We start from the raw sequence: 115343 nt of genomic DNA on the forward strand, positions 1-115343 counted from the left end.
TTCATCTTTTAAGTAGTAGTCGCGATCTGGCAAACCTAAACCAGACTGATAAACATACATCGCGTTTTCGCTAGAGTTTTTCGCGTCGTTGTTTACGTACCAACCAAACGGTAAACTACCACCTTTAATGCGAAGTTCAGCCATTAAAGCAACAAGATCTGACTTGTTTTTCACTGCATCAACGCTTTCTAGCACTGGTGTTAATGGCTTGATACCTGCCGCTTCACGACCTGCTTCGTCCATGTAGCTGTTGTAGAATGCAGCTAATTTAGCTTCATCAGAGCCTGGCTTAACGTCTTTATTTGCCGCTGCTTTTTCTAGCACTTCTTTCATCGCTTTTTGCGAATCATCGTAAAGCTGAGTGAATGAACCGTAGTTTGATTTATCACCTGGAATTTCTGTTTTCTCTAACCATTCGCCGTTTACGTGATAGTAAAAGTCATCTTGTGCGCGAACAGATTTGTCCATGTTCGCCAGTTCAATACCAGAGTTTAAAGGTGCTTTTGCTTCAGTGACGGTCGCAGTTGCTGGTGCTTTAGTTTCTTGTTCTTTTTCACCACAACCAACAAGACCGAGCGCAAGTGCAATACTTGCCGCGGTAAGTGTTACTTTTTTCATGAGGTTCCCGTACCAATTTAATTTATAAAGTATTTATCGAAAAACGAGTAAACCATACCAACAGTTAGTTTTTCGCTGTTTCCATAATAAACCTCTCGAGCAAAACAACAAAACCGAATATGTAACAATTCTTATCAAAACAAGATAAGCCGCATTTTTGAGCGATGAGAGGGGGAGGTTAAGTGGTTAGTGGTTAGTGGTTAGTGGTTGCATTGATTGTAGGCGCGATTTTATATCGCGCAATGTTTCTATGACTCACAAAGAGGATAAGAGGCGCTGCGCTTAAGAGAATACAAAAAAGCATTATTATCACTTCCTCATTCTTTTCTCATTCACTGCTCTTTGTGCAATTTTTTCGCGCGAAATAAATTTCACGCCTACATCAATCGTAGGCGTCACGCTTGCTTGGCGCGTCTTACATTCAGCACCAAGATTGCAAATTAATAAAGAACCCGCAAACAACACCGCTCGGCTAGAAACTGACAGCTGAAAGCTGACGGCTGTTACTGCTCGTACTTCAGCTTTATTTTTTCGATAATCTCAACATTGGCGGCAGGGAAGCTGTAATCATTAAGCTCGTTTAGTGCGACCCATTTGCCTTGTTGGCCTTCTGCGCCATGGGCTGTGCCTGTGAAATCATCAACAATGTGCACATCTAAGCGTACGCATTTATCACCGTAGTCATGTTCGATAACCATTAGCTCTTCACTGCCATTTACGGTTAGGTTTACTTCTTCTAATAGCTCGCGTTGTAGCGCAGTAAATACGCTTTCGCCCTGCTCTACTTTACCACCTGGGAATTCCCATAAGCCGCCTTGGTGTTTGTCGTCTGGGCGTTTACAAATAAATAATTGCTGATCTTTATAAATAACACCAACTGCAACATGCACTACTTTTTTAGTCATTTGTTGTTTCCTTAATCATAAAAAAAGCGACGCAAGCGTCGCTTTTTATCACCGTGTTTTGGTTATTTTAATTTACCGCAACACTGCTTATATTTATTACCTGAACCACAAGGACACGGCTCGTTACGGCCTACTTTAGGTTCTGCACGTTGTGTTACTACAGCACCTTCTGGTGTTTCGCCACCGATGTGCTCAGCTTCTTCGTGTTGGTATTCTCGTGGCACATTTTCGCTACGACGATGTTGCTCTTCAACTTTTTCAACATCTTCTTCAGCGCGAACTTGTACTTTACTTAAAATACCCACAACGTCGACTTTTAAGTTCTCAAGCATTTCAGAGAATAGCTCAAACGACTCGCGCTTGTACTCTTGCTTAGGATTCTTCTGTGCGTAACCACGTAAGTGGATACCTTGACGAAGGTGGTCCATCGCAGCCAAGTGATCTTTCCAATGTTGGTCTAGGCTTTGTAGCATAATCGCTTTTTCGAATTGACGTAGTACAGACTCGCCTACCATCTCTTCTTTTTGCTTGTATGCTTGCTCAACCGCTTCTTCGATACGCTCACGAAGTTTCTCTTCGTATAGTTTGCTATCATCAGCTAGCCATTGTGAAATTGGCAGCTCGATTAAGAAATCTTGTTTTAAGCGCTCTTCAAGACCTGGGATATCCCACATTTCAGCAAGGCTTTGCGGTGCAATGTACTGGTCGATTGTACCGTTTAGCACATCGCCACGAATTGCAGTGATAGTTTCTGAAATATCGCCTTCTTCAAGTAGCTCATTACGTTGCGAGTAAACAACACGACGTTGATCGTTCGCTACATCATCGTACTCAAGTAATTGCTTACGAACATCGAAGTTACGTGCCTCAACTTTACGTTGTGCGTTTTCGATTGCGCGGTTAACCCAAGGGTGCTCAATTGCTTCACCGCGTTGCATACCTAGTTTACGCATCATGTTAGTCATGCGCTCACCAGCGAAGATACGCATTAGCGCGTCGTCCATTGATAAGTAGAAACGGCTTGAACCCGCATCACCTTGACGACCAGAACGACCACGTAGCTGGTTATCGATACGACGAGACTCGTGACGTTCAGTACCAATGATGTGTAAACCACCCGCTTCGATTACTGCATCGTGGCGTTTTTGCCACTCATCTTTAATCGCTTTGATTTGTTCATCAGTTGGGTTTTCTAGCTTTTCAACTTCACTGTTCCAGTTACCACCTAACACGATATCGGTACCACGACCGGCCATGTTAGTTGCAATAGTTACAGTGCCAGGTAAACCTGCATCGGCAACAATGTCTGCTTCTTGTGCGTGGAACTTAGCATTAAGTACGTTGTGCTTAATTTTTTCTTTACGTAAGAACTGTGATAAGTACTCAGAACTTTCGATAGAGATAGTACCCACAAGTACCGGTTGACCACGTTCTTGGCAATCTTTGATATCAGCAAGGATTGCTTCGTACTTTTCTTCTTGTGTTAGGTATACAAGATCAGCACGATCGTCACGGATCATCGGTTTGTTAGTTGGCATTACTACTGTATCTAGACCATAGATAGACTGGAACTCAAACGCTTCTGTGTCTGCTGTACCTGTCATACCTGCTAGCGTGTCGTATAAACGGAAGTAGTTTTGGAATGTGATTGATGCCAATGTTTGGTTTTCGTTTTGAATGCGTACACCTTCTTTTGCTTCAACAGCTTGGTGTAAACCTTCTGACCAACGACGACCTTCCATTGTACGGCCTGTGTGCTCATCAACGATGATAACTTCGTTTTCTTTAACAACGTAATCAACGTCTTTTTGATAAAGCTTGTGAGCACGAAGTGCCGCATACACATGGCTTAATAATGTGATGCTTGAAGCTGAGTAAAGTGAATCACCTTCTTGAATTAAGCCGCGCTCAATTAGTAGCTCTTCAACTTTAATTTGGCCACGCTCTGTAAGGTGAACTTGCTTAGACTTTTCATCGATCGTGTAATCACCGTCGCCTTCAACGCCTTCTTCATCTTCTTTTTCTTGTAGCTCTAGGTCAGGCACAATTTTGTTGATTTCGATGTAAAGCTCAGAGCTATCTTCAGCTGGGCCTGAGATAATCAACGGCGTACGCGCTTCATCGATTAGGATTGAATCCACCTCATCCACTACAGCGTAGTAAAGTGGGCGTTGTACACGCTCTTCAATGCTAAATGCCATGTTATCGCGCAGATAATCAAAGCCAAATTCGTTATTAGTACCGTAAGTAATGTCGGCAGCATAAGCGATTTTCTTCTGCTGTGGCATCATGCCAGGTACGTTACAGCCTACTGTTAGGCCTAAGAACTCAAATAATGGGCGGTTAGTTTCGGCGTCACGTTTTGCAAGGTAGTCGTTCACGGTAATTACGTGAACACCTTTACCTGTTAAACCACGAAGGTATGCAGGTAATGTTGCTGTTAGTGTTTTACCTTCACCGGTACGCATTTCTGCGATGCGACCTTGGTGTAAAACCATACCACCTAGTAGCTGTACGTCGAAGTGACGCATGCCATTTACACGCTTAGATGCTTCACGTACCACAGCAAATGCTTCTGGCAAAATGTCATCTAGGCTTTGTCCGTTATCGTAACGCTCTCTAAATTCAGCTGTTTTTGCTTTTAAATCTTCATCAGAAAGCGCTTCTAATTGCTTTTCAAGCGCATTAATTAGAGCGACCGTCTTTCTTAGGTTTTTAATAGTGCGGTCATTGCGACTACCAAAAATCTTGGTAAATAAATTAGATATCATGATAAAACCGTTACAATATATTCTTTGTTAGCTAGTCATTAGCTAACCCACTTTCTTCAATTGATAATTAATATGCGCTTATGCTCATGATGTAGGGCATATTAATTAACAATTTATCAGTACGCTGTTCAAAACACCGCTTATTTCGTGCGCTATCATACCAGAGTCTGCGCAACATCAAACCTTCTGTTTATGAAGATATGGAATTTCGGCAAGAAAATTTAAAAATCAGCCATAATCTTTGATCTAACCCTATAAAAAGGGTGAAAACAAGATTACTGAATAGATATGGCGATAATCGAAATAAAATCAAGATCAGAGGAGAAAAAAGGCGATTAGAGGGACGAAATTCAACTTTGTAAATGTAGGTGGTCATTTATGGCGACAATACATTACATCTCCTTCACCAATGACGCGCTAAAGCACGACCTACTTGCTCAGTCTGCGACTGAAATATTTGAACCACAAAGAGGCTAAGAGGTGCTTCGCTGAAGAGGAAGTAAAAAATGATCTTGTGGTTTCCTCATTCTTTTCTCATTCACTTCTCTTTGTACAAAACATATTGAACCACAGAGAACACCGAGGCGCTCCGCGCTACATAGAGAAAGACAAATTATCACAAAGAGGATAAGAGACGCTTCGCTTTAGAGGAAGTAAAGCATGATCTTGTGGTTTCCTCATCCTTTTCTCATTCACTTCTTTTGTGCAAATGTTCTTTATTAATGAGACTGAATTCAGGGGCTGCCAGAGAATTAACGCAATACCAAAGAACAATGCCGTTCTTCTCAAAACTGACAGCTGAAAGCTGACGGCTTTACTTCTTTTTCCGCCCATGTTGTGCTAAACGCTCTAACTTGGCTTTTAATGAAGGCGGGGCATCTGCGGCAATGGCGCTGAGGTAATCAGCCGTTTGTTCGCTCATTTGACGCTTGGAAACAGGCTTTTGCTCTGGCTTATTTGTTGCTGATAAGCGCTGTGTTGCCTGTGGGTTTGCGGTAATTTTAATTTGCCCAAGCTCTACCATGCCAGCGGCACGAAAATGCGAAAGCATATCCATTTTTAAGTAATTTAAACGCAGTGCAATCGGTGCCGAAACTGCTTCTATCATCAAAGTACCATCACGGTAATTACTTACCCGACATTTTTTCGAAAGCGTTTCACCTAAGAAGTCATCAAGAATGGTTTGTTGAGAAGACAAGCCTTGGGTTTTACCAGCATAAGATGCTAAGCGACCACTCAAGCCTGCCATAATATCGCCAACAGCCTTTGGCGCGTATCTATCTTTTGCCATTAATCGTCTACCTAAAAGGGTTAATCACCACAAAGAGAATATATCACCTACGTAAATATGAAGCTATTAGGTTCGGGGAACGAGATACAAGATGCGGTTTTGTACAAAGTGGTCATTTATGGCGACAAGATATTACGTACCTCTCATCAATGACGCGCTAAAGCAGGACCTACAAGAAAGCTCGCAAAATAAATTTCACGCCGACATCAAAGACACCTAATCGCACAAAGAGGCTAAGAGGCGCTTCGCTGAAGAGGAAGTAAAAAAATGATCCTGTGGTTCCCTCATTTTTTCTCATTCGCCTCTCTTTGTTAAAATATTTTCGGCACTGAAGTACCTCCTACAAAATGAGCCTTTGGATAAGACCCGAAAACAACACCGCTCGGCTTCAAACTTACAGCTCAACATTTAATAGCACAAAGAGGGTAAGAGGCACTTCACTGAAGAGGAAGTAAAAAAATGATCCCGTGGTTCCCTCATTTTCTTCTAATTCGATTCTCTTTGTGAAATAAACCTTCAACGAAATAAACTTCACGCCTTCAAATATGCCCCCATTGCCCTAAGAGTTATTTACCTCTATGCTGAAATTAGCTTCAAAAAGGAGAATATTATGCATATAAAACACCACGGAGCGGTGAAAGGCGTAACTGGGTCTTGCCACCAGCTATTTATAGATGACACAAATTCTGTACTTGTTGATTGTGGGCTATTTCAAGGGGAAGACAGTAAACAAGATCTAGCAATTGATTTTGATATCTCAACAGTTAAAGCGCTGATTGTTACACATTGCCATATAGACCATGTTGGCCGCATACCCTACTTACTTGCCGCAGGTTTTAAAGGCCCAATTTATACCTCGATTGCCACCGCAAAACTCTTACCTATGGTGATTGAAGATGCCTTAAAAGTAGGTGTAACTCGCGATGAAGCGGTGATCCGCACCTGCTTAAAGTTACTAAAACAGCAAATTATTTCTCTCGATTATAATACATGGTACTGCATTCCCGTAGGAGTGGGCTTGAGCCCCGAAAAAGCAACCTCAAGCAATCAAAACTCTTTATATAAAATTCGCCTGCAACGTGCTGGGCACATTTTAGGCTCTGCCTATGTTGAAATTGAACTGGGTAAAAGACCAAACACGCATAGAGTGGTATTTTCAGGTGATTTAGGTGCGCCTTACACACCATTGTTACCGACGCCAAAACCACCCTACCGTGCCGATACATTAGTTATTGAGTCTACCTATGGTGATAAAAACCATCAAGGCCGCAAAGAGCGCGTAGCCGTGCTTAAAAAAGTTATAGAACGTGCCGTAAGTGATAATGGCGTGGTACTCATACCGGCTTTTAGTATTGGCCGCACACAAGAGTTGCTGTATGAATTTGAACAGCTTATTCACTCTGCACGTAAGCGCTCTATGTGGCATAAGCTGCAAATTATTGTTGATTCACCAATGGCAGCCAATTTCACAAATGAGTATTTACACTTTAAAGCGCTGTGGGATAACGAAGCAAAAAAGCGCGTAAAACAAGGCCGCCACCCGCTCGACTTTAAGCAACTACACACCATTGATAACCACCAAGAACACCTTGCCCTCATAAACTTTTTAGCCTCAAAACAACAGCCCGCAATAATCATAGCTGCTAGCGGAATGTGTAATGGCGGCAGAATAGTTAATTACCTAGAACGGTTTTTACCAGACAAAACAACCGATGTCATTTTTGTTGGTTACCAAGGACAAGGAACCTTAGGCCGAGATATTCAAAAATATGGCCCACGCGGCGGATACGTCTTTATCGATAATCAAAAAGTAATGATTAAAGCACAAGTTCATACCATTAGCGGTTATAGCGCCCACGCAGATCAAAAAGGGTTAATAAATTTCGTTACTGGCATGCGCAAAAAGCCAAGTTTAATTAAAATTGTTCACGGAGACGAGCAAGCCAAACAAGCATTGGCTAATGAGCTTTGTACAAGATTAGCAACAGCAACAATTAAAATTCCGTAACACACATAAAAAAAGCCGCATAAATGCGGCTTTTAGATTTAATCCCTATTTAGGAACTAACAAAAATGGTTACTAACCACCAGTGCCACCTGAGCCGCCTGAGCCGCCTGAACCTGTAACTTCAGGACAAGTGAATTCAAAGTTTTGAGTTAAATCATCACCTGTCACAGCATCAAGCGAAATTGTGTTTGAACCTTCTAGAGGTAAACCACGGAAGTTAACAGTAACTTCATAATCTTCGCCTTCGCGTAGGTTGGTAAGCTGGAAGTTACCATCTGCATCTTTAAGCGCAGTACGTACAGCTTTACCATCACGCTTATAACGTACAGCAGAGTTAGTTACATCTACCGCTACGTCTGAGTCGTTAGCACATGAGCCAGTAATAGTTAAAGTTTTATTAACTAGAGTGTAAGGAGCTGCTAGAGCAAAGTCATTAACTGTACCACAAACTGCTACTTCGCCATCTGTTTCACCCCAGATAGCGCCGTCTCGGTCAAACACTACTACTGTTGCAGTAGCTTCAGAAGAGATGCCGTAACGCTTTAAGAAACCAGGAGGAACAACACGAGAAGTGCTACCAGCACCAACTCGAGACCATAAGAAACCATCAGCTGAGTACGCAGCAAGTGTTAAACCACCAGCAGGTACTGCATCACCAGTAAAGTTAACAGTTAAACCATCAGTACATACAGGAACAGACTTATTAACAGAGAACCAAGTTAAGTGGTCTGTTTCAAAGCTAACTGTACCCGTACCTTTAGTTACTGGGAACGTTTCTGGCATCCAGATACCAGTTTCTTCATCTAAAGAGCTAACGCTTAGTACTTCACCAGCATCTAGATCAGCTGGAGCAGCAAGTGTTACGTTTAATGTGTCACCAGCGAATTTTTTAACGCTATTACCGTCAACACTTAATGTAACGTTTGCTAAAGAAACAGGCACTGCAATGTTAGCACTGCTGTCATCGCTATTTAGACCTTCTGGTAAAACTAAGCTTTTAGTTTCAGTTGAAGGGTCAGTACCCAATACATTTAATGCTACTTCAGCACCTGTTACAGGTTGACCATCAGCGTCTTGTAAAGTAATACCTGTTGGCAATGTAGCTGAAGCTAAAGATGAACCTTCAGCAGATGCATCAGCTACGATTTCAGCTGTTGTAGTAGAGCCTGTAATGTCTGATGAAGTTGTAGTTGTAGATGCAAGACCTTCTTCGTCAGTAGGTGTTAGTAAAAATTGTGCAACTAAAACGTCGTTATCATCTTCGTTAGAAAGATCTAAGCTAAATGCTTTAGTAACAAAGCCTGGAGCTGAAACGATAGCAGTAACGCTGTCTGTTGAAGAACCACTTTTACGAGTAACAAGGAAGCTACCTTCATCGCCAACATCTAAAGTTTGAACTTGATTACCTTCAACATCAACGATGTTAGTTGAAAGAACGCCTGATTCTAAAAATTTGATTGTTGCATCACCGATAACATCAAATTCGTCATCATCGTTTGATTGAACAACAGAACCACTTACAACAAATGTAAGTGCCGCTGGAGTTTCTGGTGCAACGACAACAACACCACCATCGCCACCATCACCACCGTCATCTGGTACTGGTTTATTGTTATCATCATCGCTAAAACAACCTGTTAAAGCGAAAGCCGATGCTACTGATAACGCTAGTAGCGATTTTTTGTTAGTAAACATAGGGAGTCCTTCTATTCCTTTATCAACATTTGTAAATGAATTTACTCATTTTATAAAATAGTAGCGCGAACTTCCAAAAAGTATAGTCAGCACCATAATTTTTTTTACAAATTAAAAACGAGGCATTAAAGCTCTTAAATTATCTAAAACACCTCATCAATAATATAGCTAAATTACCTAATTGTACAATACTTAACCCAACATAAATTGTTACCGATAAGTTAAATATGCCTCTTTTAATCTTGCAAGATTTTGGTATACATAATCACTAGACATACGCCCCTGATTAAGGAACGTACGGTAGGTGCTTATTGCACTTCCTGGAATAAAGCCTTGACTGAACACTAAACGGTTAGTGCTTTCACCAATCTCAGTACTCGCTGTATGCCTGTAAGATTCAGTGCCTTTAATTTGCCCAAATTTATAAGCTTTCATATCTTTTCGTGGTGAAAGTGGAATACTAAATGCCAAACCTGCTTTAGTCGTATTTGTATCTTCGTAAAATACAGCTAAGTAGCTGTCACCAAACCAAAAACGGCTTTCTACTTTATAGCCAGAATCTTCATACCAATAATTACCTGCTTGAGCATGTAAGGTAATGTCTTGTTCAACCCAGTTATATTGGTAGTTTAGTGCTTGGAATGTTTTGCTGCCGCGATAATCTTCGTATTTATACGAACCCAACTGAGCACTAATTCTGTGACGTCCTTCATCACTCAGCCAAGTTGTTTCGTTAGTGATACCTGTTAAATCGTAGCGTTCTTTTATAAAGCCAACTTGCGTTTGGTTATAAAAACCAAATGGCAGCTTAAATGTTTGGTAGAACATAGCTCTATCAAATTCAGTTTCTTGACGATAACGCCTAAATGGACCTCGCTCATCATAGTCGTCACTATTTTCAACATTAACTTGTCCACCTAAAATAACACCTGCACCTTTCCAAAGAGGCACATCGACATCTGCTCTAATTGCAATAGAATAGTCAAACACACCTAACTCAGTAGCGTACGTATTACTAATAGCTGGGCTCAATGTCAAACGCGGCTTAAAGTATGGGCTCGCCTGCGCTTTCCCAGCCCATGTAACACCTTCGGGAATAACGGCTTTGTCTTGTTGAACATTTAAGTCAGGGCTAACGCCTTTTTCAATAAACAAACGATAATTGTCGATGTTGCCGCTAATTGCTAGTAATGGGATATCTGTTTTCGAAAGCTGAACGCTATAATGAGTAATTTCATTAACTATATTTTCGGCGATGCGACCAAGTACTACACCAATAGCGTCAATGTCGTTACGGTTAAACACTGAGTTTTCAAAGTTTACAAATACAGTAGTTGAGTTGTAACCAACAACCACGTTTTCAAAACCATCATTAATGAGCGCATCTTTCAATGTAATTGCTTGTTTGCTTAAGCTAGAACTAACAACTTTTTGTGAATTTTGTGTTTGACTTTGCTCAGCACTAGTAACGGTTAACGCATCAGGCTGTTCAGCTAGCTTGGGCGCTACTGACGTTTGAATAAAGCCTAAACCATAATCGTTTACTTTAGCCGCAGGTGTATTGCTTGTTGGGGCTACAAAAGGTGCAGGCTTTACAGGCTCATAATTAGTTTTAGCTTCATCAGATAATGGTAGGGTAAAATTTACCCCCCAGTAGGTGTCTTTATCTTCAGAAAAGTCAGTACTGCTGTAAAAACGGCTAGTAAAGGTTATTTCACCAATATCATATAGCCACTTTTTAGGAATCGTTATACGTGCTGCTGCATTTACAGCTTCGGCATCATATTCGGTGAGTAAGCTAAACCACTCAAGCGGTTGCCACTCAATACCAGCAAATGCGCCATCCATTTCACCAGTAAGTCTATCACTTGAACCTAGGCCGGCACTAAAACGAAAATCCCATAATTCTTTTGAGGCCACTGCATAAAACGTTTTATAGTTGTTAGCGGCACCACCTATATCTTTAGCACCTATAGCTACACTAAACCAGTCTTTAGGTATATAAGGTAGCTGATATTTTGCGTTGAACGATAAATCTCGGGTTTGCCCACGACCTTCGCTATAAAACAAATTATCGTGTATTGAGTTAGAGGATATTTGCCCACTAACTTCTAGACCTTCAAATAACCCTGCAGAGAATATGAAGTTATGGCCATCTAAATATCGCTGCCCTTTAAAATCTAATAAATTGTTATAGCCTATATCAACACTACCAGAGCTGAGCGCTTCTGCATTCGGAGTGTTTATCAACCCCGTATAACCAGAAAAAGACTGGTGGCTTTTTATTTCGTCAGCGGCTATTGGCAAGCTAAGTGCGGCGGCACAGCTTAAAAACAATAAATTCAATTTTGGCATTAGGAAATCCGAGTTAAAGTTATAAGTTCCTTCATTGTTTTAAATATAACATCAGAAAACAAAAACAAGAAGCTATCAGCCAAACTAAACCTTTAAGGTAAAAAATAAATTGCTATGTTAAAACTAAAAAAGGTAAGAATTTACTTCTTACCCTTTTTTAAATATTTAGTTTTAAAAGTTATACCGCTTTTAAATGCCTTGTGTTTGGCGTAACCATTTCTGTTACAAATTCAGTAAACTCTGCGCCAAGTTTTTCATCGCGCATGCTGTACTCTACAATTGCTTTTAAATAACCTAGCTTGTCGCCACAGTCATGAGCACGACCACTCATGTGGAATGCTTCAACAATTTCATGTTTCATTAACTCATCGATTGCGTCAGTTAATTGAATTTCGCCACCTGCACCAGCAGGGGTATTAGCAAGCAGCGGCCAAATAGCTTTAGATAACACATAACGACCAACAACCGCTAAGTTAGAAGGAGCCTCTTCTGCTTTAGGCTTTTCGACCATGGTTTTAATAGGTGCACTTTCGCCCGCATTAATTTTAACGCCACCAATATCAGCAATACCATATTTATGAACACTTTCTTGTGGTACTGGCTCAAGCATAATTTGGCTTGCTTTAACCTCGTTAAAGCGTTTTATCATTGCCGCAACGTTTTCGGTTTTTTGATCAGCAGTATAGCTATCTAAAATAACATCGGGCAGTACTACAACAAAGTCGTCATCACCTACAATTGGTTTAGCACACATTACCGCATGGCCTAAGCCCATAGCCTCGCCCTGGCGAACATGCATAATGGTTACATCGTCTGGGCAGATAGAATGAACTTCTTCAAGTAGGGTACGCTTTACGCGCTTTTCAAGCGTTGCTTCAAGCTCAAAGCTGGTATCAAAGTGGTTTTCTATGGCATTTTTAGAGCTATGGGTAACCAATACAATTTCTTTAATACCGGCCGCTACACACTCATTAACAATGTATTGAATAAGAGGTTTATCAACTAAAGGCAACATTTCTTTAGGAATTGCTTTAGTCATAGGTAACATACGAGTACCAAGGCCCGCTACAGGAATAACAGCTTTCATAATTAGTCCCTTATTTGACGATTTAATCTTAAGTAAGGACAAACTAACAATACTAAAGTAGATACAAGCTGAATGTTTATAATTTAGCTTTTCGTTAAAAACGAATATTCAAAAAGAGTAAATCAAACCAAAGTTTATTCTGACTTTCTCTTTTATTTCTCATTCATTTCTCTTTGTGCAAATATCTTTGCACGTAATAAATTTCACGCCTACATCAAAGACATTTTATTGCACAAAGAGGCTATGAGGCGCTACGCTTTAGAGGAAGTATCTTTTGGTTTACTCATTCTCTTCTCTTTGTGCAAATATCTTCGTGCGAATTAAATTTTACGCCTACATCAAAGACATTTTATTGCACAAAGAGGCTATGAGACGCTGCGTTAAAGAGAAAACCAGTAAGTTTTTCCTCATTTATTCTCACTTTCTTCTCTTTGCGAATACGCTTTCGCACGTAATAAATTTCACGCCCACATCAAAGACATTTTATTGCACAAAGAGGGTATGAGACGCTACGCTAAAGAGAAAACCAGTAAGTTTCCCCTCATTTATTCTCACTTTCTTCTCTTTGTGAATAGGCTTTCGCGCGAAATAAATTTCACGCCTACATAGCCTTAGGCACCGCGATTGCTAGATGCGCTCCCAATGCGAAGCAATTATTTATTATAAAAACTTTTATACCAGCTGATTAACTCAGCCACGCCTTGCTCTACCCCAACCGCTGGTTTATACCCAGTTGCTGCAAATAAGTCTTGTGTATCGGCATAGGTTTTATAAACATCGCCAGCCTGCATTTCGCGAAAATTCTTTTTCGCTTCAATACCTAGTTCAGACTCAATGGACTCAATAAATTTCATTAAATTAATAGGGCTGCCATGACCAATATTATAAACCTTAAATGGCGCAGAACTTGATGCAGGCGAGCCTGTTTCTACTTTCCAAGTGTCATCCCGTTCAGGCACTACATCTGCTGCACGTACAACACCTTCGACAATATCGTCAATGTAGGTAAAGTCACGCCACATATCGCCATTGTTATTTATATCGATGGTATCGCCATCAAGCATTTTTTTAGTAAAAATAAACGGCGCCATATCTGGGCGCCCCCACGGGCCATAAACTGTAAAAAAGCGTAAGCCTGTGGTCGGCAAGTTATACAAGTGCGAGTAACTGTGCGCCATAAGTTCATTGGCTTTTTTTGTCGCAGCATAAAACGAAACAGGGTGATCAACGCTATCGGTAGTTTCAAATGGTGTTTTTTCGTTCAAGCCATAAACTGAGCTAGACGAAGCATAAACTAAATGCGCAACTTTATTATGCCTACATCCTTCTAAAACATTTAAATGCCCCACTAAGTTTGAGTCTGCGTATGCATCTGGATTTTCGATTGAATAACGCACACCGGCTTGAGCTGCTAAATGAATTACACGGTCAAATTGCTCGCGGGCAAACAACTCAGCCATTGCGGCTCTATCTGCAATATCTAACTTGATAAAAGTAAAACTCTCGTGCTGTTCAAACTGAGCCAGACGCGCATGCTTTAAATTTACATCGTAATAATCATTTAAATTATCAACACCAACAACAACATGACCTTGCGCTAGTAACTTTTGACTTGTAGCTGCACCAATAAAACCTGCAGCGCCAGTAACTAAATATTTCATTATATTCCTATCTTATTGAGCCCGGTGGCTACCAATTCATTTGACTTAATGAGAGTTAAGAGCGACTTCATAGAGAAACCAAATACTCACAAAGAGATAATGAGGCGCTTCGCTTTAGAGGAAGCAAAAAGCATTAATATCGCATCCTCATTCTCTACTAATTCACTTCTCCTTGTACAAAAAGATCTTCGGTAAAATAAATTTCACACCTACACCTAAGATATATAATTGCACAAAGAGGCCAAGAGACGCTTCGCTTTAGAGGAAACAAAAAGCATTATTTTCACTTCCTTATTATTTTCTCATTCACTTCTCTTTGTGCAAAAAGATCTTCGGTAAAATTCACAGTGAGGCCAAGAGACGCTTTGCTTTAGAGGAAGCAAAAAGCATTAATATCACTTCCTCATTATTTTCTCATTCACTTCTCTTTCTACAAAAAGATCTTCAGTAAAATTCACGGTGAGGCCAAGAGGCGCTTCGCTTTAGAGAAAACAAAAAGCATTATTATCACTTCCTCATTCTTTACTCATTCACTTCTCTTTGTGCAAAAAGATCTTCTGTAAAATTCACAGTGAGGCCAAGAGGTGCTTCGCTTTAGAGAAAACAAAAAGCATTATTTTCACTTCCTCATTCTCTTCTCATTCTTTCCTCTTTGTGAAAACATTTTCGCGCGAAATATATTTCATGCCTACGCTGCCATCAACCACCTCTGCAGCGAATATACAAATTCGGCTCAAACTGAAAGCTGACAGCTATTTCGGCTTAATCACTACCAAATAAATCACGTGTATAAACTTTTTCTGCAACATCTTCTAACTCTTCAGCCATGCGGTTCGAAATAATTACATCAGCAGTTTGTTTAAGCTCATCTAGCGATTTAATAACACGAGAATTAAAGAATGAATCTTCTTTTAAGCTTGGTTCATAAATAACAACTTCAATGCCTTTTGCTTTTATGCGCTTCATTACACCTTGAATAGCAGAAGCTCTAAAGTTATCTGAACCTGACTTCATAACTAAGCGATAAATACCAACCACTTTAGGGCTTCGGGCAATAATAGAATTAGCAATAAAGTCTTTACGGGTAGTATTAGCATCAACAATCGCGCGGATCATATTGTTAGGTACATCTTGGTAGTTTGCTAATAACTGTTTAGTATCTTTAGGTAAACAGTAACCACCATAACCAAATGAAGGGTTATTATAATGCTTGCCAATGCGCGGGTCTAAGCCAACACCTTGAATGATCTGCTTTGCATCTAAACCATGGTTTTCAGCGTAGCTGTCTAGCTCGTTAAAATAAGCAACGCGCATTGCAAGGTAAGTGTTAGAAAAAAGCTTAATTGCTTCTGCTTCGGTAGAGCCTGTAAACAGCACATCAATATTTTGCTTTACTGCACCTTGTGCTAATAAATTAGCGAAAACTTGTGCGCGCTCACTTTGCTCACCCACAATAATACGTGATGGGTGCAAATTATCGTAAAGCGCTTTACCTTCACGCAAGAACTCTGGCGAAAAAATAATATTACTGGTATTAAAGCCTTCTTTAATCGATTTTGTATAGCCAACGGGTACCGTAGACTTAATAACCATAGTTGCACTTGGGTTAATCGCTAAAACATCAGAAATTACAGATTCAACAGAGCGCGTATTAAAATAGTTGGTTTCTGGATCGTAATCTGTAGGGGTAGCAATTACAACAAATTCGGCATCTTGAAGTGCCAATGTTTTATCTGTTGTAGCAGTAAAATTAAGTGATTTATTTTGTAAAAAATCGCTAATTTCAACATCTACAATAGGAGACTGCTTATCTTTTAATAAGGCAACTTTTTCTTCGTCAATATCAAGTGCAACCACTTGGTTATGCTGCGCCAATAACATTGCATTCGACAGGCCAACATAACCTGTACCCACTACTGCAATTTTCATTACATTTTCATCCTTTATAATAAATCCGGTAACTAAAGCCGAATAAACATGTTTGCTAAAATAGAGGCTAATATCAGCTTTTAAAGTTAACTATTTTGCTTTGTTCTGAAAAAGCATCAGTATTTTGGCCAACAGATTGTTTTACATTCCAAACTAAATCACAAATGCCATCTGTCGGATTAAAGCCAGTAGGCGCATCGAGTAAAAGCTGCCTAATGATTTCGTGATCAAAGTTATGACAGGCTACATCAAGCGCTTCTAAAAATACATTTAGCTCGGCCAAAGGTAACATTACTTCATTAGCTGTCATAATGCGCTCATGCGATGTTTCACCTACGTTATCGCCGATTAGCAATTCTTCGTATAGTTTTTCGCCAGGCCTCAAACCAGTACATACAATTTCAATATCGCCATGGGGGTTGTTTTTATCTTTAACTTCAAAGCCAGATAAGCGAATCATTTTACTTGCAAGGTCTTTTATTTTAACTGATTCACCCATATCGAGCACAAATACATCCCCCCCTTTGCCCATAGCACCCGCTTGTATAACAAGTTGAGCTGCCTCAGGTATGGTCATAAAAAAGCGCGTAATATCTTGATGGGTTAAAGTTATTGGGCCACCTTCGCGTATTTGCCTACGAAATAGTGGCACAACAGAACCACTCGAGCCTAATACATTACCAAATCGTACCATACAAAAACGAGTATTATGACCTTTACCTTTATTTTGCGCTAAACCTTGTAAACAAAGCTCTGCCATACGTTTGGTCGCGCCCATAACATTTGTTGGGCGTACAGCTTTATCAGTTGATATAAGTACAAAGGTTTCAACTTTAGCGTTTACAGCAGCCTTTGCTGTATAGTAAGTACCAAACACGTTGTTACGTACCCCTTCAACAACGTTATGCTCTACAAGTGGTACATGTTTATAAGCAGCTGCGTGGTAAACTGTTTGTACGCCAAATGCCACCATTACGGTTTCAATACGGTTTATACGCTGTACAGAGCCCATTATAGGAATAAGCTCTACTTCAAGCTGGTTATTTGCAACGTACTCAGCAAGCTCTTTTTCTATTGAGTATAAGCCATATTCACTTAGCTCAAATAGTACAAGCTTGGTTGGCTTTTGCTTTATTATTTGCCTACACAGCTCAGAACCAATTGAACCGCCAGCGCCAGTAACCATAACCACTTTACCCTTAATGTTTGCAGACAACAGGTGTGGCTTAGGGGCAACACAGTCGCGGCCTAGCAAGTCTTCTATTTCAACATCTCTAAATTCAGAAAGCTTTGCTTTACCCTCAATTACATCAGCCATTCCTGGTATAGAGAGCACTTTAATAGAAAGCGGCTCAAGCTGGGCAAGTATCTCTTTTCGGCGAGCTCTGCTCTCACTTGGCATTGCTAATAAAACTTTGGTTGCTTTTCCCTTGTTTATTAGGTCATAAATATCTTTAAACGCAATTACAGGAATGCCCTGAATGATAGAGCCTTGCTTTGTTTCGTCATCATCAATAAAGGCACGGACAAAATACTCAGGCCCAGCCCCTAGCGCAGTAGCAAGCTGCCTACCAGATGAACCTGCACCGTAAATAATAACCGATTCTTTATTTGCCGTAGTTAACCTGCCTATCATGGCGCGTACAACAATTCGCGCACCACCAACGGTTAATAAACATAACCAAGCAAAAATAAACGGCATAGTACGCGGTATTTCAACACCAATAAAAAAGGCAAGAAGAACCAAAACGACTGTACTAATAATTGTACCTAATACAATTGCCCACAATGCCTGAGAGTTCATATAGCGCAGCACGGCACGATATAAACCTAAGTTAATAAACGTGAATAATGCGGTAGGTACAAGAAAAACGAGTAACATCCAGTTATCGGCCTTACCAAGGGGGGCCATACTATCTAGTCTAACAATAAGTGCTAGCCAAAACGCCGACATAATAAATAGCGAGTCAATAAACAACGTAATGATACGCTTTGTGGCACGTGATGAATTTAATATAGAGCGAATAAAATTATCCACAACAAGTTCCCTGTCTTGTTTTTGTCAGTAAGATACCAACCTAAGCTTACAGCCAGCTTAACGATTGTTAAATTTTTATGAATTATAGCTTATAACAGAAAATCTAGCCACAACTCTAATACATTATCATTACCATTTAATTTTAAATAAAAAAAATTAAGAAGCTTCCTTTCTGGCTACAAGCTGTTTATTTAACCCTGTCGCCACTACCACTACCTGTTACAGTCATTAAAATATATTTGAAATAATTAACTAAATTCAGGTTATCAATCATCTCACGATCTGTTTTTGCAAGTAGCTCTGGAGTCGACATATCAATTTCGTTCACTTGGGCAAGGCCTGTAATGCCGGGGCGAACAGAGTAAACATTTTTAGCATCGCGAGCTGCTGTAAGCTCTTGTTGGTTGAATAAACCTGGGCGCGGGCCTACCAAGCTCATCTCGCCTTTAAGCACATTCCACAATTGCGGTAATTCATCTAGTTTCGTTTTACGTAAAAAACCACCAAAAGGTGTAATTGAAGCTGTGCTTGCTAAGTGGCTGGCAACGGAGGCCGTATCGACTTTCATTGTTCTAAATTTAACAAGAGTAAACGGTTTTTTGTTACGCCCTACCCGCTCTTGAGTAAAAATAGGTGAGCCAGTATCAAATAAGCCAATAACACATAAAATGATTAAAAATGGCAAAGCAAATAGCAAACCGAATAAGGCGAATAAAAAGTCGAGTAAGCGTATCATTAAATATTCCTAAGTTATTTTTTGGCAGCGAGGTTAAAACCATGCTCAACAGAGTAAGGTGGTGACCAATTAAGTGTATTTTTTGTATGTGTAATATCTAATTGGAGCGAACCTGTGAGTCTATCAATTACATCTTGCTTAGCCAATAACTTACCAGCTAGCTTAAAGCACCACAAAGGCACGGGTATACCTATATTAGGCTTACCTTGTACCTTTGCCATCAGCGCAACCATTTCAGCAGTAGATAAGTCTTGATCATCACTTACCAAAAATACTTGATTAGCTGCTTTTGGGTGGTCAATACACTCTTTAATTAAATCAACTAAATTATAGACTGATACCAAGCTGCGTTTATTTTTAGTGATTAACCTAAATGGTAGCGGTAAACCTTTGCCAACTAACCTCATTAGAGATGCAAAGTTCGCTTTCACACCTTCACCGTAAACTAACGGAGGGCGAATTATAACAATCTCCATGCCGGTTTGCTTACCGAGCTCTAACAATTGAAGCTCAGCTTCAGCTTTTGAAATACCGTAAGGATCTTCTGGTGCTGGCTGGTCAGTGGATTTAAATGGGGAATTACCTGTAGTGCTCTCACCATTTACTTTTATAGAACTAATAAAAATAAATCGTTTAACTCCAGCTTGCACAGCTTGTTTAGCTAAATTAACTGTTCCATGAGTATTAATAGCTTTAAATTCCGATAAAGGATCATTAGAGCTATCATTCATAATGTGCACACGTGCCGCGATATGTATAACGCAATCAATATCCGTGAGTGCTTTAGAGAAATTTGCATTCGCATCTATATTACTTGTAAAAACCACCCCACAGTCAGAGCCTTTACGGCCTAAAAGATGTAGTTGATGATTATTGCAAAGTTTTTTGCAAAGAGAACTACCAACAAAGCCAGAGTACCCTGTAATCAATAACTTCAATTATCACCTCTATAAATTTTCAAATGCTTAGCAACAACATCATCAATACTGAAACACTCTTCAGCTAAGCTCCTACCAGCAGCCCCAAACTTTTTCCTTAAATTATCGTTACTTAATAGCTTTTGTATCATCCTAGCAAGATCTTCGTGGTCTTTAACCTTTACAAGTAGCCCAGTTACATTCGGCTCAATAGCATCTCTGCACCCTGGCACATCAGTTGTTACAACAGCTCGACCGCATGCAGCGGCTTCAAGTAAACTCTTAGGCAACCCTTCTCTGTATGAAGGAAGAACTATAAGATGAGACTTTGGAATTAGAGACTGAACTGATTTAGAATAACCCCAATGCTCAAGACCGTTATTGACATAAGTATTGAGTTCATCTTCGGTGATTGAGTTAGGGTTGTCAGGATCTATATCTCCTACTAAAACAAACCTAGCGTTTTGAGTTTTTTTCACTATTTCAGAAGCCTTATAGAATTCAATAAGACCTTTATCTTTAAGTAACCTAGCCAAAAACATAACAGTTTTTTTTGTATTAGGCTCAGGTAAAAATTTAAATTTATCTAAATCTACACCAGACCCCCGTATTAAAATACTCTGGGATTCATTAATTATATTCCCTTCAACGAAAATTTGTTTATCATTGTTATTCTGAAAAATTACAAGTGAATCTTTGCCTAAAGCAAATTTATAAAATATTTTTATAAAAAACTTTAGTAATCTGGGCTTAAATGAAGAATCAATAAATATGTAACCTAAACCAGATATAGAGGCGATTCTTCTTTTTACTCTCAACAATCTAGTTACAAGACCGCCATAAATTACACCCTTTATTGTTACAGCATGACTGACATCAGGATTAACCTTTTTAACAATGCTCCATAGTTCCTTCAAAGCAATAAACTCTTCTAGAATACTTGTACCACTTCTTTTCAGTGATACCGGATGTACTTGTAATCCTAAGTTTTCAAGCAGCTCTTTCTTATTTGTAATTGCACATGCAATATGAACATCATAACCAGCATCCAAAGCTTTAATAGCGATAGGTAAACGATGAGATATGAAAAACCAATCCACATTAACAATGAATAATATTTTTTTTTCCATTATATTGCTCTAAATATAGTTCTACAAAGGACTAACTGTTATTAAGTATGTTTTCCCAAAACTTACTTACGTCCAAATTTTTTGCATACTCAGTATAATTGATAGAAAAATCTTTAGGTTCATTTATAGACTTTTCTATCAAGGATGTTAGCTCTTCAATGCTAAAACCATCCATAACTTTAACATTAGGTAGTGTTATTAAATCACCTGCGCAAGGTGTGGTAATTATATTTTTAGTACCTGATGCCATCATTTCAATTAATACATTCGGAAACCCTTCCTTAATTGAGGTAATTAAACCAAGATCAGCTTTTGACATAAGCTTATAAGGGTTCCCTATATTTCCATGAAACTCAACAAGGTTAGAGAGCTCTAATTTATTAACTAACTCCTTCATCTCCTCCATCAAATCTCCATCACCAACTACATCGAGTTTGATATTTGATATACCTTTATCTAAACAGTTCTTTATGGAGTAAATCAAAAGAGGTAAGTTTTTCACTTTAACAACGCGGCCAACAAACAATAATCTAAAATTAGAGTTAGAGTTAGAGTTAGAGTTAGGAATATTTTGAAAAAAAACATTTAATGAATTTGATATATTTTTAAGGTCGAGGGGGTTTTTGATAACTTTAAAATTTTGATTTCGAATGGATGGAACCTCATTTATAAGGCTTTCTTTCATATGATTAGTTTGAAAAATAAGGAGATCAATATTACCATAAAACTTATAAATAAATTTAAATAAAACTCTTTTATAACCATGAAAGCGTTCAAAAATAACAGTAGATTCGCGAGCAATATGCTTATCTAACAAAATAATACTTAAGCGCCTCAAAATGCAGATAAAAAAATTAATGTGAACATGTGTAGAATAAACATAATCATATAGAAATCTATTTTTAGTTAACCAAAAAACAAAGGGGAAAACCCCTTTAAATTCAGAACTAGAATTACCATAAATAATTCTCACATTTTTATTGCATTCCAAATCTTGCCAAGTACCAGTTCTACCTTTAGCTAAGAAATAAATAGTAACCTTTATATTTATAGAAGCTAAATAATTAATAAGATTTTTAGAAACCCTTTCAGCACCACCAATTAAATCTGTTGGTAGAACTATTAAAATATTATTTTTTCTCATTTTGAATCTCTATTATCCTAAGCACTCTTTCTTGGTATGAAGTACTTCCTTGGATAACTTCACTGCCATTAACACAGCTATTTCTTATTTTATAACAATACTCACTATAACTCATAATAAACATAGCAGGTGACCCTGCATAAACAGAGTTATCAGGTATATCTTTGGTAACAACACTTCCTGTACCAATTATAACATTGCTACCAATTTTAACACCTGGCATTAAAACAGAATTAACCCCAACAAACACATTGGAACCGATCTCTATACTTCCATACTTGTAATATCTGCCTTTGCCATCTTCAACTAAACATGTTGCTCCATCATGGGTTAATAAATTAACACCCTTGGTTAGAGTAACATTATTTCCGATATTAATTAAAAAAGGTTCGGTACCAAAATCATTTATATATATTCTACAACCTTCTCCGACTTTTACTCCCAAAAACCTTGCAGAAGCAGTACCGCCGAAAAGATAAAACAAGAAAAAACTGTATAATTTTTTTATAACTCTAATTATTTTTTTCATTTTACCTACCTACACTTTTAACAAATCTAATTAATTCAGAAAAAAAGTAAACAATTAATGCAGTATATATAACTCGCTTAAATATACCTAGAAGCAAAAATAAATCTTTCCTATTTGCATAAAAACACATATATGCAATGAGAATAAATATAACAGACTTTAGAAGTGGAGAATTAATATTCCCCAAAATCAGTGCTGTTAGTAACACGATAAAAAAATAAAAAATAGTCATTGAATATAAACTCAAGAAACCAGAGAGAGAATAAAACTCTGCCCATAAGTTACTACCGACACCATAATCAACGCTAGTATATAGAAAATTTTGTAATTGAGTGTTATATTTGCAAGAACTATAATCAATAAGCATTTCTGTTCCAGGTATTACTAGAAAAGGAGAGAAGATCATGTTGGTGCATTCTGTTATAAAGTTCTCTCTTAACACACCATTAAAGATACCTTGAGTAACAAATGGTTCTGAGTACATAAAAACCTGACTAAAAAAACCTTCCGAGGTCAACTTAGAAAAAACCAAGTCCCAATCGCCTAGTTTTATTGCAATATATAAATATTTATAAACAAAAAAGAACAAACCCAAAAATAAAAATGCAATCAGTCTATATCTGTATAATTTTAAAATACTTTTAATACTTTTATTATCAAGATACATATAACTTACGGCCAAGAAAAGAATTGCAGAATTCGATCTGTGTCCTATGTAAATATTGAAAATTAAGCTAATTAATGAAGCTACAAGTAAGATATTTATTAGCTTATTATTTTTATCAGTTTTAACTTGCAGAGAATAACAAATTGCTAGCATTGATGAAATTACAGAAAGGATTGTCCAACGACTAGAAGCTTCAAGCACATCAGCCTTGACTGCTGAAAACAAAGCGCTTCCACCATCAATTAATTGCATTGCAAAAGAAAAGCAAACTATAAAAGTAAAAACACATAAATTATTGTGATTTTCTGTTACGTTCTTATGGGTAGTTACCTTGCTTCTTCTTTCAAAATTAGATTTAATAACTTTTAGTAACAAATCAAAGATTACGCATAAAATAAAAAGAAATATGGCAAAAATGTAAAGTGGTTCTACTATTGCTCGTTGCTCAACAAACCTTCCTATTGGCTCATTAACAAAGCCGAAAAATAGAGGCATGAAATAAATAGCTAAACACAAAAAAAAGAATAAAAAAATTGTTACTCTATTCATGTAAAGGAAGTAGGCAATGCCCAAGAGAAAGCTAGTAATAAAAATATATTCCATATCACTCTCTTTTGAAAATATAATTAAATTTATTGATATAAGCTTGTTCAGAGAAATTCTCAGCTGAAGAGTTAAGACATTCAACTCTAATTTTTTTATCTTCACTTACATGCACTAATAATCTTCTAAATTTATTCTTTAAATCATCATAATCATCTTGTCTATATGTATAACCTGTTTTTTCTGGAGTTAAATAACTAGAAGTTCCGCATTCAAGAGGACATATAACTGGTATACCTACTGAAAGTGACTCAAGTACAGAAATCGATGCTGGCTCATTTCTCGCGGTTAGGAGAAAAAAGTTACTACAACTTAACTCTTTTAAAGTTCTTGAGTGGCTCAAATTACACATAAACTCAACATTATCACCTAAGTTATGTTCTTCTACATATTCAAGTAATTCCTGATAAACTGTTGCGTGTTCCTTCGTTGTGTTCTCCCCTATAATTTTTATCTTACAATCAAACTCTTGTGCCAGCTTTAATGCCCAAATAAGCCTTTTTCTTGCCGTAAATTTACCTATAACAGCCACAGCCTTCTCACTTGAGTATCCCTCAATTGCAGAAGTTTCATTTAGGTAATCAAATCTTGATTCAACTACGAAAGGTAGGAATTTTTTTATTCGAGTATCTGTCCCTCCAATTGGTGTTATCCATTCCGCATGAAAAATTGTTTTATAAAATTTTTGAAAAAAATATCGAAATGTATTCTTTGCCTCTATTTCCAAAGTCTCCTGAGTATAGAAACAAATTTTTATCCCTAATAACTTAGCAATAATTGTAGAAACAATTGAAAAAAATCGCCCAGGATCACGAATTATGATTAAATCAGCATTAAAATTCTTTATTGTATTAAAATATTCAAAAAAACTTGGAAAAGCATAGTATTTATTAACTTTTTGGGTTTTTAAAAACTTAGATAGAAATCGAGAAAACTTCCCTTCTTCTATTTTTATAGGCGTAAGTACTGCGTAATCTTCAGTAGGACCTTTTATAAGAACATGAAATTCAACTTCAACACCTTCATTCAATAAGGCTTTTACTATTCCTATTTGATTTGTATGAAATCGCGGAGCTATGAATAAAACCTTATTAATTGCACTCATATTTTCTCACTTTAAGTATTATAAATAAAAATAAGAAGGCATTAAAAAACATACCAACAAGCGAAAAACACATAACAGCTAAATTTAAATCATTATATATATGAATTGGAATAATAATAGAAGAAAACCTAAAGGCCATTAGTGCTAGCTCATAAATAAAAAACTCTTTTTGTAACTTTAAGGGAGCTATTGCTGCTGTAGCAGGTTTATTGATTAATGCAAAATATAACCAGAATGAAAGTAAGGCTGCATAGTCACCTGCTTTTTCCCACTCTTTTCCTAAAATAAAAGAAAATATATCTGAACCATAAAAAATTATAATGATAAAAACAGGTAATGTAACTACAGCTATAGCCGCTGAGCTCTTCAACAAACTTCTTCTGATTTTCTTTTTCTTGTTAATTGAGTCGGATAACTCTTTAAAATATACCCTAGTTAATGCTTTGCCAATAAGTTGTGATGGCATTCCTACAAGCTTTCTTGCCATACCATATTTACCACTAGCTTCAATAAAGCCTAGTTTATTGAATATAAGTACAGGAAGACCCTGACTAACGCTTGCAAAGAAAGTTTGCGGAGTCTTAAATAGTGGGAAATCCTTATATTTGATAAATGTTTTGTACAAAACTGGTAAACTATAAAAACGAAAAAAAGGATTGCTATCAACTTTAATTACACAGTAATAAAAAAGCATGATTTGTATCAAATACATCGCTAAGTGCCCTGCTATAAGGCCATTGAATGTTATTTGAGAATACATTTTCGAAGAAATTGCCACAAGAACATTAATTAATGCACTAAAGGCTAAGATTAAAGCTATAGCTTTAAAATTTCCATGCTTAGTGAGCCAGCTAAGCAACACTTCATGAAACATCAAAAGTAAAGGTAAGAGAATAAAATAATAATTTAACTCAATATCCTGAAAAGATATTACCTTTAGAAAAAGTATTGATATAGCTAATAGGAAAGTAAGAAATATAGCTATGTAACTTGCGATAACAGAGATTTTATACTGTTCATCTTTCCTGTCAGTCAGGATGATTGCACCACCTAATGAAAGGCAAGAGAGTGGCGCCAAAATTAAAAAAATAGCGAGGTAAAAAGAATACTCACCCCAGTAATGAGGTGAGTAAAGTCTTGATAAAATAGGAATAGTTAGAACATTGATCAATTGTACTATCAGATTAGAAGATACTAAATGTTTAACTCCTTTAAAAACTTCTTTTAAGTTCATCTAGCGTTACTTGCTTTGCAATACCAATCTACAGCTATTTCAATTCCATCCTTAATTTTGAAGTCTGGTGAATATCCAAGCTTCTCTTTAGCTTTTGTAATATTTGCTTGGGAATGACGAACATCCCCAACGCGGAAGTCTAAATACTTAGCTTTATTAGAAGTATTGTAATTTAATTTCTGTAACGTATCATTTATAGCTGCATAGAGCTCATTTAAAGTTGTTCTATCACCTACTGCCACATTATAAACTTCATCTTTGGCACCTTCTGAAGCTGTTGCAGCCAAAATATTCATTTGAACAGTATTTTCAATAAAACAAAAATCACGGCTTGTTTCACCATCACCATTTATGTAAACATCTTCGCATTTAATCATTGCCGCAGTCCACTTAGGGATTACCGCGGCATAAGCGCCATTTGGATCTTGTCGCTGACCAAAAACATTAAAATAACGTAAGCCTATTGTTTTAAACCCATAAGTCCGTGCATAAACCCCTGCATAAAGCTCATTTACATATTTAGTTACTGCATACGGCGAAAGTGGATTACCTATGTTTTCTTCAACCTTTGGTAATGCAGGATGATCGCCATATGTCGAGCTACTCGCGGCATAGGTAAAGCTTTTTACGTTTGCCTCTTTTGCTGCTTGTAGCATATTTAAAAATCCTGTGATATTAGCCGCATTTGTTGTTAGGGGATCGGCGATAGACCGTGGTACAGAACCAAGTGCCGCTTGGTGTAACACATAGTCAACGTTACCTGTTAATGCTGTTTCACAATCTTGGTAATTACGAATATCACCTTCAATAAATGTAAACTTAGCCCACTGTTCGGCAGTAACTAAACCTTGTACTTCATCAAGATTATATTGATGACCCGTTGCAAAGTTATCTAAACCTATTACTGTTTGATTTAACTTTAATAAATGCTCTAATAAGTTAGAGCCTATAAAGCCAGCCACACCTGTTACTAACCAAGTTTTAGGTTCTGCTTGTAAGTTTATTTTAGTTTGTTCGTAACGAGTCATGAAGAATCCTATGAATATACTTTTAAAAGACGCAGGGCTTGTGCCCCATGGGTTGCAACTTAGATGGTGACTTTTATAAACGCATATCTACGCTATCTTTAGGGAGAACATATTTTAAGTCATAAAGTACATGTTCTGCTTTACCTAATGCTCTAATATGCTCTGCACCCATCGTTTTGAACTCGTTATGGCCTACTGCTAGTACAATTGCATCATAATTATTTTGCTTGTGTTCAGTAGTCAGTTTTAAGCCGTATTCATGCTCGGCTTCTTCAATTGAACACCAAGGGTCAACTACATCTACATTAATATTGTATTCTTTAAGCTCTGTTATAATATCAACTACTTTCGTATTACGTAAATCAGGGCAGTTTTCTTTAAAGGTTAAACCCATAACAAGTACATTTGCGCCTTCAACATGAATTCGCTTTTTAAGCATTTTTTTAACAAGCTCTGATACTACATGTTTACCCATACCATCGTTTAGACGACGACCAGCCAAAATCATCTCTGGGTGGTAACCTACGCTTTGCGCTTTATGTGTTAAGTAATATGGATCTACACCAATACAGTGCCCGCCAACTAAACCAGGGCGGAATGGTAAAAAGTTCCACTTAGTACCCGCTGCCTCTAATACTTCAAGCGTATCAATTCCTAATTTGTTAAAAATAATTGATAATTCATTAATTAAAGCAATATTTACATCTCGTTGAGTGTTTTCAATAACTTTAGCCGCTTCTGCCACTTTAATTGAGCTTGCTTTATGCGTGCCCGCGGTGATAATTGATTTATAGAGCTGGTCAACTAGCTCAGAAATTTCTACTGTTGAGCCACTAGTTACTTTTAAGATATTAGTAACGCGGTGTTCTTTATCACCAGGGTTAATTCGCTCTGGTGAATAGCCAGCAAAAAAATCTTGATTAAATTTAAGCCCCGATACTTGTTCTACTACAGGTAAGCAAGCTTCTTCTGTCGCACCTGGGTATACAGTTGACTCATAAATTATAATATCACCTTTTTTCACTACCTTACCAAGCATTTCGCTTGCTTTAACGAGCGGAGTTAAATCAGGCTGTTTATGCTCATCTATTGGTGTTGGTACTGTTACTATGTATGTATTACAGCTTTCAAGGTCACTTACTGTATGTGAATAACTTAAATTCGGTGATTGTTTTAGCTCATCATCGCTAACTTCTAATGTAGCATCATGGCCGTTTTGTAGTTGTGAAATACGACCTTGATTTATATCGAAACCTAACGTTTGATATTTTTTACCAAATTCGACTGCTAATGGTAGCCCCACATAACCAAGGCCGATTATGCCAATCTTTAAGTCCGTTAATGAATGATGCATTTTAATACTCTTCTAAATTTAAAAATACTTTAATTAGCATGCTACAAGTTACATGCCCTCTACCGCTTGTTAAAGCACGCTTTTCAATTATTTTAATTACCCGATTTATACTCGTAGTTATAATAGCCATAATAGCCGTATGCATTACTGGCTTTCTTTATAACACCGTTAAATACCACGCCTTTTACATCTATACCGTTTTGTTCAAAGCGGTTACGAGTAAGCTCTATTTCGCGTGCATGATTTTGTCCAAAACGAGTTACTAGTAATGTAGTACCTGTGTGGGCACTCACAATCGCAGGGTCTGTTACCGCTAAAATAGGTGGCGTATCTATAATTACAATGTCGTATTTGTCTTTTACCTGCTCAACCAACTTAGTAAAGTTGCTATGCATTAGTAACTCAGACGGATTTGGTGGTATTTGGCCACGAGTGATAACATCTAAATCTTGTACTTGTGATGTTTTAGTTACCTGCTCTAAGCTTAAGCGACCAGATAATATATCACTTAAGCCATCATCCCATTTCATACCAAACTGGGTTTGTAAGTAACCTTTGCGCATATCAGCATCGATGATAAGTACTCTTTTACCACTTTGTGCCAGTACTGTTGCTAAGTTAACCGATATAAACGATTTACCTACACCTGGGCTTGGGCCAGATATTGCAATAATGTTGTTTTTAGCCTCCATCATCGCAAAGTGCAAGCTTGTACGCAGGCTACGTAGCGCTTCTATCGATAAATCAGCTGGGTTATCAACGGCGAGTATTGATTTAGGTTTATCTTTACTTTTACGGGCACGACTAAAGCCGGTGAGTTTATCTTGGTAATCTGAGTAAGGTACACTTGCATATACTGGTAAGCCTAAAGCTTCAATCTCGTTAGGGTCTTCTACCCCTTTATGAATTGCTTTTTGAATAAGCACTATAGCAACTGCCAGCATACCGCCCAGCATAGTTGCCATTACTACTATTAATGCTTTTTTAGGCTTAACTGGTTTAGAGGTATTTACTTCAGCATGGTCAATTATGCGTACATTACCAACAGTGCCTGCGCGTACAATGTCTAGCTCTTGTGTTTTACTTAAAAGTAGCGTGTAAATTTGATTGCTAACTTCTACATCGCGTTTTAAACGTAATAGCTCTTGTTGTGTTTCTGGCAGGTTACCCACTTCACCCACTAAGTTTTGCTTTTGTTTTTGGACTGCTTCTATTTGCTCAAGTACGCCTTGGTAAGTAGGGTGACTTTCTTTGAATTTACGGCTTAGCTCAAGGCGTTTTAGCTCTAGCTCTTGTAATTTAGTTTCCAGCTCTACTACCTGCTCAAGCACACCTTGAGTTTCAAGAGTTATGTTGATTGATTGGCGTTTAATTTGGTAGTCATTGAAACGCTGCTCAGCATACTCTAGCTGCTTTTTAACTTCGGGTAATTGTACTTCTAAAAATTCTAGTGATTTTTGTGCCTCTGCGCTATTACGCTCTACATTTCGGCGCACATAAATTGCCGCTACTTTATCAAGTACTTTTTCGGCAAACTGTGTGCTTTCACTTTGTAAGCTTAAATTAATAATACCTGAGTCTTTACCTTTTTCGCTTGCACCTATAGCAGCTTGTAAGTCTAAAATCGTATTTAAGCGATCTTTACGTACTAATGTAAATTCAGCTCCAGATCGAGCAACTAAACTGCGAATAGTTAAGTTAAATTTGCCATTACTTAGCTCTTCGCCCACTTTACCTTGTAAGATAACTTCGTCTTCACCATTTAACAAAGTAAAGCTTTTATTTTTATCAGTGCCCTCACCTGCAACGAGTGTAAAACCAGCACCAATCGCTGAGCGAGGTACATCAAACCTAAATACGTCAATGCTCTCGCCACCCCAAGCGTAACTTGATGCACCTACACTAGGTTCTGCTAAATCACCACTTTCCATCGGGGTAAATTTTCGAAACGCTCTATTACCAATCACCGGGAATAGTTTAGGTTCAGCTACTATATCAAGCTTTAAGGTATCAACAGCCTCACCTATCACAGAGCGTGACTTTAGTAGCTCTATTTCGGTTACAGCAGCAGATGTACTTTCGAACATACCGGCCATATCATCAAAGCCAGGGACTGATGCGCCGCCGTCTTCAACTTGGATCATGGCTGTTGCTTGGTAAACAGGTGTTGCAAACACCGCATAAAACACACCTACAGCCATAAATACAGCTGTAACGGCTGCAATAAAATACTTGCGGTCGATTAATGCACCTAATAAAGCCATTAAATCGATTTCTTGACTGGTTTGGTCTTGCGCTGTTCTATTTTGTTTATTGTTTGCTGCTAATGCAGTGGGCTGAGCATTCATGTACTAGCCTTTCCTTATAAATACTTTTGCCAAGCGCTACATGCGCTATCGATTAATGCGTAAACATGCTCAAAGGCTTCTTGACTTTGGCGGTAAGGATCGGGGATTTCTTTATCGCCAATCCACTTGCCTAGCAAAAATGTTTTGCCGCGTGCTTGAGGGTAACGTGCGCACAAATCGTTAACATGGCGCTGCTCCATCACTAAAATAACGCTATTATTTGCCACCAAATTTGAGGTTATTTGCCTACCTTGGTGCTCGCTCATATCAATATTATGAGCAGTGGCTATTTGCTTTGCTTGTGCATCGGCAGGTTTACCCTCTAGGGCTGTGAGCCCAGCTGATGAAACGGCTACGTTTTTACCTTGTAGTTTACTTTTTAATACATATTCGGCAGTTGGGCTTCGGCATATATTACCTGCACAAACTACTAATACAGAATCAAACATACAGCCTACCTTTAGTTTGTGTTTGCAACGTCGTTTACACGATCAATCGTAGAAACTGATGGTAACAGCAAGCTAATTACACGATTCCAACGTGCAAGCGGCGCTGACGTTACATATACAATGTCGTGCGGTTCAAGTTCAAACTGTTCAGCAAGCACTAATGCAGCAACATTCTTAGCATGAAGTTGGTATACATCAGCAATTACGCCATCAGTGTTTAAGTTACGTTTGCGAAGAACAAATACACCATTAGCGTCGGCTGTATTTTCGTTTAAGCCACCAGCATCGCTTAATGCTTCTGCTAAATTTAAACCATAGCGATTAACACCCACTGTACCAGCGCGTTTTACATCACCAAGTACAAACACTTTTTGCATATCATTACGACTTACGTGCACAATATCGCCATGCTGCAATAAGCGGTTTTGCGAAATATCGCCATAGGCATAAAAATCATCTAACTTAATAATTTCCGTTTTATCACCGCGAGTAAATGTCACGGTGCGCCAGTCAGCACTTTCTGTTAGGCCGCCGGCTTGGTTTAGAGCATCAATTAAAGTTAATGGGATCTCTGTAACTGGTAATACACCTGGTTTGTTTACTTCGCCTGTTACATAAGCTTTTTGACTTCTAAAGCCAACAACTTTTACATCAACCTGTGGCTCTTCAATTACTCGGCTTAGGCGCTTTACAAGCTCTTTATGAACTTGTTGTACTGTTTTACCAGCGGCTTGAATATTAGGCGCGTATGCATAGGTAATTGTGCCATCGGCTTGTACACGAAAGCCATCAAACTCAGCTGTACGTTGCACTGCCGCGGGAATGGTTAACTCTGGATGATCCCAAACACCGATTGTAAGTACATCACCTACACCTAATTTGTACTGATAATTAGATGTATCTATGCCATCTAAACTGGAAGGCGTGAAGTTTTTAACTTGAGATTGCTTTTGTTGATTTATTAAAGAAGAGTCAATGATTTGAATATTAACCTTTTCGAGTTCCTTCTCTACATTATCTACTTGTTCGCCCGACTCGATTCCTTCGAAATGGCTGCCGGGGATGATTGTACAGCCTGTCATTGCTAGTAACGCAAATGACGTCACAATTGTTTTACAGCTAAGCGCCATTGTTATTTCCCAAATAATTTTTCTTAAAACGTCCAGTTTAAATAAAACCATATCTGTTTATTTTTTTGCTGCCTAATTAAAGCATGGCAACTAGATGTTCGCAAGACTGAGTGTTTAGTAAACGCTCACTTGTGACAGTTTTTTGCAAAATAGTTAATAAGTACTTCTTGGCTCATTCACTTAGTACTAGTCTAGAAGTCCTATTTGGATAAACGAGAATCTAAGAAGCTTTAACTTAACAATTTGTATGTTGACTTCTAAGCTGCCTACTAATTAAGGCTTTATCACTAGTTTTCATTAACACAAAGAGAAGTAAACGAGATTAAATGAGTAAGACAAAACGTCTTTGTTTACTCTTCAGCGCAGCGTCTCATAGCCTCTTCGTGAATACCCGTTACTAGTCTTATTGCACAAAGAGAACTAAACGAGATTAAATGAGTAAAGCAAAACGTCTTTGTTTACTCTTCAGCGCAGCGTCTCATAGCCTCTTTGTGAATATCCTTTACTAGTTCTTTTTAGCACAAAGAGAAGGAAACGAGAGTAAATGAGTAAGACAAAACTTCTTTGTTTACTCTTTAGCGCAGCAGCTCATAGTCTCTTTGTGAATATCCTTTACTAATCCCTATTGGCATAAAGAGAAATAAACGAGATTAAATGAGTAAGACAAAACTTCTTTATTTACTCTTCAGTGAAGCAGCTCATAGCCTCTTTGTGAATATCCTTTACTAGTTCTTTTTAGCACAAAGAGAAGTGAATAAGAGTAAATGAGAAAACCAAATATTTCTTTGTTTACTCTTCAGCGCAGCGCCTCATAGTCTCTTTGTGAATATCCTTTACTAGTTCCTATTGGCATAAAGAGAAGTAAACGAGATTAAATCAGTAAAGCAAAACTTCTTTGTTTACTCTTCAGCGCAGCGTCTCATAGCCTCTTTGTGAATATCCTTTACTAATTCCTATTGGCACATAGAGAAGTGAATAAGGCTTATTAATTCATTATTGTTTTTTTATAAACTTAAATTAAACCTTTTTATTCCATCAACAAGCTTAAGCGCGTTAAAGTTTATAAGTAGCCCCGCGTTGACTTTAGAGAGCTTCATATATGTTAGAATCTGTGCAGAGTGAATTGGCAATAATTTATCAACAGATTTCAGTTCAATAACTAATTTATTAGGTATAAACAAGTCCAATCTATAGCCAGCTTCTATCTCTAAATTCTTATAACGAATTGGTAAAGTTAATTGACGTTCAACTTTTATACCTGCTTGCTGAAGTTCGTACATCAAGCAAGCCTCGTAACTTGACTCTAACAAGCCAGAGCCTAATTGTTTATGCACTTCAATTGCATACCCGATAACTGTTTGCGTTAGATGATCAATATCCATATTTATCATAAAACATCCCGCTTCATTTTAATGAATGACTTTTAAGCCTTCTGTTAGTAAATCATTAAAACCTAATTTGCACAAAGAGAAGTGAATAAGAGTAAATGAGAAAACCAAATATTTCTTTGTTTACTCTTCAGCGCAGCGCCTCATAGTCTCTTTGTGAATATTCATCACTAGCTTCTAGTTGCACAAAGAGAAGTGAATAAGAGTAAATGAGTAAGGCAAAACTTCTTTATTTACTCTTTAGCGCAGTGTCTCATAGCCTCTTTGTGAATATCCTTTACTAGTTCTTTTTAGCACAAAGAGAAGTGAATAAGAGTAATGAGAAAACCAAATATTTCTTTGTTTACTCTTCAGCGCAGCGCCTCTTAACCTCTTTGTGAATACTCATCACTAGTTTCTAGTTGCACTAAGAGAAATGAATGAGGGTAAATGAGAAAACCAAATATTTCTTTGTTTACTCTTCAGCGCAGCGTCTTATAGTCTCTTTGTGAATATCCTTTACTAGTTTCTAGTTGCACTAAGAGAAATGAATGAGGGTAAATGAGAAAACCTAAATAACTCCTCTTTAGCGCAGTGTCTCATAGCCTCTTTGTGCGATTAGATGTCTTTGATGTAGGCGTGAAATTTGTTTCGCGCGACATGTTCGCAGCAGTGCCGTGTTTGAGACGCGCCAAGCAAGCGTGACGCCTACGCCTTGTCTAGCCCTTCGGCATTCACCATTTTGTAGGCGTGAAATTTATTTCGCGCGACATGTTCGCAGCAGTGCCGTGTTTGAGACGCGCCAAGCAAACGTGTCGCCTACGCCTTGTCTAGCCCTTCGGGCACGCTTCCGTTCCAGTTCGTCGCAGAGCTCCTCTCGCTCCAGCTTGAAAGCAAAACTATTTGCTTGTCTAGCCCTTCGGGCACGCTTCCGTTCCAGTTCGTCGCAGAGCTCCTCTCGCTTCAGCTTGAAAGCAAAACTATTTGCTTGTCTAGCCCTTCGGGCACGCTTCCGTTCCAGTTCGTCGCAGAGCTCCTCTCGCTCCAGCTTGAAAGCAAAACTATTTGCTTGTCTAGCCCTTCGGGCACGCTTCCGCCCCTAGGTTGCAGTTCCTACGTACTGATTTTATTGTTATTTTTTTAATGTTAAAACATAAAGCCTACACTGTAGGAGGTGTTTTAACGCCGAACATTTTGAGTATGTTCACGGCTAAAGCCGTTCCTACGTATTACCCGTTCTGTAGGAGGTGTTTTAACGCCGAACATTTTGAATATGTTCACGGCTAAAGCCGTTCCTACGTATTACCCGTTCTATAAGAGGTGGTTTAACACCGAACATTTAAAGCATGTTCACGGCTAAAGCCGTTCCTACATAAACATCGCGCTGGAGCACGACTTATAAACTGATTTCTTTATTTTCTACACTTACGCTTATTTGTTTATTCAGCAAATTAATGAGAAGTATGCTGCGCATATCGCCATCTGGCTCTTGGTAAATAGCCTGTACGTTTTTAAATGACTCTGTATTCAAATAAACAACATCCCCCGCTTTTGGTAACGCAGAAGTTATCTCACACATATCATTCATAGATTTGAGTTGCGCAATCAACTGTTCTGAAACAAGCTGAAATTGCTGGCCGTATGTTACAAAGCCACTTACGCCTCGAGTATTTTTTACCGCAGAAAAGTTACAGTTTTTCGTACATAACTTTATGAATATATAATTAGGGAAGAGAGGTGATATTCGAATAGAACGGCGCCCTTTAGCAATGCGCTCTATTTGGTGTTCAGGAATGAAGACTTCAAAACCTTGGTTTTGAAGGTTAATTTTAGCTCTTTGTTCTTGTTTTGATTTACAAAAAAGTAAGTACCAACTTTCCATAGCCACACCTAAAATACTCATGTTCCTTAAAACCAATCCAAAAGGACTGGTTTTTATGAGCCAGCGATTATACGCAGAGAAGTTAGGTGTGTCTATTAGAAACGGATTAAATGTATGATTTATTAATTTGCTGTGCAATTCTGGTATTCTTATCACAGCTGAAGATAAACTTTCTTTTTGGAAGAAAACCCTTGATGCCTAGAAAGGAAATAGCTTTACAATTGTAAACCTCGACCCATAGACTCACTTAGCGTGTTTTCTAAAGCCTTTCATCGCATATACGCCAAAAGTGTAAGTAGCTCTTAATAAGCCAAGCTTTTCTACATCTCTATAAAATCGCCATTGATATGATAAAATTTTAAGTTTATTAGCACTCATACCAACTCCAACACGGTAGCGAGCAAGAGGCTCTCTCAAACAATATGCTGCGGGAACTTCTTTTAAAATATCTAACCATAGCCCCATATCTTGTCGCTTACGAATTAATGGCATATATTTTTTTCCAAGTTGCTCGGCATCGTACATAGCGGTTAAACAACCTATAACATTGCTATACATTAATTTGCTATAAGTTGTACTCTTTGGAGGAGTTACGATCCCAGCTAGTTTATTACCTGAAAATTTTTGGTAACTTGTATAAGTCAAAGCATGATTATTTTTTTGAGCAAACAAAACCTGCTTTTCTAACTTTTTAGGTAGCCAAAGATCATCAGCATCCAGAAAAGCAATATACTTACCCTTTGCATTCTTTATAGAGTTGTTTCTAGCAGCTCCAGCTCCTTGGTTCTGTGGTTGAATAAATAATTTAACCCTAGAGTCAGAATCAGCATATTTTTTAGCAATAGCAACTGTATCATCTGTTGAGCAATCATCTGTTATTAACAGCTCCCAGTTATTATAAGTCTGGGCTAGAACCGAGTTTATGCTTTCAGCTAAATACTTCTCTGCATTGAAGGTCGGCATAACAACCGAAACTAAAGGCTTCATTTATTATCTACCTAAACCAAACAAGACCACTTTGATAGTTTTCAAAAAGATCTTCATATCTAAAAAAGTGCTATGATGTTTTATGTAGTGAATATCGTATTTATGCTTCCAGATAGCATCATTTAGCGAAGCGCCATAAGGGTAGCTAACTTGTGCAAGACCTGTTAGACCTGGTTTTACGGCATGACGAAAACGGTAATATTGAATCTCTTGTTCAAGCTCTTTGATAAAAACTTCCCGCTCAGGCCTAGGTCCTACCATCGACATATCCCCTCTTATAACATTAAATAGCTGTGGCAATTCATCGATTCTGGTTTTTCGTATAAAAGCCCCAACCTTTGTTACTCGAGAGTCATTTTCGCTTGCCCATTGTGCTCCGTTTGCTTCAGCATCAACTCGCATAGAGCGAAATTTGACTACATTAAACTCAATATTGTATTGCCCAGTACGAGACTGTCTATATAAAACAGGTCCTTTGGACTCGAGCTTTATTAAAATAGCTGTAATCAAAATTATTGGAGACGTCAAAAAAAGCAGCAGTAAAGCCGACGATAAATCAATAAACCTTTTTGCTCTTTGAGTGCGTTTTGTTGATAAAATTGAAAAAGCTTTTTGGTGTAAAAAGTAACTACTTTTTAATAATGAAACCTCTGTATAGCCAAACCTTTCATCAAGATAACTTACCAATGGCTCAACCCACGCACCTAGCTCAGTTGCTGTTACCAAAAACTCTCTTTGATGGTCAGAAAGGTGAATATTTTCATAATGAGTTATGATTTTTTCATCAAGATTAACTAAAGAGTAATCATTGAAGTGCACTTTAATTTCATAATTTGATAAAACACTTCTAATCGCTTCGACTTGCGCTTCTGGGCAATAAACGTATATTTCACTTGTATTATAAGCATACTTAGGCGCCTTAAAGGGCTTTCCATTTTTTAAATTTTTAATCATTAATAATATTCTATAGAACAAGCTAGAAGAGAAAAGTGTCAAAGTCATTAAGTAAGTAACTCCATGTGCTATATCTATGCTTAGTAGCCTCATTGGCAGTTATGGTTTATTCAACACTAGATGACTACATCAGCATTGCCACAGCAGTTGTGACACGAGATTACCTATTTAATAAAATTGAAACAAAATACATTTAGTATTCAGTTTAACTATTTATTACGCATAAAAGAAAACCACCCCAAAGCATAAAAACATATCCTTGTAAAAAAAACTGTTACCTAATGTAAAAACTTTTTAAAAAGTGCGACTGCATTCAGCAAAAATTTAAAGAGCGGTATTATACACTAAATTAATATGTTTTAAAGAAAGGGAAAGCTCTACATTTTTTATTTTCTGATGTAAATTCAGGTGAATTGATTAATTAACAACCCAAACATGAAATGAATGGATTAGGCCTATTTCTATAACCGAAAAAAGCCTTTGAGAGATGTAAAAACACAGGTCAATGACTGATAAGCTTTGATTTCTTTATTAATAAGTTTTCGGCCATAAAAAGCAAATAAAATAGGTAGGCCCCACCAGCCAAAGACTCTTTTGAAAATTGCTCCTTTTGAGATATTTGTTAGTGGGTTACTAAAGTCACCTCCAGATGTCACTTCTCTATGAATAGAAGTTACAATAGGTAGATACTGTCCTTTCCCCCCTCTTGATAAAATATCAGCTAAAAAAACATTCTCCTCTCCAGACTTGTATTTTGCCCCAAGCCCAAATCGAGAATCAAAACCGACTCCTAAGTTTAAAACATTTTGCTTATTGATGATTATTTCTATCGAGCTTACTTTCATAATGCTCAGATTAGAGTGATTAAAAACTTGACCCGAATAGCTCTTTCGCTCCTGAGTTTCATTTATTGCATATTTCGTAGTTATAAAGTCATTACCTGCACTTTCTAGTGCAGAGAAAGCTTCAATTGCGCCTTCAGGCACGACTTCAATATCGTCATCAGCAATCCAAATTAGGTCAGCATTTGAAGATAAAATTCCTAGCATCCTACTTTTAGCCAACCCCCTGTCATTTGAATAAACAATATCGTACGCCTCTGTGTACTCATTCTGTTTTGAGCATTCAGCTATTTCAAATAACTGGCAAACTATAGTTGACCTGATACTTGTAGACTCAAAACATTGCTCGGCAAGCATTTTTGTTTTTTCTAAATTACTAAAAACAGTAGAAATAACTAATTCTCTTTTCATAATACTCTTCATGACTAATTGTTCTATATTAAGCGATTTAGGAGTTAATTAGGTTGAGGGTTGTGGGTTAATTTTCAAGTCTTTAAAAAGTAAATACGCAAGAGCCATAAAGAACCACATTACAACGATAAACAATGCACTGGTAGTGAAAAAGACCAAGGTCATAGTTATAAGTGATAGCCAATATTTCTTCACACATAAAAAATAGACAAAAGGGACCATAAAGATTGCCCCACCTATCAACCCTGTTGATACAAATGCTTCAATAAAGCCGTTTTGAGTAGAGATAACTGTAAAGCTGTTTGTAACATCATAATGGTAAATACCCTCTATGCTGTTACCTATTCCCGTGCCAGTCATATTGTTTTCGAGTACTAATTTTAGCTTTGTGAAGGAATCAAAAATCCGCGTATTTGATGAGCCATCTGTGCCACTAAACACCCCCATTAATCGCTTCAATAAAGCAGAATCCGGATTCAGCAGTATAAGAGCAGGAAGAGCAATAGAAATAAATACTACACTTCTAATTTTAGCCCGAATACTCCCACTCAATATTTTATAAGCTATTAGAATAACGATTGAAGCTATCCCTGCAATAGAATACGTAAAAAACAAAGCGGATAATATTAGTAACCACTTTCTCTTAGTAATTATCGAAACTCTATTCACTATTTCAAAAGAAATAATCAAGCCTATACATGCCACCATAAACCAGGAGTACCATGAAGGCTCTTCAAACACTCCACCAAACCTAGTGTAAAACGTATAGTCATAAACATTGAGCCATTCTTGTCTAGATGATTGATCGCCATGTGGTACCAAATTCAAAAATGGAGCTTTATTGAGATAAAATAGAGCAACAAATACAAGCTGGACAATGCTGTGAAAAATAACGATAGATAGCAAAGCGCCAATAGCTTGGAACTGCTCCTCCTTACTTTTCAGCCATAGTGGCAGGCATAATAGTAAAGCCATTGACACCAATATCCGCAAACCAGTCCCTAGAAAACCTGTTACTGTAAAGTAGTCTTCATAAATTAGACCTAAAGAAGAAATTAGCGATACCAGTACCCAAACTAAAAAAACTACATTAAAGTCATTAATGACCACACTTCTGAACTTTAATAGCGATATAAATATAAATAGCATAGCCCCAAAGTCAGCAACTGATAAAGGCCCTACAAGTCTTAGTGTATACAGTGACAAAAGTAGCGTTAGGATGAAAAATATTGGTTTAGTATTAATGGGCATATCTAGCCTTCACAGAGCTTCATCTAAAACTTTTAACTGTATTATGTAGTAATCTAAAAAATGGCAAACAATGTTGAAAAGCAATTAATACCTGTTTTCTTTTAGAGCTATGAGGGAGCTCTTTTGATTTATTAATAAAGTACTTAGCAAGCCCATATCTTTGTTGTGAAATAGCTTTTAATGCGTTCGCAATATATAGATTTAATTTAGCAATTTGATAATCATCATAATTATCGTTATCTTCAGCTAGCAAATTATAGCAAGAAGCTAACTTTGCAACCTGCGACTTAACTTTTTCCTCAGGTACATGCTTTTGCGATACACTCCATGAACCAACAGCATCTACTCGATAAACAACTGTTACATCAGGAAGATATAAAGCTCCTTGGGGCTTAGAACCATTTATTTGGATAAAAATATCACCAACAGGAGCGCTTTCAAACCAACTTGGTAAGCTCTCCATCACGCTTCTTCGCATGAAAATACTGGCAGTAGGAATCAAAGCTCCACCACCTATAATAATGTCACTAAACGAAAAAACTTTTACTTTTTCGTTATAATTAGCGGTTTTATTTACTTGTCCATTAGGAGCTAATGTATAAGCTGATGTAAAACACAGTTTTAAGTCAGGGCATGCAAGTAAACCCTCTAATTGCTTTTGTAACTTTAGTTCATCAACCCAAAAATCATCTCCTTCACATAAAGCAATGTATTCACCACGACTTTTTCTCAATGCAATATTTTCTACTTTAACATTACCCTTAGAGTATTGGTTTTCTGTTTGGTAGATAACTTTGACGATACTTGGATAGCTCTGCTCATACGCTTTTAATATATCGCTTGTTTTATCAGTAGATGCATCATCATGAATTATTATTTCAAAAGCGTATTCTGTCTTTTGAGCAAGAAATGAGTTTATAGCGTCGGCGATGTAATCTTGTTGATTGAAACAAGTACAAATTATACTGATATATGTTTTATCAACATGCTTCCAAAATGATTTTATCTCTTGCTCTGTTGGCAGGGGGGTTAGTTCTTTAAACATGTCAGACCTTGAACCATATCCACTGAAAAGCAAGGAATGTTACATACACCCATTACATCTAACCTTTCTGCAAATGAATCATCAATAAAGATTGCGTTTTTTTCTGTTATAAATTGAGACTTAGGTGCACCATCTGTTATATGAATAACTTGATCAAAAAGCTGGGAAAGCCTCATATTTTTTAAGGTTTGATGGATATCGTCCGCATGACGTGTGATTAAAACCACTTTAATATTTTTATTTATACACTGAAAAATGAATTGCACTAATTTGTCGTTGACTTTATCACCGAAAATTAAACAATCATCAAAGTCAGTATAAAGGACATTAAAATTTAAGTTTATATCAAACTGATATGCTAAATTTCTAAAAAGCTTAATTTCCAAATTATTTTTTAAAGCTTTTACTGGAATACCATTTGAGATAAAAAGCGACATTTCGGCAAAATTAATACCGTTCATTCTGCTCGTGATCATTGATCCAGCAATTCGAGTTGCAACTTCTAGTAAACAAAGTTCACCGAGCGAATCTTTTTTCACTTGAAAAAACCAAGCTCCTTGGAGTTTTAAAGATTTGTTTATTTTCTCAGCGAATGAATAAAATAAACTATTGTCATTTACTAATTCTGTCTCCGTTGCAATACCGTTTCTCATAGCATTGCGCTTTCTGGCTTGAGCATATTGAAGCTGGTTATCTGCATCACTGATACAGTCAACAGTGAACTCTTCTCCTGGTAAATATTCACAAAGAATATCATCCTCGGTAACATCTAGAAGTTCACTCGCTTTCGTTATAAGTTTTGTTCCAACACTTCCTTGCCCAATATTAGGTTTTACGAAAACAGGAAATGACTCTACTTCATTCTTTGAAAGATATGTTTTTGGGACTTTGACGACCTTTTCTAGCGCTTTGTAAGTTAGAGACTTTGATCTGCATACTTTATTTGTTTCGTAGCTTGAACTGATCACTTGTGCACCTAATGAGTCAGCAAACTCACTTAATTTTAAAGATGCTGAATCATGCGCTGGAAAAATATGAGTAATCCCATTTTCTTTAATTAAGCTAGTAATTACATCTATAAAATCAGGCTCATCAATAAATGGAATACCTACAATGTGACGAGCACGAGGGATCTCAGTAAAGCAATCAATACCATTAGCACCGTAAAGCTCTACACCTTTTACAACAGATAATGATCTGACAATTTCTTGCGCAACTTCAGTACCACTAGGTACAACTAACACCCTATTCATCGCCAAAAAGTTTCCTCATAATGTATTGCTTTATCTATTTCTTCTTGAGTAGGTAATTTCTGCCAGTCACCGTAGCGGCTTTCTAAAAACTTTTCAGGCTCTGTAGGGGCGCGAAATTTAAATTCTTCAAAATCGATATATTCTGTTTGTGTGAACAAAGTTGGTTGATAATAAATTCGACCAGCATCGGTGTAATACTTACCTTCACTAGCGTTCGCACGTAAACTTAGCATTGCGAAGCCAAGCTTCTTGATAAAATTAGATTTTTTTGCAAAAGATTTACGAATTAGCCAGCTTGATACTTTAGTGAAAAGCTTATGGGTTTTAAACTTAAAAGCATTATCAGGCAAACAGTAAAATGGATAAATATCCACACATAGGCCAATATCTTCTCTACTCATGGTGTGGTTATAAACATCCCATTCAGTCTCTTTTGAAGTCGTTTTTGTTGATTTGTCAGTTACCCTTAAAACCCAGTCAAAGTAATCATCTGATGCAAGTGAAAGAAAATGGTATTTAGATATTTTGCTTAAAACCTGAATTGCCTTTTTCTGGTAAGTTGCGGGAATAGCTATATCGAAATCATCATCCCAAGGGATAAAACCTGAATGACGAACAGCACCAAGCAATGTTCCATATGTAAGGATGTAAGGTATCTTGTGCTCATCTAGAGTTTTTGTAATATCAACAGCCATAGTAAGTAACTGCTTACGGATATCTTCACTGCTTAATTTAGAGTCCATATGTTACTCGCTATAGTTCAGTTGTTTAATAATTTCAATTGCATCATTTAGACTTTTTTGAACTTTATCCAAGTCATTTTTCTTTAATTCAGCTATTAAAGTTTTGATTTCAGAGGTTGAGATACTTTTAGTTCTTGGTAAATATACAACTTCGCATAATGATTTAAGAGAATCAAAACGTCCCTCCCAATCGTCTCCCATTGCAAAAACATCTACATTATACTTTTTAATATCAGTCTCTTTTTGTTCCCACGAATGCTCTGGAATTACTAAATCTACAAATTTACATGACGAAAGTATTTCAGCTCTTTCTTGATATGAGAAAAACGAACTTTTGCCTTTACCTTTGTTAAATTCATCAGATGAAAGACCAACAATAAGCTTATCCCCCAACTTTGAAAGCCTTTCAAGAAGTCTTACATGTCCAACATGGAACAGATCGAATGTTCCGTAAGTTAATATGACTTTCACTTTTTCCCCCCACGACTATTCAAAATCGTATCAATAACTCTTTGCTGTTGTTCCAAAGTAAGATCAGCATGAATTGGTAAACATAAAACTCTATTAGAAATATCTTTAGCTATTGGCGTATCTGAATATTCACTTTTGAACACTTCAAATTCACTTACAATCGGATAAAAATAGCGTCTAGCAAAGATATTATTTTCTTCTAACTTTAGGGCTAGTGTATCTCGGTCAATTCCAAATTTATCCACATCAATAATTATTGGGAAATATGAATGATTAAGGCTGACCTCATGATTGATTCGCAATGTCGATAGGCCAGAAACATTTACGAGACTTTGTTGATATAGAGCTGCAATTTCAGAGCGTCTTTCAATTGCGCCATCAACTTTTTTCAATGATGCCAACCCAAATGCTGCTTGAATCTCATTTAATTTTGCATTCATACCACATGCTTTAATTACAGTCTCCGATTCAAAGCCAAAGTTTTTCAATTGGTCTAATTTATCTTTTTCTTCTTGGCTTTTACAAATCACAGCACCACCTTCTATTGTTGAATATGTTTTCGTAGCGTGAAAACTCAAAATAGATAGATCTCCATAATTTAAAATTGATTGCTCTCTTTCTTTTACGCCAAACGCATGTGCTGCATCATAAATAACTTTAAGATCATATTTTTTCGCGATAGCAGCAATCGTCTGATTATCACAGGGGGTACCATAAACATGCACCGGTAAAATTGCACATGTATTATCTGTTATTGCTGCTTCAATACAACTAGGATCCAAGTTCATGGTTACTGGATCAATATCGACAAATACTGGTTTTAAGTCATTCCACATAATTGCATGTGCGGTGGCTGCAAAAGTGTATGGTGTTGTTATTACCTCACCTTTTAATTCTAACGATTGAAGAGCTGTTATTAGTGCAAGTGTCCCATTTGAAAATAAACTGATATAAGGCACACCTAAATACTCACAAAGCTTTTTCTCTAACTGTTGATGATATATGCCGTTATTAGTCAACCATTTACGATCCCAGATATCTTCTAAGTAAGGAATCACTTCTTTCAATGGTGGAAGCAATGGTGAAGTTACCGTAATTTTATCCATTTAAGTTAAACCTTTCTTCGTAAGATAATATTTAGAATTTGCGTGTACAAATCTCGTTGAAAGACCCTTGCTGAGGCAATATATATTAGCGGCATAGTTATTAATAAAAGAAACAACTGCATGTAGCTATTTAAGAGGAGTACAGAAACGATACTTGTGACAATAAAATATGAGCATAAAGCACTCAACGCAACCATCAACCAAATAGGCGCCAGTGCATTTAGTTGATCACGTATTTTAAGCTTACTAAATTGACCTGTATAATATGAATTAATAAAAAAAGCTAAATATGTATGGATAAGCATCCCTATACAAATAGCCTTAATACCAAAAGGTATTGTTATAAATAATATTAAAACAATGAATGCTTTTTTTATAACTTCAAGCTTTAAAAAAATATCTGAACGACCTTTGACCTGTAATAAGTTTAAATTAATAGCATGGATAGGATACAACATAAAAGTGAAACTCAAGATCGTAAGTAAATCTGCGGCTTGTAACCAGTCATCTCCTAGTACAACTTTAATAAACGGCTTTGCAATGATACCTAACCCAGCCATAAGCGGAAAAATAACAAAAGCAGCCATTCGTAGCGTTAACTTGTAGCTGTATTCAAACTTGTCAGTTTCACTTTGTATATTACTTAACATAGGATAAGTAACTCTTTGGACTATCGTGGTGAAAGTCATTGCAGGAACACTAGCAAGTTGATTCGCTTGAGTAAAAATACCCACTTGAGTTGGGTTAAATTGTTTACCTATGATTAACTGATATATATTTTTAAACAAAGTATCGAGCATTGCCGCAAGCAATAATTTGTAACCGAAACCAAATAAATAACTGAATGACTGTATATTAAATGAACTTTTAGGTAACCAGGGATGAAATATATTTAATAACACCATTGTTAAGAATGAGTTTATTAGTATTTGATAAACTAAAGCCCAAACTCCATAGTCAAAGTAAGCTAAAGTAATAGATACTACACTACTAATAAATACAGCTGACAAAGAAGCTTTTGCTTGAGTTTTAAAGTCCATTTTAATCGTCAATTTAGCTTTTTGAACCAGCGTAAAACTATTGATAATTATAGATAAACCTAAAACTTTAATTAGAGCTTCAAGCTCTGGCTGCTCAAAGAAAACAGCTATCTGATTTGCGCCTATAAATAAAGCTAAATAACAAAGTAAAGCAACTAAAATGTTAAATTGGAAAGCAGTTGAAAAATCAATTTCTGTGCGTTCTTTTAGCCTAATTAAAGCCGAACTGAAGCCACTATCAGATATCACCTGGCTTATGGCAATAAAAACGGTGAGAATACCAATTAAACCAAAAGCATCGGGCCCTAAAAGACGGGCAAGTAACAACATTACGATTAGTTGAATAGCTTGAACACCCAACCTTTCTAGAGCACTCCACTTCAACCCATTTACTGCTGTTTTCATATATCTTTTAGTAAGCCTGAAAGATATTGCCCGTAGCCGTTCTTAGAAAATAGTTTTGCACGCTCTTTAATACAATCAGCAGAAAGCCAACCATTATTAAAAGCTATCTCCTCTAAACAGGCTATTTTATAACCTTGTCGTTTTTCAATTGTTTCAACAAAGCTTGCTGCCTCTAATAGGCTTTCATGAGTACCAGTATCTAACCAAGCAAAACCACGCCCAAGGATTTCAACGTTAAGTTTATTTTTTTGAAGATACATTTCATTAAGTGTTGTTATTTCTAGCTCACCACGATGAGAAGGCTCAACTTTTTTTGCTGCTTCAACCACTGAGTTGTCATAAAAATATAACCCTGTTACCGCATAGTGAGACTTCGGCTTTGCTGGTTTTTCTTCAATTGAAATTGCCTTTTGCTCATCATCAAACTCTACAACGCCAAAGCGTTCAGGATCTTTAACTTGATAACCAAAAACAGTTGCACCATTACCATTTTGAGCATTCTCAACAGCATGCTTAAGTTTAGGGGAAAAACCTTGCCCATAAAAAATATTATCCCCTAATACCAAGCATACATCATCATTTCCAATAAACTGCTCACCTAAGATAAATGCTTGAGCTAGCCCGTCAGGAGTGGGTTGGACAGAATAGCTAAGTTTGATACCAAACTGCTCACCAGTCCCAAGTAAACGATGAAATGAGTCTCTATCTTCAGGTGTAGTGATTAAGAGAATTTCACGTATCCCTGCTAACATTAAAACTGATAAAGGGTAATAGACCATTGGTTTATCGTAGATTGGTAGTAACTGCTTTGATACCCCCATAGTAATAGGGTAAAGTCGAGTACCTGAGCCACCCGCTAAGATTATGCCTTTCATTATTAACTATTCCCTTTTAATTGACCAAGGCGCTCACGCTTATAAGAGCCATCTTGAACACTCTTACACCAAGACTGATTATTTAGGTACCACTTAACCGTTTTTAACAGGCCTGTTTCGAATGTTTCTTCTGGTTTCCATCCCAGATCCGAGTGAATTTTTGAGGCATCAATAGCATAGCGTTTATCATGCCCCGGTCTGTCTGCAACAAAAACAATCTGTTCCGAATATTTCTTTTCTTTTGGAACAAGGTTATCCAGTATTCCACAAATACTCTGGACAACTTCTAAGTTTTTCTTTTCATTATGACCACCAATATTGTATGTTTCACCAACTTGCCCTTTTGTTACAACTTCATATAGAGCCCGAGCGTGATCTTCAACATACAACCAATCTCGAATTTGGTTCCCTTCCCCATATACAGGTAAAGGCTTACCTTCTAAAGCGTTTAAAATAACTAATGGGATTAATTTTTCAGGAAAATGGTATGGTCCATAGTTATTTGAACAGTTAGTTATTACAACAGGTAAACCGTATGTTCTTAACCAAGCCCTAACAAGGTGATCGCTTGATGCCTTTGATGCAGAATACGGGCTACTTGGAGCGTACGAAGTCTTTTCAGTAAAAAGAGGAAGTACATCTTCACAATTAGGCTCCTCAAAATCGTCTGGGTGTGGCAAATCTCCATATACTTCGTCTGTTGATATGTGATGAAATTTAAAAGAATCTCTCTTATCTTTATCAAGGGTCGATGTGTATTCTCTTGCTACTTCTAGCAATGTATACGTGCCTAATATATTGGTTTGAATGAACTCTGACGGACCAGTAATTGATCTATCAACATGGCTCTCTGCGGCCAAGTGCATTACAACATCAGGCTGATAAGCTTTGAAAATACGCTGCATCTCTTTATGATTACATATATCATGACATTCAAAAGAATAGCGCTCACTTTCTTCGATATCTTTCAAAGATTCCAAGTTGCCTGCATAGGTTAATTTATCAACATTGATAACTGAATCAGTTGTATTATTTATAATATGACGGACTAGTGCAGAGCCAATAAACCCAGCACCACCTGTTACTAATATGTTCACAAAAACCTCTAAGCTAAGACTTTATCTTTTATCATTAAGATTTACGGCGATTATTTGATATATAAAAGCGTATTAAAACTATAAAAACACCGATTACGCCGGCAAAAAATGTGCTTACAATAACTATTAAAGCTCGTTTAGGTTTTAATTTCTCTTCGGGAACAAGAGCTGGATCGATAGTCTTGAAAACATACTCATCTCTGACGTTAGCAAACATTATCGTTTTCGCCTGCTCCTCTACTAATTTATATAAAACGACTCGAATATCAGCTACATTAGTTTTTTCAATTTGTGCCATTAAAAACTCAGTGCTCTTCGTTGCTTCAATTACATCACGCTTTTTCATGGTAAGATTAATATCTTCTATTAACCAATTTACCCATTGTTGAGCAATGAACGGAGAAAAATGCTCCACAGCAATAATTATCATGCCTGAGTCTGGATCTTTTGTAGCACTGACTATTTTTATAAATTCTTTATAAGCTTCCTGAGTTGATGGTTTTGGTTTAAATGGGAACTCTACTTTTCTGACCCATTTTTGATCCACTTCATCATAAATATTTTTATCATAGATAACTGTATTATCGATGGAGTTCCATGATTCGATCGCCATTAAATCAGGCATAATACTGTGCTTTTCAATAAACTCAGAAATGAACTTTCGTGACTTGAGTATAGCCAAAGCAAGATCAGTATTATTGGAACCTGAATCCCCCAAGTTAACGCCAGCCAAACTAGCTAGACCACCAAACTGACCTGCTAAAGCACTTAAGCCGTTTGACTGCTGTTGCTCAGCTGGCGCCAGCAATGCCTCAGAGCGATATATATTTGGTTGGTAAATAGCATAAACCACTGATAATAAAGACAAAACAAAAGTTACCGTTATAATCAGCCACTTCCCATTCATTATTACCAAGAACAAGTCATATAAATCTATCTCACCATCTATTCGACTATGATTATCAGACGCAAAATTTTCTTTCATATTTATCTCAATTGAAGCTGCTGAATTAAACTAAGCTACTAAACATGCAGAGCTTATATACTACTAATTGCAGCTAAAGCTACACCTAACTGATAAACAATCTGCGTTGCTGTGCTCCACAGTGTTAGGTTATCCATATAGTCAGAGTTCATAGGTACAACTATCGTATCGCCAGCCTCTAATAACTTAGAGTCATTCACAGCGAACCAAGTGCCAGTATTTGGTATAGTCACAGAACCATTTGCTTTGATTATATAAATACGATCCTCAGCAGCGCGCTCCTTTAAACCACCACTAAGATCAATATATTGATCAACACTGACTCCAGGCTTAAATAAATGAGAAGTAGTATAGTTCACTTCGCCTATTACACTGATTGAATCACGCTGACTTGGGACATAAAGCGTATCACCATTTTGTAACACTAGATTTTGTTTATTCTCTGCAATGAGAGGTAAGTCAATGACAAGCCTTCCTACTGCTTCAACATTAGCTAAATCAAGCAAGAGCTTATTCATTTCATCATAAGATAAGCGGATACTGCTAACTGACTTTTCGAAGCTTTTTGTAGCAATATCTCTTCGTAAGTCTTCAGCTAGTTTAGCTAATTGCATTTGCTCTTGTTGACGAATCGATTCACGAGTAAAAATAGCAGCATCGGGCTCAGCAAATTCAGAAAAGCCACCCGCACGTTCAAGTAAGTTGGTTAATGTTTCTCCACGACGAATGGTATAAACACCAGGAAATTTAACTTCACCTTTTAGCTCAACTTTTACGTTTTCTTGCCAGTTAGGAATAGAGAAAATATTTATACTATCTTTACTTCTAAGAGTTTTATTTTCAACTTTGGTACCCAACATAGCCTGAGCTAGATTAAATTTGATGTGTTCAACTTTAGAGCCTTCTCCCGCAACAACACGAGTTATTTCAGCTTGCTCAGTGTAAGCAGACTCCAACAAACCTCCAGCTGCAGAAATTAGTTCATTAACTTCACTACCTACAGTTAAAGGGTAAATACCCGGATAGGTTACATGACCATTGATTTCAACTAGCTGCATTGCATTATGCACTGAAGCCTGCTGCTTTAGCTTTGCAATAATAGGCTTTAATAAAGTGTATCGACTAAAAGCAGCATAATCCTCTGGCTTTAGCTCTACCTCTTCTTCTTTTGCTTTTCTTTTTGAAATTTCCGCAATGCTTAGCTCTTCTTCTTCCTCTTTTTTAAAAGGATCATCAGCTTTTAAAACACCTACATACCTTTCAAACTCTTTTCTCTGATATTCGTGCCACTGCTTTACTTTGACTTGCTGCTGCTGTTGTTCAACAGTTAGGGCCATGTTGGCAAGCGCGGCTTCTTCAGCTTGTTTTTCTTGGAAACGACTAAAAACAAAAAGTTTATCATTTGCTTTTAGTTCTAAATCATGTTGTTTTGCTTTAACTATTGCTTGGGCAATATCGAATTGATAAACCTCAATATCGCCAGAAATGTTAATTTCTCGAACAAGTAAGCCGTAGCCTAAATCAGCTTGAGGAAGCAGGTCACCACGTACGGAAGTTAGAACATCAGAAATGTGCTTACCTTCATACCATTGATAATGACCAGGTCGAGCAACTGCACCAATTAGGCTAATACTGTTTTGGTATTGTAAACTGACAGGGTTAAAACGAATGCGGTCGCCATCGCGAGGAATATAATTAATTTGATTTCCGCTAAAGTCCACTGATAACACTTCTTTCATGTTATTGTTATTGAAGCGTTCAACAATTGCTTTTTTAGCGTAAGCTTGCGGTTTTAAACCACCCGCCATTTTTAATAACTGTGCTGCTGTTTCACCTTTTTTTAGCTCAAAAATAGCAGGACGTTTTACTAAGCCCTCAACAGCGACTTGAGAACCAACTGATGGGATGAACACGACATCACCCGGCTTTAAAATAATATCGTTACTGCTATCACCATTAATCAATAAATCATATAAATCAAAATTAGCAACAACTTTTCCGGCACGCTTTACTTGAATATTTCGTAAAGACGCTATATCTGACACACCACCGCTTACAAAAAGGGCGTGCGAAACTGTCGCAAGAGAGGAAACACTATAGCTACCTGGTTTATATGCTTCACCCAAAACAAGGATGCGAATACTGCGTAATCGACCAACAGAGATAAACGCTTTAACGCCAATCACTTCTTGCTCAACTTTAGCTTTGATGAGTTCTTTAACCTCAATAAAGGTTAATCCTGCGACCTGTACAGGGCTTAAGTTTGGAATATTAATTCGGCCCTCTCGATCAACAACCAGATCGTAACTTTCACTTTCTTTGCCGTAAAAGTTAACTGTTAGCTCATCTCCACGACCAATTAAGTAGGTATCAGGAACGGCCGCATTTTCTGTTGGCATGAATGAAGTTGGTTCGCCTGCAAAAATATCATAGCCAAAAGGCTCTACTTCACTTTCTTTGGGAGCGAAACGTTCTTCATCGGTTAGCGGCTCTTTTTCTTTATCTAAACGAGGTTGAATGGTTGATTCAGTTTCTATTGGCTCTTCGTCAGAAGATTTACCTGTAATCGTAGATAAATCGACTCCATACTGTCTTGCAAGCGCTTCTTGTTGAGCCTTTGGGAGCTTTTTGAATTGCTCAATTTGAGCTGCAGTAGGAGTAAATGCCAATACCGATGAAGTGGTTAGAAACAAAAAAGTAAGGAATAATCTTTTAAATAACATCACAAGTAGGGATATCCATAGTTCTACAGTCAAAAAGATTGTGTATTCTACCTGAAACTCAAGGAAATAAAAAAGGGACTTTCGTCCCTTTTTGTCATTAAATTGTCAACAAAACGATTTATTTAGTTAAAAACTGTAAACTAGTGTTAGTGACGTTTCTGTATCTGTGTTTTCTTTATCATCAGCAACGTCTGAGTTGTGAGTGATGTTGTAAGCTACTTTCATTTGTAGTGAGCCGTTGATTTTAGCAAGGATTGCAGACTCTGAACGCGTTTTAGTGTTGGTATCACCATATTCAACTGATACTAACTGAGTAAAACGTGCGCTGTCTGAAATCTGCCAGTTATAATCAACTTTACCTAAGGCGATTACTTCACCGTCGCGCTCACCAGCAAGTAAGTCACCGTTTTCATCAACTTCAGTGCTGTCGTCTGGGTATTGGAAGTACTTATAACCCGGACCGATTTCAGCGTTTAGCCACATATCAGAACGGTCGATTAGGCGTAAACCATAACCTGCTGAGATTACTGATTCGTTGCGATATGCACCAAAGTAATCAGATACGTGCGAGCCGTAGATGAATAAGTGTGAGTGCTTTTCGTTTAACTTGTAGTTACCTTGTGCAGAGATTGAGTACTTTTCGTTAGTACGTTGTGTTTCTTTAACACCGTCGTCGTTTTCGATCTCATCTTCTTTATAAAGACCGTCTAACTTGTACTCGTTATTCCAGTTTTCTAGGTTATGTAAAACCTTAACACCACCTTTTAGTGTTGTTGTTTCAGTGTTACCACTTGTAATAATGGCACCTAGTTCACTGGTTACATCCCAAGTTTTAGTTTCATCTGCTGCGAATGCGCTAGTTGCAGCACTTGCTGCAACTAGAATTGATAAAGCTTTTAATTTCATTAAAAAATAACCTTTACTACTTGTGATTAATCTTCTTTATGCAAATGAACATCCATTTGCGGGAATGGGATCGTGATATTTGCGTCATCTAATGCGATCTTAATGTTTTCCATTAGATCGAAGTACGTTGGCCAATAATCTGATGAATTAACCCACGGGCGAACTACAAAGTTCACACTTGAATCTGCAAGCTCAGACACAGCGACTGTGTATGCTGGATCTTTTAATAAACGAGTTTCTTTATCTAATACTGATTTAAGAACTGCTTTTGCTTCTTTAAGGTCTGCATCGTAACCCACACCAATTACTAAATCGATACGACGAGTTGATTCACGAGAGAAGTTTGTAATTGGGCTGCCCATGATTGATGAGTTAGGCATGATAATTACTTTATTATCTGGTGTACGTAATTCTGTAGAGAAAATTTCGATTTTCTTAACAGTACCCGCTTTACCACCGGCTTCTACATAGTCACCTGATTTGAAAGGGCGAAGTAGGATGATTAAAACACCTGATGCAAAGTTGGACAGTGAACCTTGAAGTGCTAGACCTACAGCTAAACCAGCCGCACCTAAAATAGCAATGAATGATGTTGTCTCAATACCAAGTTGAGATAGTGCCATTAAGATAGTTGCTGCAAAAACAATAGCATATACAATGCTTGCTACAAATGAACCTACGGCTTTGTCTACTTTCTTTTTATCAAATGCTTTTTCAGTCATCCCTTCGCAAAATTTTGCGATACGACCACCGATGAAGAAAATGATTAGCGCAAGAACAGCCTGAACGGCGTAATGTATGATTAAACCTGAATTCTCATTGATCCAGTTCATTATAGTATCCATATTCTCTCCTGAAGTTCATTTTTAGCATAACGCTGTTCAAATTATATATGATCTTTGGTTAAAAAATCATTAAATTACAGCCAAACTAAAAAATGAGTAATTGCTCAATTGCAAAAGTCGCAAGTCTAAATACCGAAACTGAACACTAACTGACTAAACTTGCTTTTCTGAATTTTCTGAAGCAAGTAAGTTTTTTTTACTTTTTTTAATTTAGGGGGTTCACAAGCCTAAGTTAATTATGTAATATGCGCGCCACACCAAACGAGGTGTATCTCAGTGGCGGCTGTAGCTCAGTTGGTAGAGCCCCGGATTGTGATTCCGGTTGTCGTGGGTTCAAGCCCCATCAGTCGCCCCACTTCTCCCCCTTAGTAAATCCCTATATTTTCCTAAATATTTTTTATTTTGAATTTCAAGATTTATCTTTAAAACCTGTTTTCAGATCTAAAAGCCGTCAGCTTTGGCTGTTCGGGTTTGTTTGTGGTTCAATATTTCTTTTGCACAAAGAGAAGTGAATGAGGAAACCACAATATTACTTTCTCTTAAGCGAAGCGCTCTCTTATCCTCTTTGTGAATAAAAGTGGTTTACTCTGTGTAACGAGAACCTTAAATTTCAAACAAAAAAATGCCACCTTTCGGTGGCATTACACACGGGATTATTTCTATTTACTAGAAATGCTTTTCAAAGTTCAAGGCGGTGCATTTTACGCCCAACCTCAAACTCATAATTACTTCCAACTTTTCATCTTGTGGCCTTTAACAGCATAGAAAAGTATGAATAAATAACAAGGCAACATCACAATATAAGCCATTTGTTGTGCTTCTGCGCTTTTTACGCCGCCACTTGCTAGGCCCCAAAATAATGGGCCGAATGCGCCACCAGCTATACCCATAACGAGCAGACCAGAGCCTACACTAGTTAGCTTACCTAAACCAGATAATGCTAACGGCCAAACTGCAGGCCAAACAATCGCATTAGCAAAGCCTAGCACAGCAATGAGCAATAAGGTATCAGGTAGTACCGATTTTAGGCCAAACAATGTTGATATAAATACAGTTTCATTACTACCTGTAACTATCGCTAGCGTTAACACACAGCCCAATACCGCTGAAATAGTTAGTGCTGTTTGCTGCGATAACACTCGTGGGATAAGTAAAATCCCTAAAAAGTAACCTAGTACCATACACCCCATGGTGTACGATGTCATAACACTGTATTTTTCAATACCTAACGACAACGCAAAGCTACCAATGGTATCGCCGGCAATTACTTCAACAGCTACATAGACAAAAAGTGCCACTATCCCTAAGGCAAGACTCGGATGGCTTAATGCTTCTTTTACCTGCCCCGGTTTCTGTTCATCAACGTCGTCATCAATTAACTCTGGCAATGGCATTTTAGTTACCGCAAAGCCGAGTATACCAATAAAAATAGACATCCCTAAATACGGTAAGATTAAGCCATTAGCCATGGCATCAATATCAGTTTGGCTAAGCTCTTTACCTACAAAGCCTTTAAAGTCGCTGAGTATCAATGCGGTAAACACGATTGGTGCAACAACACCCGCACCTTTATTTAATATACCCATAATACTAACGCGAGCCGCAGCTGATTCTTCAGGGCCAATTCTTACTACGTATGGGTTAACCGCTGTTTGTAATAACGTTTGCCCAGCTCCCATAACAAGCTGTGCAAACAAAAACAGTGCAAACACTTGTGTTTTTGCCGCAGGTATAAACAGTAAACCTGCCACCATCATGGTCACCATACCCAGCGCCATACCGTTTTTATAACCTACCTTTCTGATGATCATCGCCGAAGGTAGGGCCGTAAAAGTCACGGCGATATAAAACGAGAAAATAATCAGCGATGCCTGAAAAGGTGATAGCTGCAAAATTTGCTGTAAAAATGGCATCAGTGAGCCATTTAACCATGTAGCAAAACCCAGTATAAAAAACAGCGTGGCAACAATCGCCATAGGCACAACACTGCATTGTTTATTTATTTCAGACATAACATTTCCTATAACAGCACAGTTCGACTCTACAGCGCTGCTCATTCAGATGATTATATAAAAGAGATATTAAATATTTATAACACTATAGCAACAAAAATGACAGCGCTGACATATTTCTTTTAAATACCTTAGGTGTGAAATGTATTTCGGCCGATGTTTTAAGATTAGCCGTCAGCTTTCAGCTGTCAGTTTTGAGCCGAATGGTGTTGAATGTAAAACGCGCCAAGCAAGCGTGACGCCTACGAGGTGCAGGGTATTGTAGGCGTGAAATTTATTTCGCGCGAAAATATATTCACAAAGAGAAGTAAATGAGAAGAGAATGAGGGAACCTCAATATTACTTCTCTTAAGCGAAGCGCCCTCTTATCCTCTTTGTGAATAGAAGTAGTTTTAATGCAAAACATGACGCCTACATTCTTCTATAGGCGTCACATTTATTTATCGCAAAAACATTACTCACCCACAACTGTCACGCGGCTGGTTTGCTGTGCGTTTAAACGGGTGCGTAGCGCAACTTTTGTATTGTTATCAACCTTCACAGGCTCGGCATAAGTTTGCCAGCTTTGGCCGTTGTCTAGGCTGTATTCAATGCTCAAATAAGCAAATGCGCTGTTGGCATACAACTTTCCATTTTCAATCACACCGCCAGGTACTGGTAAATGCAGATTGATGCCATCTTTAGCTAACTTTTCAAGCTCTTTTAAACCTACAGCACTTGAGAACTCCGCCCAGTCTTTTGCTTGTTTTTTACTATCAACGTTTTCGCCTTCCCAATCAGCTTTGTGCCATGCGCGCTCTGCCACTGACAGAATACGCGGGAAGATCATTGCTAATACTTGCTCTTCAGTACGGATTGTCTCTGACCATACCTGACCTTGCATACCCAGAATGTTCTCTGGCTTTTCAAGTTTAGGTAACGGGCGGCCCACCAACGCTTCTAAATTAACGATTGGCTCACGAGTGCGGGTGTAATCGGCATTGGCATACACGTCATCTGGCATGTAATTAAAGGCTTTTTTAGTATCTGTGTAACGAGTGGCCCAGTAATAACCACGCTCTTCAGGGCTTGCTTCGTATGGGTGATCAAAATACAAATGCGTACCGTGTGATAACACCACTTGGTAACCGGCATTTGCTAGGCGGTATGCTCTATCGGCAACGCCCCATTCCCAAATGTTATCCCAAGTATTAACGGTAAAGGTTTTATTAGGGAACTCATCACGTTTAAACGAATTTTCGCGGTCATACATGATGCCATCTTCCCAAATACCCGGAGAAATACCGCGTTTTTCAAGTAAGGTAGCAACACGTTGTGTGAAATAAGGTTTTAAATCAGCCGGGCCAGCTACACCGTTATTAGGATCAGCAAATAACGCCTGACAGATTGGCGAGCCTATCCACGAACCAGCACCAACTTCATCACCACCAATATGCAAGTTCTTTAACTGCACACCTGCTTCGCGGTACATCTGCTGAAGTTCATAAGTTACTTTATCTAAAAATGCGTAGGTAGAGTCCATACACACATTCATTGAGTTATCTTTGTAGTTTTGTACCGTCATGTACACAGAGGTATCTTTAGGATCGGTAAGCAAGTATTGCGTTGCTGGCCCCATATCTATGTGTTGAATTTCTTTGTTTGCAGAGCGCGTTTTAATATTGTTTTTAGCGGCTTTCTCAGCTTCTTCTAACATGTTGTGATAACGTGCTTCCATCGCTTTGATTGAAGCACGCGCATGACCTGGCCCTTCAACTTCAGGGATGATTTGAATGTGGCGGTCTTTCGCAAACTTTAATAGCTCAACAAACTCATCACGTTTCAAATAACCATTACCTGAGCCTGATTTAAACGGCCCAGTGCCAAGTTGAGTTAATAAACACTCGCGCTCTTCTAAATCAAAGCAGCGATAGCCGCCAACGTCGGTAAGCTCTGGTAGACCTGGGATCTCAAGTCGCCAGCCTTCATCTTCTGAAAAGTGCCAGTGTAGCTTATTCATTTTATAGCGAGCCATTTGCTCAACCAGCTTGAACATTGCCTCTTTGCCATGATAGTTACGACCATTATCGTAATGCATACCACGCCAACCATAACGCGGTGAGTCTTCAAGTTCTAACTGCGGTAAGCTGGCACTGCCTTGGCTATTTGCTGGAATGAGGTTTAATAAGCTTTGCATCGCATAAAACACACCGGCGTTATCGCTACCTACAATGGTGATCACTTCATCATCAATCTCTAGAGTGTAGCTTTCTGCTTTTGCATTATTGAGTTTAGGGTCAACTTTTAAGCGTATTACTTTGTCTTTGCCGACATTGATATGATCAGGCTGTGCTTTAAGGCTAATGCCATAGTCATCTTGTAAGTCTTGCATAAACACCATAACTTCGTGTTTCAGCTGACCTTGATAACTGATTTGCCAATTATTGTTTAGCGTCGCACTGCCACGGTTAAAATCGACTTTACGAGGCTTCGGAATAATACGCTTTAAGGCATCGTCTTTACTAACCGACACCTTATCAGCGTTATTTCGTTCGTACCGTACTTTTGCCGTTGCTAAAACCGATAAATCTTTTGGCTCATTGTAACGGCGTAACTGATTCTCACGGGTAAATGGTGTCACAAACTGTTTAAAGTCTTCAGTGTCGGTGTTGGCAAATACGGCAGGTTTATTCTTACCTGACACAAAAAATGCCCGTGGCATAAAGTCACTGTAAGCAACAATCCACACTTGCGCATCAAACGGTAGCTCTAAGCTTTCACCTGCAGCTAAACCTTTAAATGAGCTCGTTGGTACGATGCGGTGCAAGTCACCATTAACGTGTTCAATGTTTAAGCCCGCAACATGCTCAGTTGAGATTTTACGAACTGAGTGGATATAAAGCTGCCAATCGCTCTCGCCTGCAGGTAACGTCACATTAGAGCCATTGTTGAGGGTAATTTTTCCTAAAAAGCCCGCATCTTTATTACGAAAGTTATCTTCTACCGAAAATAGCAGTTCAGTACCTTTCGCAAACTGATCAACTTGCGATTGAGTTAATGCTGCACTTGCCATTAAAGGCGCAGTCGCTAGCATTACCGCGAATAGTGACTTTTTAAAACCCATTACTTTCTCCTCGTTTAAGCCCTGAGTGTACGGTATTTCTGCGTACTATTTTTCATTTTTGTTAATAATTCGTTCCTATCATATAAAAACTAAAATGACAGCGCTATCATTTTGTGAAAAATATAGGTGAGGAGTTAGCTATCAGCTATCAGCTATCAGCTATCAGCTATCAGCTATCAGCTATCAGCTATCAGCTATCAGCTATCAGCTATCAGCTATCAGCTATCAGCTATCAGCTATCAGCTATCAGCTATCAGCTATCAGCTATCAGTCTGACGGCTGACGGCTGACGGCTGACGGCTGACGGCTCAAACCTTAATACAAAGATACTTCTCTTCTAGGTACTCATCTAACCCTTGGTGGCCGCCTTCTCGGCCTAAACCAGACTGTTTAACGCCGCCAAATGGCGCTACTGGGTTTGAGATAAGGCCTTCGTTAATACCTATCATACCGTATTCGAGTGCTTCGCTTACACGATAAACTTGCTTGATGTTTTCACTATAAAAATATGCAGCTAAACCATAAGGTACGTCGTTCGCAAGCTTAAGTACTTCTTCTTCATCATCAAAAGCGATGATGCTGACTACAGGACCAAACACTTCATCATGATAGATATCCATCTCTGGTGTCACATCAGTTAAAATTAATGGCGCTTGAAAACTGCCTTCAAGCTCACTGTTATCACCGATTAACGACGCCCCTTTATCAACTGCATCTTGCACAAGCGTTTGAACTTTATCTTTTGCTTTAGGATAAATTAATGGGCCGATATCTACCCCGTCATCAAGTCCATTACCTACCTTTAACTCAGCTACTTTGTCTGTGAGTTTTTCGAGCACCGTTTCAAGTACTGAACGCTGAACAAATATGCGGTTTGCGGCGACACAGGTTTGCCCTGCGTTTCTAAATTTAGCCCCCATAAGGCCTGCAACTGCTTCATCTAAATCGGCATTATCGAAAATAATAAATGGGGCATTGCCGCCAAGCTCCATTGACGTTTGTTTAATTGTTGAGGCACACTGCGAAAGTAACTGCTTACCTACACCGGTTGAGCCAGTGAATGTGAACTTACGCACACGCTCCGACTCGGTCATGATCTCACCCACCATTTTGGCGTTTTCAGAGACCACCACATTCAGCGCTCCTTTTACAAAACCTGCTTTATCAGCAAGGTAGGCTAAGGCAATAGCGCATAATGGCGTATGTTCCGAAGGTTTAATTACAAAACTACAACCCGCGGCATAAGCTGGTGCCACTTTACGGGTGATCATGGCAATCGGGAAATTCCAAGGGGTAATACCAGCCACCACACCAATGGGCTGCTTGATCGTTGTTAAACGATGCTTGCTGTCAGTGGCAGGGATGGTGTCGCCATAACTGCGCTTTGCTTCTTCGCTAAACCACTTAATAAAGCCTGCACCGTATTCCACTTCGCCTAAGGCTTCTTTTAAAGGTTTACCCTGCTCTTTAGTCATTAACTCAGCAAGCTGTTGCTTGTGCTCAATCACCAACTCATACCAACGGCGCAGCGTTTCACTACGTTCGGTTGCAGTTGTTTGCTTTAGTTTGCTAAATGCCTCGTCAGCACTTTTTATAGCCAGCTCAACCCCAGCTGCATCAATATCAGAGACCTGAGTAATTACCTCTGCGGTTGCGGGGTTATCTACACTAAAACGCTGGCTCGTAGAGTAAAAGTCACCGTCGATAAACGAATCAGAAAAAACCAAATCAGACATAGAACCTCCAAGTAAAAGCTATCAGCTATCAGCTATCAGCTATCAGCTATCAGCTATCAGCTATCAGCTATCAGCTATCAGCTATCAGCTATCAGCTATCAGCTATCAAAAACATAAAACCTGAGAGATCAATGTAAAGCTATTTCAGTTCATTAACACAAAGAACTAAACCTCTATCTCGATCTGCTAAAAACTGACGGCTGAAAGCTGACAGCTCTAAAATAAAAAAACCGCTGTAGAGACCAAGCAACTACAGCGGTTTTTACGAAATCAAAGCCGTTAAAAATTAATGCTCTTCATTAACGATATTGAGATTATACTTTGGAATTTCAACCACTAAATCTTCATCTTTGATCACCGCTTGGCAACCTAGGCGTGATTCAGGCTCAAGACCCCATGCTTTATCTAGCATATCGTCTTCAAGCTCATCACTCTCATCTAAAGAGTCAAAGCCTTCGCGAATGATTAAGTGGCATGTTGTACATGCACATGATTTTTCACAAGCATGTGGAATGCTAATACCATTTTTTAGTGCAACATCTAATACAGTTTCACCTGTAGGAGCTTCAATAGCAGCGCCTTCTGGGCATAACTCTTCGTGTGGAAGAAAAATAATTTGTGGCATACCTTACCTCGTTAAACTTCGTCTACTGACTGCCCTTGCAGCGCTTTTTTGATTGATGCATCCATTCTGCGAGCAGCAAATTCGCTACTTGCATTGTCTACAGCTTCAATCGCTGCTTTAATTTCTGCAGGTGTTGTTGCGCTTTCGCGTACGGCAACAAGTTTAGCAATTTCTGCTTTTAACGCACCTAATTCTTGTTCATCAAGTAATGCACTGTCGGTTGCCAGTGATGCTTCAAGCGCTTCAACAACACGTAACGCTTCAACTTGCTGCTCTTTAAGCATACGCGCTTGCATGTCGTCTTTCGCGTTAGTCATTGACTCTTTAAGCATGTTTGCAACTTGATCATCCGATAAACCAAATGATGGTTTGACCTGAATTTCAGCTTGCACACCCGTTGATTTTTCCATTGCCGATACACTTAATAGGCCATCAGCATCTACTTTAAAGGTTACGCGAATATGCGCAGCACCGGCTGCCATGGCCGGAATACCTTTTAAGCTGAATTTAGCCAACGAACGACAATCGTCAACTAGCTCACGCTCACCTTGTAATACATGCAGTGACATAGCCGTTTGACCATCTTTGAAAGTGGTAAACTCTTGTGCACGTGCTACGGGGATCGTGGTGTTACGTGGAATAATTTTTTCAACCAAGCCACCCATGGTTTCAAGACCTAGCGACAGTGGTAATACGTCTAATAGCAACATGTCTGAATCTGGCTTATTGCCAACCAGAACATCTGCTTGTAATGCCGCACCGAGTGCAACTACGCGATCTGGGTCGATAGAAGTCAGTGGCTCTTTATCAAAAAATGCAGCAACTTGAGAGCGTACAATTGGCATACGAGTCGAGCCGCCAACCATAACAACTTGCAGTACTTCTTCGTTCTCGATACCCGCATCTTTTACGGCACGGCGACAAGAACGTAGTGTTTTCTTCACAAGGCTAAGAGCAAGCTCATCAAACGTTTCGCGGGTTACTTCAACTTTGTGGCTTTGACCATCAAACTCTAAACCAACATTTACAGTTTGGTATTGGCTTAGTGCTTCTTTACATGCTTTTGCTTTATTGATGAATAAACGCAATACCGATGCAGAAAGCTCGCTCACACCGGTTTGTGTTTTAAAGTATTCAACTAATAGCGAGTCAAAATCGTCACCACCAAGGCTTGAGTCACCGCCTGTAGCAAGCACTTCGAATACGCCTTGGTGTAAACGTAAAATAGAAATATCAAAGGTACCGCCACCTAAATCGTATACGGCGATAATACCTTCTTGGCCTGAATCAAGACCATAAGCAACAGCCGCAGCTGTTGGCTCGTTTAATAAACGTAATACCTTAATACCAGCAAGCTCGGCAGCATCTTTGGTGCTTTGACGCTGAGCATCATCAAAATAAGCTGGCACAGTAATAACTGCACCTAAGATATCTTGACCTGCAAAGCTGTCTTCTGCACGTAATTTTAATGCTTTTAAAATTTCAGTCGATGCAGTAACAGGGCTAATTGCACCCGCAACCGTGCTGATTGCTAATGAGCCATCATGCTCACAAAATTCGTACGGCAGTTGACCATAGCTTTTTTCGATTTCAGCCTGAGTTTTACCTAAAAAACGCTTAACCGAGATTAGTGTGTTTGCAGGGTCTTGAGTAGCAGCTGCAGCCGCTCGCTCACCAACCACAATACTATCTGCTTGGTATTGAACAACCGATGGTAGCATCGCATTGCCTGCTAAATCAGTCAGTGTGCGCGCTTCGCCGCTTTGCACTGTTGCAACTAACGAGTTAGTTGTACCAAGGTCAATACCGACTGCTAATTTGTGCTCATGTGGTGCCGCGCTCTGCCCCGGCTCAGCAATTTGCAATAATGCCATAATGCTCTTTTTAAACTCTTAAATAGCTGTTGTGTAACAACTAACGATTAATCATCAAATAAACTGTCTTCAATACGCTCTAGTTCATCGCGTAACTTATAAACAAACTTCAATTTACGAATATTGTCAGCGGCAGCTTGCCATTGTTGCTCATCATTACTCGCCAGCTGAGCGGCTAATTCACTGCTGTATTGTTTATCGAGCTGTTTAATTTGCGCTTCAAACTGGGCAATTGCTGCATCAGGATCTGCGGCATTTTCAAGTTCTTCTAATTCTTCACGCAGCTCCATTTGCTGCATTAAGAATAGCGGGTCTTGCAATGTTTGTTGCTCGGCGCGAATATCTACACCAAGCTCGCTTAGCATGTACTCAGCACGTTTTACCGGGTGTTTTAAAGTTTGTAATGCATCATTGATTTCTGCTGCATTTTGCACAGCAAGTAATTTGTCACGGCTGCTAGAGCTTGCGTGGCGATCTGGGTGAACTGCACGTTGCAGCTCAAGGTAGTGTTTATTAATAGTCGCTAAATCAATGTTGTAATCTACTGGAATTGCAAATAACTCAAAGTAACGCATTACATAATCCAACTCGGTAAACAGGAAAGAACAAAGCCCTACATAGGCAGGGCTTCAAGCAAAGAAAGTTTTTTAAGCTTAAACGGTGAAGCTTTCGCCGCAACCACACTCATCGGCTTGGTTCGGGTTGTTAAATTTAAACCCTTCGTTCAAACCTTCTTTGGTGTAATCAAGCTCAGTACCATCAATGTAGACTAAGCTTTTGGCGTCAACGATCACTTTCACACCACGGCTTTCAAAAATTTCGTCGCCGTCTGCTAACTCATCAACAAACTCAAGAACATAAGCAAGACCTGAACAGCCCGTCGTTTTAATGCCAACGCGTAGGCCAATGCCTTTGCCGCGATTTGCTAAAAATGATTCTACGCGGTTTGCTGCCGCATCTGTCAATGTCACTGCCATGAATTTATCTCTTACTTCGCTTGTTTGCTTTTGTAGTCAGCAATTGCTGCTTGAATCGCGTCTTCTGCTAAAATTGAACAGTGAATTTTCACTGGCGGTAATTCAAGCTCAGCACTGATATCAGTGTTTTTGATTGTTGCAGCTTCATCTAATGTTTTGCCTTTGACCCACTCAGTTACAAGTGAAGAAGAAGCGATTGCGCTACCACAACCATATGTTTTGAATTTTGCATCTTCAATTACACCTTCTGGTGATACTTTGATTTGCAATTTCATTACGTCACCACATGCTGGTGCACCCACCATACCTGTTGCAACTGACGGATCATTTTTGTCTAAAGCACCCACGTTACGTGGATTTTCAACATGATCGATTACTTTATCACTATAAGCCATAATACTATCCTCACTACCTGCTAGCGGCGGCGATCACTGATTAGTGATGCGCCCACTCAACTGAATCTAAATCAATACCTTCTTGATGCATTTCCCATAGAGGAGACATCTCACGTAAACGGCCGATCGAGTTTTTGATTAGTTCGACGGTGTAATCAATCTCTTCTTCAGTCGTAAAGCGGCCAATGCTGAAACGAATTGAGCTGTGTGCTAACTCGTCATTACGGCCTAACGCACGTAGTACATAAGAAGGCTCTAAGCTTGCTGAGGTACAGGCAGAACCTGATGAAACAGCAATGTCTTTAACAGCCATTAATAACGACTCACCTTCAACAAAGTTGAAGCTGATATTTACAATACCTGGAACTGAGTGACTTGGTTCACCATTGAAGTAAACTTCGTCCATATCAGCCATGATGCCATCAATCAGACGCTTACGAAGTGCGCTGATGTGTGCATGGTCTTTTTCGAAATCTTCTTTAGCGATTCTAAATGCCGCACCCATACCAACTAATTGGTGAGTAGCTAGTGTGCCTGAACGCATACCACGCTCATGACCACCACCGTGCATTTGCGCTTCTAAACGTGCGCGAGGCTTACGACGAACATAAAGTGCGCCTACACCTTTCGGGCCATATACTTTGTGGCCAGAGAACGACATGAAATCTACTTTTAACTGTTGCACGTCGATAAGTACTTTACCTGCGCTTTGTGCAGCATCTACGTGGAACATAATTTTGCGCTCACGGCACATTTCGCCGATTGTCGCGATATCTTGGATAACACCTAGCTCGTTATTTACGTGCATTACGCTCACAAGTACTGTGTCGTCACGCATTGCAGCTTCAAGCTTTTTAAGGTCAAGTAAACCGTTTTCTTCAACGTCCATATAGGTTACTTCGAAACCTTGACGCTCTAGTTCACGACACGTATCAAGCACTGCTTTGTGCTCTGTTTTAACAGTGATAACGTGCTTGCCTTTCTTCTTATAGAACTGCGCAGCACCTTTAATTGCTAGGTTGTTTGATTCTGTAGCACCTGAAGTGAAAACAATTTCACGCGGGTCAGCGTTGATCAGATCAGCAATGTCTGTACGTGCTTGATCAACGGCTTCTTCTGCTTGCCAACCAAAACGGTGTGAGCGTGATGCAGGGTTACCAAAATTACCGTCCATAGTCAGGCATTGCATCATTTCTTTTGCCACACGTTCATCAACAGGCGTGGTTGCTGCGTAATCTAAATAAATCGGTAACTTCATTTCTCTCTCCGCTTTCGTCAAGCTACAGTTGACAGCTTACTTGAATGTTTTCCAGTTGCTTAATTGCATTGTTGATGCTGTTATCTTGGCGCGATGCGACTTCTTTCACATCTGACTTTTCCACCAATTCAGCAAGGGTAATACTATTTAAAAACTCTTCGATACGTGCGCTTAAGTCCGACCATAAGGTATGAGTCAAACAACGCATGCCGCTTTGGCAGCCACCCGTTGCATTATGGCAACGTGTTGCATCAACAGACTCATCAACGGCGTTAATCACATCGCCGACAGAAATTTCGTTCGCTTCTCGACCTAGTAAATATCCGCCACCTGGGCCACGCACAGAGGTCACAAGGCCGTTTTTACGTAAACGGGCGAATAGTTGTTCAAGGTAAGATAACGAAATCTCTTGGCGTTCAGAAATATCGGCAAGAGGCACTGCACCCACATTTGTATGTAGTGCAACATCCAACATGGCGGTTACTGCGTATCTGCCTTTTGATGTTAACTTCATGGAGCCCCCGATGTTACTGCACGCTAAGGTGTGCAAATTTTAATTACCAGACCAAAATAGTCAAGTATTATCACTTGATAAAAATTGATACTTACCATTGATAAAACCGAATACTTGACAAAAACAGTCAAGTACTGGGTACATTGTAATTACCTGAGTAATTTAGTCAAGTATTATACTTATAACCTGTGATTATTTAATAGACTTATTGATAGAGGTAAGAATACCGCGTAAAATGTTCATCTCAGCTTCTTCTGGACGTGCGCGGTTAAATAAGCGACGTAGTTTAGTCATCACCATGCCAGGGTGTTGCTTGATGATAAAACCTGTGTCGTTTAGCGTTTGCTCTAAATGCTCGTAGAACAGCTCAGTTTGCTTTGCATTTGGATAGGTTGCTTCGTCTTCTTCTTGTACTTTTGGCTGTTTGTTTAAATACGCCATACGTGTTTCGTAACACAGCGTTTGCACGGCCATTGCTAAATTTAGTGAGCTGTATTCAGGGTTTGCAGGAATACATACGTGGTAGTTACATTGTTGTAGTTCTTCGTTCGTTAAACCACTATTTTCACGACCAAACACGAGTGCAACAGGGCCATGTTCAGCCTCAGCCACTAACTTTTCACCACATTCACGCGGCTCAACCATAGGCCAAGATAAAGTACGTGAGCGTGCGCTGGTACCAATTGTTAAGCCACAATCAGCAATCGCGTCTGCCAGTGTATCAACAACCACTGTTTTACCTAAAACATCTGTTGCACCGGCTGCAAGCGCACTCGCATGACTGTCAATTTCACATGCAGGATCAACAAGATATAAATTTGATAAGCCCATCGTTTTCATAGCACGTGCCGCTGAGCCAATATTACCAGAATGTGATGTGTTAACTAATACGATACGAATATCATCAAGTGTCATTGCGTTGTTACTTACTGAAAGTCAAAAATTGCGGGGATTATAACATAGCTATCAGCTATCAGCTATCAGCTATCAGCTATCAGCTATCAGCTATCAGCTATCAGCTATCAGCTATCAGCTATCAGCTATCAGCTATCAGCTATCAGCTATCAGCTATCAGCTATCAGCTATCAGCTATCAGCTATCAGCTATCAACTCACCCAAGCTCTACCTATGGCGGCATCGATATATTTAATCTCAATTCCGATATAAATTTGCGTTCGTGTTTCTGCTATTGACGATCTTGATATATCTAAAAAACGTACCCGCTCTTTTTTGCTGACTCTCACCATACCTTCTGCGATGTTACTCGGTATTGATAAACCAGAACGTGTGAGCTGATTGCGAAAGCCAAAATCATTCAGATCAGTCGTTTCTTTGTAGATGTCAGCACTTAATCTTGCTGAACGCTTCCATACCTCTAATTTTTCAAAATTCATACTTGCATCCTTTTAAGTATAAAAACTTTATATAGGCACGAATTTTTCAGAATGCAAATTTCAAACTGACGGCTGACGGCTGACGGCTGACGGCTGACGGCTGACGGCTCAACGATATCTAACTTCTGACGACTAACCACTTCTTCTGACCACCCCCCCTTCTTCTGAAATTAAATCAATAACAAAATCAGAATTGTACAAAAAACAAGCTAATTTATTCGAGTTTATTGTTTACTTTACGCTAGAAATCGCTAGAATACGCCGGCTTAAATATATTCGTTCTTTTACAACCCAAAGGTAATGCTATGCATCCAATGTTAAACATTGCGGTTCGCGCTGCGCGTAACGCAGGCAAAATTTTACTTCGCGCAAGTGAAGACTTATCAAAAGTTGATGTACAACAAAAAGGCACTAACGACTTAGTGACTAACATCGACAAAGAAGCTGAAGCCGCAATTCGTGACACTATTTTAAAATCTTACCCAGATCACACTATCGTAGGTGAAGAGCTAGGTGAGCATAAAGGTAAAGATGCAGATTACCAATGGATTGTAGACCCTCTTGATGGCACAACTAACTTCATCAAGGGTATCCCTCATTTCGCAGTATCTATTGCACTTAAAGTTAAAGGTCGTTTAGATCAAGCTGTTATCTATGATCCAATCCGCGGTGAATTATTCACTGCTTCTCGTGGTCAAGGCGCACAGCTTAACAGCAAGCGTTTACGCGTAACTAAAACTAACGAATTAGCTGGTTCTGTACTCGCAACTGGTTTCCCATTCAAACAAAAGCACCACTTAGACGCATACTCTGAAGCGTTTAAAGCACTTTTCGTGCACACTGCTGATATCCGCCGTGCAGGTTCTGCTGCATTAGATATGGCTTATGTTGCAGCGGGTCGTGTTGATGGTTTCTTTGAAATTGGCCTTAAGCCATGGGACACAGCAGCAGGCGAGCTTTTAGTTAAAGAAGCTGGCGGTATGGTTGTTGATTTCGCAGGTGGTATTAACTATAACCAAAGCGGCAACATCATTTGTGGTGCACCTAAGTTAACTCAAGCGATCATTCGTGAAATTCGCCCAGTGTTAACTGAGTCACTACTTCGCTAATAGCGGTTGTAATGAAAAAATGCAAAAAAGGAGCTAAGGCTCCTTTTTTTGTGGCTGAAAATAATCGTTGTCGAGTTTTATCTCTATGACTTCACCTTCTTTAAATGGCAACTTAGCTAAGTCTTCAGCAAAGTAACTGGCAAATAATTGCTCAAATTCGCCCGAGCTTTTCATCATGTTGAGCCCTTTTAATAATACCTCAGCTAGTTCAGGCTTGTGGTTACTGACAAAAAAGTAAAATGCTGTTGGATAACTAATATAAAGGTTAGGCACTATAACCAGCTCGTCACTTTTGATTTGTTCCATTTCAGACATGACTTCAATAAACGAACGTGGAAAATAATCTACTCGCCCTCTAATCACTAAGTTAAACATCGCTTGATAATTTGCCAGTGGCCTGACTGTTAAGCCGTTTTGCGCAAGGATTTTTGTATCAGGCCAATCATGGCCTTGAATGGCACTAAACTGCGCTAAATCTTGTTTCGTTTTTACATCTTTAAAACGCGGTAGAAACGCTCGTTTAGTGAGTAATGCGCGTTTACCAATGTAGCCTTTAAAAAGAGGTACTTTGACTGCTATTGCAAGGTGTTCTCGCTCGGGGCTTGTCATACTCCAAAACACATCGGCCTGCTTTTCATCGAGCATCAGCAAAGTGCGCTGTTGATGAGGGTGAACCAGAACTTCGTTGATTTCTGCTTGATAATTACTGGCGCGTAAAGCCGCTGCCAGCAATTCATGAAGGTAATAATCGCGTTTATAAAGTGGGCGTTGTTCAATCGCTAAATTGACCACATTTTTAGCTTCTGTGGTAAGGCTGTATCCTAGGCTTAGCAATACTAGGATTGCACTACATAGTCGCTTCATTGTTATTTTGTTTATTGTGTTTTTTTTAAGCTACACCCAGTTAAACAGGGACACAAGTAAAATTAAGCAAACTTAAAATTTCTTCATGAGCGGGCAGATATCGCTTCATCTTTATGGCTGCTTAAACGTACCACTGCGGGGGCTGGTCGGCTACGTTTACATACAAACAAGTGGCTACTCTGATAACGTTTGGCCTCTTTTTTCGCATCAGTTGCCAGCGCTGCGACTTGGTGGCTGTTAATACATAGCTCTAAATCAGGCTTAACTAAACCAATTGATAATGTAAGCAGTGGCACAAACTGCTTTTTACCTTCTCGATTGCTTGCCCAATAACCCCCTTGCTCAATATGTTCTGGTGTGAAAAAGGCCCGAGACTGCAGCTCAAACTTACTAATAATGTTATGGCAAACTTGCTCTGCATCATTTTTATCAAACACCACCATAAAGTCATCACCGCCAATGTGCCCGACAAACCCTTTGCTAGTACTACAGGCCTCGACGATGACTTCAGCAAGTAATTTTATAACGCTGTCACCACTGGCATAACCGTACAGGTCATTGAATTGTTTGAAGTGGTTTAAATCAACGTATGCGAGTGAGAACGGATAGTTATTACGAAGTCTCAGCTCAATTGCTTCGTTAATCGCGACATTACCCGGCAGCATAGTCAGCGGGTTGGCATGTTGTGCATGGCGGATTTTTTCTTCGGTAATGTGTTTTAAGATATTACGCAATGGCGCCAAACCTAAGTATTCACCATTTCGAGTGATCACAATATGGCGTCGAATATCAAACTCAAACTCGGTAATTTGCTGACTCACCGTATCGAGTAACTCGTTTTCGTCAACGATTAACGGCTGTTTATCCATTAAAGAAGTAACTGGCTGCTTATCATAAAGTGCATGGCCATAGGGAGCAGCAAACACTTCAGTGAGTTGATCTCGGTGTAATAAACCAACAGGAATATTGTGCTCTAATACGGCAAGACTAGTTAGCGTTTTATCTTGCTCAAAGATACTGTGGGCATCTTTACAGCGGGTTGTTGCTTCTATGCTGGCGTGCTCGACTGCCAACCAACCAATCGCCATAGACTGCTCAAAAGTATTGCTATTATCTGATGACTCTAAGTGCTTTAAGCAGTGAATATTTATTTCGTAACTTGGCTGTAAGCTCGGCCTTTCAAGTAAAAAGCCTTGTGCATGTTGCACACCTAAGCTTTCGAGTAAACGAAGCTCCTCTGCCCGTTCTATGCCTTCTGCTATCACTTGTGTATTGGTTGCTTTTGCAAGCTCTATAATTGACTTTAAAAACTCTTTTTTAACCACACTCTGATCGCAGTGGTCGATAAAGTAGCGGTCTATTTTTACAAACTCAGGGCATAGCTCAGACCACTGCTTTAAGCCCGAATAGCCAGCCCCTAAGTCATCAATGGCAATCGAAAAACCTAACTCACGATAATGAGCAATGGTTTTTAACAATAAAAAGCCATCATCGACTTTTTCTTGCTCTGTAACTTCAATTACTACCCGGTTAGTTGCAAGGCCAAAGTGTTCAACTAGGTGTAATGTTTCACCTTTAGGATGGCAAGGGTCGAGTAAGGTTTTAGGGCTTACATTTAAGAATAACTTGCCTTGTAAATTGAGTTTCACAAAGTTCTCAATTGCTCTACTGCGGCAAAGTAGCTCCAATTCAGAGATCTTATGGCAAGCAATTGCTGCGCTGAATAATGCACTCGGCATTTCTAATTCAGACCCTTTTGGGCCGCGGCTTAATGCCTCATAGCCCAAAATATGTTGATTAGAAATATCAAAGATAGGTTGAAACAAGGTCTCAATTGCACTGTTATCTAAGATCTGCTGTAGTTGTGCGTTCACCTTACACCTAGCGTTAGTAATACAAATAGGTGGGTAAATTATCAACCTTGTATGACAATTTTATGGCAAGGCTATGACGAGTGCAGACTACTCAATAGCGGTGATGAGCTCAAGTTGCTTAATGCGGGCAAAACTATCAGTCATTTTTAATTTAGCATTTTGGTAATCACTCGTAGCTAAATCAGCTTGTTGCGCTAATTTATAAACTGCAAGTGGATTAAGTAATAACTGCTGTGCGTGATAACAACTTGGCGCCGCAAACTCAGGTAGTTCTGGCTCTACATTAATTGTCATTTCATTCTGCAATGCATCTGCGTCATCACTTTGTTGTTGAAACTCGGTTGCGTCTGCCAGCGCATGCAAACTTGCCTCACACTCTGGCAATTGTGCTTTTAGGTTTAAAAACAAACCTGTTGATGAAGTAATTAACTTGAACGTCAGGTCTTGTAATTGCTGAGCAGCTGATTGGTTTTGTAGTGCCTCTACAACTTGCCAAGCTAAACCTTGGTAGCTGTCGAACTGCTGCTGAAGTGTTACCTCAGGTGTTTGCTGTACTTCTGTCTGTTTTGGCTCTGGCTTATCTTCACAAGCACTGAGCATTAAAAGTATAAACACGCTAAACATCAGGTGTTTCATAATGTCTCCGAGAGTATAGTTAGACTCGTTTTTAAAAATCATAAACAGCTGTAAAACTGTCACTTGTTACCAATTTAGTCAGTTTAGTCATACCAAGACTTACCTCAGCAACAGTGCTTCTGCTGTTAGTTCATTTGTAATGAGACTATTGATCATTCCTGATTCGATCGCTCCTGCAATGGCTGGCACTTTACTGTCACCCGCAGCAATCCCAATAACACGTTTATCATTTGATGGAGAAAGTACCGCACTCGTCACGCGATTATTTATTTCTGATTCGACGAGATGACCTTCACTATCGAAAATCCAGCTAATTACTTCACCTGTTGCACCAATAGCGTCAAGCGCAGCTAGTTCATGCCGAGTAACAAAGCCGTCTAAATGAAGGGGAGAATTTATTCCTAAATCTCCAACACCAACAAATGAAACATCCGCTTGTGATGCCAGTTGATGTACATTTTTAACATGCGTTAATTGCTGCCAACCTGCTTTATCAGCTTCAGATTCTGCTATAACTGGAACTGGCATAGGGAAATGTTGCGCACCAACCCTTTCTGCAACATGAATAGCTACTTCATAGCGACTTGCTGAGCCATCCTGAGCAATATTTCCAACTAAAGATACAATACGATGGTGTGGGCATTGCATCGTAGGTAGCTCTTCTGCGCATGCGCGCAACACTCTTCCAGTACCAAACGCAATGATTTTTGCATGGCGCTGCTTTAGTTGTCTTTCAATTTCTGCGGCACCCGCTTGAGCCAAGCCAATGGTAGAATTAATATCGTTACTCTCGCTAGGCACCACTTCACAACTAAGCAAACCGTATCGATTTTGTAGCGCATCAGCAAGTTCCATACAGCGTCGAATTGGATGTTCTAATCGTACTTTTATTAACCCTTGAGATACTGCTAAAGCAACAAGCCTTTGCGCAGATTGGCGAGACGTATTAAGTTGCTTAGCTATTTCATCTTGTGTTTTACCAGCAACATAGTAGAGCCAGCCAGCCCTCGCTGCTTCCTCTAATTTTTGATTATCATTGCTAGGAATTGAAGCCATTTTATACGCCTGTTTGAACAATAAATGAGGTAAATGATTAGCAAAATCAGCTATTCAGCGGCTATTCTATACATAATCTGTCATGAATAACAATTTTAGGGCTCACACTCTAAACTAACAAGACACCTTACTAAATTTTGTTAAATATTAGTGAGGTGCCTATGTATTTCACAAAGAGACAATAACCGCAAGCCCTTCTCAGCGGCACAACAAAAGTCGTGCACTCGCTGCCAAATAACGTCGGTTTAAGCTTTAACTAAAAATTTAAACTTAGCTGCAAACCTGCAATCATTGCATTCTCAGCATCATTATCACCATTAGGGTCGATGATATACTGAATACTAGGCATTAACTGTATTGCTGGGGTAACAACATAGTTATAATTTAACTCAATCGGGTACTCATGGTCTCTTACGATTACTTCATCATCTGAAAAATTCGCGTTATAAAAGCGCTGAGCGTCACTAAGCTCATTACTGACACTGTTTCGGCCCACTGCAAAACCAATACGGTCGTGTGGTCTACTAACTAAAGGTGCATCAATATATCCGCCAAAAGCCAAAACTTCGCCTATAGCGCTGACACTTTGATCTGCGTGAATCATACTCGCAAAGATACGTAAGCCACCTCCAGAACTATTTCGAGTTAACTGTTGTTCAATATTAAAATAAAATGCATTATCAGTATCTTCTATAGCGACCATATCACTTGTCGTGCCAGCAGGGTAACCCGCATTATTGACTAATTTAGTTTTATCTAAACTGCTGCGGACAACGCCAAATCGATAATCTCCATCTAACCCATTCTTGTATTGGCGTTTATATTCCAACTCACCTACCAAGGTCGTGCCGTTAACCTCCCCTGATGTTGTTAATTTTAACCCTTGATTTAATGACATGGTTGCAGGGTTTGCATCATAACTGCCTAGTTTAAAAAGCAAATTATCAGTGACTTTGTATGTTAGTTGCACGCCTAGTGCACTAAGGGGGTCACCATACCAACTACTACTCAAATAATTGGATGAGCCACCACTGCAAAATGTTAGGTGCTGAAAGGCACAACTCATGGCAAAAAAATCAGCACTTGGGTAAATTCGACCCACTTTAATGCTAAGTTGATCTTCAAATAAATGCTGAGTTAGAGAGAATTGAGTTAAACGCGTTACATTGCCACGACCATAAATTTGTTGCGACTGCAGCAAAACTGGCAGGTTTGCTTTTTCATTAATAAGCTCGCCATTACGGTTGGTAAGCTCCACCTTAAATTCGGCACCCGACCAATTAAGCAATTTTTCTAAATTAAAGTAGCCACCGGCAAAAAACTGATCGGCATAAGCCGTTTCTGTACTTTCTCCCCCTTTTAAGTTGTGAGCTGTTTGACTGAAGTAGCCTAAGCGAACATCCACACCTTGCTCTGCTAGCTTACCTCTTGCCCCTAACCAACCGCCACTTAGATGGCTGTGAACATCAAAACTTTCATCTGCATAACCTGACTGAGAATACAGCAACATAATGGCTGCGATAGATTTAAGCCGAGCGACGTTTAAATAGCGTTCACTTTCCCCTTTCCATGTACGACAAAACTTTGGTTGTTGATTTGTGTTCATATGCGTGTTCTCCATTTTAATTTGCCCTAGCTGATCAACATCTTAGTATTCAACGCCCAGGAAAGGGCAAATGACATAAACATGAGCATATTCCTAATACAGAATATATTTGTCAACATCAAAAAATAGAGCTCAAATTCTAATTAAAAGAAATTAGAATCTGTGAAAGAGAAATTAAAATGGATAAAACTAATCCTCTTTCATATGAACACCATTTCAGGAAAAATTAAACACCCGCATAACCAACTAAAAAATAACAACTTTATCAAGATTGATTTGATGAAGCTTTAATTCCAGAACAAGAGCAATTACTTCGACTTATTAATGACAATCAGCCGATTAAATAGACTGATTCATTAACATTGACAAACAGCAATCAAAATAGGATTATGCCCACGTGCAACCCATTTGCCCAAACAGGAAGATTTACTTTATGTAAATACTCAATGACAACAATCATGGGCGTGTTGATTTTTGAAATTTTCTATTTATCTAATAAAAAGTTTTAGTGTTAAACAATGAACACATAAATAAAGATGCAGTTAAGCTATTTGCTTACAAATCAGCATGCCTAAAAAGTACTGGGATCGTTACTTATGAATACTAATCATAAAGACCTAAACCATATAGAAGAAGAGCAATTACCTATTGCAAAACATAAGCTCAAAGGATGGAGACATTTTTTAGGTTTATACGCAGGAGAGCATGTTGCTGCTACTGAATTTGTATTTGGCGCAACCTTTGTCGCACTTGGCGCAACCATGACGGATATTCTGCTTGGCTTGCTAATTGGTAATATTCTCGCCGTGCTAAGCTGGACACTAATCACCACCCCAATTGCTGTTGAAACACGCCTGAGTCTATATACTTACCTTCAAAAAATAGCAGGAAACTCAATGACCCGGTTATATAACTGGGCGAACGTCATAATCTTTACGGTTATTTCTGCTGCTATGATCACCGTTTCTGCAACGGCTGTTCGCTTTGCACTTGATATTCCCGCGCAATTAAATTGGTACCCAACAAACGCATGGTTTGTCATGGTCGTTCTTGCCGTAGGCATTATCGTTGTATTGGTTGCTATGTATGGTTTTAACGCTGTATCGCAATTCTCAGGTATTTGTGCTCCGTGGTTATTTGTTATGTTCATCAGCGGTCCATTAGTACTCATGCCTGAACTTGCCAATTCGGTCATTGGTGAAACCTCTGTCTCGAGTTGGGGAGACTTCATGCACATTGGCAGTGTCTCTGTATGGACTGGGTTAGATGCCAATGGTGAGCCAGGCATAGGACTATTAGAAGTCATTGGTTTCTCTTGGGCAGCAAACACCATCACTCACTTTGGTTTAATAGACATGGCTCTGCTGCGTTACGCGAAGAAAAAAAGCTATGGCTTATGCACATCTGCCGGTATGTTATTTGGTCACTATATCGCTTGGATCTCTGCAGGCATTATGGGTGCGGGTACAGCAGTTTTGGTGAAAAAGTCGATTACTGAGCTAGATCCTGGCGATGTTGCGTTCCATGCACTTGGGTTATCTGGGTTAGTTATTGTTATTGTTGCAGGTTGGACTACAGCAAATGCAAACTTATACCGAGCTGGTCTTGCTGCACAAGCTATATTTAGTAACCTTTCGCGTACCAGAACGACATTTTTAGTGGGCATTGTTACTGTTTTAATTGCTTGCTTTCCATTTGTATTTACTAAGCTACTGCCACTTCTTACATACGCAGGACTTTTAGTCGTACCTGTTGGCGCTATCGTTTTTGCTGAACATTTTTTATTTCCAAAGATAGGTCTAACTCGTTATTGGGTCACCTACAAAAAGCTTGAGCATAGCTCTGCGGCTGTTATTGCGTGGGCACTTGGCCTAGTGTTCGGATTTACACTAAACGCGATCAATATAATCCCATTCTACTACCTTTTCTTACCAACTTGGGTATTCAGTATTGTCGTATATATTTTATTAGCAAAACGAAATGGCGCTGCGCAGAAGTATCCTGAAGAAGAAGCAGAGCTAGCTAATTTTGATAAAAAAGTAGAAAGATTTCACGCCGAACAAGCAGCCAATGAGCCAGCATTTATTCTTGATCAGCGCCTGTTAACCAAAGTACTCACTGCGGTTGCTTGGTTAAGTCTAGGTGTTACTGTGGTGCTAGCAGCAAATGCCATGTTCAACTCACCAGATGTTGCTTCCTATGAACACAATAGAACGTTATTTTTCAATAGTGGATTCGCTTGTACCATCATTTACTTCGCGAGTGCGTATTGGGCTATGCAGCGTAAAAAACAATTTTCAGCCGTTTAACTGCTCGGGGGCAAAACATGAGCGCACTTTCTTTAAATAACTCAACACTGAGCTCTTTTCCTACATCTATATCAGTGCCGCGTTATAACCGACAATCACTAAAAGCTGGGATTGTCCATGTTGGTGTGGGCGGGTTTCACCGCTCTCATCAAGCTTTCTATACTGATAACTACATCAACCATACGGGTGATTTAGGTTGGGGCATATGCGGTATAGGCTTACGCGAGGCTGATCGGGCTATTAAGCAATCTTTAGAAGCACAAGATTATCTGTACTCCCTATTGGTAAAGCACCCAAATGGCAAAACTGATACGCAAATAATTGGCTGTTTAACCGATTTTCTCTTAGCGCCAGATGATCCAGAAGCTGTTATAAATAAAATGGCCACTGAGGAAACCCAGATTGTTTCATTAACAATAACCGAAGGGGGTTATAACTATGATCCATCAACCGGCGAGTTCGATTTTTCAAACCCTGATATACAACATGACTTAGCAAACCCAAACAAGCCAAAGCTGATTTTTGGCTACCTTGCTGCTGCTTTAGATCGCCGCAGAAAGAGTGGTCAAAAACCGTTTACAGTTCAGTCTTGTGATAATGTTCAACACAACGGTGATGTCATACGAAAAATGTTAGTTACTTACATTAGTTCATATGACTCAGAGCTTGCTGATTGGGTCGCAAATCAAGTTAGCTTCCCTAATGCAATGGTCGACCGTATTACGCCTGCAACCACAGATAAAGATATTGCTCTAGCAGAACAGCTGGGAGTGATTGATTCATGGCCTGTCACGTGTGAGCCTTTTCACCAATGGGTCATCGAGGATAAATTTTGTCAACAACGCCCAGCTTGGGAGAAAGTAGGTGCGCAAATAGTCAATGATGTAACGCCTTATGAAACCATGAAAATTCGCTTATTAAATGCAAGCCATACTGTTATGGGAATACTCGGATCTTTGCGTGGCTATCAAACCATAGAGCAAACAATTTCAGATCCCTTATTTGCTACAGTGGTAAGCAACTTCATGGATAACGAAGTAACACCGATTTTAGATGACGTACCTGGTATTGATCTAAGTGATTATAAGCGAACACTGATAGCTCGATTTGCAAACCCTAACATCAAGGATAGCCTTGCACGAATTTGCTCTCAAAGCGCAAGTAAAGTCTCCACCTTTTTAGTACCTACGATAGTAGAGAACCTTAAAATTGGTGGGAATGGTGCGATTGCTAATTTAGTAATTGCAGCTTGGTGCTTATACAGCGACACGCATTCGTCTCAACAAGGTCAGTCTTTAGAGGTTATCGATGATATGGCTGAAACATTACAGCAAGCTGCTCATGCATCACGCATTTCACCACTTGCTTTTCTTGAGCAACTGAGCATTTTCGGCTCAATTATTGAGAACGAGTCATTTTGTAATGAATATAAATATTACATCAGCCAACTCTATGCGGGAGTGGCAATTGAGCAGATTATGGAGGCGGTGTTAAGTAGTTATAAGGCCAAGTAGTATCAGGCAGAGTAAGTTTAAAAATAAAAAACCGCCCTAGGGCGGTTTCTTTTTGTATCACTGATTAAGGCATAGGATCGAGATCCGCGCCTTCTTTTTCAATTACTTCAGGAATTAAGTCTTCTTTACTTACACCCATTGCAATTGCTACAGCTGAAGCAACATAAACAGATGAATAAGTACCGATGAACACACCAAATAGTAATGCGGTTGCGAAACCGTGGATCGTTTGACCACCCCAGCCAAATAACGCAATCAATACTAGGATAGTGGTGATTGATGTTACTAGGGTACGGTTTAACGTTTGCGTTAATGAAATATCGATAATTTCAATCGTGTCATCAATGCGCACTTTACGGAAGTTTTCACGGATACGGTCAGATACAACGATGGTATCGTTGAGTGAGTAACCTATTACCGCCAAAATCGCCGCAAGAATCGTTAAGTCAAACTCTAGGCCAAGTACAGAGAATAAGCCTAGTGTGATGATAACGTCGTGTAATAGTGCTGATACAGCACCTACCGCAAAACGCCATTCAAAACGAAACGCAACGTAAATTAAGATACAGATAAGCGCAGTTAACATGGCAAGGCCACCCTGCTCTTTTAGATCTTCACCAACACTTGGGCCAACAAATTCGATACGACGCATTTCTACTGTCGACTCAACTTTTTGTAATGCCGTAATGATTTGGTTGCCAATTACTTCTGCTTTTACGCCAGCACCTTGCGGAGCAAGACGCACTAGAATTTCTTTACTTGAGCCAAACAGTTGCACTGAGAAATCTTCAAAGCCACTTTCAGTGATTGCATCACGTACTTCTTTAAGATCAGGTGCTTGTGTAAAGCCTACCTCAACAGCGGTACCGCCAGTGAAGTCGAGACCAAAATTTAAGCCTTTAGTAAAAAACGACACGAAAGAAGCCAAAATCAACAAAGTTGATAATGTCATGGCAAACTTTCTTAACTTCATAAACGGGAGTGTTTTACCACCGAGTTTTAAAATTTGCATGCTGACTCCTAAATCGACAACTTATCAATACGCTTACCGCCAATGAACAAGTTGATTACCGCACGGGTACCAACAATGGCTGTAAACATAGAGGTGATAATACCAATCGCTAGCGTTACTGCGAAACCAGCAATAGGACCTGTACCCACTGCAAATAGAATCACTGCTGCGATAAGCGTTGTGATGTTAGCATCTAAAATGGTGCTAAACGCGCTGTCGTAACCAAAATGAACAGCTTGTTGTGGACTACGGCCATCAGCAAGTTCTTCACGAATACGTTCGAAGATAAGTACATTGGCATCAACGGCCATACCGACGGTTAATACGATACCTGCAATACCCGGTAACGTTAACGCAGCACCCGGAATAAGTGACATCACACCAACAATTAATACTAGGTTGGCACCCAGAGCGATATTCGCCACCATGCCGAAACCTTTGTAGTAAATAAGCATAAATACCAGTACAAACACGAAACCAAGCACAACGGCAGTCATACCCGCTTCGATGTTCTCTTGACCTAGGCTTGGACCTACCGTACGTTCTTCAACGATTTGAATTGGCGCAACCAGTGCACCAGCACGAAGTAATAGGCTAAGGTTGTGTGCTTCAGCTGGGTTATCGATACCTGTAATACGGAATGAACGGTCAAGACGCGCTTGAATGGTCGCCACGTTAATCACTTCTTCAACTTTAATTGGCGGAAGTGCTTTACCGTTTTCATCTGTTTTACCTGATGGCTTGTATTCGATAAATACTGTAGCCATGCGTTTACCGATAGCACGCTTAGTGAACGCATTCATTTTTGCGCCACCTTTGCTATCTAGCGTAATACTAACTTGTGGACGTTGATACTCATCCATACCTGATTGCGCGCCAGTGATGTGGCTACCTTCAAGAATGATGCGCTGCTTAAGAACCACTGGGTAACCTTCACGCGCCATGATCATTTCTGTACCAGGCGGTAAACGGCCTTGCAGGGCTGCACTTGCATCTGCGTTTTCGTCAACTTCACGGAACTCTAGAGTTGCAGTTGCACCTAGAATCTCTTTAGCACGCGCTGTATCTTGTACACCCGGAAGTTGCACGATGATACGCTCAGCACCTTGGCGCTGTACGTTAGGCTCTGCAACACCGATTTGGTTAATACGGTTACGGATAATCGTTTCGTTTTGCTTGATAGCGTAGTCACGAATTTCTTTTAACTTTTGCTCGCTCATGCTCACGTAAAAAGCATTGTCGCTGCTGCTATCATCAACGTAAACGTTTAATGGGTAACGAGTTGATAAGAAACGCTCTGCTGCGTCTTTATCTTCTTCGTTACGCATTTCAACACGTAATCGCTCGCTGTTCGCTACACGGCGAATAGTGCGATAACGTAGTTTTTCTTCACGTAAGTCACTTTTGAAATCTTGTTCCATTTGCTCAAGCTGAGTATCAACCGCCGTCGCCATGTCGATTTCCATAGTAAAGTGAACACCACCGCTTAAATCTAGGCCTAGTTTCATTGGGTTACCACCCAGTGACTTTAACCACTCTGGTTGAGCAGGTGCCATATTGATTGCAGAGATATAATCTTCACTAAGGGAATCACGCAGTAGATCTTGCGCTTTTAGTTGGTCTTCAACATTCTTAAAACGAACGAGGATTTGTCCATCTTCAAGTTTGCTTGATTTAACAGTAACGTTATGTTCTTTGAGAGTCGCATTTACTTTATCGAGTACGCTGAGGTCAGCATCAGTACCTTTAGTGCCCGATACTTGTATGGCCGGGTCTCGGCCATACAAGTTAGGAGAGGCATATAAAATACCAACGACTAACACTACAAGAACAAGTAAATACTTCCATAATGGAAACTTGTTTAACACGTGTGAGTCCTTATTTTTATTGTTATAGCGACTTCATAGTGCCTTTTGGCAATACTGCAGAAACAGCTGATTTTTGTACTGTTACTTCTGCTTGGTCGTTTAATGAAATCACGATAAAGTCTTTGTCATCAGCGATTTTAGCAATCTTACCTACTAAACCACCTTGCGTTAGTACTTCGTCGCCTTTCGCCATTGCGCTCATTAGGGCTTTATGCTCTTTTACACGCTTAGCTTGTGGACGGTAGATTAAGAAATAAAATACCAGACCGAAAATACCCAACATGATTAGCATTTCCATGCCACCACCTGCTGGTGCTGCACCTGCCGCACTTGCGTGGGCGTTTGAGATGAATAAACTCATTTCACTTCCTCTTTAATTTTTCTAAAAATTTAATCTGATGTATCTGCAAGCTCTGGCACTTCTTGGCCGCGGCGTGCATAAAAATCTGCAACAAATTCGTCTAGTTTGCCATTACTGATGGCATTACGTAAGCCTTCCATCACGCGTTGATAATAACGTAAGTTGTGAATCGTGTTTAGACGTGCGCCTAAGATTTCATTACATTTATCAAGATGATGCAAGTATGCACGTGAATAGTTTTTACACGTATGACAATCACACTCAGGATCCAATGGACCGGTGTCTGTTTTATGTACTGCATTACGAATTTTAACAATGCCGCCAGTTACGAATAAATGACCATTACGTGCGTTACGCGTAGGCATCACACAGTCAAACATATCGATACCACGGCGAACCGCTTCAACTAAGTCTTCAGGTTTACCAACGCCCATTAAGTAACGAGGCTTGTCTTCAGGCATTTTGTAAGCACAGTGGTCAAGAATGTTGATCATCTCGTTTTTCGGCTCACCAACCGATAAACCACCTAATGCATAACCATCAAAGCCGATTTCTTCTAGGCCTTTTTGCGATTGTGCACGAAGCTCAGGGTACATACCACCTTGGATAATACCAAACAGCGCAGCTGGGTTATCACCATGACCTTCTTTTGAGCGTTTAGCCCAACGAAGTGACAACTCCATAGAATCTTTCGCTTCTTTTTCAGTCGCAGGGTATGGCGTACATTCGTCAAAGATCATCACGATGTCAGAGCCTAGATCACGCTGAACTTGCATCGCTTTTTCTGGCGAAAGCATGATTTTTTCACCATTAACGGGTGAGCTGAACATCACGCCTTCTTCTGTGATTTTGCGCATTGCGCCTAAGCTGAATACTTGGAAACCGCCTGAATCAGTTAGGATTGGACGATCCCAATTCATAAAGTCGTGTAAATCACCGTGCTGCTTAATGATTTCTGTACCAGGACGCAGCATTAAGTGGAAAGTGTTACCTAGGCAAATTTGTGCACCAGTATCTTTCACTTCGTCAGGCGTCATACCTTTTACAGTACCGTAAGTACCTACCGGCATAAATGCTGGCGTTTCTACAACACCACGTTCAAAAATCAAGCGGCCGCGGCGCGCTTTACCGTCAGTGCGGTCTAATTCAAATTTCATATTATCCTCAGTGTCGGAAAAACAGTCCAACAAGCTATAATTTAACCGCTCGATTCTACCCTGTTTGCAGGTTTATTACTATTAATTGAGCTAAATTCGAAAATAAAAAGCCCAGTTCAAAAACTGGGCTTTTTAACGTTATTTGCGCGTTAAGAACATCGCATCACCATAACTAAAGAAGCGATACTTCTGCTCAATAGCCGTATGGTAAGCACCCATTATGTTCTCTTGGCCTGCAAAGGCACTGACTAACATGATTAACGTTGATTCAGGTAAATGGAAGTTTGTCACCATGGCATCAACCACATTGAACTGATAACCCGGATAAATAAAGATATCGGTATCGCCAAAGTAAGTATCTAGTTTGCCGCCGTGCACTTTAGCTGCTGACTCTAATGAGCGGACTGATGTAGTCCCTACAGCGATTACACGACCACCTTTTGCTTTCGTTTCGGCTACCGCTTTAACCACTTCATCTGGTACTTCGATGTACTCTGAGTGCATAACATGCTCATCAACTGAGTCAACGCGCACAGGCTGGAATGTACCAGCGCCCACGTGCAAGGTCACAAAGGCCATGTTAATGCCCTTGTCTTTTAAGGCTGCCATTAATTTATCATCAAAATGCAGGCCAGCTGTTGGCGCGGCTACGGCACCTGGCTTTTCACCATAAACAGTTTGATAACGCTCACGATCTGACTCATTATCAGGGCGGTCAATATAAGGTGGTAATGGCATATGACCGATCTCGTTTAGGATATCGAGTACATTTTCGTCTTTGGCAAATTCAAGCTCAAAAAGCTCGCCATGACGCGTAACCATGGTTGCTTCTGCTTTACCTTCTAGAATGATTTTTGAGCCTGGTTTTGGCGATTTACTAGCTCGTACATGCGCAAGCACACGGTGTTCGTCAAGTACACGCTCTACTAACACCTCAAGCTTACCGCCTGATTCTTTTTGCCCAAACATGCGAGCAGGGATCACTTTGGTGTTATTGAAAACTAATAAGTCATTTTCATTAACGAGCGATAAAATATCACTAAATACTTTATGCTCAACTTGCCCTGATGGGCCATCAAGCGTCAGTAAACGACTGCTAGTTCGATCTGCTTTCGGAAAACGAGCAATTAATTCATCAGGAAGGTCAAAGCTAAAATCAGCTACGCGCATAGAGCATATCTCTCATTAATAAAAACGCGCCAAGTTTACTCTGATACGCCTACTACCTCAAGCAAAGCCCTAGACCAAGTGAATGGCCGTTTACAGGTTTACACACTTAAGTGCTTATTAACCGCTTTTAGGTAAAGTTTGCTTGTAGATTAGGCAAAATGTCATTATTCTAGCCTATTCAATAAACATGGGTTAGGTAAGAGGTAGTAGCGCCATGGCAAAGCAGTTGAAACTGCTAATTTTAAACGCAAGCGTTGCTGAGCGTGAAACAATTAAGACCACATTAAACAAACTTAATGTCTTCACGTTTATCGAAGCCAGTGACTCTCAAGATGCGCTAAAAATTCTTAAAAGCCACCCAGTGGATATTATCATTACCGGTCTTGAGGTTGGTAAGATTGATGGTTGGCGTTTTTCGCGCATGATCCGTTCAGGGTTATTAAAAACACCAAAAAACACACCTATTTTACTTACTCCACCAATTTATTGTGAACGTATAGCCGAAACCACGGCTCGCAGCTATGGCATTGATGCCGTATTGCCATTTGAACGCCAAGATATGCTGCCGCAAATGTTAGCCAACGTGTTATCAACCCATCTTGAGAAAAGTAGTCGCCTTAATTTATTGCTACTTGAAACCGATAGTCGCAAAGCAAAAGATATTAGCGAGCAGCTTAAACTCAGTTTTGCTATTACTCACACCACGTCTACAAAAGCGACGCTAGCTACTTTTTTACAACAAAAATTTGCCATTGTATTGATTGACGCCACCGAGTCTCATTCTGATACCGCAGCTGGGTTAATTAGCGAAATATTACAACACAACCCAAAACAAGCGATTGTAACCATCATTGATAACAATGATGCAGATTACGCGGAGCAGTTGTTACTTTCTGGCGTTACTGATTTTATTCGCGCCCCTTACGATCACTCGTTATTAAGCAAAGTGTGTGACCACGCTGCTCGTCGTGAAGATTTCATGGTGAGCTACGCAGAGTTTGCACAAAAAGTAGAACAACTAAGCCAAAGTCAAAGCCGTTATAAAGAGCTGTTTTCTGCCCACCAACGTATTTTATTACACCTAAATACGGTGGTACTTGAGTTTAACCAAGAGGGTAATATTCGCTTTATTAACCCAGCTTGGGAGCATTTAACGGGCTATGGCATAAAATCTAGTTTAGCAAAGTCACTAACAGACTTTTGCTTACCGGAGTGCAAAACAAAGCTACAAGATACCATTCAGCGTATTTTGCTTGGTGGTGAGCAACAGCAACAGGTCGAGATCCAGCTAAAACATAAAAATGGTAATGCCATTTGGGTTGAATGTCGCTTACAACTAATAAAAAATAGCCAAAACTCAGCGACTATTACCGCCACTATCGATAACATTCATGAGCGTAAACAGGCAGAGCTACAACTTCGTCATTTAGCCTTGCACGATACGCTCACAGAGCTGCATAACCGTTATTACTTTGACCAACAATTACAACGTATTTGTAAGGCCAAGTACACCAGTAACGATACCGAGCATGCGCTAATTTATATCGACTTAGATCACTTTAAAATCATCAACGACAGTAAAGGTCACCAACAAGGCGACATCGTTCTAAAAGAAGTTGCTCAGTTATTTACAGCGAATATCAGTGATGAGCACTTAGTGTGCCGCATCGGTGGTGATGAATTCGCCGTGATCTTAAAAAATACGAACCTACTCGATGCACACTTGGTTGCAGAAAGCATTTGCATGGCGATTGAAAAACACCGTTTTCATTCAGAAGGCCAAGAGTACTCAATTAGCTGTTCAATTGGTTTAACACAAATCACTGAGCAAAATAACGATCCAAGTGAATGCTTAAAACAAGCTGATATCGCTCTTTATGTAGCAAAAAGCTTAGGACGTAACCTCGTTCATTGCTACTCTAAAGAAGACTCCAGCCACAATAGCTTACAAGCGGGGTTAGAGTGGGGGCACAGTATTCGTCAGGCATTACAGCACGATGCTATCGAGCTTCACTATCAGCCTATTTGGGACTTTAAGCGCGGCCATGTTGCCTATTTTGAAGCGCTATTACGCTTAAAATTAAACGATGAAATTGTTTACCCAAATCAATTTATCCCAGCTCTTGAACTTCTAAATGATACATTTTTAATGGATCAATGTGTTATTCGTAATGCAATTAAGAGTGTTGCCGAGTACCCGGAACTCAATCAAATAGCAATTAACTTATCAGCACAGTCGTTTTTAGATGAACGCTTACTGCCTCATATAGAGTCGAGCTTAAAAGAATATGCTGTTGAACCAACACGTATCATTTTTGAGATCACAGAGTCTGCGAGTATTAATAACCTCGTTGCAACCCGTGCCATGATCGAGCGTTTGAACGGCTTAGGGTGTCACTTCTCAATTGATGACTTTGGTACAGGCTTTAGTACCTTCAACTACCTTAAACAATTACCGGCTCAACATGTAAAAATTGATGGTTCATTTGTTCGCGACATGCTGAACGACCCAATCGATTTAGCGCTGGTAAAGGCAATTAATGATATTAGCCGTTCCCTTGATAAGCGCTCTGTTGCTGAATATGTTGAAAATCAAGAGATATTTTTAGCGCTAAAAGATATCGGCGTAGATTATGGGCAAGGTTACTTCATTGCTCGCCCGATGCCTGTTGAAAAAATAACGGCTGAACTAAAAAAAATATCTGAAAATAATCTGTTTAACTAACAATTATCTAGCCTATTTAGAGCAAAGCTTGATACATTTTTAAACATTTTTTCTAAGTAATTTTGCTTCCATACTGACAATACTCATCTATACTTAAATCCACAGCAAGGTTAAATGTCGTGTTTTTATAGTGATTATCTATAATAAACATGACATTACTTATTATATTAAACATACTAAGCATAACTTAACATCGTTAAGTCCATGTATTGGCGGTATAATGGAGAAAAGTGATGACACAACTTATCGTTTTGTTGCTGATTGTAAATTTAGGGATAGCGTATCAATGTTACCGTAATGCGAGCTTAAAAGGGTATCCGGTAAAAACCTTTACAGGGTTAGGTTTAGTACCTTACTTTAACTTAGTCGTGTGGGTTTACTTGTTGTTTTTACCCGACTTAAAACCATTTTCAATGAATGAAAAGCAGCCACTTTAGGCTGCTTTTTTAGTTGGGAGAATTTAAAAACTATAACTTGATGCTTTTTCGAGTAATTGCGCGGCTTTTATATCGCCAACCACACACTTTTTAATGTCAGACTTTTTAAACACTTTTACTTGTTCAGTTTTACCTTCGCTAACACCACGGATGATAAAGCTCACATGTTCATCGTTAGGCAGGCTTCTTAAACCGCTACCATAATCACATAGAGTCAGAGATAAGCTTTTATCTACTTGCTGTGCTAGGGCTGCTAGCTGTTGCTTTTGCTCTTTTAAGCGGGCTTGTTTTTTCTCAGCTAACTCTTTGCGCATTTGCTGCTGCTTTTGTGATAACTTTAGCTGTTGCTTTTCAAGCTCTTTAATCGATGCTTGTAATGCTTGTTTACGTTTTTCGAGCTCTTGCTCTTTGGCATCTTTATCGTGGCGACGATCAAATTCAAGGTCGCGCTTTTCACGTTCAAGATCACGAATTTCACGGCTTACATCGCGCTCTTGCTCAGCCACTTCACGTACTCGCTCTGCACTTTCGCGCATCACTTCCATAGCTTGTTGGTAGGCTTCTTGCGTTTTCACTACCACCGCATCGCTGATCACTTGCACATGCTCGCCTAGTACTTCTATTTCAGTGAGTTCTTCAAAATCAATATCAGGCATTGGTGGCAACGGCGCATCGGGCACAGAGGCAAACACTGTAGACCAGCGTGAACTGCCTCGTACATCAAAACTAAACACCACGCCTTGATGCTGCAAATAACTCGAAGAGACATTCCTTACCTTGTTATCAGTATCTTGTTTTAACGCCGCTGAGAGAATCTTTTCCATAATCCCGACTTCACGCTGAATTTTATCCAATTCATCATTTGCTTGTGCTTGCACACTTACTGCTGCGAAAAGCAATAATGCAGCCGTAGTTGATTTGTATTTTGACATCTTAATACTCCAAATTGTTGGCAACGGTTGGCAATGGTCCGCCTTCCACTTGCTCTGCTAAATCATTTAACTGCATACGTAAGTACGCTTGGTCTTGGGCACGCTGTGTTTTGATATAAGCCAGCACGCTGGCAATATCTTCTTGGCGCTCTACTCGCCCGGTTCTAATCGCTTCTTTGGCCAGTTGGTACATCTGCTGTTGCTGCACTTCGTTTTGCGCAGTAATGATATTTTGTAACTGATCAATTTGCTTTTGTTGTGACTCTAATAAATTGGTTTGCTTGGCCACTTGCTCTAGTAACTGCTGGTTTCCTTGCTGTGGATTACTAACAAAAACCCACGCGCAAAATACTATTGACGCAGCCACTGCCCACACCCCAGCACCAAAAAACAGACTTTGTTTTTGTACTTTGGGCATCGTAGACTCTCTATCCCAATTTGGTACGGGTACCGTTTCATAATGTTGACTTTGTTGTTGCCACTGCATTGCATTGTTCATCATTGATGCATACTCAGCATTGGCTTGTAGCAACGCAATTTGCTCTTCAGTGAGGCTTTCGCCTTCTAACCATGCGGTAAATAATGAATCTAAATTAGCCATCTACGGCCTCCAAATGCACTTTTAACTTGCCTAGAGCACTGTATAGTCTTGATTTAGCTGTATTGGTCGAAATACCTAATTGCTCAGCGATTTCTTCAAATGTACAGTGCTGAAAAAACTTTAACTCCACCACCAGGCGTTGCTCCCAGGGTAAATTGTTCATCATTACTTTGAGTTCATGATGCTGCTCAGATTGCAGTTGATTGGTTTCTAACTCACTATGCTCGCAGGTTTCTTCTGGTATATCGTCTAAACCTTGATGCAGCTTACGGCGGCGGTAATATTCAACACTACGCCTATGCACAATTTGATAGAGCCAAGTATTGAAACTCGATTCACCACGAAAGCTCGGTAAGCTTTTATAAACAGAAATAAACACTTCTTGCATTAAATCCATTGCATCATCAGGGTGACTTAACATCCTTAGGCAATAGTTATATACCTGTGTTTCGTGCTGCTTGACTAATTTCAACCACGCCCGTTTATTACCCTGTTGCGCTTTAGTAATTAGTGTTTCAAGTGATTGAAAAAACAAACTAGCCTCGTCATCTGATCTGCCTTTAATGGTTTTGTTATTATGTTAGTCGAGGGAAGGAAAAAAATAGTTTGCTTAAATAATAAAAAACCCCAAATATTTTTTATTTGGGGTTTTTTGTTCATTGACCGTCTAAGCTACATTGCTTATTGAGAAACAGCTCTAGCTGCTGGCTAAATAGCCTAAAGTCTCTGATCCGGCCCGTGGTTTTACGCCACACGATACCAATATCTCGGTATGCATCATTTTGCGATGGTGTTGCGACCATCTCTTTTTTATCTAAAATGCCTGCATTGATAGCCATTTGTGGTAAAAAAGTAACACCAAGCTGGTGTTCAACCATACTTAATAGCGTATGTAAGCTTGCCGCTTCAAATGGGTTAATACAACTTGAGCGATTCAAATGGCAAGCACTTAGTGCATGGCCAGTCATGCAGTGCTCACGTTCTAGTAAGAACACACTCGCATCCGGTAAAAGATTAAAATCTTCCACACCATCTGCTGGAGTATAATCTTTATGATGCACTAGACTGAAGTGGTCTTTAGCAAGTACTTGTGTATGAAACTTTTCAGTGTCATACGGTAAAGCCAGCAATGCCATATCAATTTGCCCATGTTCAAGTTTGTCGAGCAGTTTGTCACTGGTGTCTTCAACTAGCACTAGCTCTAACTCGGTAAAGGTCTGTTTGCAGAAATGATATAAAGGTGCAGCAATAAAGCTGGCAATCGTCGGGATCACACCAAGCGTGAGAGTGCCACTCAAAGGCGTTAAAAAACTCTTTGTCAGCTCTTTAAGGCTAAGGGTGTCGTCAATAATCTTACGTGCTTTTTCGACAACCTCTTCACCAATTGCGGTAAACATTAGGCTGCGGTTTTCACGCTCTATAAGTTGGCAACCTAAGGTTTCTTCTAAGTTTTGAATTGCACTACTTAAGGTTGATTGACCGATAAAACAGGCGCTTGCTGCGCGGCCAAAGTGTTGATGTTGGTGGACTGCTAATAAATACTGTAGTTGTTTAATACTTGGTAAGTTATTCATTCTCTACCTGCAAATAAAAAGACCCCAATACCTAAGGCATTGAGATCTTTTCAAGCTAAAAGTCTTTTAGTACTTTTTATACCCCGAAGGCAGTTCTCAGTACATAGAAAATAACAATAGCAAGGGCTGCGCCAACTGGCAATGTAATTACCCAAGAAACTACAATGTTTCTTACAACACCCATGTTAAGAGCCGCAATACCGCGTGCCATACCAACACCTAGTACCGCACCTACAAGTGTTTGCGTAGTAGAAATAGGTAAACCAGTACCTGATGCGATAACAACTGTTGAAGCAGCAGCAAGTTCAGCAGCAAAACCACGGCTTGGTGTTAAGTGCGTGATGCCTTCACCGATGGTCTTAATTACCTTCTTACCTAAGATAGCAAGACCAGCAACAATACCTAAACCACCTAATGGTAAAATCCACCATGCGATAGCCGCTTTCTTAGCGATTTCACCGTTGTGCTCAACAATGTTTACAACAGCAGCTAATGGACCAATCGCGTTAGCAACGTCATTTGAACCGTGTGCGAATGCCATACAACATGCTGTTAGTACCATAAGTACTGCGAACACTTTCTCAACGTTGTTGAACTGCATTTTCTTATCAGCTTTAGGATCGATTTTAAGGCGAGCAATCGCAATCTTACCGATGATAGCAACTACAACAGCAATCGCGATAGAAAGCGCATAACCTTCAACAGCACCTAAGTTAATACCGATATGCTTCAAGCCTTTCTTGATTGTTACAAGTGACATGATGAAGCCCGCTAGACCCATATAGATAGGCACGTAACGCTTAGCATTTTTAAGTGGTGCATCAGTGTCAAAAATTAGCTTTTGCGCACTCATGAAAATCAAATAAGCAATAAAACCAGAGATAGCAGGGGTAACAATCCAGCTACCTACGATACCCATTACCTTGTTCCATTGGATTGCTTCACTACCTACTGCAACCAATGCGAAACCAATGATGGCACCAATGATTGAGTGAGTCGTAGATACTGGCCAGCCTAAGAAAGAGGCAATTAATAACCAGCTACCTGCAGCGAATAAAGCGGCAATCATACCGAGTATCATTAACTCAGGTATGTCCATAAATGGCGTGGCATCGATAATCCCTTTACGGATTGTAGATGTAACCTCACCACCGGCAAGGTATGCGCCAGCGAATTCAAACACCATCGCGATGATGATTGCTTGTTTAATTGTAAGTGCTTTTGAGCCTACTGATGTACCCATTGCATTGGCAACGTCATTTGCACCAATACCATAAGCCATAAAGAAACCGACTGCGGCGGCAGTTAAAACCAATAACGTGCCGTAATTTGCAATGATATCCATTGTGTGAACCTTTAATTTTTTCGTGTTTGAACTGATTTTTAATTAACGAGCTAACATCAGCTCAAGACGAGAACCTACGCGCTCTGCAATATCTGCAAGCTCGCCCACCCACTCAATGATCTTGTATAAGAACATCACGTCGACTGGGTTAAGTTCATTTTCGATGGCGCGCAATTGACGGCGAATTTTGATCTGCATGTCATCCGTGTCTTGTTCAATAGCGTCCAATTCAACGAGCATTTTTTCAACTAAAGTCACTTCGCGACCTTTGAAGCCCGTTTCAAGCAGCTCATCTAGCTCATTGATTGCTTTTGACGCTTGTTTAGTCGCATCAACACAACGAGTTACATAAGCAAGGAAATCTGTTTGGATTTCGGTAGGTATGATCATCTCACGACCAACTACACGACCTGCGATATCTTTTGCTTTGTTAGCAATTTTGTCTTGTTGAGTAACAAGCTCTAGCAAATCGGTACGCTCAACTGGCATAAATAAGCCACGAGGTAGTTGAAGGCGGATGTTACGTTTCATTTCATCAGCTTCACGCTCTAAATTACGAATGTTTAAACGGATTTCTTCCGCTTCTTGCCATTCTTCTTTAAACACGTGATTAAAGAAAGGGATCAATGCTTTACTTGCTTGATGTACTTTCTTAATGTGATCTTCCATAGGCTTAATAGGTGATTTAGCAAAAACCCCTAAAAATGCATTTGTAGGCATAACTGACCCTTTATAAATTAGTATGCTTTGGCAGCTGCGAATTTTACAGCATTGTGTTCGATTGTGAACGCTTTTTCTGCCTTACATCAGCAATAAAACACAAAGCGGCCCTAGGGCCGCTCGATTTAGTAATGAAAAGTAGCGGCTTAATTACAGCGACTTTTCTATATCTGCTTGAGATGTATGACGAATATCTTTACCGTTAACAAAATAGATGATGTATTCAGCAATATTCTGGCAGCGATCGCCAATACGCTCTAATGAACGTACTGACCACACTAAATCCATAATTTTCGGGATTGAGCGTGGATCTTCCATCATATATGTCATAATTTGACGGGTAATTGCTTCGTATTCACGGTCAACTTTAGCGTCTTCTTTATGTACTTCAAACGCACATTGCACATCCATACGTGCAAATGCATCAAGTACATCATGAAGCATTTTCGATACTTGGCGACCCATGTTTTCAATGTTTACCAATAAGTCTTGCTGATCTTTAGTAAATGAGTCTAGTGCGACTTTAGCAATACGCTCAGCTTCATCGCCAATACGCTCTAAGTCGGCAATTGTTTTTGCAATGGCAATGACAAGACGTAAGTCACTCGCTGCCGGCTGACGACGAGCAATAATGCGTGTACATTCTTCGTCAATATTCACTTCCATTGCATTTACTTTATAGTCGTTTTCACGAACTTTCTGTGCAAGATCTGCATCACCATTGCTAACAGCATCCAGTGCACTGTTTAGTTGTTGTTCAACTAAACCACCCATGTTTAATACATGGTTACGCACATTTTCAAGCTCTTCATTAAAGCGGCCCGAAATGTGTTTATTGATATTATGTTCCATTGTCTACCTCTATAAATTTCGTTTACGGTACCAAGTAACTTTATTAACTAACCGTAACGGCCTGTAATGTAGTCTTCTGTTTTCTTCTTGCTTGGTGTTGTAAATAACGTATTGGTATCTGAATACTCAATCAACTCACCCATGTACATAAACGCAGTTTGGTCTGATACACGAGCAGCCTGTTGCATGTTGTGAGTAACGATTACCACGGTAAACTTATTCTTTAAGTCGTTAATTAGCTCTTCGATAACTAAAGTAGAAATTGGATCTAGTGCCGATGTAGGCTCATCCAGAAGTAGTACTTCAGGCTCGATAGCAATTGAGCGAGCAATTACAAGACGCTGTTGCTGACCACCCGATAAGCCAAATGCACTATCGTGTAAACGGTCTTTAACTTCATCCCATAACGCCGCGCCACGTAAAGATTGTTCAACCACTTCGTCTAGTTTACGCTTTTCTTTAATACCTTGTAAGCGTAGGCCATAAACGACATTTTCGTAGATTGATTTTGGAAATGGATTAGGACGTTGGAATACCATCCCGACATTTCTTCGTAGTGCAGCAACATCTACATTCTTATCATAGATATTGTGACCATGTAGTAAGATCTCACCATCAATACGACAGCTATCAACAAGGTCGTTCATACGGTTGATACAACGTAAAAGTGTTGATTTACCACAACCCGATGGACCGATAAATGCTGTTACCTGACCTTTCGGGATGTTCATATTTACGCCGCTAAGCGCTTGTTTATCACCGTAGTATAGATCTAAGTTTTTAATCTCTAACGCTGTTTGCTCTGCAGTTAGGTTATCTAAATCTAGCTTTGCCGCGCTTTTCGCTTGGTTTACTTGTGGTGCAACTGTAATCATCTCTGTCTACCTATAAAAATTCTGTATTAATGCTCAAGAGCTCTAAACTTTTCGCGTAAGTGGTTACGAATACCAATCGCGGTGATATTCAGGGCGATAATTACTGATACCAGTAAGAATGCCGTGGCATATACCAGCGGACGAGCCGCTTCTACGTTAGGGCTTTGGAAACCAACATCGTAAATATGGAAACCTAAGTGCATAAATTTTCTATCTAAATGTATGTATGGGAAGTTACCGTCAAGAGGCAGTGTTGGTGCCATCTTAACAACACCAACAAGCATGAGTGGTGCTACTTCACCGGCTGCACGTGCAACCGCTAGGATTAAACCTGTCATAATCGCAGGGCTTGCCATCGGAATGATGATGCGCCATAGCGTTTCTGCTTTTGTTGCGCCAAGTGCTAATGAACCATGACGAACCGTACTTGGTATACGTGATAAACCTTCTTCTGTCGAAACAATAACAACAGGCAGCGTTAAAATTGCGAGCGTTAATGCAGACCAAATCACACCTGGCGTACCAAATACTGGGCTTGGCGACGACTCAGGGTAGAATAATTGGTCAATGCTGCCACCGAGCATGTATACAAAGAAACCTAGACCAAATACACCGTATACAATCGAAGGTACACCCGCAAGGTTGATTACCGCGATACGGATCATCTTAGTCACGGCATTTTTTGCTGCGTATTCATGCAAGTAAATCGCTGCAACCACACCAAATGGCGTCACAATCACTGCCATTAGTAATACCATGAATACAGTACCGAAAATTGCCGGGAATACACCACCTTCAGTGTTTGCTTCACGTGGGTCATCCGCTACAAACTTACCAAGTTGTACAAAATAGTGACCAAGCTTAGCAAAGAAGCCCATGTCATTAGGGAACCACACATCAAGAACTTGATACAGAGGTAAAGTAACCACTTCACCGCGCATGTCTCTCACAGTTACTTGGTCACGCTTTGCCTCTTTACGAAGTGCAAACAACTGTTTTTCTAACACTGTGTATTCAGCACGTAACTCAGCACGAGTTTGTGCAAGCTCAGCAACACGCTCATCGGTTAGTTCGTTATCAAGCTGGTATGCTTTTTCTTTTAAGCGTAAACGCTCAAGTTCATAGTTAATATGACCAATATCACCGTTTTGTAAATCGAGTGCTTGGTCATTTAGGTCAACTGCACGCTCTACAAGATCATAAAGCACGTCTATTTTGTTATCTGTGATAACTTCACCGTCTTTAATAACCTGCTCAACATAACCGTAAAAGTTACCGTTTTTGCTACGTTCGAATACTGCAAGCTCTGCTGGCGCAGTACGCGATGTAATGTCTGTCTCTAGTACCCAACGGAAATCGAGATCAACATACTCACGGTTACCGGTTTTGATCAGTAAGCGCTCTAGCTGCTCTTTGTCGTAATGAGATAAATCAACGCCCGTCGCCTCAATACGTGATTTTGCAACTAGTTCACGGTCATAAATTTCACCGATCACTGTTTGTTTTGCAACAGAGCCTTGCAGCTCAAATTGCACTACTTCTGATGGCCAGAAAAAGCTTAAACCTTTCCAAGCAATCATGGCTAGTAAGCCAAGAACCGAGATTAAACTGATGCTTACCGCACCGCCGGTCATCCAAATCCAAGGAGAACCAGACTTAAACCACTGCTTTACCATGTCGTGTCTCTCCACCTACATTGAACTGTATTTTTCACGCAGTTGCTGACGAACAAACTCAGCCACTGTGTTGAAAACGAATGTGAATATGAATAATACAAATGCTGCTAAGAATAGGATGCGATAATGCGAGCTACCTACCTCAGACTCTGGCATTTCTACCGCGATATTCGCTGCAAGTGTTCTCATACCCTGGAAGATACTCCAGTCCATAATAGGTGTATTACCTGTTGCCATTAGTACAATCATTGTTTCACCTACCGCACGGCCTAGGCCCATCATTACTGCTGAGAAGATACCCGGGCTTGCTGTTAGTAGTACTACGCGAACCAATGTTTGCCATTGCGTTGCACCAAGTGCTAATGAACCGTTTGATAAGTGCTTAGGAACACTGAATACCGCATCTTCAGCAATTGAGAAAATAGTTGGGATAACAGCAAAGCCCATCGCAATACCAACAACTAGTGAGTTACGTTGGTCGAATGTCATACCTAATTCATTGGTTAGGTACTGACGCACATTACCGTCAAACATCCAAAGCTCAATTGAGTTACTCATCGCAAACGATAACCAGCCAATAAAGATAACCACTGGGATAAGTAAAATTGAATGCGAACCTTCAGGAATACGGTGACGAATTGACGCCGGTAGTTTGTTCCAGCCGAATGCAGTTAATAAGATACCAATTGGCAGCAACACCAATAATCCGACAATCGCTGGTAAATGTTCTTCAATTAATGGTGCTAACCAAAGACCAGCTAAGAAACCTAAGATTACCGTTGGTAATGCTTCCATAATTTCTACAGTCGGCTTAACCACTTTACGTAATTCACTCGACATAAAGTACGCCGTGTAAATTGCCGCTGAAAGCGCAATGGGTACCGCAAATAACATTGCGTACATTGCAGCTTTAATCGTACCGAATGAAATTGGCACTAACGAGAACTTAGATTCAAAGTCATCACTCGCAGACGTTGACTGCCAGATATAACCCGGCTCTGGATAGCCTTCGTACCACACTTCTTGCCATAATGCAGACCAGGTTACTTCTGGGTGCTCGTTATGGATTTCAATCACTTTTAACGCGTCATCAGCAAGAATCAGTGCCGCATTTGAACGTGGTGAAATAGCAAAGTTTTGAATTGGACCTTCGCTTACTTTACCTTGCCACAGTTTTGCATCACTGGTTGTGTAATAAATACCAAGCTCACCGTTAGCACCCGCTGTGAAGAAGGTACGACGATAGAACTCAGTAAAAATATTTAGTTTCGATTGCTTGCTGGTTTCAAATGCACGAATCTTTTGGAACTCACGGCCATTTTCAGTGTTTACTTCAAACCACTGTGATACTTCGCCATTATCGTTAGCAAGCATCAGTGAGTTGGCACCCGCTAATAGCTGAGTTGAAACTAGGTTCGCGTTTTCTTCGTTCGCTGCAAGCAGTTGGATTTGCTCAACTTCAGAAGGGTAACGGGTATCATATACGTAAATTTGATTTGCTGAACGCACGAATGTACGTGTTGTATCAGGTGAAATTAATAGCTCATCAACACGACCTTCGATATCAAGCTCAGTACGCTCAACAACCCACTCTACTTCGCCGGTGAACATGTTTTCTTCACCCACAAAGCTGCTAAATAAAACGCGCTTGTCAGCGGTTAAAGCAACAACAGCTGTTTTATCTTCGTAGTGGCTAAATGCAAATTTAGTGATTGCCGCACCTTGATCGTCAACCTCAAGCGCCATATCACCCAACGGGTAATCTAAACGCGGTGTTAATTGGCGTTGGTTGTTCGGGAATGTCACTAAGAATTTTGGCGCAACCACAACAACAGAGCCATTCTCTAGGCCGTATGCGTATTGCCCCTGAAACGGTGCAGAGCTTGCAAAGCTGCTTACATCGCTTGGTAATTCTGTATTAAGAGTGGTGATCTTTTTACCAAATTGCTCTTTTTCAACATTGTAAAAGTCCACATTACCTTTTTCACCGAGTAAAAAGGCAACTTCTGTTTGCTCTTCAATGCCAAGGCCAACAACTTCTGACGCATTTTGTAGTTTTACACTATTACGTGTTTCTACTTTTGCTGATTCAAAAATAGGTTGAACAACATAAAGAAGGTAAAAGAATATGAGTAGCAGTGCTACAAGCACCATTACGCCACCCGCGGAAATACCCCACTTGGCAAACCTGTCTTTAAATAGACGGCTTCTATCCGTATGAAAGGTAGGTTTATTCGGATTGGAAGTCATCAAAACACCCTTAAAACTTAACGTTGCGCGAATTATATTTCACCAAGATGACAGTAATGTTACAAACGTCATAATTCAGTGTAATAAAGCGAGTATTTCAGGGACGTATTTTAAAGTTAAAAAATGACCAAAATAAGTCATTGTGGAGCACTTTTATTACAGTACCACAATCAAGCTAACAAATTGTTATAACTAATTTTTTATAACTACAGTGAAAAAATTGGACAAACATTAAAACAGCATCAATACTCAATGAGACTTATTTTTTCAACAATAAGAATCATTTTTAACCAACGCCTCCTCCCTTTTATTGCATTTTTCTGAGGCTTTTTTATAGAGATTTAAGTATGAAGCAGTTAGTAATTACTATTTTAGGGCCAGACAAACCCGGCCTAGTTGAAGATATTTCTGCCACAATTTTAAACCATCATGGTAACTGGCTGACAAGTAATTTGAGCCACCTTGCAGGTCATTTTGCCGGAATTATCGAAGCCGCAGTACCTGAAGAGCATTTGCAAGAATTACAAGATGCCCTTCACAGCTTACCTTATCTTGAAGTTCGAATTGAACGTGGAACTGATACCTTGCCTGATGTTCCGTCTGAGGAAATTAACTTCGTGATTACTGGTAACGACAGACCAGGCATTGTACAAGAGCTAGCCAGCGTTATTCGTCACAAAGGAGCGAATATCACTCACCTAAATTCAAAACAACAAAGTGCACCTAACTGGGGCGTGCCAATTTTTAGTGCTGTTGCGACCGTTGCTTTGCCAATAGGCATGAACAAAGACGAAGTGATTAGCGCACTTGAGTCTATTACCACAGATCTAATTGTTGATATTGAGGACGCATAACAAGCAAGTTTATAGGGATATTTAAACTTAAACTAAGCTTTAAAATTAATGACATACATGTCACAAAACTGACATGTATGTCATAAAAGTGATAAATACGTCATATAAACGTCATCTGCATCCTCTATATTCTAACTAGCTATAAACGTTGGAAAACCAGATGAACGCATCACATTCTTCTTCTCAAGCCGTTAATTACTTTGCCAAAGAGCTAAGTTGGCTGTCTTTTAATGAACGCGTGCTGCAAGAAGCCAAAGACAAATCGAACCCGATTATTGAGCGCATGCGCTTTTTAGGTATTTACTCAAACAACATGGATGAGTTTTTCCGTGTCCGTGTTGCCGATGTAAAGCGCCGCATATTACTTAATAAAATTCCTGATGCGAACTTTGAAGAAGACGAAATATTACTTCATCAGATCCAAAGTAAAGTGCTCCAGCTTGGTAAAAAGTTTAACCAAATTCATAAAGATATTTTAAATGACTTAAACGAGCATAATATTCATGTTGAACAACCAGAAGAGTTGTCTGAATTTCATTTGAGTTGGCTGAAAAAATTCTTCCACGACAATGTGCTACAACACATATTGCCGATTTTACTCTCTGAAAAGAAAGACTACTCAGATCAAATCAACGACACCATGACCTATTTGTTCGTCGAGATGACCAATCAAAAAAGTCATTATGCCATGATGGAAGTGCCCACTGACCGCGTATCTCGCTTTGTTATTTTGCCACCAGAGAAAACACGCCGTCACAAAACCATCGTGATGCTAGATGACATCATCGCCTACTTTATTCGCGATGTGTTTAGCAGCTTTTTTAGCTTTGATGATATTCAATGCTACGCCATCAAACTCACCCGTGATGCCGAGTACAATTTGGATGATGAGCTAGAAGAAGGCTTGCTCGATAAAATGTCAAAGGGTCTTAAGCAACGTATTTCTGCTGAGCCTGTGCGCCTTGTTTATGACGAGAGCATGCCAGCTGAAATGCTTAAAGTGATGAAAAAGCGTCTTAATATTAGTCAACATGATGCGTTGATCCCCGGCGGTCGTTACCGTAATTTCCGCGATTTTATTGCGTTTCCGAATGTTGGTCGTCAGTATTTAGAAAACAAACCACTGCCTGCATTACAAAGCACGGCTTTTAACAATCACTCAAGTGTGTTTGATGCCATTTCAGAGCAAGATATTTTACTGTATTACCCTTATCACACCTTTAACCATTTACTTGAGTTTGTACGCCAAGCCGCTTTTGACCCTGATGTTACCCAAATTAAGGTCAATATTTATCGCGTTGCGAGTCAATCTCGTCTTATCTCTACACTTATTAATGCAGCAAAAAATGGCAAACATGTCACCGTAATGGTTGAGCTGAAAGCGCGCTTTGATGAACAAAACAATATTGAATGGGCAAAAACTCTGAGTAATGCCGGTGTTAAAGTAATCTTTGGTATTCCTGCATTGAAAGTGCACAGCAAGTTATGCGTTATTCATCGTAAAGAAAAGAACAACATCGTGAAGTACGCCCATATAGGCACGGGTAACTTCCATGAGAAAACTGCCAAAATTTATACTGACTTTAGTTTATTTACCAGACATGAAGGTATTAGCGAAGAGTGCGATAGCGTTTTTAGATTCATCGAAAGTAGCTATAAACCATTTCAGTTTGATCACTTGATGCTATCACCAGTCAACGCACGACAAACTATTATGTCGCTAATTGATGCTGAAATAACCAATGTAGAGCATGGTAAGGCTGGCAAAATTACGCTAAAAATAAACAATCTTGTTGATAAAGAGCTGGTTGATCACCTCTATTTTGCCGCAAGACGCGGCGTAAAAATTCGCATTATTGTGCGTGGCATGTGTTCATTAGTGCCCTCTGCCGTGAACGATAACATTCGTATTATTAGTATTGTTGACCGCTTTTTAGAGCACCCTCGGGTGATGGTGTTTCATAATAATGGCGAAGAAAAAGTGTATATTTCATCAGCGGATTGGATGACTCGAAATCTTGATCACCGTGTTGAAGTCGCCACACCGATTTATGATGAAAAATTAAAACAGCTTATTATTGATATTCTTGAGCTACAGTTTAAAGATAGATCAAAAGCGCGCATAATCGATAGCGAACAAAAAAACAGCTATGTGCGCCGTGGCAATCGTAAAAAAATTCGCTCGCAAATTGCCATTTATGACCACCTTAAGAAATGGGAAAGTAACTATAATAATGAATGATTATCCCTCAATTGCTGCCGTTGATTTAGGCTCAAACAGTTTTCATTTAGTGGTGGCAAGAGAGGTCGATGGCTCTTTGCAAATCTTACACAAAGAAAAGCAGCGCGTTTATTTAGCTGATGGTTTAGATGATAAAAATCACTTAAGCCAAGAAGCTATAGAGCGCGCGCTGGCGATTCTTAAGCAGTTTGCTACTACCTTACAGGACTTTCCCCTTGAGAATGTCAAAGTGGCGGCAACTTACACATTACGCCGCGCGAAAAATATTCATTCGTTCTTAACGCAAGCAAGTAAGGTGTTTCCTTACCCGATTGAAGTTATATCAGGGCAAGAAGAAGCACGTTTAATTTACCAAGGTGTTGCCCATTATATTCATCACGATGAAAACCGCTTAGTTATTGATATCGGTGGCGGCAGTACTGAACTCATCATTGGTAAACACTTTAAGCACAAGTTACTTGCTAGTCGCAACATGGGCTGTGTTAGTTATACCAAGCAGTATTTTGCAGATGGACAAATCACTGCTAAGCGCTTCGCTAAAGCAGAAGTTCGCGCAGAACAAGAACTCGAAGTGATTTTTGCTAATTACTTATCGGCTGGCTGGCAATCTGTGGTGGGAACATCTGGCACAATTAAATCTATCCTTGCCATGATCAATGCCAACGATGCAGAGCAAGAGCTAATTACTTTAGAGCGATTATTAGAACTAAAAACCCAGTTTATTGCTGCAAAACAAGTACAAGCGCTGCAAATTGAAGGTCTTACGCCTGAGCGGCAAGTGAGTATTTGTGGAGGTTTAGCCATTTTAATCGCGGTATTTAGACTGTTTAAAATCGAAGCGATGCAGTACAGCGACTTTTCACTGCGTGAAGGCCTGCTTCATGAAATGCAGCAAAAGCTCGCCCATAAGGATATTCGCACAAATACCATAGAGAATTTATCTGAACGTAACGCCATAGATAAAGAGCATGCTAATCGTGTCTCGACAACTGCAAAGTGGCTGTTTGAACAAGTAAGAGAGACATGGCATCTGACCGACTCAGATCACATAAATTTATTGGATTGGGCTGCGCAGCTGCATGAAATTGGCTTAGGGGTTAATTCATCAGGGATACATAAGCACAGCGCGTATATCGTGGCGAATAGCCAATTACCTGGCTTTACGCAGCAACAACAAACCTTGCTTAGTTGCATGATCCGTTTTTATCGGAAAAAGATCCGCTTAGAAGAGTTTCCGGCACTGCATACCATGCAGCATTATGAAATATTGCAGCTTATTGTGATTTTGCGCTTAGCGGTACTACTGAATCAAAAGCGTATTACCGATCAAGGTTTTAAACTTGAGGTAACAGCCAAGCAAAATAGTATGTTCTTAAAGTTTCACAATAAGTGGCTTAAAGAACATACCTTGCTTTTAGCTGACTTACAGCAAGAGCAAAAATACCTTAAAAAAGTCGGCTTCTTACTCGATTTTCATTAAGCTGATTAATAGATTAATAGATTAATAGATTAATAGATTAATCGATTACATATCCATATGGCGGTTTGAGCTTTGCATCATTTGCTTAAGGCCTTGATGTTCAAGCTCAAGTAAACGTTCGAGCTTTTCTTTGCTTTGCTCTGTATCAGCTCGCGATACCAAGTATTCGTATAAGTCGATTACTTTTTGGTGTTGCGTGGTTAAGTAAACCTGAATCGCCTTTTCATCAATTTGCTGATCTGTGCTGATATCGTTAAAAGTAATTAGCTCTGGGTTTTCAGCAAAATACTCATAGCAATAGGTATCAAGCGTGTTTATTTCTGTAATGGCTTTAAAGCCAACGAGATCTTCTGCCAGTTTCTTCTCATATTGCAGGTAATAATCCACCAGCATTTGATTATGCTCGTCCAGTAAGTCTTTAACACTGTGGAAATTGGCTGCCATTTGAGTATGAAATAACACGGTCCAATCATAAACTTGTTTTATTGTTTTAACTTGCATGTGCATTCCTTATTAAAATCAATTTAATATGACTTTGCATAAATCACACCAGCAATAAACAAACCAATTATCAGTAAGTTAAAAATAAAATGTGTAACTTGCAGCAAGTAAAAGCGTACAAGTTACACACTGACTGTAAAATTTATAGGTGGCGTTTACGCCATATAAAGTAAAGCGCAGGTAGCACAAGTAGTGTTAAAACTATGGCACTGAGCATCCCGCCGACCATAGGTGCGGCTATTCGGCTCATCACTTCACTACCCGTTCCAGTGCCATAAAGCACTGGCAGTAACCCTATGATAATAGTAGCAACTGTCATCATCACTGGTCTAACCCGAAGGCCCGCACCATTGATGATTGCTTGGCGCAGCTCTGTAACCGTAAACTGTGCTGATTGCGCTTTAGCATCTTGATACGCTTGGTTGAGATAAACCAGCATGATCACGCCAATTTCCACAGCAACCCCAGCTAGGGCAATAAAACCAACCCCAACAGCAACCGAGAAGTTAAAGCCTTCAAGGTACATCAGCCAAATACCGCCTATCATCGCAAGCGGTAAGGTCAGCATAATCATTGCCACCTCAATAAAGCTTCTAAAATTGAGGTATAACAGCACCACAATAATTGCCAAGGTGAGTGGCAATACGTAACTGAGTTTAGCTTTTGCGCGCTCCATATATTCATATTGCCCCGCCCACGTAATTGAGTAACCAGCAGGTAGCTCAAGTTGCTCATGCAGCGCTTGTTGCGCACGCTCAACATAACTGCCGATATCACTGCCTTCAATGTCAATTAAGCTCCAGCCATTAATACGTGCATTTTCACTTTTAATACCCGGCGGGCCATCTTCGATAAAGACATGGGCAACATCAGCCAATGCGATACGCTGTCCGTTTGGTGTCACTATCGGTAACAACTTAAGCTCTTCTGGCGAGTCGCGATAATCTTGCGGGTAGCGCAAGTTAACTGGGTAACGCTCTTGCCCTTCAACCGTTTCGGTCACATTCATACCACCGATAGCAGTAGCAACAACCTGTTGTACATCAGCAATGTTCAAACCGTACCGTGCTGCTTTTTCACGGTTGATATCAACTTTGATGTAGCGACCACCGGCAACACGCTCTGAGTAAACCGACGCTGTGCCCGGTAAATCTTTTAGGATGACTTCAATTTGCTCACCGATTTTTTGAATTTCACTCAGCTTTGGCCCTGCAACTTTGATCCCCACAGGCGTTTTAATACCAGTGGCAAGCATGTCGATTCGCGTTTTGATTGGCATCACCCACGCATTGGTAAGCCCTAGGAACTTAACCAGATTATCGAGCTCTTTTTTCAGTTTCTCGGTTGTCATACCCTCTCGCCACTGCGACTTTGGCTTTAACTGAATAAAGGTTTCGATCATAGTAAGTGGCGCAGGATCTGTGGCAGTGTCTGCACGACCTACCTTACCAAATACCGACTCGACCTCTGGCACACTGGCAATTAACTTATCGGTCTGTTGTAAGATTTCACGGGCCTTACCAATTGAAATGCCTGGATAAGTCGTTGGCATGTACATTAAGTCGCCCTCATCAAGGGGAGGAATAAACTCACTGCCAATTTTATTAACCGGATAAAAGCCGATAGCAGCCAACACCAAGGCCAGTACCAATGTTGTTTTCGGCGCTTTTAACACCGCACTTAATAAAGGTTTATAGGCTGCCACCAATAAGCGGTTTACAGGGTTTTTCTGCTCAGAAATAACCCTACCGCGAATAAAGTAGCCCATTAATACCGGCACCAGTGTAATCGCTAAACCCGCCGAAGCTGCCATCGCATAGGTTTTTGTATAAGCCAGTGGCGAGAACATTCGTCCTTCTTGTGCTTCAAGAATAAACACAGGCATAAAGCTAACAGTGATGATCAATAAACTAAAGAATAACGCGGGCCCGACTTCTGCGGCTGAGTCCATCACCACTTGCCAGCGGTTCTCATCGGTCAGTGGTGTTTTCTCCATATGCTTATGCATATTTTCTATCATCACGATAGCACCATCGGTCATTGCACCAATAGCAATCGCTATCCCGCCAAGCGACATGATATTGGCGTTTATACCTTGCCAATACATCACCACAAAAGCCGTTAAAATACCCATTGGCAACGTGATAATGGCTACAATCGATGAGCGTATATGGAATAAAAACACCACACACACTAAGGCCACCACGATTAATTCTTCAATTAACTTTGAGCTTAAGTTATCAAGTGCTTGGGTAATTAGGTTTGAACGGTCGTACACAGGGATGATTTCAACGCCCTCAGGCAGGCCTTTTTTGAGCGACTCTAGCTTTTCCTTTACCAGTTTGATGGTTGCTTCGGCATTTTCTCCAAAACGCATCACCACTACACCACCAGTTACTTCGCCCTCACCGTTTAGTTCGGCAATACCACGGCGCATTTGCGGCCCAAGTTTTATATCAGCCACATCACGTAATTGCAGTGGCGTACCATTGGCATTAGTACCCAGCGGAATGGCTTCTAAATCTGCGACACTTTTAATATAACCTGTGCTTGATACCATGTATTCGGCTTCAGCCATTTCTACCACTGAGGCACCGCGCTCTTGGTTACCTTGCTTAATTGCTGTTTGAATTAAACTTAGCGGAATACCATAAGCACGCAATTTATCGGGGTCGACATTAACCTGATACTGCTTAACCATACCGCCAACAGACGCTACTTCTGATACGCCCGGCACCGTTTGCAGCTCAAACTTTAAAAACCAATCTTGCAGGCTTCGTAGCTGGCTAATATCATGCTTACCGGTTTTATCCACCAGCGCATACAAGTAAATCCAGCCTACCCCTGTTGCATCAGGACCAAGTTCAGGCCTCGCTGAATCCGGTAAGCGAGCACTTACTTGACTCAAATATTCTTGTACTCGACTACGGGCCCAGTAAAGGTCGGTGTCTTCATTAAAAATAACGTATACATAAGAGTCACCAAAAAACGAAAAGCCCCTTACCGTTTCAGCACCCGGCACCGACAACATGGCTGTAGTGATAGGAAACGTTACTTGGTCTTGCACCACTTGTGGCGCTTGTCCTGGGTAAGATGTTTTTACAATGACCTGTATATCAGATAAGTCAGGCAAGGCATCAACAGGGGTATTCTTTAAAGAAAACACCCCAAAACCTGCCAACATTAAAGACAGCAGTAATACAAAGAAGCGATTACCGACTGACCAACGGATCACGGCAGCTATCATTGCATTTCTCCTTGCATAGGGTGGCTCATGGTCATGATGTCAAAAATCACAAACTCACCGTCCACCAATTTAAAGGTAAAATGCACTTCATCATCGCTTTGTAAACTTGACATATCGATGCGCGGCGAAAAATGAAATTCCATAGTTGCAGCCTCGCGTCCCCACTTAGGGATAGCCTCACGACTGATCACGGCTGTGCGGGCTTCGCGGTCAATGCTGTTGATCACGCCATTTACCATTGCGCTGTCACTATCCGGTTCTTGCATACGCATAAAGTCAGAACTCTTACTTGATTCGGAATCTATTAAGAACTGCGCTGAAACCACTACGTTATCGTCTTTCAATAAGCCTGATAAAATTTCGACGTCATGATTATCACTACGGCCTAGCGTCACTGCGACTGACTTAAAGCGCCCTTCATCTAAATCAATCACGACACGATCTTGGCTACCGGTGCGGATCACCGCTTCTTTGGCTATCACTAATTGCGGCTCTGTTGGCTTAGTGGTAATGCTGACTTCAGCAAACATATTCGGTTTGAGTAAGCCGTCTTGGTTGGCAAAGCGTAAACGCACGCGAAGGGTACGGTTTTTCTCATCAAGGGTTGGATAAATATAATCGACCTTGCCTTGCCAGCGTTTGCCCGGTAAGTAGTCTAAGCTCATAGTAACTGGCAAGCCTTTATGAATAAGCCCTGCTTGGCGCTCAAAAACTTCAGCCTCAACCCATACTTCTTCTAGGTGAGCAATACTCATCATGGTTGTGCCCGGTTTCACAAAGAAGCCTTCGCGGATATTTAGCTCATCCAATACGCCACTTTGCTTGGCATAAAAGGTAATGTTTTGTCTGACCTTTTGGCTTTGCTCTAATCGGGTAATAAAATCGTCGGAAACATTCAGTGAGGCTAAGCGGGCTTTTGCCGCACGTATAAGCACTGCATTGTTACGTTTAAGGGCAAGCAGAAGCTCTTCTTGCGCATTTACTAGCTGTGGAGAATACAAGGTATAAAGTGGCTCGCCTTGCTTAACTTGGTCACCTGCAGCTTTTACATATAAGGTTTCTATCCACCCTTCGACACGAGGGTGAATATGCACGAGTTGGTCTTGGTCGTATTGCACATAGCCAACCGTATCAACCGTCGTTTGTAATGATTTATACCTTACGGGTGCTGTTCTTACCCCTAAGTTATTAACGACTGCAGGTGAGATCCTCACAGTACCCGGGCTGTCTTCAGCGCTACTTTGCTCCTCATAAACGGGCACTAATTCCATACCCATTGGTGATAAACCCGGTTCATCACGGCGGTAATTACTGTCCATGGGCGCCACCCAATATAGCGGCTTTTTCTCAGCGCTTGGCATTTGTGCATGCTCTGGCTCAGCCAATTTATTTACAGCCGTTGCCAATGCTGCACCTACCGCCAAAGCGATAACTAATTTCACTGTGTTATTCATTGCTAGCTCCTTGGCTTTGTGCTGCATTTATTTGGTTATCTTTTGCTGCTGCGTAATAATTAAGGCGAGCGAGGGTTATTTGTTTATCAATTTCGATATTCAACGCATCAATTTTTGCGTTAAGTTCGCTAATGCGAGCACGCATCACTTCTGAAAAGTCACCATCATCATTGGTGTAAGCATTTAACGTCGCCTCCGCTTGCTCTGCCATTTGCGGTAATAGCTGCTGTTGATACAGTGCTTTGCGCTGAGCAAGTCGGCTTAGTTGGCTAAGCTCTTTAAAATACTGACCTTGCAGTTTCTGTAGAGTAATAAGCTTGTTGGTTTTTACCGCCTCGGCATTAGCTATTGCGGCATTAACTTGTTGATCTTGAAGGTTATCAGTAAACAGCGGTAAATCAATACTCACCCCTATAGAGAATAAGTCAGCGCGAGAGTCACCCATCGGGGTATCATCACGATAGCCATAGCCTAGGTTCATACCAAATTGCGGCTTATACGCTTCTTTCGCCACTTGCACTTGAGTATTTTTAGCACGCATAGCATGATCAATAGCGATAATAGCCGGGTGATTCATCAGCACTTCAGTCACCCCAGATGGTGCAAGCTCTTGATAAGCCATAACTGCGGTCACCTTGGTGTTTTCATCGCTCACTGCACCGTTTAGCATTTCAATAGGTAGCCATTGTGCTAGTCGCTTTTTGGCACTATCAAACTGTTGCTCTAACATCACCAGCTTATCTTCAAGCCGAGTCAGCTCTAGCTGAGCGCGAATAATATCCTGCTGGCGAGTCGCGCCAAGTGTATTGGCATAGCTTGCTTCTGTAATATCAATAAGTTGATTAAATAAGGCTTTATCTTGGTTGATCAGTTGAATGCTTTTTTGTGCGCGATAGGCATTTAGCCATGCTTCACTAACAATGGCTTTAACCTGTGCTTGGCGGTCTGCTCTAAGCCAAGGATATTGCTCAGCCGATTGTTTTAAAGCTTGTTGCTGTAAGGCAAGACTATCACCTCGGCTAAATTGTTGTGACAAGCCCACTTTGAATTGCGTCATACCCTCTTGGTCAAAGGCAAAGCCATCGGTTGGTAAGTTCATGAGTCCAACGGTTAACACAGGATCTGGCAAGGTACCTGCCGCAATGCTTTGCGCTTCTATCGCCTGTTGCTGGTATTTATTTGCCTGTAACCAAGGCTCGTGAGTCAATGCATAATCAATCACCTGATTGAGTGCTAACGGCTCTGCTTTCACTAAACTTGAGGTTATCAATACTGCGCCTAGAGAAAGCGACTTAATCAATTTGCTGTGAATCATCACATGCTCCAAAAATCTTAAAAATGGTTAAAAAACAATAGATTTTGGGTGCAGAATGAGGTGTATTTCAGCGTTTTACTGAATTTTAGACAGACCTATCCTGCTTAAGCAGTAATAGGTGGACGATATAAAGAACTGACGTGAAAACTAAGCTGGCTGGCGCCTAACATGGTGACTTTTTCTGATTGCTTAATTAATTTAACAACTAAATCATTTAACGGCAGGAGTGAGTGAGCTGTACAGGCATTGAACGGACACGCACAATCGCTGTTATCCATTACGTCTTCATGGCAACAATCCATATCACTCATGTCGCTGTCAGCATTCATATTAGCATGATGATCCATTTGCATGCTGGCATGTGGCATATCACATACCATAGCAACAGACGCAACTAACTGACCCACAAAAGTGAGCAGCATCATAGCTATCAATAAGTAGCTTGAAAGTCGCGTCATCATCATACCTTAAAAATTAAGTGCCCAAATTGTAGCCCGAAATTTACGAACTCGACAAGGGTTTATCTATTTTTATGCTACTGCTGGCAGCAATAGCAAACAAGCAATAACCTGTAAAATACCAAAATCCATCACCCAATTCAGCATGCATTTTTATCAACTCGCCCATTTGCCCATCGGCATTACCTGCTAAATAAGACACGATCAATGCAATCACAAACACATCGACCATGCTCCATTTACTTAGGCCTTGTATGAGTTGACCGAGCAAATACTTAAACCTATTCACTGGTAAGAAACAATAAAGCAATTGCATCAGGAGTTTTAAGGTGGGAATGACAATCGAGAACACTGCTACAAGCGCGGCAACAAGGTAGTTTTTGTTATTAGCAAGCTCATTCACGGTGCCCCAAATGCTGCGTGTTTTTTTGTAGGCATCGATTTCTCCTTCAAGCTTATCAAGCCCCAGCATGCTTGATGCCATCATTAACACGCTACGGGTATTGCGATCGCCTTCATCGGCAATCATTTCAATACCTGTTTTGGCAAGCTTAGATTTATCAATTTTTCCTTCAAGGGTGAGCACTGGCTGGGTTACACCGGGAATAAGTAACACTAAGGCAATTAAAATAGCCAGTATAGGAAAAACAACACGCATTAGTTACAAACCTTTTTAATACTCAGAGTCTGCATCATAACGAACTCTGCGCTCTTAGTCTGTAACCGATGATAAGCTTGCGAATACTTCATCTGCGTATGCGCGGGCATCATACATAGCTTGAAAAACCACATCCATTTTTGAGGCTGGGCGGATCATCTTGAGTAGTTCAAGGGCTGTGTGCCACTGCTCTTCTTCCATTGCTTTAGCAAGTTGTAAGCTCGCCCCTTGCATGCCATTAAAGTTTAACAGTGCACTCGAAAGCTCACTACCCAATGAAAACTCTTTGGCAATGATATTAAGCTCCATATCTAAAATAGCGTCTAAAACAGAGAGTAAGCCGACTAAATAACCTTGTTCAGCTAGGTCTTTACCTCCGGGTTCAAGCATCAAAGCAATAAATTTAGCTCTTGTTAAACCAAGTTTGGTCAGCTCTTGCGGTTTGTCATTGCCTAATTCGCTTAGCGCTAATACCCGCACAAATTGTCTAATCGCATCTTCACCAAGGTAAATAACCGCTTGTGAAATCGAACGAATTGTTTGCCGGCTATTACTTATACGCGCATTAACTAATTTTAAAATGCGTGCAGTAAGGCCAATATCTTTAGCAACACGTTGTTGAATTGCATCAAAATTTAAATCTGTTTGCGCAGTACAGTTAAGTAATTCAAGCACAGCAATTTTTGATGGTTCAACATTACCAAAACTCAAAAGCTCCGGCTTGGCAAAAAAGTAGCCCTGAAACAGGTCGCAACCTGCTGCTTTTAGTTGTTGAAAGTCCTCATAATTTTCAATGCGCTCCACTATGATAGTGGTTTTTGGAAAGCTACGTTTAAGCTTTTTGATCATCATGTTGGTTTTGATAATCGGCTGCGTAACTTCAAGCTTAATAAAATCCATCAAAGGCAAAATATCTTGCCATTTCTCTGTGCCATCATAATCATCAAGCGCGAACAAATAGCCTTCTTGTTTTAATTGTTTAACGCGGTTCACTACTTTTGGAATGCTAGTAGCCCGCTCCACTATTTCGATAACCGCACTGCGTGGCTGCAACAGCTTAGGAAAGTCATCCAAAATAGCGTCAGTCGATAGATTGATAAACGCAGGTTGAAAACCTGTTAGCTTCTCGAGTCCCATCAACATTAACGCGTTAAAAAACAGCCGCCCCGTTGCTTGGCCATCACTCGTTCCTACCGGAAAGACATTATCGCTCGATTCTCTATACAATAATTCGTAAGCATATAAACTTCTATCAGCATTAAATATTGGCTGCCGGGCTATATACTGAGTCATGCTCTGACTTTTATTACCTTCCATACTTAATTCTGACATTCAACTTCTCACTTAAATGTGGCTAACTCCACATTACTATTGTTATAAGTATAGTGAAAGATGTTTGCCTTGCTAAAAAACAAAAACCCAACCAAACTAGGTACATGAAAACGAATTCAATCAGACCATTGCGCTTCTCTAACTCGATTTTCTTACTGTTACTTTTTCTTACTCAAGCAGTTTTGGCTGAGCAGCAGCCTGTACTGAAATATAATGTAACCGGCTCTGGGAACTACTATCCTTATTATATTGATGACAAAAGCAATCCAGGGATCCTCCCCGAACTGATCAAGCAAGTTATGCAGCTTGCTGATGTTCAAGTAAAGCATGTCGAGCTTCCTGCAAAACGAACCGTTAAATACCTTCACCAAGGGAATATTGATTTTGATGTCATAAGCCCCGAGTGGCTGAGCCAGACAGAAAAACAAAACCGACAATTTAGTTACTCAGACACCCTGTTTGCAGTTGAGGAGTATCTCGTGAGTTTAAAAAGCTCGGTGGCTCAATGGCAGCAACTCAACAGTATTCGTAATCAACCCGTAGGGACTGTTTTAGGCTATTACTATTATGACGATAACCACTTTAAACGGGTTGATTTTCACTCTGAACAACAACTCATTCAGGCACTAAAAATACACCGAATTGAGGTCGTCATAATAGATAAACTGCCAGCATTATATTGGGCTGAGCAATTTGATGCTGATATCAGTTTTGGCGCATTACACTCGCTAGGCAACCTAAAAATTCGCCTGCGCAGTGAACATAAATCATTGTTACCAAAAATAAATGCAGCAATCAAAGAACTTAAAAATTCTGGCAGCTTAGATGCCATAATCAATAAATACACAAAAACTATACCCCTATAATAACTAGGGATATTCCGCTTCAGTCCCTCTTTTGCTATAATGCGTGCTGTTTTTCTTACCTTGTAAACTTAAAAGAGCCTCCTATGAGCATTGAACAAGCCCTAATCGAACGCAGTAATAACCAATGTGAACTTTGTGCCGCTACAGATAACCTATCTGTATACGAAGTGCCGCCTGTTACAGAGGCTCATTCTGATAAATGCATTTATGTCTGCCAAACTTGTAAAGATCAAATCGAAAACAATGCTGATTTAACTGCAAACCATTGGCACTGTTTGAATGACAGTATGTGGAGTCAAATTCCAGCGGTACAAGTTGTCGCTTACCGCATGCTGAAACGCTTAGCTACTGATAACGGCTGGGCACAAGATGCACTCGATATGATTTATCTTGAAGAAGACACATTAAAATGGGCGCAAACAGCGCTAGCTGAAGATGACGACATTAAACACATCGACAGTAATGGTGTTGTGCTGCAGGCGGGTGATACAGTGACACTTATTAAAGATCTTGATGTGAAAGGCAGCAGCCTTGTTGCTAAGCGTGGCACAGCAGTAAGAAACATTGGCTTAACGAGCAACCCAGAACACATTGAAGGCCGTGTTGATGGTCAACGTATTGTTATTCTTACCAAATACGTGAAAAAATAACGTTTATTCTTATGCGCTTTATGTTCTTAAAGCGATTCGTTATTACGAAAATGGGCTTAGTGCCCATTTTTTGTTAATTAAGCTATGATTAAGACAGCGAACTTTATGCTAGGCAATTAAATATGATGCATAACCCTAAACGCAAGGAAAATAATCATGGCTTCGGATACCTTTTCATCTTTCAAACGCGCTTCTCTATGCAGTTTAATAATCTTAGGGAGCAGCTTGGTTTTAACAGGCTGTGGTGAAGACTCTAGTGCACCACAAGCTGAGCAATCATCAATGAAAACCCTGAATACTCAAATCACCTATTTAGATCGTAGTATGCTACCTCCGGGTTCAGTATTAAAAGTACAGCTCGCTGATGTTTCTAAAATGGATGTCAAGGCTGAAGTAATTAGCGAACAAGAAATCCAATTAGATGGTGCACCACCATATGATGTAGCACTTGAATATGACGAAAGCAAAATTGCTGACCGTCACCGCTACAGTGTAAGTGCACGCATTGAGAATCAAGGTAAATTACTTTACATCAGCACTACTCACAATAATCCATTTGCCGAAGATGCCGCTGGCGATCTGTACAAGGTAACGGTGACTAAAGTATCAGCGAAAAAGCCAGACGTGACTTTGACCAATACCTATTGGAAAGCAGTTACCATCAGCGGTGAGGCTATCACCGTTGAAAATAAAGAACCTTTCGTACAATTTAAAGACGATGGTTCAACCAATGGTCACTTAGGTTGTAATAACTTCTCAGGTAGTTACGAGGTTAATGAGCAGGCGCTCACATTCAAGCCATTAGCAAGCACCAAAAAAATGTGTGTATCACAAATGGATATTGAAGCGGCCATGTCGGCAGCACTTACAGCCACGGCTAAGTACTCAATCAATGGTGAGCAGTTAACCTTGTTAGATGATAGTGATGAGCCACTTGCGACCTTCGCAGCGACTTATATGAATTAACAACAGTTAAATTAACAACGCCCAGCAATTGCTGGGCGTTTTTGTATTGAAGAAATTACTCTTCAACTAATTGTTCACTGCGATAAAAACCACTGCTATCGCTTAGTATGGAAACAAGTTCTGGTAATACAGCATCCATCGTTTGCTTTAATTTCCATGGCGGGTTGATCACTACCATACCCGATGCAGTCATACCATGAACGTCGGTATCGGCCTCTGTTGCAAGCTCGAATAGCTGAATGTTACGAATACCCGATGCGATTAAACCCGCCTCCATTCTATCAATTCGTTCACGGTCTACAACCGGATACCAAATCATATACGTCCCCGTAGCAAAGCGTTTATGCGCCTTAACAAGAGTATTAACAACCGTATCGTAATCGTTTTTTATTTCGTAAGGAGGGTCAATAAGCACGCAAGCTCGACGTGATGCTGGTGGTAATAAACCAATTAAGCCTTGAAAGCCGTTTTCACCACGTACGCGAATAGAGCGCTTACCTTTCATGTTGTCTTGCAGTAACTGTAAGTCACGTGGATGCAACTCAAAGAACCAACCGTTATCTTGGCGACGTAAAAAGTACTCTGCAATTTTTGGCGAACCTGGGTAAAAATCTAAATTACCATTTGAATTAAATGATTTAATCAGCTCAATATACTCATTAAGTGCATCATGCTCACTGTTGTGCTGCCAAAGCTTAGCAATCCCATCTAAATACTCTTGTGTTTTTTGTGCATCACTGCCTGCAAGTTCAAAAAAGCCAGCACCTGAGTGGGTGTCCACATAATCAAGTGGTTTGTCTTTAATTGTTTGGTACTTAAGAACTTCAGCTAGAACAAGATGTTTTAGTACATCAGCAGGGTTACCTGCATGAAAGGAGTGTCGATAACTAAGCATATTTATAAATCGCCAAATGCAAAACTGCATTAAAAATGAATTGCCATATTGTACATGATAAACAGAAAATGATCCTAGCATCTGGCGCTTTGGT

General features: G+C 39.8%; 94 protein-coding genes and 1 tRNA gene (1 of these 95 running past the window's edge). 14 read left to right on the forward strand and 81 right to left on the reverse strand.

What is annotated here, in order from left to right; translation table 11 throughout:
• The 4 genes from IRQ78_RS10620 to IRQ78_RS10635 all read right to left on the reverse strand — a co-directional run.
• Positions 1-618, reverse strand: the start of a protein-coding gene (locus IRQ78_RS10620; RefSeq protein WP_194442078.1) for a M13 family metallopeptidase. The gene continues 1455 nt to the left of window position 1, outside the view; the window shows 618 of its 2073 coding nt (coding positions 1-618); its start codon is at positions 616-618; its stop codon lies off the left edge, out of view.
• Between the two features lie 503 nt (positions 619-1121).
• A complete protein-coding gene (gene mutT / locus IRQ78_RS10625; protein ID WP_194442079.1) occupies positions 1122-1523 on the reverse strand; it encodes an 8-oxo-dGTP diphosphatase MutT in 402 nt (133 codons plus the stop codon).
• 62 nt (positions 1524-1585) lie between these two features.
• A complete protein-coding gene (gene secA, locus IRQ78_RS10630) occupies positions 1586-4294 on the reverse strand; it encodes a preprotein translocase subunit SecA (RefSeq protein ID WP_194442080.1) in 2709 nt (902 codons plus the stop codon).
• 814 nt (positions 4295-5108) lie between these two features.
• Positions 5109-5585 (reverse strand): DUF721 domain-containing protein, encoded by a 477-nt coding sequence (locus IRQ78_RS10635; RefSeq protein WP_054552875.1) that lies wholly within the window; start codon positions 5583-5585, stop codon positions 5109-5111.
• A gap of 610 nt (positions 5586-6195) precedes the next feature.
• Between IRQ78_RS10635 and IRQ78_RS10640 the strand changes: the two genes are divergently transcribed.
• Entirely contained in the window at positions 6196-7593 is a 1398-nt protein-coding gene (locus tag IRQ78_RS10640; protein WP_194442081.1) for an MBL fold metallo-hydrolase RNA specificity domain-containing protein, read from the forward strand.
• A gap of 72 nt (positions 7594-7665) precedes the next feature.
• On the opposite strand, the gene IRQ78_RS10645 is transcribed toward IRQ78_RS10640, so the two are convergent.
• The 37 genes from IRQ78_RS10645 to IRQ78_RS10825 all read right to left on the reverse strand — a co-directional run bounded on the left by IRQ78_RS10645 (position 7666) and on the right by IRQ78_RS10825 (position 53920).
• Positions 7666-9288, reverse strand: coding sequence for a hypothetical protein (locus IRQ78_RS10645; protein WP_194442082.1), 1623 nt, complete (start codon positions 9286-9288; stop codon positions 7666-7668).
• 210 nt (positions 9289-9498) lie between these two features.
• The gene (locus tag IRQ78_RS10650) at positions 9499-11643 is read right to left on the reverse strand and encodes a YjbH domain-containing protein (protein ID WP_194442083.1); all 2145 of its coding nucleotides are present in this window, start codon (positions 11641-11643) and stop codon (positions 9499-9501) included.
• A 178-nt stretch (positions 11644-11821) separates the two neighbouring features.
• Positions 11822-12730, reverse strand: coding sequence for a UTP--glucose-1-phosphate uridylyltransferase GalU (gene galU / locus IRQ78_RS10655; protein WP_194442084.1), 909 nt, complete (start codon positions 12728-12730; stop codon positions 11822-11824).
• Between the two features lie 653 nt (positions 12731-13383).
• A complete protein-coding gene (locus tag IRQ78_RS10660) occupies positions 13384-14391 on the reverse strand; it encodes an NAD-dependent epimerase (protein WP_194442086.1) in 1008 nt (335 codons plus the stop codon).
• A 762-nt stretch (positions 14392-15153) separates the two neighbouring features.
• Positions 15154-16320, reverse strand: coding sequence for a nucleotide sugar dehydrogenase (locus tag IRQ78_RS10665; RefSeq protein ID WP_194442088.1), 1167 nt, complete (start codon positions 16318-16320; stop codon positions 15154-15156).
• A 73-nt stretch (positions 16321-16393) separates the two neighbouring features.
• A complete protein-coding gene (locus IRQ78_RS10670; protein WP_194442090.1) occupies positions 16394-18358 on the reverse strand; it encodes a polysaccharide biosynthesis protein in 1965 nt (654 codons plus the stop codon).
• Between the two features lie 187 nt (positions 18359-18545).
• Positions 18546-19094: a sugar transferase gene (locus IRQ78_RS10675; RefSeq protein ID WP_194442091.1), complete on the reverse strand. Its 549-nt coding sequence runs from the start codon at positions 19092-19094 to the stop codon at positions 18546-18548.
• 14 nt (positions 19095-19108) lie between these two features.
• On the reverse strand, positions 19109-20032 hold the full coding sequence (locus IRQ78_RS10680) for a UDP-glucose 4-epimerase family protein (protein ID WP_194442093.1): 924 nt from the start codon (positions 20030-20032) through the stop codon (positions 19109-19111).
• Positions 20029-21141, reverse strand: a complete 1113-nt coding sequence (locus tag IRQ78_RS10685) for a glycosyltransferase family 4 protein (RefSeq protein ID WP_194442095.1) — start codon at positions 21139-21141, stop codon at positions 20029-20031. Before IRQ78_RS10685 ends, IRQ78_RS10680 begins: the two co-directional genes overlap by 4 nt.
• A 31-nt stretch (positions 21142-21172) precedes the next feature.
• Positions 21173-22285, reverse strand: coding sequence for a glycosyltransferase (locus IRQ78_RS10690; RefSeq protein ID WP_194442097.1), 1113 nt, complete (start codon positions 22283-22285; stop codon positions 21173-21175).
• Positions 22272-22814, reverse strand: coding sequence for an acyltransferase (locus IRQ78_RS10695; protein WP_194442099.1), 543 nt, complete (start codon positions 22812-22814; stop codon positions 22272-22274). Before IRQ78_RS10695 ends, IRQ78_RS10690 begins: the two co-directional genes overlap by 14 nt.
• A gap of 1 nt (position 22815) precedes the next feature.
• Entirely contained in the window at positions 22816-24084 is a 1269-nt protein-coding gene (locus IRQ78_RS10700; RefSeq protein ID WP_194442101.1) for a hypothetical protein, read from the reverse strand.
• A gap of 1 nt (position 24085) precedes the next feature.
• Positions 24086-25189, reverse strand: coding sequence for a glycosyltransferase (locus IRQ78_RS10705; RefSeq protein WP_194442103.1), 1104 nt, complete (start codon positions 25187-25189; stop codon positions 24086-24088).
• Positions 25176-26423, reverse strand: a complete 1248-nt coding sequence (locus IRQ78_RS10710; RefSeq protein WP_194442106.1) for an oligosaccharide flippase family protein — start codon at positions 26421-26423, stop codon at positions 25176-25178. Before IRQ78_RS10710 ends, IRQ78_RS10705 begins: the two co-directional genes overlap by 14 nt.
• Entirely contained in the window at positions 26420-27451 is a 1032-nt protein-coding gene (locus IRQ78_RS10715; protein ID WP_194442108.1) for an NAD-dependent epimerase/dehydratase family protein, read from the reverse strand. The genes IRQ78_RS10710 and IRQ78_RS10715 overlap by 4 nt, the downstream gene beginning before the upstream one ends.
• Positions 27452-27524: 73 nt before the next feature.
• Positions 27525-28805 (reverse strand): Vi polysaccharide biosynthesis UDP-N-acetylglucosamine C-6 dehydrogenase TviB, encoded by a 1281-nt coding sequence (tviB, locus tag IRQ78_RS10720; protein ID WP_194442110.1) that lies wholly within the window; start codon positions 28803-28805, stop codon positions 27525-27527.
• Between the two features lie 92 nt (positions 28806-28897).
• Entirely contained in the window at positions 28898-31153 is a 2256-nt protein-coding gene (locus IRQ78_RS10725) for a polysaccharide biosynthesis tyrosine autokinase (protein ID WP_194442112.1), read from the reverse strand.
• A 14-nt stretch (positions 31154-31167) separates the two neighbouring features.
• The gene (locus tag IRQ78_RS10730; RefSeq protein ID WP_194442114.1) at positions 31168-31602 is read right to left on the reverse strand and encodes a low molecular weight protein-tyrosine-phosphatase; all 435 of its coding nucleotides are present in this window, start codon (positions 31600-31602) and stop codon (positions 31168-31170) included.
• Positions 31603-31613: 11 nt separating this feature from the next.
• Positions 31614-32732 carry a polysaccharide export protein gene (locus IRQ78_RS10735; protein ID WP_194442116.1) on the reverse strand — a complete coding sequence of 373 codons (1119 nt, stop codon included), beginning with the start codon at positions 32730-32732 and terminating at the stop codon, positions 31614-31616.
• Between the two features lie 1004 nt (positions 32733-33736).
• A complete protein-coding gene (locus tag IRQ78_RS10740) occupies positions 33737-34123 on the reverse strand; it encodes a GxxExxY protein (protein ID WP_323741553.1) in 387 nt (128 codons plus the stop codon).
• A 1372-nt stretch (positions 34124-35495) separates the two neighbouring features.
• Positions 35496-36002, reverse strand: coding sequence for a transcription/translation regulatory transformer protein RfaH (gene rfaH, locus IRQ78_RS10745; RefSeq protein ID WP_407681617.1), 507 nt, complete (start codon positions 36000-36002; stop codon positions 35496-35498).
• A gap of 222 nt (positions 36003-36224) precedes the next feature.
• The gene (locus IRQ78_RS10750) at positions 36225-36968 is read right to left on the reverse strand and encodes a glycosyltransferase family 2 protein (protein ID WP_194442120.1); all 744 of its coding nucleotides are present in this window, start codon (positions 36966-36968) and stop codon (positions 36225-36227) included.
• A 3-nt stretch (positions 36969-36971) separates the two neighbouring features.
• A complete protein-coding gene (locus IRQ78_RS10755; RefSeq protein ID WP_171043870.1) occupies positions 36972-37922 on the reverse strand; it encodes an exopolysaccharide biosynthesis polyprenyl glycosylphosphotransferase in 951 nt (316 codons plus the stop codon).
• Positions 37923-38383: 461 nt separating this feature from the next.
• Positions 38384-39175, reverse strand: a complete 792-nt coding sequence (locus tag IRQ78_RS10760) for a hypothetical protein (protein ID WP_194442122.1) — start codon at positions 39173-39175, stop codon at positions 38384-38386.
• A 48-nt stretch (positions 39176-39223) separates the two neighbouring features.
• Complete coding sequence (locus tag IRQ78_RS10765) at positions 39224-40426, reverse strand: O-antigen ligase family protein (protein ID WP_138619717.1); 1203 nt, start codon at positions 40424-40426, stop codon at positions 39224-39226.
• 19 nt (positions 40427-40445) lie between these two features.
• The gene (locus IRQ78_RS10770; RefSeq protein WP_194442124.1) at positions 40446-41471 is read right to left on the reverse strand and encodes a glycosyltransferase family 2 protein; all 1026 of its coding nucleotides are present in this window, start codon (positions 41469-41471) and stop codon (positions 40446-40448) included.
• On the reverse strand, positions 41456-42724 hold the full coding sequence (locus tag IRQ78_RS10775) for an ATP-grasp domain-containing protein (RefSeq protein WP_194442126.1): 1269 nt from the start codon (positions 42722-42724) through the stop codon (positions 41456-41458). The genes IRQ78_RS10770 and IRQ78_RS10775 overlap by 16 nt, the downstream gene beginning before the upstream one ends.
• A complete protein-coding gene (locus tag IRQ78_RS10780) occupies positions 42721-43467 on the reverse strand; it encodes a LicD family protein (RefSeq protein WP_194442128.1) in 747 nt (248 codons plus the stop codon). The genes IRQ78_RS10775 and IRQ78_RS10780 overlap by 4 nt, the downstream gene beginning before the upstream one ends.
• Before the next feature lie 3 nt (positions 43468-43470).
• Positions 43471-43938, reverse strand: a complete 468-nt coding sequence (gene tagD, locus IRQ78_RS10785) for a glycerol-3-phosphate cytidylyltransferase (protein WP_138619721.1) — start codon at positions 43936-43938, stop codon at positions 43471-43473.
• Positions 43935-45044: a DegT/DnrJ/EryC1/StrS family aminotransferase gene (locus IRQ78_RS10790; protein ID WP_194442130.1), complete on the reverse strand. Its 1110-nt coding sequence runs from the start codon at positions 45042-45044 to the stop codon at positions 43935-43937. The genes tagD and IRQ78_RS10790 overlap by 4 nt, the downstream gene beginning before the upstream one ends.
• Positions 45045-45049: 5 nt before the next feature.
• Positions 45050-46489 (reverse strand): lipopolysaccharide biosynthesis protein, encoded by a 1440-nt coding sequence (locus IRQ78_RS10795; RefSeq protein ID WP_138619723.1) that lies wholly within the window; start codon positions 46487-46489, stop codon positions 45050-45052.
• A complete protein-coding gene (gene rfbA, locus IRQ78_RS10800; protein ID WP_194442132.1) occupies positions 46486-47364 on the reverse strand; it encodes a glucose-1-phosphate thymidylyltransferase RfbA in 879 nt (292 codons plus the stop codon). Before rfbA ends, IRQ78_RS10795 begins: the two co-directional genes overlap by 4 nt.
• Positions 47365-47366: 2 nt before the next feature.
• The gene (gene rfbB, locus IRQ78_RS10805; protein ID WP_194442134.1) at positions 47367-48461 is read right to left on the reverse strand and encodes a dTDP-glucose 4,6-dehydratase; all 1095 of its coding nucleotides are present in this window, start codon (positions 48459-48461) and stop codon (positions 47367-47369) included.
• A gap of 34 nt (positions 48462-48495) precedes the next feature.
• Positions 48496-49446, reverse strand: coding sequence for a Wzz/FepE/Etk N-terminal domain-containing protein (locus IRQ78_RS10810; protein WP_138619726.1), 951 nt, complete (start codon positions 49444-49446; stop codon positions 48496-48498).
• 53 nt (positions 49447-49499) lie between these two features.
• Positions 49500-52169: an SLBB domain-containing protein gene (locus tag IRQ78_RS10815; RefSeq protein WP_194442238.1), complete on the reverse strand. Its 2670-nt coding sequence runs from the start codon at positions 52167-52169 to the stop codon at positions 49500-49502.
• 126 nt (positions 52170-52295) lie between these two features.
• The gene (locus IRQ78_RS10820) at positions 52296-53075 is read right to left on the reverse strand and encodes a DUF481 domain-containing protein (RefSeq protein ID WP_194442136.1); all 780 of its coding nucleotides are present in this window, start codon (positions 53073-53075) and stop codon (positions 52296-52298) included.
• A gap of 26 nt (positions 53076-53101) precedes the next feature.
• The gene (locus tag IRQ78_RS10825; protein ID WP_054552509.1) at positions 53102-53920 is read right to left on the reverse strand and encodes a mechanosensitive ion channel family protein; all 819 of its coding nucleotides are present in this window, start codon (positions 53918-53920) and stop codon (positions 53102-53104) included.
• Between the two features lie 279 nt (positions 53921-54199).
• Between IRQ78_RS10825 and IRQ78_RS10830 the strand changes: the two genes are divergently transcribed.
• A tRNA-His gene (locus tag IRQ78_RS10830) sits at positions 54200-54275 on the forward strand.
• A 370-nt stretch (positions 54276-54645) separates the two neighbouring features.
• Here IRQ78_RS10830 and nagP read toward each other — a convergent pair.
• On the reverse strand, positions 54646-55932 hold the full coding sequence (nagP, locus tag IRQ78_RS10835) for an N-acetylglucosamine MFS transporter NagP (protein ID WP_228482598.1): 1287 nt from the start codon (positions 55930-55932) through the stop codon (positions 54646-54648).
• 454 nt (positions 55933-56386) lie between these two features.
• Positions 56387-59035: a family 20 glycosylhydrolase gene (locus IRQ78_RS10840; protein WP_194442137.1), complete on the reverse strand. Its 2649-nt coding sequence runs from the start codon at positions 59033-59035 to the stop codon at positions 56387-56389.
• Positions 59036-59148: 113 nt separating this feature from the next.
• Here IRQ78_RS10840 and IRQ78_RS10845 point away from each other — a divergent pair, with 113 nt between their 5' ends.
• Complete coding sequence (locus tag IRQ78_RS10845; RefSeq protein ID WP_194442243.1) at positions 59149-59325, forward strand: hypothetical protein; 177 nt, start codon at positions 59149-59151, stop codon at positions 59323-59325.
• Between the two features lie 18 nt (positions 59326-59343).
• On the opposite strand, the gene IRQ78_RS10850 is transcribed toward IRQ78_RS10845, so the two are convergent.
• From IRQ78_RS10850 to IRQ78_RS10895, 10 genes are all read right to left on the reverse strand, one after another.
• Positions 59344-60771, reverse strand: coding sequence for an NAD-dependent succinate-semialdehyde dehydrogenase (locus tag IRQ78_RS10850; RefSeq protein WP_194442138.1), 1428 nt, complete (start codon positions 60769-60771; stop codon positions 59344-59346).
• A 286-nt stretch (positions 60772-61057) separates the two neighbouring features.
• Entirely contained in the window at positions 61058-61396 is a 339-nt protein-coding gene (fdx, locus tag IRQ78_RS10855) for an ISC system 2Fe-2S type ferredoxin (RefSeq protein ID WP_054552505.1), read from the reverse strand.
• An 11-nt stretch (positions 61397-61407) separates the two neighbouring features.
• On the reverse strand, positions 61408-63270 hold the full coding sequence (hscA, locus tag IRQ78_RS10860; protein ID WP_194442140.1) for a Fe-S protein assembly chaperone HscA: 1863 nt from the start codon (positions 63268-63270) through the stop codon (positions 61408-61410).
• A gap of 47 nt (positions 63271-63317) precedes the next feature.
• Positions 63318-63845: a co-chaperone HscB gene (gene hscB, locus IRQ78_RS10865; RefSeq protein ID WP_054552503.1), complete on the reverse strand. Its 528-nt coding sequence runs from the start codon at positions 63843-63845 to the stop codon at positions 63318-63320.
• A 78-nt stretch (positions 63846-63923) separates the two neighbouring features.
• On the reverse strand, positions 63924-64247 hold the full coding sequence (iscA, locus tag IRQ78_RS10870) for an iron-sulfur cluster assembly protein IscA (protein ID WP_054552502.1): 324 nt from the start codon (positions 64245-64247) through the stop codon (positions 63924-63926).
• Positions 64248-64258: 11 nt separating this feature from the next.
• A complete protein-coding gene (iscU, locus tag IRQ78_RS10875) occupies positions 64259-64642 on the reverse strand; it encodes a Fe-S cluster assembly scaffold IscU (protein ID WP_054552501.1) in 384 nt (127 codons plus the stop codon).
• Between the two features lie 40 nt (positions 64643-64682).
• Positions 64683-65900: an IscS subfamily cysteine desulfurase gene (locus IRQ78_RS10880; RefSeq protein WP_054552500.1), complete on the reverse strand. Its 1218-nt coding sequence runs from the start codon at positions 65898-65900 to the stop codon at positions 64683-64685.
• Positions 65901-65922: 22 nt separating this feature from the next.
• Positions 65923-66414 carry a Fe-S cluster assembly transcriptional regulator IscR gene (gene iscR, locus IRQ78_RS10885; protein ID WP_054552499.1) on the reverse strand — a complete coding sequence of 164 codons (492 nt, stop codon included), beginning with the start codon at positions 66412-66414 and terminating at the stop codon, positions 65923-65925.
• Between the two features lie 192 nt (positions 66415-66606).
• Positions 66607-67329, reverse strand: a complete 723-nt coding sequence (trmJ, locus tag IRQ78_RS10890) for a tRNA (cytosine(32)/uridine(32)-2'-O)-methyltransferase TrmJ (protein ID WP_054563546.1) — start codon at positions 67327-67329, stop codon at positions 66607-66609.
• Between the two features lie 191 nt (positions 67330-67520).
• Positions 67521-67808, reverse strand: coding sequence for a four helix bundle protein (locus IRQ78_RS10895; RefSeq protein ID WP_194442142.1), 288 nt, complete (start codon positions 67806-67808; stop codon positions 67521-67523).
• Between the two features lie 305 nt (positions 67809-68113).
• On the opposite strand from IRQ78_RS10895, the gene suhB reads away from it, so the two are divergent.
• On the forward strand, positions 68114-68917 hold the full coding sequence (gene suhB / locus IRQ78_RS10900) for an inositol-1-monophosphatase (protein WP_054552496.1): 804 nt from the start codon (positions 68114-68116) through the stop codon (positions 68915-68917).
• Positions 68918-68950: 33 nt separating this feature from the next.
• On the opposite strand, the gene IRQ78_RS10905 is transcribed toward suhB, so the two are convergent.
• From IRQ78_RS10905 to IRQ78_RS10925, 5 genes are all read right to left on the reverse strand, one after another.
• Positions 68951-69781, reverse strand: a complete 831-nt coding sequence (locus IRQ78_RS10905) for a substrate-binding periplasmic protein (protein WP_138616874.1) — start codon at positions 69779-69781, stop codon at positions 68951-68953.
• A gap of 83 nt (positions 69782-69864) precedes the next feature.
• A complete protein-coding gene (locus IRQ78_RS10910) occupies positions 69865-71655 on the reverse strand; it encodes a GGDEF domain-containing protein (RefSeq protein WP_054552494.1) in 1791 nt (596 codons plus the stop codon).
• 87 nt (positions 71656-71742) lie between these two features.
• Positions 71743-72291 carry a hypothetical protein gene (locus tag IRQ78_RS10915; protein WP_194442144.1) on the reverse strand — a complete coding sequence of 183 codons (549 nt, stop codon included), beginning with the start codon at positions 72289-72291 and terminating at the stop codon, positions 71743-71745.
• A gap of 99 nt (positions 72292-72390) precedes the next feature.
• Positions 72391-73347 carry a sugar-binding transcriptional regulator gene (locus IRQ78_RS10920; RefSeq protein WP_138616872.1) on the reverse strand — a complete coding sequence of 319 codons (957 nt, stop codon included), beginning with the start codon at positions 73345-73347 and terminating at the stop codon, positions 72391-72393.
• 256 nt (positions 73348-73603) lie between these two features.
• Positions 73604-74953: a carbohydrate porin gene (locus IRQ78_RS10925; RefSeq protein WP_194442146.1), complete on the reverse strand. Its 1350-nt coding sequence runs from the start codon at positions 74951-74953 to the stop codon at positions 73604-73606.
• Between the two features lie 596 nt (positions 74954-75549).
• Between IRQ78_RS10925 and IRQ78_RS10930 the strand changes: the two genes are divergently transcribed.
• Together IRQ78_RS10930 and IRQ78_RS10935 are read left to right on the forward strand one after the other, a co-directional pair.
• A complete protein-coding gene (locus tag IRQ78_RS10930; protein ID WP_138600197.1) occupies positions 75550-77262 on the forward strand; it encodes a purine-cytosine permease family protein in 1713 nt (570 codons plus the stop codon).
• Between the two features lie 17 nt (positions 77263-77279).
• The gene (locus IRQ78_RS10935) at positions 77280-78776 is read left to right on the forward strand and encodes a mannitol dehydrogenase family protein (RefSeq protein ID WP_194442148.1); all 1497 of its coding nucleotides are present in this window, start codon (positions 77280-77282) and stop codon (positions 78774-78776) included.
• 64 nt (positions 78777-78840) lie between these two features.
• Here the strand turns inward: IRQ78_RS10935 and secF are convergent, their stop codons facing one another.
• The 5 genes from secF to queA form a co-directional block, all read right to left on the reverse strand.
• On the reverse strand, positions 78841-79788 hold the full coding sequence (gene secF / locus IRQ78_RS10940) for a protein translocase subunit SecF (protein WP_054552488.1): 948 nt from the start codon (positions 79786-79788) through the stop codon (positions 78841-78843).
• 8 nt (positions 79789-79796) lie between these two features.
• On the reverse strand, positions 79797-81656 hold the full coding sequence (gene secD, locus IRQ78_RS10945; protein WP_194442150.1) for a protein translocase subunit SecD: 1860 nt from the start codon (positions 81654-81656) through the stop codon (positions 79797-79799).
• A 22-nt stretch (positions 81657-81678) separates the two neighbouring features.
• Positions 81679-82017: a preprotein translocase subunit YajC gene (gene yajC / locus IRQ78_RS10950; RefSeq protein ID WP_036973302.1), complete on the reverse strand. Its 339-nt coding sequence runs from the start codon at positions 82015-82017 to the stop codon at positions 81679-81681.
• Positions 82018-82046: 29 nt separating this feature from the next.
• On the reverse strand, positions 82047-83174 hold the full coding sequence (gene tgt, locus IRQ78_RS10955) for a tRNA guanosine(34) transglycosylase Tgt (RefSeq protein WP_058583935.1): 1128 nt from the start codon (positions 83172-83174) through the stop codon (positions 82047-82049).
• 138 nt (positions 83175-83312) lie between these two features.
• The gene (queA, locus tag IRQ78_RS10960; protein ID WP_194442152.1) at positions 83313-84344 is read right to left on the reverse strand and encodes a tRNA preQ1(34) S-adenosylmethionine ribosyltransferase-isomerase QueA; all 1032 of its coding nucleotides are present in this window, start codon (positions 84342-84344) and stop codon (positions 83313-83315) included.
• Positions 84345-84558: 214 nt separating this feature from the next.
• On the opposite strand from queA, the gene IRQ78_RS10965 reads away from it, so the two are divergent.
• On the forward strand, positions 84559-87069 hold the full coding sequence (locus IRQ78_RS10965; RefSeq protein WP_054552484.1) for a two-component system response regulator: 2511 nt from the start codon (positions 84559-84561) through the stop codon (positions 87067-87069).
• Positions 87070-87302: 233 nt separating this feature from the next.
• Positions 87303-87506, forward strand: coding sequence for a hypothetical protein (locus IRQ78_RS10970; RefSeq protein WP_054552483.1), 204 nt, complete (start codon positions 87303-87305; stop codon positions 87504-87506).
• A gap of 23 nt (positions 87507-87529) precedes the next feature.
• On the opposite strand, the gene IRQ78_RS10975 is transcribed toward IRQ78_RS10970, so the two are convergent.
• From IRQ78_RS10975 to IRQ78_RS11020, 10 genes are all read right to left on the reverse strand, one after another.
• Positions 87530-88438, reverse strand: coding sequence for a hypothetical protein (locus IRQ78_RS10975; protein ID WP_194442154.1), 909 nt, complete (start codon positions 88436-88438; stop codon positions 87530-87532).
• Between the two features lies 1 nt (position 88439).
• The gene (locus IRQ78_RS10980) at positions 88440-89039 is read right to left on the reverse strand and encodes a hypothetical protein (protein ID WP_194442156.1); all 600 of its coding nucleotides are present in this window, start codon (positions 89037-89039) and stop codon (positions 88440-88442) included.
• Positions 89032-89574, reverse strand: coding sequence for an RNA polymerase sigma factor (locus IRQ78_RS10985; protein WP_138616857.1), 543 nt, complete (start codon positions 89572-89574; stop codon positions 89032-89034). The genes IRQ78_RS10980 and IRQ78_RS10985 overlap by 8 nt, the downstream gene beginning before the upstream one ends.
• A gap of 121 nt (positions 89575-89695) precedes the next feature.
• Positions 89696-90613 (reverse strand): hydrogen peroxide-inducible genes activator, encoded by a 918-nt coding sequence (locus IRQ78_RS10990; protein ID WP_054552479.1) that lies wholly within the window; start codon positions 90611-90613, stop codon positions 89696-89698.
• A 76-nt stretch (positions 90614-90689) separates the two neighbouring features.
• Positions 90690-91958, reverse strand: a complete 1269-nt coding sequence (locus IRQ78_RS10995; RefSeq protein ID WP_054552478.1) for an inorganic phosphate transporter — start codon at positions 91956-91958, stop codon at positions 90690-90692.
• Positions 91959-92000: 42 nt separating this feature from the next.
• Complete coding sequence (locus IRQ78_RS11000; protein WP_054552477.1) at positions 92001-92678, reverse strand: TIGR00153 family protein; 678 nt, start codon at positions 92676-92678, stop codon at positions 92001-92003.
• 150 nt (positions 92679-92828) lie between these two features.
• Positions 92829-93530 carry a phosphate signaling complex protein PhoU gene (gene phoU, locus IRQ78_RS11005; RefSeq protein ID WP_054552476.1) on the reverse strand — a complete coding sequence of 234 codons (702 nt, stop codon included), beginning with the start codon at positions 93528-93530 and terminating at the stop codon, positions 92829-92831.
• Between the two features lie 47 nt (positions 93531-93577).
• Positions 93578-94405, reverse strand: a complete 828-nt coding sequence (pstB, locus tag IRQ78_RS11010) for a phosphate ABC transporter ATP-binding protein PstB (RefSeq protein WP_054552475.1) — start codon at positions 94403-94405, stop codon at positions 93578-93580.
• A gap of 26 nt (positions 94406-94431) precedes the next feature.
• Positions 94432-96081: a phosphate ABC transporter permease PstA gene (pstA, locus tag IRQ78_RS11015; RefSeq protein ID WP_054552474.1), complete on the reverse strand. Its 1650-nt coding sequence runs from the start codon at positions 96079-96081 to the stop codon at positions 94432-94434.
• Between the two features lie 15 nt (positions 96082-96096).
• Positions 96097-98331: an ABC transporter permease subunit gene (locus IRQ78_RS11020; protein WP_194442158.1), complete on the reverse strand. Its 2235-nt coding sequence runs from the start codon at positions 98329-98331 to the stop codon at positions 96097-96099.
• A 347-nt stretch (positions 98332-98678) separates the two neighbouring features.
• Between IRQ78_RS11020 and IRQ78_RS11025 the strand changes: the two genes are divergently transcribed.
• From IRQ78_RS11025 to ppx, 3 genes are all read left to right on the forward strand, one after another.
• Positions 98679-99185 carry a glycine cleavage system protein R gene (locus IRQ78_RS11025; protein WP_187489490.1) on the forward strand — a complete coding sequence of 169 codons (507 nt, stop codon included), beginning with the start codon at positions 98679-98681 and terminating at the stop codon, positions 99183-99185.
• 160 nt (positions 99186-99345) lie between these two features.
• Positions 99346-101427, forward strand: a complete 2082-nt coding sequence (ppk1, locus tag IRQ78_RS11030; protein ID WP_194442160.1) for a polyphosphate kinase 1 — start codon at positions 99346-99348, stop codon at positions 101425-101427.
• Positions 101420-102907, forward strand: a complete 1488-nt coding sequence (gene ppx / locus IRQ78_RS11035; protein WP_194442162.1) for an exopolyphosphatase — start codon at positions 101420-101422, stop codon at positions 102905-102907. The genes ppk1 and ppx overlap by 8 nt, the downstream gene beginning before the upstream one ends.
• 45 nt (positions 102908-102952) lie before the next feature.
• On the opposite strand, the gene IRQ78_RS11040 is transcribed toward ppx, so the two are convergent.
• The 7 genes from IRQ78_RS11040 to IRQ78_RS11070 form a co-directional block, all read right to left on the reverse strand.
• Complete coding sequence (locus IRQ78_RS11040; protein ID WP_194442164.1) at positions 102953-103408, reverse strand: hypothetical protein; 456 nt, start codon at positions 103406-103408, stop codon at positions 102953-102955.
• Between the two features lie 142 nt (positions 103409-103550).
• A complete protein-coding gene (locus tag IRQ78_RS11045) occupies positions 103551-106655 on the reverse strand; it encodes an efflux RND transporter permease subunit (RefSeq protein ID WP_194442166.1) in 3105 nt (1034 codons plus the stop codon).
• The gene (locus tag IRQ78_RS11050) at positions 106652-108109 is read right to left on the reverse strand and encodes an efflux RND transporter periplasmic adaptor subunit (RefSeq protein WP_194442168.1); all 1458 of its coding nucleotides are present in this window, start codon (positions 108107-108109) and stop codon (positions 106652-106654) included. Before IRQ78_RS11050 ends, IRQ78_RS11045 begins: the two co-directional genes overlap by 4 nt.
• Positions 108102-109424, reverse strand: a complete 1323-nt coding sequence (locus IRQ78_RS11055) for a TolC family protein (RefSeq protein WP_194442170.1) — start codon at positions 109422-109424, stop codon at positions 108102-108104. The genes IRQ78_RS11050 and IRQ78_RS11055 overlap by 8 nt, the downstream gene beginning before the upstream one ends.
• A 104-nt stretch (positions 109425-109528) precedes the next feature.
• Entirely contained in the window at positions 109529-109882 is a 354-nt protein-coding gene (locus tag IRQ78_RS11060; protein WP_194442171.1) for a hypothetical protein, read from the reverse strand.
• A gap of 43 nt (positions 109883-109925) precedes the next feature.
• Positions 109926-110540, reverse strand: coding sequence for a paraquat-inducible protein A (locus tag IRQ78_RS11065; RefSeq protein WP_138600179.1), 615 nt, complete (start codon positions 110538-110540; stop codon positions 109926-109928).
• Positions 110541-110594: 54 nt separating this feature from the next.
• Positions 110595-111872, reverse strand: coding sequence for an EAL and HDOD domain-containing protein (locus tag IRQ78_RS11070; RefSeq protein ID WP_228482600.1), 1278 nt, complete (start codon positions 111870-111872; stop codon positions 110595-110597).
• 104 nt (positions 111873-111976) lie between these two features.
• On the opposite strand from IRQ78_RS11070, the gene IRQ78_RS11075 reads away from it, so the two are divergent.
• From IRQ78_RS11075 to IRQ78_RS11085, 3 genes are all read left to right on the forward strand, one after another.
• Positions 111977-112738, forward strand: a complete 762-nt coding sequence (locus IRQ78_RS11075) for a substrate-binding periplasmic protein (RefSeq protein ID WP_194442173.1) — start codon at positions 111977-111979, stop codon at positions 112736-112738.
• 83 nt (positions 112739-112821) lie between these two features.
• Positions 112822-113388 (forward strand): PhnA domain-containing protein, encoded by a 567-nt coding sequence (locus IRQ78_RS11080; protein ID WP_194442174.1) that lies wholly within the window; start codon positions 112822-112824, stop codon positions 113386-113388.
• 156 nt (positions 113389-113544) lie between these two features.
• Positions 113545-114354 (forward strand): META domain-containing protein, encoded by an 810-nt coding sequence (locus tag IRQ78_RS11085; protein WP_194442176.1) that lies wholly within the window; start codon positions 113545-113547, stop codon positions 114352-114354.
• A gap of 55 nt (positions 114355-114409) precedes the next feature.
• On the opposite strand, the gene IRQ78_RS11090 is transcribed toward IRQ78_RS11085, so the two are convergent.
• Complete coding sequence (locus IRQ78_RS11090) at positions 114410-115249, reverse strand: 23S rRNA (adenine(2030)-N(6))-methyltransferase RlmJ (RefSeq protein WP_194442178.1); 840 nt, start codon at positions 115247-115249, stop codon at positions 114410-114412.
• Between the last annotated feature and the right edge of the window lie 94 nt (positions 115250-115343).

Source organism: Pseudoalteromonas simplex (genome assembly GCF_015278155.1).
In the GTDB taxonomy this organism is placed as follows: domain Bacteria; phylum Pseudomonadota; class Gammaproteobacteria; order Enterobacterales; family Alteromonadaceae; genus Pseudoalteromonas; species Pseudoalteromonas simplex.

Bases quoted from the DNA above. Each gene is read 5' to 3' on its own strand.
- IRQ78_RS11070 (WP_228482600.1), bottom strand. From the start codon at position 111,872: ATGTCAGAATTAAGTATGGAAGGTAATAAAAGTCAGAGCATGACTCAG.
- IRQ78_RS10690 (WP_194442097.1), bottom strand. From the start codon at position 22,285: ATGAGAAAAAATAATATTTTAATAGTTCTACCAACAGATTTAATTGGT.
- IRQ78_RS10995 (WP_054552478.1), bottom strand. From the start codon at position 91,958: ATGGATATCATTGCAAATTACGGCACGTTATTGGTTTTAACTGCCGCC.
- IRQ78_RS10740 (WP_323741553.1), bottom strand. From the start codon at position 34,123: ATGATAAATATGGATATTGATCATCTAACGCAAACAGTTATCGGGTAT.
- IRQ78_RS10695 (WP_194442099.1), bottom strand. From the start codon at position 22,814: ATGAAAAAAATAATTAGAGTTATAAAAAAATTATACAGTTTTTTCTTG.
- IRQ78_RS10640 (WP_194442081.1), top strand. From the start codon at position 6,196: ATGCATATAAAACACCACGGAGCGGTGAAAGGCGTAACTGGGTCTTGC.
- IRQ78_RS10770 (WP_194442124.1), bottom strand. From the start codon at position 41,471: ATGTTTAAAGAACTAACCCCCCTGCCAACAGAGCAAGAGATAAAATCA.
- IRQ78_RS10635 (WP_054552875.1), bottom strand. From the start codon at position 5,585: ATGGCAAAAGATAGATACGCGCCAAAGGCTGTTGGCGATATTATGGCA.
- IRQ78_RS11050 (WP_194442168.1), bottom strand. From the start codon at position 108,109: ATGAATAACACAGTGAAATTAGTTATCGCTTTGGCGGTAGGTGCAGCA.
- ppx (WP_194442162.1), top strand. From the start codon at position 101,420: ATGAATGATTATCCCTCAATTGCTGCCGTTGATTTAGGCTCAAACAGT.
- pstA (WP_054552474.1), bottom strand. From the start codon at position 96,081: ATGGTAAAGCAGTGGTTTAAGTCTGGTTCTCCTTGGATTTGGATGACC.
- IRQ78_RS10790 (WP_194442130.1), bottom strand. From the start codon at position 45,044: ATGGATAAAATTACGGTAACTTCACCATTGCTTCCACCATTGAAAGAA.
- IRQ78_RS10820 (WP_194442136.1), bottom strand. From the start codon at position 53,075: ATGAAATTAAAAGCTTTATCAATTCTAGTTGCAGCAAGTGCTGCAACT.
- IRQ78_RS11040 (WP_194442164.1), bottom strand. From the start codon at position 103,408: ATGCAAGTTAAAACAATAAAACAAGTTTATGATTGGACCGTGTTATTT.
- mutT (WP_194442079.1), bottom strand. From the start codon at position 1,523: ATGACTAAAAAAGTAGTGCATGTTGCAGTTGGTGTTATTTATAAAGAT.
- iscU (WP_054552501.1), bottom strand. From the start codon at position 64,642: ATGGCTTATAGTGATAAAGTAATCGATCATGTTGAAAATCCACGTAAC.
- IRQ78_RS10700 (WP_194442101.1), bottom strand. From the start codon at position 24,084: ATGGAATATATTTTTATTACTAGCTTTCTCTTGGGCATTGCCTACTTC.
- IRQ78_RS10685 (WP_194442095.1), bottom strand. From the start codon at position 21,141: ATGGAAAAAAAAATATTATTCATTGTTAATGTGGATTGGTTTTTCATA.
- secF (WP_054552488.1), bottom strand. From the start codon at position 79,788: ATGCAAATTTTAAAACTCGGTGGTAAAACACTCCCGTTTATGAAGTTA.
- IRQ78_RS11000 (WP_054552477.1), bottom strand. From the start codon at position 92,678: ATGCCTACAAATGCATTTTTAGGGGTTTTTGCTAAATCACCTATTAAG.
- trmJ (WP_054563546.1), bottom strand. From the start codon at position 67,329: ATGACACTTGATGATATTCGTATCGTATTAGTTAACACATCACATTCT.
- IRQ78_RS11065 (WP_138600179.1), bottom strand. From the start codon at position 110,540: ATGCGTGTTGTTTTTCCTATACTGGCTATTTTAATTGCCTTAGTGTTA.
- IRQ78_RS10780 (WP_194442128.1), bottom strand. From the start codon at position 43,467: ATGGACTCTAAATTAAGCAGTGAAGATATCCGTAAGCAGTTACTTACT.
- IRQ78_RS10730 (WP_194442114.1), bottom strand. From the start codon at position 31,602: ATGTTTGATTCTGTATTAGTAGTTTGTGCAGGTAATATATGCCGAAGC.
- rfbA (WP_194442132.1), bottom strand. From the start codon at position 47,364: ATGAAAGGCATAATCTTAGCGGGTGGCTCAGGTACTCGACTTTACCCT.
- IRQ78_RS11045 (WP_194442166.1), bottom strand. From the start codon at position 106,655: ATGATAGCTGCCGTGATCCGTTGGTCAGTCGGTAATCGCTTCTTTGTA.
- rfaH (WP_407681617.1), bottom strand. From the start codon at position 36,002: ATGAGTATTTTAGGTGTGGCTATGGAAAGTTGGTACTTACTTTTTTGT.
- IRQ78_RS10815 (WP_194442238.1), bottom strand. From the start codon at position 52,169: ATGTTATTTAAAAGATTATTCCTTACTTTTTTGTTTCTAACCACTTCA.
- pstB (WP_054552475.1), bottom strand. From the start codon at position 94,405: ATGATTACAGTTGCACCACAAGTAAACCAAGCGAAAAGCGCGGCAAAG.
- queA (WP_194442152.1), bottom strand. From the start codon at position 84,344: ATGCGCGTAGCTGATTTTAGCTTTGACCTTCCTGATGAATTAATTGCT.
- phoU (WP_054552476.1), bottom strand. From the start codon at position 93,530: ATGGAACATAATATCAATAAACACATTTCGGGCCGCTTTAATGAAGAG.
- IRQ78_RS10850 (WP_194442138.1), bottom strand. From the start codon at position 60,771: ATGTCTGATTTGGTTTTTTCTGATTCGTTTATCGACGGTGACTTTTAC.
- IRQ78_RS10990 (WP_054552479.1), bottom strand. From the start codon at position 90,613: ATGAATAACTTACCAAGTATTAAACAACTACAGTATTTATTAGCAGTC.
- IRQ78_RS10725 (WP_194442112.1), bottom strand. From the start codon at position 31,153: ATGAATGCTCAGCCCACTGCATTAGCAGCAAACAATAAACAAAATAGA.
- IRQ78_RS10975 (WP_194442154.1), bottom strand. From the start codon at position 88,438: ATGTCAAAATACAAATCAACTACGGCTGCATTATTGCTTTTCGCAGCA.
- IRQ78_RS10930 (WP_138600197.1), top strand. From the start codon at position 75,550: ATGAATACTAATCATAAAGACCTAAACCATATAGAAGAAGAGCAATTA.
- fdx (WP_054552505.1), bottom strand. From the start codon at position 61,396: ATGCCACAAATTATTTTTCTTCCACACGAAGAGTTATGCCCAGAAGGC.
- IRQ78_RS10765 (WP_138619717.1), bottom strand. From the start codon at position 40,426: ATGCCCATTAATACTAAACCAATATTTTTCATCCTAACGCTACTTTTG.
- IRQ78_RS10840 (WP_194442137.1), bottom strand. From the start codon at position 59,035: ATGGGTTTTAAAAAGTCACTATTCGCGGTAATGCTAGCGACTGCGCCT.
- IRQ78_RS10810 (WP_138619726.1), bottom strand. From the start codon at position 49,446: ATGAAAGAAAATTTTGCGTCTGATAATCATAGTCGAATAGATGGTGAG.
- suhB (WP_054552496.1), top strand. From the start codon at position 68,114: ATGCATCCAATGTTAAACATTGCGGTTCGCGCTGCGCGTAACGCAGGC.
- IRQ78_RS11075 (WP_194442173.1), top strand. From the start codon at position 111,977: ATGAAAACGAATTCAATCAGACCATTGCGCTTCTCTAACTCGATTTTC.
- IRQ78_RS10735 (WP_194442116.1), bottom strand. From the start codon at position 32,732: ATGGCGCTTAGCTGTAAAACAATTGTGACGTCATTTGCGTTACTAGCA.
- IRQ78_RS11085 (WP_194442176.1), top strand. From the start codon at position 113,545: ATGGCTTCGGATACCTTTTCATCTTTCAAACGCGCTTCTCTATGCAGT.
- IRQ78_RS11090 (WP_194442178.1), bottom strand. From the start codon at position 115,249: ATGCTTAGTTATCGACACTCCTTTCATGCAGGTAACCCTGCTGATGTA.
- IRQ78_RS11025 (WP_187489490.1), top strand. From the start codon at position 98,679: ATGAAGCAGTTAGTAATTACTATTTTAGGGCCAGACAAACCCGGCCTA.
- hscA (WP_194442140.1), bottom strand. From the start codon at position 63,270: ATGGCATTATTGCAAATTGCTGAGCCGGGGCAGAGCGCGGCACCACAT.
- IRQ78_RS10760 (WP_194442122.1), bottom strand. From the start codon at position 39,175: ATGAAAAGAGAATTAGTTATTTCTACTGTTTTTAGTAATTTAGAAAAA.
- nagP (WP_228482598.1), bottom strand. From the start codon at position 55,932: ATGTCTGAAATAAATAAACAATGCAGTGTTGTGCCTATGGCGATTGTT.
- IRQ78_RS10665 (WP_194442088.1), bottom strand. From the start codon at position 16,320: ATGAAAATTGCAGTAGTGGGTACAGGTTATGTTGGCCTGTCGAATGCA.
- ppk1 (WP_194442160.1), top strand. From the start codon at position 99,346: ATGAACGCATCACATTCTTCTTCTCAAGCCGTTAATTACTTTGCCAAA.
- IRQ78_RS10715 (WP_194442108.1), bottom strand. From the start codon at position 27,451: ATGACTCGTTACGAACAAACTAAAATAAACTTACAAGCAGAACCTAAA.
- IRQ78_RS11055 (WP_194442170.1), bottom strand. From the start codon at position 109,424: ATGATTCACAGCAAATTGATTAAGTCGCTTTCTCTAGGCGCAGTATTG.
- IRQ78_RS10970 (WP_054552483.1), top strand. From the start codon at position 87,303: ATGACACAACTTATCGTTTTGTTGCTGATTGTAAATTTAGGGATAGCG.
- IRQ78_RS10895 (WP_194442142.1), bottom strand. From the start codon at position 67,808: ATGAATTTTGAAAAATTAGAGGTATGGAAGCGTTCAGCAAGATTAAGT.
- tgt (WP_058583935.1), bottom strand. From the start codon at position 83,174: ATGAAATTTGAATTAGACCGCACTGACGGTAAAGCGCGCCGCGGCCGC.
- IRQ78_RS11020 (WP_194442158.1), bottom strand. From the start codon at position 98,331: ATGACTTCCAATCCGAATAAACCTACCTTTCATACGGATAGAAGCCGT.
- tviB (WP_194442110.1), bottom strand. From the start codon at position 28,805: ATGCATCATTCATTAACGGACTTAAAGATTGGCATAATCGGCCTTGGT.
- IRQ78_RS10705 (WP_194442103.1), bottom strand. From the start codon at position 25,189: ATGAGTGCAATTAATAAGGTTTTATTCATAGCTCCGCGATTTCATACA.
- IRQ78_RS11060 (WP_194442171.1), bottom strand. From the start codon at position 109,882: ATGACGCGACTTTCAAGCTACTTATTGATAGCTATGATGCTGCTCACT.
- IRQ78_RS10795 (WP_138619723.1), bottom strand. From the start codon at position 46,489: ATGAAAACAGCAGTAAATGGGTTGAAGTGGAGTGCTCTAGAAAGGTTG.
- iscA (WP_054552502.1), bottom strand. From the start codon at position 64,247: ATGGCAGTGACATTGACAGATGCGGCAGCAAACCGCGTAGAATCATTT.
- IRQ78_RS10710 (WP_194442106.1), bottom strand. From the start codon at position 26,423: ATGAACTTAAAAGAAGTTTTTAAAGGAGTTAAACATTTAGTATCTTCT.
- IRQ78_RS10675 (WP_194442091.1), bottom strand. From the start codon at position 19,094: ATGATACGCTTACTCGACTTTTTATTCGCCTTATTCGGTTTGCTATTT.
- IRQ78_RS10660 (WP_194442086.1), bottom strand. From the start codon at position 14,391: ATGAAATATTTAGTTACTGGCGCTGCAGGTTTTATTGGTGCAGCTACA.
- IRQ78_RS10965 (WP_054552484.1), top strand. From the start codon at position 84,559: ATGGCAAAGCAGTTGAAACTGCTAATTTTAAACGCAAGCGTTGCTGAG.
- IRQ78_RS10650 (WP_194442083.1), bottom strand. From the start codon at position 11,643: ATGCCAAAATTGAATTTATTGTTTTTAAGCTGTGCCGCCGCACTTAGC.
- IRQ78_RS10825 (WP_054552509.1), bottom strand. From the start codon at position 53,920: ATGGATACTATAATGAACTGGATCAATGAGAATTCAGGTTTAATCATA.
- yajC (WP_036973302.1), bottom strand. From the start codon at position 82,017: ATGAGTTTATTCATCTCAAACGCCCACGCAAGTGCGGCAGGTGCAGCA.
- iscR (WP_054552499.1), bottom strand. From the start codon at position 66,414: ATGAAGTTAACATCAAAAGGCAGATACGCAGTAACCGCCATGTTGGAT.
- IRQ78_RS11080 (WP_194442174.1), top strand. From the start codon at position 112,822: ATGAGCATTGAACAAGCCCTAATCGAACGCAGTAATAACCAATGTGAA.
- IRQ78_RS10880 (WP_054552500.1), bottom strand. From the start codon at position 65,900: ATGAAGTTACCGATTTATTTAGATTACGCAGCAACCACGCCTGTTGAT.
- IRQ78_RS10755 (WP_171043870.1), bottom strand. From the start codon at position 37,922: ATGATTAAAAATTTAAAAAATGGAAAGCCCTTTAAGGCGCCTAAGTAT.
- hscB (WP_054552503.1), bottom strand. From the start codon at position 63,845: ATGCGTTACTTTGAGTTATTTGCAATTCCAGTAGATTACAACATTGAT.
- IRQ78_RS10750 (WP_194442120.1), bottom strand. From the start codon at position 36,968: ATGAAGCCTTTAGTTTCGGTTGTTATGCCGACCTTCAATGCAGAGAAG.
- IRQ78_RS10980 (WP_194442156.1), bottom strand. From the start codon at position 89,039: ATGGCTAATTTAGATTCATTATTTACCGCATGGTTAGAAGGCGAAAGC.
- IRQ78_RS10775 (WP_194442126.1), bottom strand. From the start codon at position 42,724: ATGAATAGGGTGTTAGTTGTACCTAGTGGTACTGAAGTTGCGCAAGAA.
- IRQ78_RS10920 (WP_138616872.1), bottom strand. From the start codon at position 73,347: ATGGCTTCAATTCCTAGCAATGATAATCAAAAATTAGAGGAAGCAGCG.
- galU (WP_194442084.1), bottom strand. From the start codon at position 12,730: ATGAAAGCTGTTATTCCTGTAGCGGGCCTTGGTACTCGTATGTTACCT.
- IRQ78_RS10905 (WP_138616874.1), bottom strand. From the start codon at position 69,781: ATGAAGCGACTATGTAGTGCAATCCTAGTATTGCTAAGCCTAGGATAC.
- IRQ78_RS10925 (WP_194442146.1), bottom strand. From the start codon at position 74,953: ATGAACACAAATCAACAACCAAAGTTTTGTCGTACATGGAAAGGGGAA.
- IRQ78_RS10915 (WP_194442144.1), bottom strand. From the start codon at position 72,291: ATGAAACACCTGATGTTTAGCGTGTTTATACTTTTAATGCTCAGTGCT.
- secA (WP_194442080.1), bottom strand. From the start codon at position 4,294: ATGATATCTAATTTATTTACCAAGATTTTTGGTAGTCGCAATGACCGC.
- IRQ78_RS10935 (WP_194442148.1), top strand. From the start codon at position 77,280: ATGAGCGCACTTTCTTTAAATAACTCAACACTGAGCTCTTTTCCTACA.
- IRQ78_RS10645 (WP_194442082.1), bottom strand. From the start codon at position 9,288: ATGTTTACTAACAAAAAATCGCTACTAGCGTTATCAGTAGCATCGGCT.